107 protein-coding genes and 1 pseudogene (1 of these 108 running past the window's edge) are annotated in these 113003 nt (G+C 71.1%); 45 read left to right on the plus strand and 63 right to left on the minus strand.

Going from position 1 to position 113003, the window contains the following annotated elements; genetic code table 11:
* Positions 1-109: 109 nt before the first annotated feature.
* The 4 genes from ACWC21_RS03530 to ACWC21_RS03545 all read right to left on the minus strand — a co-directional run bounded on the left by ACWC21_RS03530 (position 110) and on the right by ACWC21_RS03545 (position 1954).
* Positions 110-604, minus strand: a complete 495-nt coding sequence (locus ACWC21_RS03530) for a DUF3618 domain-containing protein (protein WP_450877712.1) — start codon at positions 602-604, stop codon at positions 110-112.
* Entirely contained in the window at positions 601-1020 is a 420-nt protein-coding gene (locus ACWC21_RS03535; RefSeq protein WP_450877714.1) for a phage holin family protein, read from the minus strand. Before ACWC21_RS03535 ends, ACWC21_RS03530 begins: the two co-directional genes overlap by 4 nt.
* 65 nt (positions 1021-1085) lie before the next feature.
* On the minus strand, positions 1086-1799 hold the full coding sequence (locus ACWC21_RS03540) for a hypothetical protein (protein WP_450877716.1): 714 nt from the start codon (positions 1797-1799) through the stop codon (positions 1086-1088).
* A complete protein-coding gene (locus ACWC21_RS03545) occupies positions 1796-1954 on the minus strand; it encodes a hypothetical protein (protein WP_450877718.1) in 159 nt (52 codons plus the stop codon). The genes ACWC21_RS03540 and ACWC21_RS03545 overlap by 4 nt, the downstream gene beginning before the upstream one ends.
* A gap of 170 nt (positions 1955-2124) precedes the next feature.
* Here ACWC21_RS03545 and dapA point away from each other — a divergent pair, with 170 nt between their 5' ends.
* Positions 2125-3042, plus strand: a complete 918-nt coding sequence (gene dapA / locus ACWC21_RS03550) for a 4-hydroxy-tetrahydrodipicolinate synthase (protein ID WP_450877719.1) — start codon at positions 2125-2127, stop codon at positions 3040-3042.
* 319 nt (positions 3043-3361) lie between these two features.
* On the opposite strand, the gene dapD is transcribed toward dapA, so the two are convergent.
* Positions 3362-4348 carry a 2,3,4,5-tetrahydropyridine-2,6-dicarboxylate N-succinyltransferase gene (gene dapD, locus ACWC21_RS03555; protein WP_450877721.1) on the minus strand — a complete coding sequence of 329 codons (987 nt, stop codon included), beginning with the start codon at positions 4346-4348 and terminating at the stop codon, positions 3362-3364.
* Positions 4349-4900: 552 nt separating this feature from the next.
* Between dapD and ACWC21_RS03560 the strand changes: the two genes are divergently transcribed.
* Positions 4901-5770, plus strand: coding sequence for an AbfB domain-containing protein (locus tag ACWC21_RS03560; protein WP_450877723.1), 870 nt, complete (start codon positions 4901-4903; stop codon positions 5768-5770).
* Positions 5771-5834: 64 nt separating this feature from the next.
* On the opposite strand, the gene ACWC21_RS03565 is transcribed toward ACWC21_RS03560, so the two are convergent.
* Genes ACWC21_RS03565 through ACWC21_RS03600 form a run of 8 tightly spaced genes read right to left on the minus strand, consistent with a single transcriptional unit; the run spans position 5835 to position 12404 of the window.
* On the minus strand, positions 5835-6167 hold the full coding sequence (locus ACWC21_RS03565; protein ID WP_116151812.1) for a metal-sulfur cluster assembly factor: 333 nt from the start codon (positions 6165-6167) through the stop codon (positions 5835-5837).
* Positions 6164-6634 (minus strand): Fe-S cluster assembly sulfur transfer protein SufU, encoded by a 471-nt coding sequence (gene sufU, locus ACWC21_RS03570; RefSeq protein ID WP_450877726.1) that lies wholly within the window; start codon positions 6632-6634, stop codon positions 6164-6166. Before sufU ends, ACWC21_RS03565 begins: the two co-directional genes overlap by 4 nt.
* Positions 6635-6650: 16 nt before the next feature.
* Positions 6651-7907 carry a cysteine desulfurase gene (locus ACWC21_RS03575; protein ID WP_450877728.1) on the minus strand — a complete coding sequence of 419 codons (1257 nt, stop codon included), beginning with the start codon at positions 7905-7907 and terminating at the stop codon, positions 6651-6653.
* The gene (gene sufC / locus ACWC21_RS03580) at positions 7904-8668 is read right to left on the minus strand and encodes a Fe-S cluster assembly ATPase SufC (protein ID WP_450877730.1); all 765 of its coding nucleotides are present in this window, start codon (positions 8666-8668) and stop codon (positions 7904-7906) included. The genes ACWC21_RS03575 and sufC overlap by 4 nt, the downstream gene beginning before the upstream one ends.
* A gap of 7 nt (positions 8669-8675) precedes the next feature.
* A complete protein-coding gene (locus ACWC21_RS03585; protein ID WP_450877732.1) occupies positions 8676-9011 on the minus strand; it encodes a non-heme iron oxygenase ferredoxin subunit in 336 nt (111 codons plus the stop codon).
* Positions 9008-10192, minus strand: a complete 1185-nt coding sequence (gene sufD, locus ACWC21_RS03590; RefSeq protein ID WP_450877734.1) for a Fe-S cluster assembly protein SufD — start codon at positions 10190-10192, stop codon at positions 9008-9010. Before sufD ends, ACWC21_RS03585 begins: the two co-directional genes overlap by 4 nt.
* 59 nt (positions 10193-10251) lie before the next feature.
* On the minus strand, positions 10252-11673 hold the full coding sequence (sufB, locus tag ACWC21_RS03595) for a Fe-S cluster assembly protein SufB (RefSeq protein ID WP_388789053.1): 1422 nt from the start codon (positions 11671-11673) through the stop codon (positions 10252-10254).
* Positions 11670-12404 carry a helix-turn-helix transcriptional regulator gene (locus ACWC21_RS03600; RefSeq protein ID WP_450877736.1) on the minus strand — a complete coding sequence of 245 codons (735 nt, stop codon included), beginning with the start codon at positions 12402-12404 and terminating at the stop codon, positions 11670-11672. The genes sufB and ACWC21_RS03600 overlap by 4 nt, the downstream gene beginning before the upstream one ends.
* A gap of 160 nt (positions 12405-12564) precedes the next feature.
* On the opposite strand from ACWC21_RS03600, the gene ACWC21_RS03605 reads away from it, so the two are divergent.
* From ACWC21_RS03605 to ACWC21_RS03620, 4 genes are all read left to right on the plus strand, one after another.
* The gene (locus ACWC21_RS03605; RefSeq protein ID WP_450877738.1) at positions 12565-13380 is read left to right on the plus strand and encodes an aminoglycoside N(3)-acetyltransferase; all 816 of its coding nucleotides are present in this window, start codon (positions 12565-12567) and stop codon (positions 13378-13380) included.
* A 31-nt stretch (positions 13381-13411) separates the two neighbouring features.
* Positions 13412-14335: an ABC transporter ATP-binding protein gene (locus ACWC21_RS03610; protein WP_450877740.1), complete on the plus strand. Its 924-nt coding sequence runs from the start codon at positions 13412-13414 to the stop codon at positions 14333-14335.
* Between the two features lie 166 nt (positions 14336-14501).
* Entirely contained in the window at positions 14502-15218 is a 717-nt protein-coding gene (locus tag ACWC21_RS03615) for an ABC transporter permease (RefSeq protein ID WP_450878260.1), read from the plus strand.
* Between the two features lie 34 nt (positions 15219-15252).
* Positions 15253-16266, plus strand: coding sequence for a COX15/CtaA family protein (locus ACWC21_RS03620; RefSeq protein ID WP_450877742.1), 1014 nt, complete (start codon positions 15253-15255; stop codon positions 16264-16266).
* Between the two features lie 22 nt (positions 16267-16288).
* On the opposite strand, the gene ACWC21_RS03625 is transcribed toward ACWC21_RS03620, so the two are convergent.
* The 4 genes from ACWC21_RS03625 to ACWC21_RS03640 form a co-directional block, all read right to left on the minus strand.
* On the minus strand, positions 16289-17053 hold the full coding sequence (locus ACWC21_RS03625; protein ID WP_450877744.1) for a nucleotidyltransferase domain-containing protein: 765 nt from the start codon (positions 17051-17053) through the stop codon (positions 16289-16291).
* Positions 17054-17071: 18 nt separating this feature from the next.
* Positions 17072-18178, minus strand: coding sequence for an amidohydrolase family protein (locus ACWC21_RS03630; RefSeq protein WP_450877746.1), 1107 nt, complete (start codon positions 18176-18178; stop codon positions 17072-17074).
* Positions 18179-18415: 237 nt separating this feature from the next.
* Positions 18416-18748 (minus strand): hypothetical protein, encoded by a 333-nt coding sequence (locus ACWC21_RS03635; protein WP_450877748.1) that lies wholly within the window; start codon positions 18746-18748, stop codon positions 18416-18418.
* A gap of 93 nt (positions 18749-18841) precedes the next feature.
* Positions 18842-19795: a heme o synthase gene (locus ACWC21_RS03640; protein ID WP_450878262.1), complete on the minus strand. Its 954-nt coding sequence runs from the start codon at positions 19793-19795 to the stop codon at positions 18842-18844.
* A 378-nt stretch (positions 19796-20173) separates the two neighbouring features.
* Between ACWC21_RS03640 and tkt the strand changes: the two genes are divergently transcribed.
* Genes tkt through pgl form a run of 5 tightly spaced genes read left to right on the plus strand, consistent with a single transcriptional unit; the run spans position 20174 to position 26935 of the window.
* Positions 20174-22261, plus strand: coding sequence for a transketolase (gene tkt, locus ACWC21_RS03645; protein WP_450877750.1), 2088 nt, complete (start codon positions 20174-20176; stop codon positions 22259-22261).
* A 34-nt stretch (positions 22262-22295) separates the two neighbouring features.
* Positions 22296-23414: a transaldolase gene (gene tal, locus ACWC21_RS03650; protein WP_450877752.1), complete on the plus strand. Its 1119-nt coding sequence runs from the start codon at positions 22296-22298 to the stop codon at positions 23412-23414.
* 1 nt (position 23415) lies between these two features.
* Positions 23416-24972, plus strand: coding sequence for a glucose-6-phosphate dehydrogenase (gene zwf, locus ACWC21_RS03655; RefSeq protein WP_450877754.1), 1557 nt, complete (start codon positions 23416-23418; stop codon positions 24970-24972).
* Positions 24969-26156, plus strand: coding sequence for a glucose-6-phosphate dehydrogenase assembly protein OpcA (opcA, locus tag ACWC21_RS03660; protein WP_450877756.1), 1188 nt, complete (start codon positions 24969-24971; stop codon positions 26154-26156). The genes zwf and opcA overlap by 4 nt, the downstream gene beginning before the upstream one ends.
* Positions 26153-26935 carry a 6-phosphogluconolactonase gene (gene pgl / locus ACWC21_RS03665; protein ID WP_450877758.1) on the plus strand — a complete coding sequence of 261 codons (783 nt, stop codon included), beginning with the start codon at positions 26153-26155 and terminating at the stop codon, positions 26933-26935. The genes opcA and pgl overlap by 4 nt, the downstream gene beginning before the upstream one ends.
* Before the next feature lie 60 nt (positions 26936-26995).
* Here the strand turns inward: pgl and ACWC21_RS03670 are convergent, their stop codons facing one another.
* The 5 genes from ACWC21_RS03670 to ACWC21_RS03690 all read right to left on the minus strand — a co-directional run bounded on the left by ACWC21_RS03670 (position 26996) and on the right by ACWC21_RS03690 (position 33861).
* Positions 26996-27835: a carbohydrate ABC transporter permease gene (locus ACWC21_RS03670; RefSeq protein WP_450877760.1), complete on the minus strand. Its 840-nt coding sequence runs from the start codon at positions 27833-27835 to the stop codon at positions 26996-26998.
* Between the two features lie 25 nt (positions 27836-27860).
* Entirely contained in the window at positions 27861-29234 is a 1374-nt protein-coding gene (locus ACWC21_RS03675) for an ABC transporter permease subunit (RefSeq protein ID WP_450877762.1), read from the minus strand.
* Between the two features lie 8 nt (positions 29235-29242).
* A complete protein-coding gene (locus ACWC21_RS03680; protein WP_450877764.1) occupies positions 29243-30568 on the minus strand; it encodes an ABC transporter substrate-binding protein in 1326 nt (441 codons plus the stop codon).
* Positions 30569-30607: 39 nt separating this feature from the next.
* Positions 30608-32458, minus strand: coding sequence for a glycoside hydrolase family 13 protein (locus ACWC21_RS03685; RefSeq protein WP_450877766.1), 1851 nt, complete (start codon positions 32456-32458; stop codon positions 30608-30610).
* A gap of 131 nt (positions 32459-32589) precedes the next feature.
* Entirely contained in the window at positions 32590-33861 is a 1272-nt protein-coding gene (locus ACWC21_RS03690; RefSeq protein WP_450877768.1) for an ABC transporter substrate-binding protein, read from the minus strand.
* A 125-nt stretch (positions 33862-33986) separates the two neighbouring features.
* Between ACWC21_RS03690 and ACWC21_RS03695 the strand changes: the two genes are divergently transcribed.
* Genes ACWC21_RS03695 through ACWC21_RS03705 form a run of 3 tightly spaced genes read left to right on the plus strand, consistent with a single transcriptional unit; the run spans position 33987 to position 37537 of the window.
* Positions 33987-34502 (plus strand): PadR family transcriptional regulator, encoded by a 516-nt coding sequence (locus ACWC21_RS03695; protein ID WP_450877770.1) that lies wholly within the window; start codon positions 33987-33989, stop codon positions 34500-34502.
* The gene (locus ACWC21_RS03700) at positions 34499-35251 is read left to right on the plus strand and encodes an ABC transporter ATP-binding protein (protein ID WP_450877772.1); all 753 of its coding nucleotides are present in this window, start codon (positions 34499-34501) and stop codon (positions 35249-35251) included. The genes ACWC21_RS03695 and ACWC21_RS03700 overlap by 4 nt, the downstream gene beginning before the upstream one ends.
* Positions 35252-35254: 3 nt before the next feature.
* A complete protein-coding gene (locus ACWC21_RS03705) occupies positions 35255-37537 on the plus strand; it encodes an FtsX-like permease family protein (RefSeq protein ID WP_450877774.1) in 2283 nt (760 codons plus the stop codon).
* A 66-nt stretch (positions 37538-37603) separates the two neighbouring features.
* On the opposite strand, the gene pgi is transcribed toward ACWC21_RS03705, so the two are convergent.
* The 12 genes from pgi to uvrC all read right to left on the minus strand — a co-directional run bounded on the left by pgi (position 37604) and on the right by uvrC (position 53282).
* A complete protein-coding gene (pgi, locus tag ACWC21_RS03710; RefSeq protein WP_450877776.1) occupies positions 37604-39256 on the minus strand; it encodes a glucose-6-phosphate isomerase in 1653 nt (550 codons plus the stop codon).
* Positions 39257-39330: 74 nt separating this feature from the next.
* Positions 39331-40524, minus strand: coding sequence for an MFS transporter (locus ACWC21_RS03715; RefSeq protein ID WP_450878264.1), 1194 nt, complete (start codon positions 40522-40524; stop codon positions 39331-39333).
* A 231-nt stretch (positions 40525-40755) separates the two neighbouring features.
* The gene (locus ACWC21_RS03720) at positions 40756-41091 is read right to left on the minus strand and encodes an RNA polymerase-binding protein RbpA (protein ID WP_003976875.1); all 336 of its coding nucleotides are present in this window, start codon (positions 41089-41091) and stop codon (positions 40756-40758) included.
* A gap of 221 nt (positions 41092-41312) precedes the next feature.
* Complete coding sequence (secG, locus tag ACWC21_RS03725) at positions 41313-41549, minus strand: preprotein translocase subunit SecG (protein WP_389139986.1); 237 nt, start codon at positions 41547-41549, stop codon at positions 41313-41315.
* A gap of 105 nt (positions 41550-41654) precedes the next feature.
* A complete protein-coding gene (gene tpiA / locus ACWC21_RS03730; RefSeq protein ID WP_450878266.1) occupies positions 41655-42410 on the minus strand; it encodes a triose-phosphate isomerase in 756 nt (251 codons plus the stop codon).
* 42 nt (positions 42411-42452) lie between these two features.
* Positions 42453-43664: a phosphoglycerate kinase gene (locus ACWC21_RS03735; protein WP_450877779.1), complete on the minus strand. Its 1212-nt coding sequence runs from the start codon at positions 43662-43664 to the stop codon at positions 42453-42455.
* Positions 43665-43801: 137 nt separating this feature from the next.
* Positions 43802-44809 (minus strand): type I glyceraldehyde-3-phosphate dehydrogenase, encoded by a 1008-nt coding sequence (gene gap, locus ACWC21_RS03740; RefSeq protein WP_132854504.1) that lies wholly within the window; start codon positions 44807-44809, stop codon positions 43802-43804.
* A 252-nt stretch (positions 44810-45061) separates the two neighbouring features.
* Positions 45062-48025 (minus strand): M14 family zinc carboxypeptidase, encoded by a 2964-nt coding sequence (locus tag ACWC21_RS03745; RefSeq protein ID WP_450877781.1) that lies wholly within the window; start codon positions 48023-48025, stop codon positions 45062-45064.
* 145 nt (positions 48026-48170) lie between these two features.
* The gene (gene whiA, locus ACWC21_RS03750; protein ID WP_030642347.1) at positions 48171-49160 is read right to left on the minus strand and encodes a DNA-binding protein WhiA; all 990 of its coding nucleotides are present in this window, start codon (positions 49158-49160) and stop codon (positions 48171-48173) included.
* Positions 49151-50218 (minus strand): gluconeogenesis factor YvcK family protein, encoded by a 1068-nt coding sequence (locus tag ACWC21_RS03755; RefSeq protein WP_450877783.1) that lies wholly within the window; start codon positions 50216-50218, stop codon positions 49151-49153. The genes whiA and ACWC21_RS03755 overlap by 10 nt, the downstream gene beginning before the upstream one ends.
* Entirely contained in the window at positions 50215-51216 is a 1002-nt protein-coding gene (gene rapZ, locus ACWC21_RS03760; RefSeq protein WP_450877785.1) for an RNase adapter RapZ, read from the minus strand. The genes ACWC21_RS03755 and rapZ overlap by 4 nt, the downstream gene beginning before the upstream one ends.
* The gene (uvrC, locus tag ACWC21_RS03765) at positions 51213-53282 is read right to left on the minus strand and encodes an excinuclease ABC subunit UvrC (RefSeq protein ID WP_450877787.1); all 2070 of its coding nucleotides are present in this window, start codon (positions 53280-53282) and stop codon (positions 51213-51215) included. The genes rapZ and uvrC overlap by 4 nt, the downstream gene beginning before the upstream one ends.
* 313 nt (positions 53283-53595) lie before the next feature.
* On the opposite strand from uvrC, the gene ACWC21_RS03770 reads away from it, so the two are divergent.
* The 3 genes from ACWC21_RS03770 (at position 53596) to ACWC21_RS03780 (ending at position 56620) form a co-directional block, all read left to right on the plus strand.
* Positions 53596-54546: a hypothetical protein gene (locus tag ACWC21_RS03770; protein ID WP_450877789.1), complete on the plus strand. Its 951-nt coding sequence runs from the start codon at positions 53596-53598 to the stop codon at positions 54544-54546.
* 134 nt (positions 54547-54680) lie between these two features.
* Complete coding sequence (locus ACWC21_RS03775) at positions 54681-55712, plus strand: LacI family DNA-binding transcriptional regulator (protein WP_450877791.1); 1032 nt, start codon at positions 54681-54683, stop codon at positions 55710-55712.
* Complete coding sequence (locus ACWC21_RS03780; RefSeq protein ID WP_450877793.1) at positions 55709-56620, plus strand: carbohydrate kinase family protein; 912 nt, start codon at positions 55709-55711, stop codon at positions 56618-56620. Before ACWC21_RS03775 ends, ACWC21_RS03780 begins: the two co-directional genes overlap by 4 nt.
* A 63-nt stretch (positions 56621-56683) precedes the next feature.
* Here the strand turns inward: ACWC21_RS03780 and uvrA are convergent, their stop codons facing one another.
* The gene (gene uvrA, locus ACWC21_RS03785) at positions 56684-59683 is read right to left on the minus strand and encodes an excinuclease ABC subunit UvrA (protein ID WP_450877795.1); all 3000 of its coding nucleotides are present in this window, start codon (positions 59681-59683) and stop codon (positions 56684-56686) included.
* Positions 59684-59907: 224 nt separating this feature from the next.
* Between uvrA and ACWC21_RS03790 the strand changes: the two genes are divergently transcribed.
* The 5 genes from ACWC21_RS03790 (at position 59908) to ACWC21_RS03810 (ending at position 64179) form a co-directional block, all read left to right on the plus strand.
* A complete protein-coding gene (locus tag ACWC21_RS03790) occupies positions 59908-60597 on the plus strand; it encodes a maleylpyruvate isomerase family mycothiol-dependent enzyme (protein ID WP_450877797.1) in 690 nt (229 codons plus the stop codon).
* 45 nt (positions 60598-60642) lie between these two features.
* A complete protein-coding gene (locus ACWC21_RS03795; protein ID WP_450877799.1) occupies positions 60643-61299 on the plus strand; it encodes an MBL fold metallo-hydrolase in 657 nt (218 codons plus the stop codon).
* 347 nt (positions 61300-61646) lie between these two features.
* Positions 61647-62531: an ABC transporter substrate-binding protein gene (locus tag ACWC21_RS03800; protein WP_450877801.1), complete on the plus strand. Its 885-nt coding sequence runs from the start codon at positions 61647-61649 to the stop codon at positions 62529-62531.
* The gene (locus tag ACWC21_RS03805; protein WP_450877803.1) at positions 62528-63430 is read left to right on the plus strand and encodes an amino acid ABC transporter permease; all 903 of its coding nucleotides are present in this window, start codon (positions 62528-62530) and stop codon (positions 63428-63430) included. The genes ACWC21_RS03800 and ACWC21_RS03805 overlap by 4 nt, the downstream gene beginning before the upstream one ends.
* Entirely contained in the window at positions 63427-64179 is a 753-nt protein-coding gene (locus ACWC21_RS03810) for an amino acid ABC transporter ATP-binding protein (protein ID WP_450877805.1), read from the plus strand. The genes ACWC21_RS03805 and ACWC21_RS03810 overlap by 4 nt, the downstream gene beginning before the upstream one ends.
* A gap of 58 nt (positions 64180-64237) precedes the next feature.
* Here the strand turns inward: ACWC21_RS03810 and aroQ are convergent, their stop codons facing one another.
* Positions 64238-64711, minus strand: a complete 474-nt coding sequence (aroQ, locus tag ACWC21_RS03815) for a type II 3-dehydroquinate dehydratase (protein WP_450877807.1) — start codon at positions 64709-64711, stop codon at positions 64238-64240.
* A gap of 100 nt (positions 64712-64811) precedes the next feature.
* Between aroQ and ACWC21_RS03820 the strand changes: the two genes are divergently transcribed.
* On the plus strand, positions 64812-65858 hold the full coding sequence (locus ACWC21_RS03820; RefSeq protein WP_450877809.1) for a S66 family peptidase: 1047 nt from the start codon (positions 64812-64814) through the stop codon (positions 65856-65858).
* A gap of 93 nt (positions 65859-65951) precedes the next feature.
* On the plus strand, positions 65952-67226 hold the full coding sequence (locus ACWC21_RS03825; protein WP_450878268.1) for an MFS transporter: 1275 nt from the start codon (positions 65952-65954) through the stop codon (positions 67224-67226).
* Here ACWC21_RS03825 and ACWC21_RS03830 read toward each other — a convergent pair.
* The 6 genes and pseudogenes from ACWC21_RS03830 to ACWC21_RS03855 all read right to left on the minus strand — a co-directional run.
* Positions 67196-67438, minus strand: a pseudogene (locus ACWC21_RS03830) (ionic transporter y4hA); the annotation flags it as partial. The gene ACWC21_RS03825 and the pseudogene ACWC21_RS03830 sit on opposite strands and share 31 nt — an antisense overlap.
* 205 nt (positions 67439-67643) lie before the next feature.
* The gene (locus ACWC21_RS03835; RefSeq protein WP_450877811.1) at positions 67644-68645 is read right to left on the minus strand and encodes a TerC family protein; all 1002 of its coding nucleotides are present in this window, start codon (positions 68643-68645) and stop codon (positions 67644-67646) included.
* A 222-nt stretch (positions 68646-68867) separates the two neighbouring features.
* Positions 68868-70784: a TerD family protein gene (locus tag ACWC21_RS03840; protein WP_450877813.1), complete on the minus strand. Its 1917-nt coding sequence runs from the start codon at positions 70782-70784 to the stop codon at positions 68868-68870.
* Between the two features lie 44 nt (positions 70785-70828).
* Positions 70829-71407: a TerD family protein gene (locus tag ACWC21_RS03845; protein ID WP_450877815.1), complete on the minus strand. Its 579-nt coding sequence runs from the start codon at positions 71405-71407 to the stop codon at positions 70829-70831.
* Between the two features lie 159 nt (positions 71408-71566).
* Entirely contained in the window at positions 71567-73717 is a 2151-nt protein-coding gene (gene uvrB, locus ACWC21_RS03850; protein ID WP_450877817.1) for an excinuclease ABC subunit UvrB, read from the minus strand.
* A 40-nt stretch (positions 73718-73757) separates the two neighbouring features.
* Positions 73758-74621 carry an MHYT domain-containing protein gene (locus tag ACWC21_RS03855; RefSeq protein ID WP_450877819.1) on the minus strand — a complete coding sequence of 288 codons (864 nt, stop codon included), beginning with the start codon at positions 74619-74621 and terminating at the stop codon, positions 73758-73760.
* 289 nt (positions 74622-74910) lie between these two features.
* On the opposite strand from ACWC21_RS03855, the gene ACWC21_RS03860 reads away from it, so the two are divergent.
* The 4 genes from ACWC21_RS03860 to ACWC21_RS03875 all read left to right on the plus strand — a co-directional run bounded on the left by ACWC21_RS03860 (position 74911) and on the right by ACWC21_RS03875 (position 78298).
* Positions 74911-75783, plus strand: coding sequence for a glycerophosphodiester phosphodiesterase (locus ACWC21_RS03860; protein ID WP_450877821.1), 873 nt, complete (start codon positions 74911-74913; stop codon positions 75781-75783).
* A gap of 51 nt (positions 75784-75834) precedes the next feature.
* On the plus strand, positions 75835-76386 hold the full coding sequence (locus ACWC21_RS03865; protein ID WP_450877823.1) for a methylated-DNA--[protein]-cysteine S-methyltransferase: 552 nt from the start codon (positions 75835-75837) through the stop codon (positions 76384-76386).
* Positions 76387-76478: 92 nt separating this feature from the next.
* The gene (locus ACWC21_RS03870; protein ID WP_450877825.1) at positions 76479-77387 is read left to right on the plus strand and encodes a pseudouridine-5'-phosphate glycosidase; all 909 of its coding nucleotides are present in this window, start codon (positions 76479-76481) and stop codon (positions 77385-77387) included.
* Positions 77372-78298 carry a carbohydrate kinase family protein gene (locus ACWC21_RS03875; protein WP_450877827.1) on the plus strand — a complete coding sequence of 309 codons (927 nt, stop codon included), beginning with the start codon at positions 77372-77374 and terminating at the stop codon, positions 78296-78298. Before ACWC21_RS03870 ends, ACWC21_RS03875 begins: the two co-directional genes overlap by 16 nt.
* A 45-nt stretch (positions 78299-78343) precedes the next feature.
* On the opposite strand, the gene ACWC21_RS03880 is transcribed toward ACWC21_RS03875, so the two are convergent.
* Complete coding sequence (locus tag ACWC21_RS03880) at positions 78344-79138, minus strand: methyltransferase domain-containing protein (protein WP_450877829.1); 795 nt, start codon at positions 79136-79138, stop codon at positions 78344-78346.
* A gap of 149 nt (positions 79139-79287) precedes the next feature.
* Here ACWC21_RS03880 and ACWC21_RS03885 point away from each other — a divergent pair, with 149 nt between their 5' ends.
* Positions 79288-80415, plus strand: a complete 1128-nt coding sequence (locus tag ACWC21_RS03885) for a magnesium and cobalt transport protein CorA (protein ID WP_450877831.1) — start codon at positions 79288-79290, stop codon at positions 80413-80415.
* Positions 80416-80433: 18 nt separating this feature from the next.
* Here ACWC21_RS03885 and ACWC21_RS03890 read toward each other — a convergent pair whose 3' ends face one another.
* A complete protein-coding gene (locus ACWC21_RS03890; protein WP_450877833.1) occupies positions 80434-81075 on the minus strand; it encodes a uridine kinase in 642 nt (213 codons plus the stop codon).
* Positions 81076-81137: 62 nt separating this feature from the next.
* Here ACWC21_RS03890 and ACWC21_RS03895 point away from each other — a divergent pair, with 62 nt between their 5' ends.
* From ACWC21_RS03895 to ACWC21_RS03905, 3 genes are all read left to right on the plus strand, one after another.
* Positions 81138-81833: a DUF2293 domain-containing protein gene (locus ACWC21_RS03895; protein WP_450877835.1), complete on the plus strand. Its 696-nt coding sequence runs from the start codon at positions 81138-81140 to the stop codon at positions 81831-81833.
* Positions 81834-81927: 94 nt separating this feature from the next.
* On the plus strand, positions 81928-82407 hold the full coding sequence (locus ACWC21_RS03900; protein ID WP_450877837.1) for an anthrone oxygenase family protein: 480 nt from the start codon (positions 81928-81930) through the stop codon (positions 82405-82407).
* A gap of 137 nt (positions 82408-82544) precedes the next feature.
* Positions 82545-84032 carry a glutamate synthase subunit beta gene (locus ACWC21_RS03905; RefSeq protein WP_450877839.1) on the plus strand — a complete coding sequence of 496 codons (1488 nt, stop codon included), beginning with the start codon at positions 82545-82547 and terminating at the stop codon, positions 84030-84032.
* A 48-nt stretch (positions 84033-84080) separates the two neighbouring features.
* On the opposite strand, the gene ACWC21_RS03910 is transcribed toward ACWC21_RS03905, so the two are convergent.
* On the minus strand, positions 84081-84560 hold the full coding sequence (locus ACWC21_RS03910; RefSeq protein ID WP_450877841.1) for a carboxymuconolactone decarboxylase family protein: 480 nt from the start codon (positions 84558-84560) through the stop codon (positions 84081-84083).
* A 47-nt stretch (positions 84561-84607) separates the two neighbouring features.
* Between ACWC21_RS03910 and pdxR the strand changes: the two genes are divergently transcribed.
* On the plus strand, positions 84608-86032 hold the full coding sequence (pdxR, locus tag ACWC21_RS03915; protein WP_450877843.1) for a MocR-like pyridoxine biosynthesis transcription factor PdxR: 1425 nt from the start codon (positions 84608-84610) through the stop codon (positions 86030-86032).
* Between the two features lie 12 nt (positions 86033-86044).
* On the opposite strand, the gene ACWC21_RS03920 is transcribed toward pdxR, so the two are convergent.
* The 3 genes from ACWC21_RS03920 to ACWC21_RS03930 all read right to left on the minus strand — a co-directional run bounded on the left by ACWC21_RS03920 (position 86045) and on the right by ACWC21_RS03930 (position 88070).
* Positions 86045-86857, minus strand: a complete 813-nt coding sequence (locus tag ACWC21_RS03920; RefSeq protein ID WP_450877845.1) for an SAM-dependent methyltransferase — start codon at positions 86855-86857, stop codon at positions 86045-86047.
* A gap of 97 nt (positions 86858-86954) precedes the next feature.
* Positions 86955-87209: a DUF397 domain-containing protein gene (locus ACWC21_RS03925; protein ID WP_388070964.1), complete on the minus strand. Its 255-nt coding sequence runs from the start codon at positions 87207-87209 to the stop codon at positions 86955-86957.
* Complete coding sequence (locus tag ACWC21_RS03930) at positions 87210-88070, minus strand: helix-turn-helix domain-containing protein (protein ID WP_450877847.1); 861 nt, start codon at positions 88068-88070, stop codon at positions 87210-87212.
* 231 nt (positions 88071-88301) lie between these two features.
* Here ACWC21_RS03930 and ACWC21_RS03935 point away from each other — a divergent pair, with 231 nt between their 5' ends.
* From ACWC21_RS03935 to ACWC21_RS03945, 3 genes are all read left to right on the plus strand, one after another.
* A complete protein-coding gene (locus ACWC21_RS03935; protein WP_450877849.1) occupies positions 88302-88997 on the plus strand; it encodes an ATP-binding protein in 696 nt (231 codons plus the stop codon).
* Positions 88998-89023: 26 nt separating this feature from the next.
* Positions 89024-89431: a hypothetical protein gene (locus ACWC21_RS03940; protein WP_450878270.1), complete on the plus strand. Its 408-nt coding sequence runs from the start codon at positions 89024-89026 to the stop codon at positions 89429-89431.
* A gap of 593 nt (positions 89432-90024) precedes the next feature.
* A complete protein-coding gene (locus ACWC21_RS03945) occupies positions 90025-91887 on the plus strand; it encodes an ABC transporter ATP-binding protein (protein ID WP_450878272.1) in 1863 nt (620 codons plus the stop codon).
* A gap of 6 nt (positions 91888-91893) precedes the next feature.
* Here the strand turns inward: ACWC21_RS03945 and ACWC21_RS03950 are convergent, their stop codons facing one another.
* From ACWC21_RS03950 to ACWC21_RS03960, 3 genes are all read right to left on the minus strand, one after another.
* A complete protein-coding gene (locus tag ACWC21_RS03950; RefSeq protein WP_450877851.1) occupies positions 91894-92070 on the minus strand; it encodes a hypothetical protein in 177 nt (58 codons plus the stop codon).
* 213 nt (positions 92071-92283) lie between these two features.
* Complete coding sequence (locus ACWC21_RS03955; RefSeq protein ID WP_450877853.1) at positions 92284-92823, minus strand: hypothetical protein; 540 nt, start codon at positions 92821-92823, stop codon at positions 92284-92286.
* 83 nt (positions 92824-92906) lie between these two features.
* Positions 92907-94784 carry an FUSC family protein gene (locus ACWC21_RS03960; RefSeq protein ID WP_450877855.1) on the minus strand — a complete coding sequence of 626 codons (1878 nt, stop codon included), beginning with the start codon at positions 94782-94784 and terminating at the stop codon, positions 92907-92909.
* Positions 94785-95292: 508 nt separating this feature from the next.
* Between ACWC21_RS03960 and ACWC21_RS03965 the strand changes: the two genes are divergently transcribed.
* The 3 genes from ACWC21_RS03965 to ACWC21_RS03975 all read left to right on the plus strand — a co-directional run bounded on the left by ACWC21_RS03965 (position 95293) and on the right by ACWC21_RS03975 (position 97229).
* Positions 95293-96255, plus strand: a complete 963-nt coding sequence (locus ACWC21_RS03965) for an expansin EXLX1 family cellulose-binding protein (protein ID WP_450877857.1) — start codon at positions 95293-95295, stop codon at positions 96253-96255.
* Positions 96256-96560: 305 nt separating this feature from the next.
* On the plus strand, positions 96561-96779 hold the full coding sequence (locus ACWC21_RS03970; RefSeq protein WP_450877859.1) for a hypothetical protein: 219 nt from the start codon (positions 96561-96563) through the stop codon (positions 96777-96779).
* Between the two features lie 69 nt (positions 96780-96848).
* Complete coding sequence (locus tag ACWC21_RS03975; RefSeq protein WP_450877861.1) at positions 96849-97229, plus strand: hypothetical protein; 381 nt, start codon at positions 96849-96851, stop codon at positions 97227-97229.
* Positions 97230-97281: 52 nt separating this feature from the next.
* Here ACWC21_RS03975 and ACWC21_RS03980 read toward each other — a convergent pair whose 3' ends face one another.
* Positions 97282-97806 (minus strand): hypothetical protein, encoded by a 525-nt coding sequence (locus tag ACWC21_RS03980; RefSeq protein WP_450877863.1) that lies wholly within the window; start codon positions 97804-97806, stop codon positions 97282-97284.
* 199 nt (positions 97807-98005) lie between these two features.
* On the opposite strand from ACWC21_RS03980, the gene ACWC21_RS03985 reads away from it, so the two are divergent.
* Together ACWC21_RS03985 and ACWC21_RS03990 are read left to right on the plus strand one after the other, a co-directional pair.
* A complete protein-coding gene (locus ACWC21_RS03985) occupies positions 98006-98407 on the plus strand; it encodes a RidA family protein (protein ID WP_450877865.1) in 402 nt (133 codons plus the stop codon).
* Between the two features lie 17 nt (positions 98408-98424).
* On the plus strand, positions 98425-98862 hold the full coding sequence (locus tag ACWC21_RS03990) for an N-acetyltransferase family protein (RefSeq protein WP_450877867.1): 438 nt from the start codon (positions 98425-98427) through the stop codon (positions 98860-98862).
* 47 nt (positions 98863-98909) lie between these two features.
* Here the strand turns inward: ACWC21_RS03990 and ACWC21_RS03995 are convergent, their stop codons facing one another.
* Positions 98910-99614, minus strand: a complete 705-nt coding sequence (locus tag ACWC21_RS03995; protein ID WP_450877869.1) for a uracil-DNA glycosylase — start codon at positions 99612-99614, stop codon at positions 98910-98912.
* A gap of 59 nt (positions 99615-99673) precedes the next feature.
* On the opposite strand from ACWC21_RS03995, the gene ACWC21_RS04000 reads away from it, so the two are divergent.
* A complete protein-coding gene (locus ACWC21_RS04000; RefSeq protein ID WP_450877870.1) occupies positions 99674-100195 on the plus strand; it encodes an RNA-binding S4 domain-containing protein in 522 nt (173 codons plus the stop codon).
* A 16-nt stretch (positions 100196-100211) separates the two neighbouring features.
* Here the strand turns inward: ACWC21_RS04000 and ACWC21_RS04005 are convergent, their stop codons facing one another.
* The 3 genes from ACWC21_RS04005 to ACWC21_RS04015 form a co-directional block, all read right to left on the minus strand.
* Positions 100212-100673, minus strand: coding sequence for a DoxX family protein (locus tag ACWC21_RS04005; protein ID WP_450877872.1), 462 nt, complete (start codon positions 100671-100673; stop codon positions 100212-100214).
* A gap of 63 nt (positions 100674-100736) precedes the next feature.
* Positions 100737-101414, minus strand: coding sequence for a class I SAM-dependent methyltransferase (locus ACWC21_RS04010; protein WP_450878274.1), 678 nt, complete (start codon positions 101412-101414; stop codon positions 100737-100739).
* Between the two features lie 74 nt (positions 101415-101488).
* Entirely contained in the window at positions 101489-102403 is a 915-nt protein-coding gene (locus ACWC21_RS04015) for an acyltransferase domain-containing protein (protein WP_450877874.1), read from the minus strand.
* Positions 102404-102471: 68 nt separating this feature from the next.
* Here ACWC21_RS04015 and ACWC21_RS04020 point away from each other — a divergent pair, with 68 nt between their 5' ends.
* On the plus strand, positions 102472-102792 hold the full coding sequence (locus ACWC21_RS04020; RefSeq protein WP_450877876.1) for a DUF6343 family protein: 321 nt from the start codon (positions 102472-102474) through the stop codon (positions 102790-102792).
* 22 nt (positions 102793-102814) lie between these two features.
* Here ACWC21_RS04020 and ACWC21_RS04025 read toward each other — a convergent pair whose 3' ends face one another.
* The 4 genes from ACWC21_RS04025 to rpsA all read right to left on the minus strand — a co-directional run bounded on the left by ACWC21_RS04025 (position 102815) and on the right by rpsA (position 106630).
* Positions 102815-103195, minus strand: coding sequence for a tetratricopeptide repeat protein (locus ACWC21_RS04025; protein WP_450877878.1), 381 nt, complete (start codon positions 103193-103195; stop codon positions 102815-102817).
* Between the two features lie 50 nt (positions 103196-103245).
* Positions 103246-103878 (minus strand): dephospho-CoA kinase, encoded by a 633-nt coding sequence (gene coaE, locus ACWC21_RS04030; protein WP_450877880.1) that lies wholly within the window; start codon positions 103876-103878, stop codon positions 103246-103248.
* A 65-nt stretch (positions 103879-103943) separates the two neighbouring features.
* Positions 103944-104882, minus strand: a complete 939-nt coding sequence (locus tag ACWC21_RS04035; protein ID WP_388788859.1) for a PAC2 family protein — start codon at positions 104880-104882, stop codon at positions 103944-103946.
* 254 nt (positions 104883-105136) lie between these two features.
* Positions 105137-106630: a 30S ribosomal protein S1 gene (gene rpsA, locus ACWC21_RS04040; protein ID WP_450877881.1), complete on the minus strand. Its 1494-nt coding sequence runs from the start codon at positions 106628-106630 to the stop codon at positions 105137-105139.
* A gap of 369 nt (positions 106631-106999) precedes the next feature.
* Between rpsA and ACWC21_RS04045 the strand changes: the two genes are divergently transcribed.
* Both ACWC21_RS04045 and hrpB read left to right on the plus strand, forming a co-directional pair.
* Positions 107000-107809 carry a class I SAM-dependent methyltransferase gene (locus tag ACWC21_RS04045; RefSeq protein ID WP_450878276.1) on the plus strand — a complete coding sequence of 270 codons (810 nt, stop codon included), beginning with the start codon at positions 107000-107002 and terminating at the stop codon, positions 107807-107809.
* 4 nt (positions 107810-107813) lie between these two features.
* Complete coding sequence (gene hrpB / locus ACWC21_RS04050; RefSeq protein ID WP_450877883.1) at positions 107814-110351, plus strand: ATP-dependent helicase HrpB; 2538 nt, start codon at positions 107814-107816, stop codon at positions 110349-110351.
* Here the strand turns inward: hrpB and ACWC21_RS04055 are convergent.
* From ACWC21_RS04055 to ACWC21_RS04065, 3 genes are all read right to left on the minus strand, one after another.
* Entirely contained in the window at positions 110341-111333 is a 993-nt protein-coding gene (locus tag ACWC21_RS04055; protein ID WP_450877885.1) for a DUF3068 domain-containing protein, read from the minus strand. The two genes, hrpB and ACWC21_RS04055, sit on opposite strands and share 11 nt — an antisense overlap.
* Positions 111334-111358: 25 nt before the next feature.
* Entirely contained in the window at positions 111359-111493 is a 135-nt protein-coding gene (locus tag ACWC21_RS04060; RefSeq protein WP_450877886.1) for an SPW_0924 family protein, read from the minus strand.
* Between the two features lie 171 nt (positions 111494-111664).
* Positions 111665-113003, minus strand: the 3' portion of a protein-coding gene (locus tag ACWC21_RS04065; protein WP_450877888.1) for a lytic transglycosylase domain-containing protein. It continues 446 nt past the right edge of the window; the window shows 1339 of its 1785 coding nt (coding positions 447-1785); its start codon lies off the right edge, out of view — the gene reads right to left on this strand; it ends in the stop codon at positions 111665-111667.

Genomic DNA, 113003 nt, shown 5'->3' on the forward strand with positions numbered 1-113003 from the left:
CCGGACGACACGGCGGCCACCGGCCGGACGACACGGCGGCCACCGGCCGGACGACGCGGCGGCCGCGGGACCCTCCGGTCCCGCGGCCGCCGTGGCCGTATTCGCTTGTTCAGTGCCGGGTGTGGCGGGTGCGCCACCAGACGCCTGCCACGACGAGCGCGACGCCCGCCGCGCCGACGATCAGTGGCACCGGGTGTCGCGTCCCCGACTGGACGAAGGTGCGCGCCTGGCGCGGCACGCGGTCCTCGACGGCGTGCCCGGCGTGGGCCGCCCTGTCCTGGGCGACATGCCCGGCGTGCCCCGCGCGCTCCTGCACGGTGTGCCCCGCCTTGAGGGCCTGCTCCTGCATGGTGTGGCCGGCCCTGGCCGCCCGTTCCTGCACGGTGTGTCCGGCCTGTGCGGCGGTGCTGCGCAGCTGCACGGTCATCGCGCCCGCCTTGTCCCTGAGGTCGGCGGCGCGGGCCCGGGCACGGCCCTTGACGTCCACCCTGGCGGCCAGTTCCTCGACGGTGCTGCCGAGCTGGCTTCTGGTGTGCTTGATCTGCTGCCGCAGCTCGTCGGGGCCCTTCGCGCCGCCCCCGCCGGGTCCGCTCCTGTTCGTCATCGGTGAGCCCTTTCCCTGATCTCGTCGACGTCCGCCTTGACGCTGCCGAGCGTCTCCTCGGGTGTGGGTGGTGCGGCGCGCCGCAGCTGGGCGCGGCCCGTCGCGGCGAGTACGGCGGCGACGGTGAAGAGCACCGCCGTGACGATGAGCGCCGCGGCCCACACGGGCAGCGCCAGCGAGAGGGCGGCGGCGGCCGCGGCGGCCAGGCCGAGGAAACCGGCGTAGGCGACGGCGCCCGCCGCGCCCAGCAGTCCGCCGCCGCGTCCGGCCCGCCGCCCCTTCTCGGTCAACTCCTCCTTGGCGAGGGCCACTTCCTGCCGCACGAGGCGGGAGAGCTGTTCGGTGGCCCGGCCGACGAGTTCGCCCACCGAAGCTTGGTGGTCGGCCGTCGGCCGCACGTTCGTGGTCCCGGTCACGGTGTTCCGCCTCCTCTCGGTCCGGAGCATCCGGGTACCCCGGCCGATGACCGTTAAGGGGGCGGTCAGCCCTTCGGGGGACGGTGCGGGCCCCCCTCCCCGCCCCCTGCCCCGTGCTCGCCGAGCCGGGCCAGCTGGGTCTGGAACCAGTCGAGGCGGGCCTGCAACAGGGCGGCCTCCGCCGCCAGTTCGGGTACGCCGAGGCCGTCGGGCCCCGCCGGGCAGTCGTCCGGGGCGGGGCCGGTGCCGCGCGCCACCACCCGCAGCCCGTGCCCGGCGAGCCGCGCGAAGGAGGCGAGCGTGAGGGGCGTACGGTCGCGCAGGCACCGTGGGCAGCACGCGGTCAGGGCGCGCCATCCGGGTCTGCCCCAGCCCGTGTCGGCGAGTGCCACCGGGGGCGCCCCGCAGGCGCAGGGGCCGACGGTGGCGGTGCGCACCCGCTGCCGGGCGTAGCGGAAGCCGCGCTCGAAGCGGATGTAGGCGCCGAGGACGGAGACCTCCAGCAGGACCGCCGCCCGGTGCTCGGTGCTGCACAGCAGAGCCTCGGCGGCCCCGCGGTCGTGCACGCAGTGGAAGCCGCAGTCGCACAGCCGCGCGGGTGGGCGGTGCCGGCGCCCGTAGACGCAGGACGCGTCGTCCAGGACCGCGTACGGGAGCGCGCCGCCGAGCGACACGCCGGTGAACCCGGCCCTGGTGCCGTCCTGGGACAGCACCGGATGGGCGATCTTGTATCCGGTCGGCGGCTCCGCCGGGCGTTCCGTGGGGAGCCGCAGTCTCATCGGGCCGCCGGGGCCTCTTCGGGGGCGGGCGACTGCGGTTCACGGATCACGGTGGGCTTGGGTTCGCGGATCTCCTCGGGGACGTCGAGTTCTTCCTCGTGGACGGGCGGCCGCTCCTCAGCGACTCCGGTGGCCAGTGCCTTGCCGAGCTTCATGGCGCCTCCATGAACTGCCGTCGACTGTCCTCCTGCCCATAGTGACCCATGAGGGGCCGAGTTGGACACAGGGCGTGGTGGGCACCCATCGCCATACCGCAGCAACGCTTATCGATGTCTCGTAGGAGAATTAAGTGGAGCTTCACATTCGTCCTGCCGAGACTACTCCCATGACGACCACACCGGACCACTCCCCGCACATCGCCCCGCGCCCCTTCGGCCGCACCCTCTGCGCGATGATCACGCCCTTCACCCCGGCGGGCACCCTCGACCTGGACGGTGCCCAGCACCTGGCCGAGCGACTGGTGACGGCGGGCTGCGACGGCCTGGTGCTGAACGGCACGTCGGGCGAGTCCCCCACCACGACCGACGCCGAGAAGACGGCGCTCGTCGCGGCCGTCCGGGAGGCGGTCGGCGGCCGGGCGTCGATCGTGGCGGGTGTGGGCACCTTCGACACCCTGCACACCGTGGAGCTGACCCTGGCGGCCGAGAAGGCGGGCGCGGACGGGGTGCTGGTGGTGACGCCGTACTACAGCAGACCGCCGCAGGACGCGCTGGAGGCGCACTTCCGTCAGGTCGCCGACGCGAGCGGCCTTCCGGTGATGCTGTACGACATCCCGGGCCGGACCGGCACCCGCATCGAGCCGGAGACGATGATCCGGCTGGCGGACCATCCCCGGATCGTGGCCGTCAAGGACTGCTCGTACGACTTCCTCGGCACGCAGAAGGTACTGGCCCGCACCGACCTCGCGTACTACACCGGCTGCGACGAGCACGTCCTCGCGCTGTACGCGGTCGGCGCCGCGGGCTGCGTCAGCACGGTCGCGAACGTCGTCCCGCGCCGGATCGCCGACATCCTGGACGCGTTCGACGCGGGCGACACGGCCCGCGCGACCCGGCTCCAGCTGCTGGCGACCCCGCTCATCGAGGCGATGACGGGCGCGGGTCTGCCCGGCACGGTCACCGCCAAGGCCCTGCTGGCCGGCCTCGGCCTGCCCGCGGGCCCGGTGCGGGCCCCGCTCCGGCCCGCCGGCCGGGAGGCGGCCGACGGGTTGCACGCGGTGTACGAGAAGCTCGCGGCGGCCTGACCGTCCCTTGGACTGGAGCGGGGTGAAGCCCCCGAGGGGGGAGAACGCGCGGGCTCAGGAGCTGGGCGCAGACGTGCATGGGCGAGGTCCTCGCGCTCCGCGAGGACTACGACGTTCGCCCGCCGGTCCGGTAGCTCACCGGCCGGCCGGCGCGGCGCGCCCGGCTCTGGCGGCCACCCCCCATGGGAAAGCGCCCTCGCCGGCCGTCCTCGGGCCGCGCAAGGGCGCTTCGTGGTGACCGGCGCCGACAGGTGCCGGCAGCGCGGCACCTGATCAGAGCGTCGATCGGTCGGGCGGCCGCGGGTCACGGCCGCCGTGATCAGTTGTGGCTGTGCAGCACCTCGTTCAGGCCGCCCCAGACCGCGTTGTTCGGGCGGGCCTCGACCGTGCCGGAGACCGAGTTGCGGCGGAAGAGGATGTTGGAGGCGCCGGAGAGTTCACGGGCCTTGACGATCTGGCCGTCGGGCATGGTGACGCGGGTGCCCGCGGTGACGTAGAGGCCGGCCTCGACCACGCACTCGTCGCCGAGGGCGATGCCGACGCCCGCCTCGGCGCCGATCAGGCAGCGCTCGCCGATGGAGATGATCACGTTGCCGCCGCCGGAGAGGGTGCCCATGGTGGAGGCGCCGCCGCCGATGTCCGAGCCGTCGCCGACCACGACGCCCGCGGAGATACGGCCCTCGACCATGGAGGTGCCGAGGGTGCCCGCGTTGAAGTTGACGAAGCCCTCGTGCATGACCGTGGTGCCCTCGGCGAGGTGCGCGCCGAGGCGGACGCGGTCGGCGTCGGCGATGCGGACGCCCTTCGGGACGACGTAGTCCGTCATGCGGGGGAACTTGTCGATCGAGGTCACCTGCAGGTGCAGGCCCTCGGCGCGGGCGTTCAGGCGCACCTTCTCGACGTCGTCCACGGCGACCGGGCCGAGCGAGGTCCAGGCGACGTTGGCCAGGTGGGCGAACATGCCGTCCAGGCTCTGCCCGTGCGGCTTGACCAGGCGGTGGGAGAGCAGGTGCAGGCGGAGGTAGACGTCGTGCGCGTCGATCGGCTTGTCGTCGAGCGAGGCGATGACCGTGCGGACCGCGACCACCTCGACGCCCCGGCGGGTGTCCGGGCCGATCGCCGCGGTCGCGCCGCCGCCCAGCAGCTGCGCGGCCTGCTCGGCGGACAGCCGCTCGGTGCCGGAGGGCCCGGGCTCCTCCGTGAGCTCCGGCGCGGGGAACCAGGTGTCGAGGACGGTGCCGTCGGCGGCGATCGTGGCGAGGCCGGCTGCGACGGCACCGGTGGTGCGTGCGTTCTTGTCGGTCATACGGGCAACCTAACGTGACCGGGGCGTATTGGGCGAACCGCGTCTCATCTGCCGGGCCACGGGTCGCCTCCCCCGGCTCCCCGACCGGTCACGGCGCACCGACTTCCACACCCTGCCCCCGGCTCGCGGTCCGCCGCGCCCCGGAGCAGCGCTCCGAGGTCGTCTCCCCGGTCCCGGCACGCCACCCCAGCGCTCCGGCCGACCGCCGCCGGACACCACCCCGGTGCCCCGTCCTTGCCGTGGGTCCCCACGACGCGATCCCCGGCCGAGCCGGAACGCGTCGACACGGCCGGCGGGCGTCCGAGGGGGCCCCGACGGCCGGCCGCGTCGCGGACCACCGCGCAGTTCCGGCATCCCGGGTGAGATGTGTCGAGAGGGGACGGGGAAGGAAGTGTGAAGCCACACACGGAACATGAGGTTGTTTCAATTTCATGGAAACCGCTCGCCCAAACGTCTCCCGACGACCCGTCGGCTCCACTAGTGTTTCACCCCTCACTTACTTCCCCCTCACACCCCCGGCCGCCGCCCCGCGCGCCGCTGGAGGAACAGCGCATGCAAGAAACCACCCCCCAGCCCCCTCGGAACGAACCCTGGGAGAACGGTTGGGCCCCCGACACGTCCCGGGCTCCCGGAACGCGAAGACTCTGGCTGGCCGGCGGGCTGGCCATCGCCACGATCGTCGCCTGCGTGACGGCGATAGCGGTGAACCGCAACGCCACCGAAGAGCCGTCGGCCAAGGCGCAGTCGCCGTCTCCCGGCGACGACGGACCCGGTCTGCTGTCCTTCGCCTCGCCCTCGGCGAGTACGAAGTCCGCGCCCGGAACGAAGAGCCTTCCGTCGTCGGACACGCCCACCGCCTCGGCGTCGGCGTCGGCCTCCGTCTCGGCCACACCCCACGGCGGCGGCAAGGCGGAGCAGAAGCCCTCTCCCAAGCCGTCGAAGCACTCGGGTTCATCCGGGTCGTCGGGCAAGGACGGCGGTTCGCACGGTTCGACGACGTCGTCCACGTGGAAGTCGGTGCGGTCGGTCAACTACCCGGACCGCTACTGGCACGTCAACGGCGACTACGTGAAGCTCGACCCGGTCGGCTCCGCCTCCGCCCGACGTGACGCCACCTTCGAGGTGGTCAAGGGCCTGGCCAACGCCTCCTGCTACTCGTTCGCCACAGCGGACGGCACCTATCTGCGGCACCGCAACTTCGTGCTCCGCTCCGAACGCAACGACGGCTCGTCCCTGTTCAAGCAGGACGCCACCTTCTGCCCCCGGCAGTCCGCGTACTCCGGCGCGGTGATGCTGGAATCGGTGAACTACCCCGGCCGCTTCCTGCGTCACCAGAACTTCCTGCTCAAGCTGGACGGGTACCAGAACAGCAGCCAGTACTGGGCGGACTCGGCGTTCCAGCTGGTCCACGGGCTCGCCTGAGCACCTGAACACACGGAAGCGGCGGCACCTGCCAGGTGCCGCCGCTTCGCGCGTACCGGGGTTCTCAGACGTTGAAGCCGAGCGCGCGCAGCTGCTCCCGGCCGTCGTCCGTGATCTTGTCGGGGCCCCACGGCGGCATCCAGACCCAGTTGATGCGCAGTTCGCTGACCAGCCCGTCCGTGGCGGACTTGGCCTGGTCCTCGATGACGTCCGTCAGCGGGCAGGCCGCCGAGGTCAGGGTCATGTCGATCGTCGCGATGTTCGCGTCGTCGATGTGGATGCCATAGATCAGGCCGAGGTTGACCACGTCGATGCCCAGCTCGGGGTCGACGACGTCGTACAGCGCCTCGCGGAGTTCTTCCTCCGAGGCCGGCTTCATCTCAGCGGTGTCGGTCATGCCGTCTTCCTTTCGGCGTCGGCCGCGCCACCCAGCGCCTGGGCCGTCGCGTCCTTCCACGCCATCCAGCTCAGGAGGGCGCACTTGACCCGGGCGGGGTACTTGGAGACCCCGGCGAACGCGACCGCGTCCTCCAGGACGTCCTCCATGGCGTCGTCGGGCTCGATCTTGCCCTTGGACTGCATCAGTTCCAGGAAGGTCTCCTGGATCTTCTGCGCATCGGCCAGGTCCTTGCCGACGAGGAGCTCGTTCAGCACGGAGGCCGAGGCCTGGCTGATGGAGCAGCCCTGGCCCTCGTAACTGACGTCCTCGATCGTCGTGCCGTCGTACTTCACGCGGAGGGTGATCTCGTCGCCGCACGTCGGGTTCACGTGGTGAACCTCGGCGTCGCCATCCCGCAAGCCCCGCCCGTGCGGGTTCTTGTAGTGGTCCAGGATGACTTCCTGGTACATCGAGTCCAGCTTCACGGTTTCAGCACGCCCTTCAGCCGAAGAAGTTCCGAACGTGCTCCAGGCCGTCGACCAGTGCGTCGATCTCCGCCGGCGTGGAGTACAGATAGAACGACGCTCGCGTGGTCGCGGGAATTCCGTAACGGAGGCAGACGGGCCGCGCGCAGTGGTGACCGACGCGGACCGCGATGCCCTGCTCGTCGAGGACCTGGCCCACGTCGTGCGGGTGGATGTCGCCCAGCGTGAAGGAGATCGCCGCGCCCCGGTCCTCGGCCGTGGTCGGGCCGATGATCCTGAGGTCGGGAACCTCCGTCAGCTTGCGCACCGCGTACTCGGTGAGCGCGTGCTCGTGGGCGAGGATCCTGTCCATGCCGATCGACGACAGGTAGTCGATCGCCGCGCCCAGACCGACCGCCTGGGCGATCGGCGGGGTGCCCGCCTCGAACTTGTGCGGGGCGGGGGCGTACGTCGAGGAGTGCATCGACACCGTCTCGATCATCTCGCCGCCGCCGAGGAACGGAGGCAGGTCCTCCAGCAGTTCCTGGCGGCCCCACAGCACGCCGATGCCGGTCGGGCCGCACATCTTGTGGCCGGTGAAGGCCACGAAGTCGGCCTGCAGGGCCTGGACGTCCAGCGGCATGTGCGGCGCGGCCTGTGAGGCGTCGACGCAGACCAGCGCGCCGACCTCCTGGGCGCGGCGGACTATCGCCTCGACCGGGTTCAGGGTGCCCAGGATGTTCGACACCAGCACGAAGGAGACGATCTTCGTCTTCTCGGTGATGATCTCGTCGATGTTCGACAGGTCCAGGCGGCCGTCGTCGGTGAGGCCGAACCACTTCAGGCGAGCGCCCGTACGTTGCGCGAGCAGCTGCCACGGCACGATGTTGGAGTGGTGCTCCATCTCCGTGATGACGATCTCGGTGTCCGAGTCCACCCGGTAGGGCTCGTCGGCCCAGCCGAGCATGTTCGCCACGAGGTTGAGCGACTCGGAGGCGTTCTTGGTGAAGATCACCTCGTCGCGGCTCGGCGCGTTGATGAACGCGGCGACCTTGTCGCGCGCACCCTCGTACAGCGCCGTGGCCTCCTCGGCGAGGACGTGCACGCCACGGTGGACGTTGGCGTTGTAGCGCTCGTAGTACTCGCTCAGGGCGTCCAGCACCTGGCGCGGCTTCTGCGAGGTCGCCGCGTTGTCCAGGTACACGAGCTTCTTGTCGTCGTGGACCAGCCGGTCCAGGACGGGGAAGTCCTTGCGGATCGCCTCCGTGTCGAGAAGGCCCGGCAGCTGGGTCACTCGGATGCGCCACCCTTCGTGTATGCCTCGTAGCCCTCGTTCTCCAGCTTGTCCGCGAGCTCGGCGCCGCCGGACTCGACGATCTTACCGCCGGCGAACACGTGGACGTGGTCGGGCTTGATGTAGCGCAGGATGCGCGTGTAGTGCGTGATCAGCAGCGTGCCGACCTCGCCGGACTCGCGGACGCGGTTGACACCCTCGGAGACGACCCGCAACGCGTCGACGTCGAGGCCGGAGTCGGTCTCGTCGAGGATCGCGACCTTCGGCTTGAGCAGCTCGAGCTGGAGGATCTCGTGGCGCTTCTTCTCACCGCCGGAGAAGCCCTCGTTGACGTTGCGCTCGGCGAAGGACGGGTCCATGTTGAGGCGCTCCATGGCCTCCTTGACCTCCTTCACCCAGGTGCGCAGCTTCGGGGCCTCGCCGCGGATGGCGGTGGCGGAGGTGCGCAGGAAGTTGGAGACCGAGACGCCGGGGACCTCGACGGGGTACTGCATCGCCAGGAACAGTCCCGCGCGGGCGCGCTCGTCGACGGACATCTCCAGGACGTCCTCGCCGTCGAGGGTGACGGTGCCGCTGGTGATCGTGTACTTCGGGTGACCCGCGAGCGAGTAGGCGAGGGTCGACTTGCCCGAGCCGTTGGGGCCCATGATGGCGTGCGTCTCGCCCTGCTTCACGGTGAGGTCGACGCCCTTGAGGATCTCCTTCGTGGCGTTGTCGGCCTCGACGGTGACGTGCAGGTCTCGGATTTCAAGCGTTGCCATGGGTGCCTCAGGACTCCTGGGTGAGGGAGGCGCGGACGTCGACGAGGACGCTGCCCCCTTCGATCTTTACGGGGTAAACGGGGACGGGGCGCGTCGCGGGCAGGCTGTCGGGCTTGCCGGAGCGGAGGTCGAAACTCGAGCCGTGCAGCCAGCACTCGATGTGGCAGTCGTCGACCTCGCCCTCGGCGAGCGAGACGTTCGCGTGGGAGCAGATGTCGTAGATCGCGAACACCTCCCCCTCGGTCCGCACGACCGAGATCGGCGTGCCGTCGACCTCCACCCGCTTCGGGGTGTTCTCCTCCAGCTCGCTCAGCTCGCAGACACGTACGAATGCGTCGCTCATGCGACCGACGCCTCCAGCTCTTCCTCGATCTTGGCGAGCAGTCGCTCCTCGATGTCCGCGACACCGATCTGCTGGACCAGTTCGGCGAAGAACCCACGGACGACGAGGCGGCGGGCCTCGTGCTCGGGGATGCCCCGGGCCATCAGGTAGAAGAGCTGCTCGTCGTCGAAGCGGCCGGTGGCGCTGGCGTGGCCGGCGCCGACGATCTCGCCGGTCTCGATCTCCAGGTTCGGCACGGAGTCGACCCGGGCGCCGTCGGTGAGGACGAGGTTGCGGTTCATCTCGTACGTGTCCGTGCCCTCGGCCTTGGCCTCGATGAGCACGTCGCCGATCCACACCGCGTGCGCGTCGGCGCCCTGGAGCGCGCCCTTGTAGGCGACGTTCGACTTGCAGTGCGGGGTGTTGTGGTCGACGAGGAGGCGGTGCTCCTGGTGCTGGCCGGCGTCGGTGAAGTACAGGCCGTACAGCTCGGCCTCGCCGCCGGTGCCCGCGTACTCCACGCGCGGGTGCAGACGGACCACGTCGCCGCCGAAGGTCACGACCACCGACTTGAAGGAGGCGTCCCGGCCGACGAGGGCGTTGTGCTGGGCCACGTGGACGGCCTTGTCGTCCCAGTCCTGGACGGAGACGACGGTCAGCTTGGCGCCGTCGCCCAGGACGTAGTCGACGTTGGCGGCGAGTACGGCGTCACCGGTGTGGTCGATGACGACGACGGCCTCGGCGAAGGCTCCCAGCTCGACGACCTGGTGGCCGTAGGCGGTCCCGCCCTGACCGTGCACGGCGATGCGGATCGGCTCGGTGAGCACCGTCTCCTTGGGGACGGTGACCACGCCGGCCTTCTCGAACGCCGAGTACGCCTGGGCGGCGACACGGTCCACGGGGGTGCCCGCCCTGCCCACACGCGCGTCGTCGCGGCCCACGGTCTCGACGGTCACGCCCTCGGGGGCCTGGACGTCCACCTTCACGCCGTCGCCGGTCGCGACCGCCGTGCCGTCGTGCAGCCCGCGCAGCCGCTCCAGCGGCGTGAACCGCCATTCCTCCTCGCGGCCGTGGGGGACCGGGAAGTCCGCCACGTCGAAGGAGGGGGGCGCGCTCATGCGCGTGGCGACGGTCGACTCGGCGGCCACCGCGATCTGGCCCGCGGTGGTGGACCCCACGGGAATATTCTGGGCCTCAGCCATGGCTGTCGGTCTGCTCTCTTCCTACGTCAGAAATGTGCTGGCTGCTGTCGGGGCCGGGGTCAGCCGACCGCGCCTTCCATCTGCAGCTCGATCAGCCGGTTGAGCTCGAGGGCGTACTCCATGGGCAGCTCCTTGGCGATCGGCTCGACGAAACCGCGCACGATCATCGCCATCGCCTCGTCCTCGGAGAGGCCGCGGCTCATCAGGTAGAAGAGCTGGTCCTCGGAGACCTTGGAGACGGTCGCCTCGTGGCCCATGGACACGTCGTCCTCGCGGACGTCGACGTAAGGGTAGGTGTCGGACCGCGAGATCGTGTCGACGAGCAGCGCGTCGCACAGCACGTTCGACTTGGAGCCCGGGGCCCCCTCACCGATCTCGATCAGACCGCGGTAGGAGGTGCGGCCACCACCACGCGCCACCGACTTGGAGACGATGTTGGAGGAGGTGTTGGGGGCCATGTGGACCATCTTGGCGCCCGCGTCCTGGTGCTGGCCCTCGCCCGCGAAGGCGATGGACAGGGTCTCGCCCTTGGCGTGCTCGCCCATGAGGTAGACGGCCGGGTACTTCATCGTCACCTTGGAGCCGATGTTGCCGTCGATCCACTCCATGGTCGCGCCCTCGTAGGCCACGGCGCGCTTGGTGACCAGGTTGTAGACGTTGTTCGACCAGTTCTGGATGGTCGTGTAACGGCAGCGGGCGTTCTTCTTGACGATGATCTCGACGACCGCGCTGTGCAGCGAGTCCGACTTGTAGATCGGGGCGGTGCAGCCCTCGACGTAGTGCACGTAGGCACCCTCGTCGACGATGATCAGGGTCCGCTCGAACTGGCCCATGTTCTCCGTGTTGATACGGAAGTAGGCCTGGAGCGGGATCTCCACGTGCACGCCCTTCGGCACGTAGATGAAGGAGCCGCCCGACCACACGGCGGTGTTCAGCGCGGCGAACTTGTTGTCGCCGGCGGGGATGACCGTGCCGAAGTACTCCTTGAAGAGCTCCGGGTGCTCCTTCAGCGCGGTGTCGGTGTCGAGGAAGATGACGCCCTGCTCCTCCAGGTCCTCGCGGATCTGGTGGTAGACGACCTCCGACTCGTACTGGGCGGCGACACCGGCGACGAGGCGCTGCTTCTCCGCCTCCGGGATGCCCAGCTTGTCGTAGGTGTTCTTGATGTCCTCGGGCAGGTCCTCCCAGGACTCCGCCTGCTTCTCCGTGGAGCGCACGAAGTACTTGATGTTGTCGAAGTCGATGCCCGACAGGTCCGAGCCCCAGTTCGGCATGGGCTTCTTCCCGAAGAGCTTCAGGCCCTTGAGGCGCAGCTTGGTCATCCACTCCGGCTCGGACTTCTTGCCCGAGATGTCGCGGACGACGTCCTCGTTCAGGCCGCGGCGCGCGGACGCACCGGCCACGTCGGAGTCGGCCCAGCCGTATTCGTACTTGCCCAGGCCCTCGAGTTCGGGGTGAGCAGTCTCCGTGGGGAGAGTCATGCGGGGTTCCTCCCGGCCGTGCTTGCGGATGCGTCAGTGGAAATCTTGGGGATGAACGTCGTGCAGACGCCGTCGCCGTGGGCGATGGTCGCCAGTCGCTGGACGTGTGTTCCGAGCAGCTCGGCGAAGGCTTCGGTCTCCGCCTCGCACAGCTGGGGGAACTGCTCCGCGACATGGGCGACCGGGCAGTGGTGCTGGCAGAGCTGCTCGCCGACCGGTGCGCTGCGCGCCGTTGCAGCGTACCCGTCCGCACTGAGGGCCTTGGCCAGCGCTTCGGCGCGTTTGTCGGGGGTGGCGCTCTCGATCGCCTTGCGGTAGGCGCGCGACTGGGCGGCGATCCGGGCCCGGGCGAAGGCGGTGACCGCCTCCTGCCCACCCTCTCGCTCGGCGATCCAGCGCAGCGCGTCCGTGGCGAGCTTGTCGTACGACTGGTCGAAGGCGTCGCGGCCGCAGTCGGTCAGCGCGAAGACCTTGGCGGGGCGGCCGCGCGTACGCGTGCCGTACACCCGCTGCTCACGTGGTTCGACGACGTCGTCGGCGACCAGCGCGTCCAGGTGACGCCGTACGGCCGCATGGGTGAGTCCCAGCCGCCCGGCCAGCTCGGCGACGGTCGACGGGCCGTGGTCCAGGATGGACCGCGCGACCCGGTTGCGGGTGGACCGCTCCCCGGTCGCGAGCTCCTCCTGAGGGGCCCCCGTGGGGGTCTCCCGAGCCTCGCCGACGTTTTTCACAACGCCATTGTTGCGTAATTCGACGGAGGCAGGCAAGCCACGTCCGGCCGGGCGGGCGGTGCCCTGTGTCACTTAGGCATACCTAATCCGACCTGCGGAAACATCGCGGGCCGGGTAAACCGGTGGCGTGCGCGGTCATGGTCGGAGAGACTGCCGAACCATGCCGACACCCCCTCCCACCGGCCCTCTTGTCACCCGCGACACCGTCCGCGCACAGCTGCGGGCGCTGGGCGTCGAGCCGGGTGCGACCCTCCTCGTGCACTCCTCGCTCAGTTCGCTCGGCTGGGTGTGCGGAGGTGCCGTCGCCGTGGTCCAGGGGCTGCTGGACACCGTCGGCCCGGACGGCACGATCGTCGTCCCCACCCAGTCGGGTGACCTGTCCGACCCGGCGGTGTGGAGCAACCCACCGGTGCCGGAGGCGTGGTGGGAGCGGATCCGGGCCACCATGCCCGCGTACGACCCGCTGATCACCCCCTCCCTCGGGGTCGGCGTGATCCCGGAGACCGTACGGACCTGGCCGGGCGCCCTGCGCAGCGCCCATCCCCAGACCTCCTTCGCGGCGCTGGGAGCGCGCGCCGCGGAGATCGTCGACGGCCACGCCCCCGACTGCCGCCTCGGCGAGCGCAGTCCGCTGGCCCGGCTGGAGGAGCGGGGCGCCCGGGTGCTGCTGCTCGGCGCCGGATACGACGCGTGCACCGGCTTCCACCTGGCCGAGTACCGGATCCCCGCACCACTCGTCCGGGTCGGCCGGCCGGCACCCGGCGGGGGCTGGGAGACGGTGACCGAGGTGTCGATCAGCTCGGAGCGGTTCGACGAACTGGGCCACGACTTCGAGCGGGACCGCCCCGTCCTGCGGGGCAGGGTGGGCGCGGCCGACGTACGCCTGTTCCCCCTGGCGGACGCGGTGGCCTACGCCCAGCGGTGGCTCGCGGTGCACCGCCCCCGGGAGGAGGAGATCCTGCACCCGCCCGCCTGAGGTTCGGCACGCCTACCTAGACTCTGGACCCATGCGAAGTGAGCCCGTGGTCCAGGTCCACGCCTTGGTGCAGCGGTATGGCACGAAGACCGCGGTGGACGGACTCGACCTGGTGGCCCGGCCGGGGGTGACCGCCGTACTCGGACCCAACGGGGCGGGCAAGACGACCACGGTCGAGACCTGCGAGGGGTACCGGAGGCCGGACTCGGGGACGGTGCGGGTCCTCGGCCTCGACCCGGTGCGGGAGTCGGCCGCGCTGCGGCCCCGGATCGGCGTGATGCTGCAGTCCGGCGGGGTGTACTCCGGCGCCCGGGCCGACGAGATGCTGCGCCACGTGGCCAGGCTGCACGCCCACCCGCTGGACGTGGACGCCCTGATCGAACGCCTCGGGCTCGGCTCCTGCGGCCGGACCGCGTACCGGCGGCTGTCCGGCGGCCAGCAGCAGCGGCTGGCGCTGGCCATGGCCGTGGTCGGGCGTCCCGAGCTGGTGTTCCTGGACGAGCCCACCGCCGGACTCGACCCGCAGGCCCGCCGGGCCACCTGGGATCTCGTGCGGGACCTGCGCGCCGACGGCGTCTCCGCCATCCTCACCACCCACCACATGGACGAGGCCGAGCAGCTCGCCGACGACGTCGCGATCATCGACGCCGGCCGGGTCATAGCCCAGGGCTCCCCCGAGGAACTGTGCAAGGGCGGCGCGGAGAACACCCTGCGCTTCACCGGCCGTCCCGGCCTCGACGTGGGCTCCCTGCTGAAGGCCCTCCCGGCCGACTGCACGGCCGCCGAGCTCACGCCGGGCGCCTACCGGGTCGTCGGCAAGGTCGATCCGCAGCTGCTCGCCACGGTCACCTCCTGGTGTGCCCAGCACGGCGTGATGCCGGACCGGATCTCGGTGGAGCGGCACACCCTCGAAGACGTTTTCCTGGAGCTGACCGGCAAGGAGCTGCGCTCATGATTCCGCCCAGCACCGGCTTCGGCCGGGGGTCCGGCCCGCGGCGCAGCCGCAATCAGGTGCAGCGTCCCCCGGGAAGGCACAACCTGGAGCTGACCGGCAAGGAGCTGCGCTCGTGACCACCGCGGGTACCTACACCCCCAAGCCCGGCGCCGCCCCGCTGCCCCGCATGATCGCGGCCCAGGCGGCGCTGGAGACCAGGATGCTGCTGCGCAACGGCGAGCAGCTACTGCTGACGGTCGTGATCCCGACGCTGCTGCTGGTCCTCTTCAGCTCCGTCGACATCATCGACACCGGCGCGGGCAAGGCCGTCGACTTCCTCGCCCCGGGCATCCTCGCTCTCGCCGTGATGTCGACGGCGTTCACCGGGCAGGCCATCGCGACCGGCTTCGAGCGGCGCTACGGCGTGCTGAAACGGCTGGCCTCCTCCCCGCTGCCCCGCTGGGGCCTGATGACCGCGAAGACGGCGTCCGTGCTGGTCACGGAGATCCTCCAGGTGATCCTGCTCACGGTGATCGCCTTCGCGCTGGGCTGGTCCCCGCACGGCAACCCCGCCACCGTGCTGCTCCTGCTGGTCCTCGGCACGGCCGCCTTCTCCGGGCTGGGCCTGCTGATGGCGGGCACGCTGAAGGCGGAGGCCACGCTGGCCGCCGCCAACCTGGTCTTCCTGCTGCTGCTGGTCGGCGGCGGGGTGATCGTCCCGCTGGACAAGTTCCCCTCCGGCGTCCGGGACGCGCTCGGGCTGCTGCCCGTCTCGGCGCTGTCCGACGGGCTGCGGGACGTGCTCCAGCACGGGGCCGGCGTACCGTGGGGCGACCTGGGGATCCTGGGCGTCTGGGCGGTCGTGGGGCTGGCGGCGGCCGGAAAACTGTTCCGGTGGGAGTGACCCTCGTGAATACATGCACAAGCGGCGGCCTACGATGGTGAGCGTGCCAAAGCTGACCCCTGCCGACGTCCAAGCGGCGTTGCGCAACCCGCTCTCCTTCATCGCCGCACGCTGGACGCCGGACCCCAGAACGGTCCGGCGGGCGGCGCTGGCCGCCCTCGTGATGTCGGTGGTCATCGTGGTCACCGGCGGCGCCGTGCGGCTGAGCGGCTCCGGCCTGGGCTGCCCGACCTGGCCCACCTGCACCGACGACTCGCTGACCACGACCCGTGCGATGGGTTTCCACGGCGTCGTCGAGTTCAGCAACCGCATGCTGACGTACGTGCTGTGCGCGGCCGTCGGCTGGGCGATCATCGCCGCGCGCTCGCAGAAGCCGTGGCGGCGCGGCCTGACCCGGCTCGGGTGGGCCCAGTTCTGGCTCGTCATGGGCAACGCGGTGCTCGGCGGCATCGTGGTCCTGGTCGGCCTCAACCCGTACACCGTCGCCGCGCACTTCCTGCTCGCCCTGGCGCTCATGGCGGTGGCCACGGTGATGTGGCAGCGCACCCGCGAGGGCGACGGGGCGCCGCGCCCGCTGGTCGGCAAGGCGGTCCAGCAGCTGGTCTGGTTCCTGGTCGCCGCGTCCGTGCTGCTCATCGCGGTCGGCACCGTGGTGACCGGGGCGGGCCCGCACGCGGGGGACTCCAGCGAGGTCAAGCGGATCCCGATCGACTGGGAGACCGTCGCCAAGCTGCACGCGGTCCTCGCCTGGATCGTGGTGACGCTCACCTTCGCCCTGTGGTTCGTGCTGAAGGCGGTCGACGCGCCCAAGGAGCCGTCGGCCCGTACGCGGGACCTGTTCCTGATCCTGCTCGGGCAGGGCGTCATCGGGTACGTCCAGTACTTCACGCACCTGCCCGAGGCCCTGGTCGGTCTGCACATGTTCGGCTCGTGCCTGGTGTGGATCGGGGTGCTGCGGGTGCTGCTGGCGCTGCGCGAGCGGCCGGAGGCCGTGGCGGACGTGCCCGGTCCCACGGGCGCCGAGACGACGGTCGGCACACCCGCCTGAGTCGGCCGTATATCCGCCCGAGTCACCCGTACGTCGCGACCAGCCCGTCGATCGCCGGGCCCAGGTAGCCACGCGTGAGTTCCGCCCGCCGGGCCGTCCACTCCTGGGTGGGCGCCGGTGCCGACCGTTCGTACCGCCGGCGGGTGATGTCCTCCACCACCTCCCCCGGCGCGCCGAGGCCCGGCAGCAGTTCCAGGGCCTCCCGCTTCGAGATCAGCCGGCCGTCGCGGAGCGTGGCGGTCGCCCTTGCGAAGGTCAGCAGACCCAGGTCCACCCAGATGTCCTGCCGCCACAGGCGGGCCTTGTCCACCGCGGGCCGCCAGTAGTCCCGCTGGTCGCGTACGACGAAGTCGGTGAGCCGGCCGTCCGGGACCGGCGGGAGCAGCCCGGCCGGGGAGGCGCCGTGCAGCACCAGGCCGAAGGCATGCAGCTCACGCCGGGTGACAGGGGTGACCGGCCGCCGCATCACATGGTCGTGCGCCCAGGTCAGGTGCGAGCGCGCCGGGTCGGCCAGTGTGTCCGGCGTGAGATAGCTGCAGTGCAGCCCGGCCGCCAGCGGATCGGCACGCAGACGGCGGTGCAGCGTGACGGTCCGGCGTACGGTGCCGAGCCCGACGGGCCCCGGCAGCACCGCGATCAGGTCCAGGTCGCTGCGGCCCTCCTGGTAGTCGCCCCCGGCGAGCGAGCCGTGCGCCCAGACGGCGACGGGGTGCAGGACGGCCAGCGCGTCGAGGAACCGGTCGAGCAGGGCGCCGGTCGGTAACGGATACGGATCATGGGTCGGCATCCGCCCAGTCTCCACAGCTCACCCCAGTCCGTAAACCCGGCGGGCGTTCCCCGCCGCCACCATCCGGGCCACCCGCTGCGCGTCCCCCAGTGACCAGGCGCCCTCGGACACCCAGGCGCCCAGCACCCGGGCGAGGGACTCGCGGAACAGGCCGGCCGCCACGACGTGCAGTTCGGGCAGGCCGTGGGCGCCGCTGGAGAACAGGATCTTTCCGAAGGGGGCCAGTTCCAGGACCTCCGCGAGGATCGTCGCGGCCCGGGCACCGGTGCGCACCAGGGCGGCGCCGGAGTCGGCGTAGACATGCGGGAAGACGCCCGCGAGGTGGGCGGCGTGGCGGTGGTACGGGTAGCCGTGCAGCAGGACGAGGTCGGTGCCGAGGCCCGCCGTGGCCCGAGCGAAGTCGGTCAGCAGGGCCGGGTCGGTGCGGTCGGCCCGCACGCCCGGTTCACCGAGCCCGGCGTGCAGCTGGAGCGGCAGGCCCGAGGCGACCGCGATCCACAGCAGGTGCCGCAGCAGGACCGGGTCGCTCAGCTCGCCACCGACCCGTCGCCCGGCCAGCCAGCGGCCCGCCGCGCCGCGCACCTCCCCCGGCCCCGGCGGCTCGGGCGCCAGCGACAGCCCGTGCCGTACGCCCGCCACCGAGGTGAAGGCCACGGCGTGCGCGGCGGCGCCGTGCACCGACTCGGCGAGGTTGGCGAGGAACGACTCGACGGTGCCGGAGGTGTCCGCGACCTGCTCGGCCAGGAGTTCCAGACGGACGATCTCGCGGGCGTCGGCGTCTCCCGCCGACGCCATCTCGGCGGGACCGGTCAGGTCGCCCGGCAGGCCGGTGTCGACCAGGTAGGTGGTGATGCCGCTGCCGCTCAGCAGACGGCGGCCGACCTCCAGTACGCCGAGTTCACGGCGCCGGGCGAGATAGCGGGCGGGCGGACAGTGCGGCTCCAGGCCCAGCAGCGGGGGGCACCAGCGGCGAACGGCGAACCCGGTCTGCGTGTCGAAGAGCGTGGTTCCGGGCGCGGGCGGTCCCTCGGTGCGGGCCAGCTGGGCCTCGAACGTGCCGAGTCCCAGCTCCGCGCGCAGGACGCCGTGGCAGTACTGGTCCACCAGCGACGGCGTTTCGATCATCCGGGTTCTCCGTGACTGGGCCTCGTCCTCCTTGAGGTCCTAACGGGTGAACCCGGTGCGAGGTGTTGCTAGGTCGTGTCCGCAAAGTCCCTCCCCCAGCCTTCGGCCGGGAGGTGCCCCCAGCCCCGCGACGCCTGGCACGCTCCCCCAGCCTTCGGCCGGGGGGACCCCCAGAGCACGCACCAGACGCCGCGGGGCCCGCCCTCCGGGCGGACGACGGGACTTTGCGGACACGACCTAGGAGTTGCTCGGCCCGCCCACCTGGATCCCGGCCATGCGCGCCCACTCGTACGGGCCGGTCCTCACCTTGCCGGCGAACTCGCCGTCGAACGCCTCGTGGACGGTGATGCCGGCCTTCCGCACGGCCTGCTCGGCGATGGCGTGGTCGGGAGCGACCAGGTCACCCCAGCCGCCGTCCTCGCCGACGAGCACGATCCGGGCGCCGCGCTCACCGATGTGGGCCACCTGACCCTCGGCACCGCCGTGCGCCTTGGCGAAGGCGTCGATCTGCCGGGCGAGCCTCGCCACCTTGCGCTCTGCCTTGGGGTCAACCTGCTGCGTGTCTGCCATGACCAGGATGCTACCGACGGGTAGATCAAACGGCGACGGGCGGGTTGCGTGGCCTTGACCACGCAACCCGCCCGCGCCGGAGAACGGAGGGGGTCACCTCAGGAAGGGGTCCACCGCGATCGCCACGAACAGGATCGACACATAGGTGATCGACCAGTGGAACAGGCGCATCTCCTTGAGCTTCGCGCCCGTCACCTCGGCCTTGGCGCGGTTCTGCAGCGCGTGCGCCTCCCACAGCCAGAAGCCGCCCGCGACCAGCGCGACCGCCGTGTAGAACCAGCCGGTGTAGCCGAGCGGCGTCAGCAGCAGCGAGACGGCGACCATGACCCAGCTGTAGAGGACGATCTGCCTGGCGACGACCTTGTTGGAGGCGACGACCGGCAGCATCGGCACGCCCACGCGCGCGTAGTCCTCCTTGACCTTCATGGACAGCGGCCAGTAGTGCGGCGGCGTCCAGAAGAACATGACCAGGAAGAGGATGACGGGCGCCCACGACATCGAGTTGGTGACGGAGGACCAGCCGATCAGCACGGGCATGCAGCCCGCGATGCCACCCCAGACGATGTTCTGCGACGTACGCCGCTTGAGGATCATCGTATAGACGACGACGTAGAAGAGGAGCGCTCCGAGTGCCAGCCAGGCCGACAGCCAGTTGACGGTGAAACCGAACAGCAGCGTCGAGACGACCGCCAGCGAGATGCCGAAGGCGAGGCACTCACGGGGGCTGACCATGCCGGTGACCAGCGGGCGCTGCGACGTGCGGTCCATGAGCGCGTCGATGTCGCGGTCTATGTACATGTTCAGCGCGTTGGCGCCGCCCGCGGAGAGGTAGCCGCCGACGCAGGTCAGCACCACCAGACCCAGGTCCGGCACGCCCTGCTGCGCCAGGAACATCACCGGAACGGTGGTGATGAGCAGCAGCTCGATGATCCGCGGCTTGGTCAGCGCCACGAAAGCCTTGACACGGGCCCCGAACGGCCGGTGGCTCGGGCTCCGGCTCGCACCGAGCACACCCGGTGGACGGGATTCGACGGCCGTCACGCACACCCCTGACAGAGACATCCCAGCGAGCCCCCCGGTTGTGAACCAGCGGTAAGGACTCGCGCGTACCACGCCACTTTAGACGTTGCCCAGACCCGGACATTCGCGGGGGTGGGTTCGTGTTCGCGGGGGCATCCGGTGTACGTACCACTACTCGATTGAGCAGTCAGATGAGCGGCTGCGTATTCATGTGCCCGATGCCGTTCCGGCCAGTCGGCGGGCGGATCGCCACCCGGCCCGGCAGTCTGGAACGGGTCGAAAAAACGCACGTACTCACAGGGGTAGGCTCGACAGCGGCCGGTGGGCATCCAGTGCACCGGCAGCCGGTGGGCGCGCGCCCAGAACACCGGTATTCGATCATGTGGAGAGGAGCCCTGACTCAGGGTGAGCACCAAGCCGACCACAACAGACCTCGAGTGGACCGAGTTGGACCAGCGGGCCGTCGACACCGCTCGTGTCCTCGCCGCCGACGCCGTACAGAAGGTCGGCAACGGCCATCCCGGTACGGCCATGAGCCTGGCGCCCGCCGCGTACACCCTCTTCCAGAAGGTGATGCGGCACGACCCCGCCGACCCCGACTGGGTGGCGCGCGACCGCTTCGTGCTGTCCGCCGGTCACTCGTCCCTGACCCTCTACACACAGCTCTTCCTGGCCGGCTTCGGCCTGGAACTGGAGGACCTGGAGTCCTTCCGCACCTGGGGCTCGAAGACCCCGGGCCACCCGGAGTACGGGCACACCAGGGGCGTCGAGACGACTACCGGCCCGCTCGGCCAGGGCGTCGCCAACGCGGTGGGCATGGCGATGGCCGCCCGCTACGAGCGCGGCCTGTTCGACCCGGAGGCCCCGCAGGGCGAGTCGCCCTTCGACCACTTCGTCTACTGCATCGCCGGTGACGGCTGCCTCCAGGAGGGCATCTCCGCGGAGGCGTCCTCCATGGCCGGCCACCAGAAGCTCGGCAACCTGGTCCTGCTGTGGGACGACAACCACATCTCGATCGAGGGCGACACCGAGACGGCCGTCTCCGAGGACACCGTCAAGCGGTACGAGGCCTACGGCTGGCACGTGCAGCGTGTCGCGCCGAAGCCGGACGGCGACCTGGACCCGCACGCGATCTACAACGCGATCGAGGAAGCCAAGAAGGTCACGGACCGGCCGTCCTTCATCGCGATGCGCTCGATCATCGCCTGGCCCGCCCCGAACGCGCAGAACACCGAGGCCGCCCACGGCTCGGCGCTCGGCGACGACGAGGTCGCGGCCACCAAGCGTGTCCTCGGCTTCGACCCCGAGAAGAGCTTCGAGGTCGCCGACGAGGTGCTCGCGCACACCCGCCGGGCCCTCGACCGCGGCCGCGAGCTCAAGGCGGAGTGGGAGAAGTCGTTCCAGCTGTGGCGTGAGAACAACCCCGAGCGCGCCGCCGACTTCGACCGCATCGCCGCGGGCGAGCTGCCCACCGGCTGGGAGGAGAAGCTCCCGGTCTTCGAGCCCGGCAAGGGCGTCGCGACGCGTGCCGCGTCCGGCAAGGTGCTGCAGGCGCTCGGCGCCGTCATCCCCGAACTGTGGGGCGGCTCCGCCGACCTGGCCGGGTCGAACAACACCACCATCGACAAGGGCAGCTCCTTCCTGCCCGAGGGCAACCCGCTGCCGGAGGCGAGCCCCTACGGCCGCACGATCCACTTCGGCATCCGCGAGCACTCGATGGCCGCGGAGATGAACGGCATCACGCTGCACGGCAACACCCGCGTCTACGGCGGCACCTTCCTGGTGTTCTCCGACTACATGCGCAACGCCGTGCGTCTGTCGGCCCTGATGCACCTGCCGGTGACGTACGTGTGGACGCACGACTCCATCGGTCTCGGCGAGGACGGCCCCACCCACCAGCCGGTCGAGCACCTGGCCTCGCTGCGTGCCATCCCGGGTCTGAACGTGGTGCGTCCGGCGGACGCCAACGAGACCGCGATCGCCTGGCGCGAGATCCTCAGGCGCTGGACCAAGGAGTTCGGCAAGGGCCAGCCGCACGGACTGGCGCTGACCCGCCAGGGCGTGCCGGTGTACGAGCCCAACGACGACGCCGCGCGCGGCGGTTACGTCCTGTTCGAGGCCGACGGCGGTGACGCCCAGGTCGTGCTGATCGCCACCGGTTCCGAGGTGCACGTCGCCGTGGAGGCGCGCGAGCAGCTGCAGGCCGAGGGGATCCCCACGCGGGTGGTGTCCATGCCGTCCGTGGAGTGGTTCGAGCAGCAGGACCAGGGGTACCGGGACAGCGTCCTGCCCCCGTCCCTGAAGGCACGTGTAGCGGTGGAAGCCGGTATCGGTCTGACCTGGCACAAGTACGTCGGGGACGCCGGCCGCATCGTTTCCCTGGAGCACTTCGGCGCTTCAGCCGATGCCAAGGTCCTGTTCCGCGAGTTCGGCTTCACTGCCGAGAACGTGGCCGCCAAGGCCCGGGAATCCCTCGCTGACGCCCAGCGCTGACGCTCACATACGACCTGTAGGGAGATGTAATTCCATGACAGACGCACTCAAGCGCCTCTCCGAAGAAGGCGTCGCGATCTGGCTGGACGACCTGTCGCGCAAGCGGATCACGTCCGGCAACCTCGCCGAGCTGATCGACCAGCAGCACGTCGTGGGCGTCACCACCAACCCGACGATCTTCCAGAAGGCGATCTCGCAGGGCGACGGCTACGACCAGCAGCTGTCGGACCTCGCCGCCCGCAAGGTGACCGTCGAAGAGGCCATCCGCATGATCACCACGGCGGACGTCCGCGACGCCGCCGACATCCTGCGCCCGGTCTTCGACGCCACGGGCGGGCAGGACGGCCGGGTCTCCATCGAGGTGGACCCGCGCCTGGCGCACAACGAGAAGGCGACCGTCGCCGAGGCCCGGCAGCTTGCCTGGCTGGTCGACCGCCCGAACACCCTGATCAAGATCCCGGCCACCATGGCGGGCGTCCCGGCGATCAGCGACACCATCGGCAACGGCATCAGCGTCAACGTCACGCTGATCTTCTCGCTCGAGCGCTACCGGGCCGTCATGGACTCGTACCTCTCGGGCCTGGAGAAGGCCAAGGAGCGCGGCCTGGACCTGTCCAAGATCCACTCCGTGGCGTCCTTCTTCGTCTCCCGCGTGGACACCGAGATCGACAAGCGGCTGGACGCGCTGGGCACCGACGAGGCCAAGGCGCTGCGCGGCAAGGCCGCCGTCGCCAACGCCCGCCTCGCCTACCAGGCGTACGAGGAGGTCTTCTCCTCGGACCGCTGGGCCGCGCTGGAGCGGGCGGGCGCCAACAAGCAGCGTCCGCTGTGGGCGTCGACCGGTGTGAAGGACCCGGCGTACCAGGACACCATGTACGTCACCGACCTGGTGGCGCCGAACACGGTGAACACCATGCCGGAGGCCACGCTGGAGGCCGTCGAGGACCACGGCGAGATCACCGGCAACACCGTCGCCGGCAGCTACGAGCAGGCGCGTGCCGACCTGGACGCCCTGGAGAAGCTCGGGATCGCGTACGACGACGTGGTCCAGGTGCTGGAGGATGAGGGCGTCGAGAAGTTCGAGGCGTCCTGGAACGACCTGCTCAAGTCCACGGAGGCGGAGCTGCAGCGCCTCGCTCCCTCGGAGGGCTGAATTGTCCCCCTCTTCAGGCTCTTCCGGCTCCAACGGTTTCGGTGCGAACCCGCTTCGTGACCCCGCCGACCGACGGCTCCCGCGTATCGCGGGGCCGTCGGGCCTGGTCATCTTCGGCGTCACCGGCGACCTGTCCCGCAAGAAGCTGATGCCCGCGGTGTACGACCTCGCCAACCGGGGTCTGCTGCCGCCGGGCTTCTCCCTGGTGGGCTTCGCCCGCCGGGAGTGGGAGCACGAGGACTTCGCGGCCGAGGTCCACGACGCCGTCAAGGCGCACGCCCGGACCCCGTTCCGCGAGGAGGTCTGGCAGCAGCTCATCCAGGGGATGCGCTTCGTCCAGGGCACCTTCGACGACGACGACGCCTTCGAGCGGCTGCGCGGCACGATCGAGGAACTGGACAAGGCGCAGGGCACGGGCGGCAACTTCGCCTTCTACCTGTCGGTGCCGCCGAAGTCGTTCCCCGTCGTGATCCAGCAGCTGAAGAAGCACGGGCTGGCCGACCAGAACGGCGGCTCCTGGCGCCGGGCGGTCATCGAGAAGCCGTTCGGCCACGACCTGAAGTCGGCCGAGGAGCTGAACCATGTCGTGCACGAGGTGTTCGAGCCGGACCAGGTGTTCCGGATCGACCACTACCTCGGCAAGGAGACCGTCCAGAACATCCTGGCGCTGCGCTTCGCCAACACCATGTTCGAGCCGATCTGGAACCGGTCCTTCGTGGACCACGTGCAGATCACCATGGCAGAGGACATCGGCATCGGCGGCCGGGCCGGCTACTACGACGGCATCGGCGCCGCCCGTGACGTCATCCAGAACCACCTGCTCCAGCTGATGGCGCTGACGGCCATGGAGGAGCCCGCCTCCTTCGACGCGGACGCGCTGGCCGCGGAGAAGACCAAGGTGCTCGGCGCGGTACGGCTGCCCAAGGACCTGGGCAGTGCCACCGTGCGCGGCCAGTACGCGGCGGGCTGGCAGGGCGGCGAGAAGGTCATCGGCTACCTCGAAGAGGACGGCATCGACGCCAAGTCGAAGACCGACACCTACGCGGCGATCAAGGTGGAGGTCGACAACCGCCGCTGGGCGGGCGTCCCCTTCTATCTGCGCACCGGAAAGCGGCTGGGCCGCCGGGTGACGGAGATCGCGGTCGTCTTCCAGCGGGCCCCGCACTCCCCCTTCGACCACACGGCGACCGAGGAGCTGGGCTCCAACGCGGTCGTCATCCGCGTCCAGCCCGACGAGGGCATCACGGTCCGGTTCGGTTCGAAGGTGCCGGGCACGTCGATGGAGATCCGGGACGTGTCGATGGACTTCGCCTACGGCGAGTCCTTCACGGAGTCCAGCCCGGAGGCGTACGAGCGGCTCATCCTGGACGTGCTGCTGGGCGACTCCAACCTCTTTCCGCGGACGGAGGAGGTCGAGCTGTCCTGGAAGATCCTCGACCCCATCGAGGAGTACTGGGACAAGAACGGCAGGCCCGCACAGTACCCGTCGGGCACCTGGGGTCCCGCGGAGGCCGACGAGATGCTCGCACGAGACGGACGGAGCTGGCGCCGGCCATGAAGATAGACCTCACGGACACCACGGCCAGCAAGATCAACAAGGCGCTGGTGCAGGGCCGCCGGGCCATCGGCACGCCCGCCGTGGGCATGGTGCTCACCCTGGTGATCGTCACCGACGAGGAGAACGCCTACGACGCCCTGAAGGCCGGCAGCGACGCCTCGCACGAGCACCCCTCGCGCACGCTGGTGGTCATCAAGCGGGTCTCCCGCTCCCCCCGCGACCGCACGCAGTCCCGGCTGGACGCCGAGGTGCGGGTGGGCGCGGAGGCGGGCACCGGTGAGACGGTGGTGCTGCGGCTGTACGGCGAGGTGGCCGACCACGCCGACTCCGTGGTGCTGCCGCTGCTGCTGCCGGACGCCCCGGTGGTCGTCTGGTGGCCGGTGAACGCACCGCTCGACCCGGCCAAGGATCCGCTGGGCGCGCTGGCCCAGCGACGGGTCACCGACTCCTACGCCGGTGAGCAGCCGGTGCGGGAGCTGTCCGCCCGCGCCTCCGCGTACACGCCCGGTGACACGGACCTGTCCTGGACCCGGATCACCCCATGGCGTTCGATGCTCGCGGCGGCCCTGGACCAGGTCGTGTGCGACGTCAAGGCCGTCGAGGTGGAGGGCGAGGAGTTCAACCCGAGCTGCGAGCTGCTGGCGATGTGGCTGGCGGACCGGCTGGACGTCCCCGTCAGGCGCTCCCTGTCCTCCGGTCCGGGGCTCACCGCGGTCCGGATGGAGACCACCTGCGGCCCGATAACCCTGGACCGCGCGGACGGTTCGCTGGCCACGCTGTCCATCCAGGGCCAGCCGGACCGTGCGGTGGCGCTGAAGCGGCGTGACACGGCCGAGCTGATCGCGGAGGAGCTGCGGCGGCTCGACCCGGACGACACCTACGCGTCGGCCCTGCGCTACGGCGTGGAGCGGCTGGGGTCGCCGTGGCGCGGTTCCCCGGCCGGGGAGCCCGTACGGGCCGAAGCCGGAGAGCCCGCCGGCAAAGGAGGCGACGCAGCCTCCGGCAAAGGAGGCGACGCAGCCTCCGGCAAAGGAGCAGGGGCCGCGGAAGCAGGAGCAGACGGGGCAGGGGAACGGCTCGGGGTCGAGGCCCCTGTCGAAACGGCTGCGAAAGCTCCCGCGAAGGACGCGGCGGCGCAGGCCCCGGTGAAGCAGGAGCCCACGAAGAAGGCGGCGGCGAAGTGAGCACCCCGCAGCTGGTCGTGCACCACGACAAGGAACTGATGGCGCAGGCCGCCGCGGCCCGGCTGATCACCAGGATCGTGGACGCGCAGTCCTCGCGGGGTTACGCGTCCGTGGTGCTCACCGGTGGCCGCAACGGCAACGGTCTGCTGGCCGCGCTGGCCTCGGCCCCGGCCCGGGACGCCGTGGACTGGGCCCGGCTGGACCTGTGGTGGGGCGACGAGCGCTTCCTGCCCGAGGGCGACCCGGAGCGCAATGTCACCCAGGCCCGCGAGGCGCTGCTCGACTCGGTGCCGCTGGACCCGGAGCGCGTGCACGCCATGCCCGCCTCGGACGGTCCGTACGGTGCCGATGTGGACGCGGCGGCGGAGGCGTACGCGGCGGAGCTGGCCAAGGCGGCCGGACCGGAGAACCACGGCAGCGTCCCCGTCTTCGACGTCCTGATGCTGGGTGTCGGCCCGGACACCCATGTGGCCTCGCTCTTCCCCGAGCTGCCCGCGGTCCGGGAGACCGAGCGCACGGTGGTCGGCGTGCACGGTGCCCCCAAGCCCCCGCCGACCCGTATCTCGCTCACCCTGCCGGCGATCCGGGCGGCGCGGGAGGTCTGGCTGCTGGCAGCGGGCGAGGACAAGGCGCAGGCCGCCGCGATCGCCCTCTCGGGCGCGGGTGAGATCCAGGCCCCGGCCGCGGGCGCCTACGGCCGCTCCCGCACCCTGTGGCTGCTGGACTCGGCGGCGGCCTCCCGGCTGCCTCGGTCGCTGTATCCGCCGGCCTCGCCGTGAGACTGCATGGGGCAAGGGGCGGCGCGGGGATTCCCCGCGCCGCCCCTTGCCCTTGGGCCCCTACTTCACCGACCCGGCCATCACGCCCTGCACGAAGTGCCGCTGGAAGGCGAAGAACACCACCACCGGCACGATCAGCGACAGGAACGCGCCGGGGGCGAGCACGTCGATGTTGCTGCCGAACTGCCGTATCTGGGACTGGAGTTCCACGGTGAGCGGCTGGGAGGAGCTGTCGGCGAACAGCAGTGCCACCAGCATGTCGTTCCAGACCCACAGGAACTGGAAGATGGCGAGGCTGGCGATGGCCGGCCGGCCGACGGGGAGGACGAGGCGGGTGAAGATGCGCCACTCACCGCCGCCGTCCATCCGGGCGGCCTCCAGCATCTCCTTGGGCATCTCGGCGAAGTAGTTGCGCAGCAGGAACACCGCGAACGGCAGTCCGTAGGCGACGTGGAAGAGGACGACGCCGGGGATCGTGCCGAACAGGCCCAGCTGACCGAAGAGTTTGGCGACCGGCAGCAGACCGATCTGCACCGGCACCACCAGCAGGGCGACGACGAGCAGGAAGACGGGCTCGCGTCCGGGGAAGTCCAGCCAGGCGAAGGCGTATCCGGCGAGGGACGCGATGACGACGACGAGAAGGGTCGCCGGCACCGAGATCAGCACCGTGTTCCAGAAGGCCTGGGTCATCCCGGAGTTCTTCAGCAGCGCCGAGTAGTTGTCGAAGGACAGCTGTCCGGGACTGGCCAGTGCGGTCCACCAGCCGCCCTTGGCGGTGTCCTGCGCCGACCGCAGCGAGGAGAGGAACAGTCCCGCCAGCGGGGTCAGCCAGACCAGGCCGATCACCACCAGGAAGGCCTGCACCAGCCCGTTGCCGAGGCCGCGCCTGACCGCGTTCATCGCTGACTCCTCATCGCTGACTCCCTCATCGCTGACTCCTGCGGAAGCGGCGGACGTTGAAGACCATCGCGGGGACCACGAGCAGCAGCAGGAGCACGCCCAGCGCGCTGCCGAGGCCCTGGTTGTTGCCGCCGCCGAAGGACACCAGCCACATCTGGGTGGCCAGTACGGTGGCGTCCTCCTGCACCGGCCCGGGCGCGATGATGTAGACGAGGTCGAAGACCTTCATCACGTTGATCACGAGGGTCACGAAGACCACGGTGAGGACGGGGGCGAGCAGCGGGACCGTGATGCGGCGGAAGATCTGCCATTCGTTCGCGCCGTCCATCCGGGCCGCCTCCAGGGCGTCCCGGGGCAGGGCGGACAGGCCCGCGCCGATCAGCACCATCGCGAAGCCGGTCCAGATCCACAGGTACGCGCCGATGATCGCGGGTGTGACGAGGGCCGGGCCGAGCCAGGAGACGCCCTGGTAGGGCGGCGCGAAGTTCGACTCGGGCAGCTTCAGCGCGTACGAACCCGGGTGCAGGCCCGGGAAGCGGAAGGAACCGTCGGACGCGGTGGTCGTGCTCGCGACCGGCTTTCCGTCCCGCACCGCCTCGACCGTCATGCCGGGCAGTCCGCTCTCCCGCCGGTCGACCTTGCCCTGCCTGCCGCCGCCACCGGGGGTGAAGTCCAGGTAGACGACGCCGCGCAGGTCACCGGCGGCGGACTTCTCCGCGGCCGCCGGGTAGGCGGGCGAGGCGCCCTTGGGCAGGTCCCCCGGCAGGACGCCGACCATGGGCAGCGTCACCAGGTCACCCGGGGACGCGCTCGCCTTCGTCGTGTACGAGCCGTCGTGGCCCTGGGTCAGGCCGTGTCCGGGGCGGGCCCGTGCCGTCGGGTAGGACGACGTGCCCTGGAAGGCGTCGTGCACGGAGACCACGGCGGCGTTGAGCACGCCCTTGTCGGGGTCCTCGTCGTACGCGAGCCGGAAGATGATCCCGGCCGCGAGGAACGACACCGCCATCGGCAGGAACAGCAGCAGCTTGAACGCCGTGGCCCAGCGGACCTTCTCCACCAGGACGGCCAGGATCAGACCGAGTCCGGTCAGCAGGGCCGGGGCCACGACGACCCAGATGGTCGTGTTGCGGACGGCCGTGAGCGTGGCCGGGTCGCGGAACATCTCGGTGTAGTTGTCCGCGCCGACGAAACGGCTGCCGGAGGCGTCGAAGAAGCTGCGGCCGACGGAGAACAGCACCGGGTAGACGACGAGTGCGCCGAGCAGGAGCAGGGCGGGGAAGACGAAGAGCAGGGCGATGATCCGGCGGCGGCGCCGTGAGCGCCGGGCGCGTTCGGCGAGCGCGCCGGGCGGCGGCGGGTGGCTCGCCCCTTTCTCCTTCACGAGTGTGGTGGCGGTCATCGGCCGGCTCAGTCCTGGTAGGCCTTGGCCGCCGCGGCCTCGAGCTTCGCCGCGGTGCCCTTCGGGTCCGAGGGGTCGCGCAGGAAGTCCTGCAGCAGTTTCCACTCCCCGACGCCCTTGGTGCCGCCGAAGGAGGCGGGTGCCTGGTCGGACATGTCGAAGCGGACCGAGTCACCGGCCGCGATCAGGGACTTTGCGGTGGCGCGGGTGACGTCGTCGCCGTAGGAGGCGAGGTCCACCTTCTTGTTCGGGGACAGGAAGCCGCCCGCCTTCGCCCACACCGCCGCGGCCTGCGGAGTGGCCAGGTACTCCAGGAGCTTCATGCCGGCCTTGGAGTTCTTGCCGTCCTTCAGCACCACGGCCGCGTCGCCGCCGCTGACGACCGGCGCCCTGCCGCCGTCGACCGCCGGGAACGGGAAGAAGTTCGCGTCCTTGCCGATGGCCTTGCCGAACTGGTCGTGGGCGACGCCCGCGACGAAGTCGCCCTCGTAGACCATGCCCGCCTCGGGCTTGGGCCCGAACACCTTCTCCACCGAGCCCGGGAAGTCGGTGTTGAGGGCCTCCTTCTGGCCGCCCGCGATCAGCTGCTTGTCCTTGAACAGCTTGCCGAGGGTGCCGAGCGCCTTGACCACGCTCGCGTCGGTCCACTTCAGCTTGTGGGCGGCGAGGGCGTCGTACTTCTCCGGCCCGGCCTGGGAGAGGTAGATGTTCTCGAACCAGTCGGTGAGGGTCCAGCCGTCCTGCCCGGCGACCGCGAAGGCGGCGAGCCCGGAGTCGGAGACGGTGTGCCCGCCCTTCAGCATCGCGTCGTACGTCTTCGGCGGCTTCACACCGGCCTGGGTGAGGGCGTCGGGACTGTACCAGACGGTCGACTTGTGGGCGGCCTTGAAGTACAGGCCGTAGAGGCGGCCGTCGACGCTGCCGTACTTCTTCCACACGGGCGCGTAACCGGCGTCCACGGACTTCTCGGTGGTGGCGGACAGCGGCTTGAGCCAGCCCTTCTTCGCGAACTGCTGGAGCACGCCGACCTGCGGCACCATCACCACGTCGGGTGCGTTGCCGCCCTCGATCTTGCTGCCGACCACGGTGGAGACGTTGTCGCCGGTGGAGACGAACTGCGTCTTGGAGCCGGTCTTCGCGCTGAACGCGTCCAGCACCTTCTGGAAGTTCTTCTGCTCGCTGCCGGACCAGACACCGGCGACGGTGACGGTCTGGCCGCTGAGTGCCTTGTCACCGCCGCCGGCGGAGACCGGGCCGCCGCCGCAGGCGGTCGCGCCGAGCGTCACGACGAGGGTCGTGCAGCCGGCGAGCAGGGTGGTGCGTCGTCGCATCATCTTCGATGTCCCTTCGGGGGGTGGGGAGGTGACGGGCGGTCAGAGGTCGTTGATCCACCAGGCGGCCGTCGAGCCGGGGAGCACCCCGGCCGGGCAGGGGCCGCTGGACAGCAGGGGGGTGCCGGGGACCGGCGCGGGTGTGGGCGCCGTACCGAAGTTGACGGCGCACACGAGGCCGTCGCCGCGGACGAAGCCGAGGACGCCCGGCGCGGTGTCCAGCCAGCGCAGCGGCCCCTCACCCAACTGGGGCAGTCCCGCGCGAAGTTGGAGACCGTCGCGGTAGAGATGCCAGAAGGAGCGGGTGTCGGCGAGGGCGCGGTCGGTGGCGTACTCGGCGAAGTACTCGGGCTGCGGCAGCCACGGCTTGGCGCTCCGGTCTCCGGAGGTGAAGCCGAACGGGGAGGCCTGCCCGGACCAGGGCAGCGGCACCCGGCAGCCGTCGCGGATACGGGCGCGACTGCCGGTGCGCCGGAAGATCGGGTCGGTGAGCACGTCGTCGGGCAGGTCGACGACCTCGGGCAGGCCCAGTTCCTCGCCCTGGTAGATGTACGCCGCTCCGGGCAGTGCCAGCATCAGCAGGGCGGCGGCGCGGGCGCGGGCGGTGCCCAGGGCCTGCGTCGGAAGTGGCGTCGTCCGCCCGAAGGGCGGGCCGGGCGGCGTTTGGTGCGTGCTCTCGGCGTGCCGGGCGGAAGCCCTCGTACCGGACGTACTTGGGCTTTCGCCCGGTGCGGCGAGTGGGGGTCCCCCCGGCCGAAGGCTGGGGGAGCGTGCCAGGCGTCGCCCGGCAGGCGCCATTTCCGACGCGGGCCCTGGGCCGCTGCCCTCGGTCGCGGGTTCTCCGTAGCGGGTGACGGTGCGGACCTGGTCGTGGTTGTTGAGGACCCAGGTGACCGTGGAACCGGTGCCCGCGATGTCCTCCATGGCCTCGGAGATGACCTTGCGGAAGGCGTCGGGGTCCCAGGGGGCGCTGAGCAGGTCGAAGAAGAAGGCCTGGTGGAGTTCGTCGGGGCGGACGTACTGGGCGTGTTCGCGGGCGCTCGGCACCGAGACCTCGCCGACCAGCAGGCGTTCACGGCCGTCGCGGGCGGTGTACTCCTCGCACACGGACCGCCAGTGCCGCCACACGTCGTGCACCTCGGGCCGGTTCCAGGCGAGCGGGTTGACCGAGTCGCGGGTGCGGGCGTCGGCCTCGGGGTCGTCGGAGTCGGGCAGGTCCGGGTGCTTGAACAGTCCGGCGGCGACGTCGATGCGGAAGCCGTCGACGCCCCGGTCCAGCCAGAAGCGCAGCACACGGTCGAACTCGGCGGGGACCTCGGGGTGGCGCCAGTTCCAGTCGGGCTGCTCGGACGTGAACATGTGCAGGTACCACTGGCCGTCGCCGGCCCTGGTCCAGGCCGGGCCGCCGAACATCGCGTGCCAGTTGTTGGGCGGCTCGTCGCCGTCCGGGCCGTGGCCGTCTGCGAAGTGGAAGCGGGCGCGGGCCGGGCTGCCGGGCGCGGACGCGAGCGCCTCACGGAACCACGGGTGCTCGCTGGAGCAGTGGTTGGGGACGATGTCGAGGAGCACCTTGACACCGAGCCGCCGGGCGGCCGCCATCAGCAGGTCGAACTCGGCGAGGTCGCCGAAGAGCGGGTCGACGTCGCAGTAGTCGGCGACGTCGTAGCCGTGGTCGTGCTGGGGTGAGGGGTAGAAGGGGCTCAGCCAGATCCCGTCGACGCCGAGCTTCTTCAGGTACGGCAGCCCGGCCCGGACGCCGGCCAGGTCACCGACGCCGTCGCCGGTGCTGTCGAGGAAGCTGCGGACGTAGACCTGGTAGATCACCGCGTCACGCCACCAATGAAGCCTGTTCAACCCTGTGGCCTGTCTCTGTGAAGGGCAGCAGTTATGCATGCATGTTAGGTAGGCGTTTCACAGGGGTGTCAATGAAAAGAACAGAGGTTCCCAGGACACGTGCGGCTAAAATCATGACTTATTCGGGCATCTCGCGCCCAGTTGAGACGTTCGCGTTACCTAACAGGTAACTACCGACGGGCGACGGCGTCGAGTTCCCGCGCCAGTCGCCGCACCGCCACCCCGGGCGTCTCCCGCCCGGTCAGCGCGTCGTGCACCACCGCCTGCACCACCAGGCTGACCTGGTCGTAACGCGGGCTCTTGGGACGCGCCTTGGCGTCGCGCAGGGCGGTGCGCAGGGTCGGCAGGTAGGGGAACTCCCGTACGAGCTCGGGGTCCTGGTACAGCGCGGCGCGTACGGGCGGCAGCGCGCCACGGGTGAGTACCTGGCGCTGGACGGGCTCGCTGGTGAGGTAGGCGATGAGACGCGCGGCGGAGTCGGGGTGCCGGGCGTGCGTGTTCACGGCCAGGTTGGAGCCGCCGAGGACACTCCTCCCGGGCCCGTCCGGTCCGGGCAGCGGTACGGCGCCGATCCTCCCGGCGACCTTGGAGCCCCTGGCCGAGGCCACGGCGTACGCATAGGGCCAGTTGCGCAGGAAAAGCAGACGGCCGTTCTGGAAGGCGTCCTTGGACTCCTCCTCCTTGTACATCAGCGCCTGCTTCGGGATCCAGCCCTCACGGAAGCCGCGCGCCAGGAAACCGATGCCCCGGCGGGCGGCGGAGGAGTTCACGGTGACGCGCTTTCCCTCGTCGCCGAGGATGGTCCCGCCCGCCGAGTAGACGACTTCGGCCGCGTTGACCGTGAGGCCCTCGTAGGGCAGGAACTGACCCGCGTAACCGCCGAGTCCGTACTTGGGCGCGATGGTCTTCGCGTCGTGCTCCAGCTCGGCCCAGGTGCGCGGCGGCGGCACGCCCTCCTTGTCCAGGATGTCCTTGCGGTACAGGAGCAGACCGGCGTTGGTGACGTACGGGACGGCGTACAGGCGTCCGTCGTACCTGGCCGTGTCGACGACCGGCGGCAGGAAGGTGCCGAGCGGGAAGCCGTCCGCCGGCAGCGGCCGGATCCAGCCGGCGGCGGCGAACTCCGAGGTCCAGTTGACGTCGATGTTGAGCACGTCGAACCGGCTGCGGTCACCGTCGCGCAGGTCGGTGGTCATCTGCGCGTGCGTCTCGTCGGCGGAGTCCGGCAGCTCGACCAGGGTGACCTTCTCCCCGGGGTGGGTGCGGTTCCAGCCCTGGAGCAGCGGGCCGAGATAGCCGGTGAGGTCCCCGGCGGTGGCCAGCGTGAGCGGGCCGCGGCCCCCGGCGCCGGCCTCGTCGGCGTGGGCGCCCGAGGTGACGTACCCGGTCATGACCACGACGAGGACGAGAAGGAACCTACCGGCGGCGCGTGTCCACCGCATAGGTTCCTCCTTGCACACCGGCACCACGGGCACCCTCGCCCGTGAGTCAGAGGCCATGTATACCTGTTAGGTATGGGCGATACTAGGGCCTGGAGCACATTACGCAGACTAGGAGGACAGCACGAGTGCGCCTGCCCCTCCTGGCACTCCTCGCGCGCCGCCCCGCCCACGGCTACGAGCTCAAGCAGGGCCTTGAGCAACTGCTGGGCTCCGCGTACCCTCAGCCGAACGTCGGCCAGATCTATGTGACCCTCGGCCGCCTCGAGAAGTCGGGACTGATCGAGGGCGAGGACGTCGAACAGTCCAGCCGGCCCAACAAGAAGGTCTACCGCCTCACCGAAGCCGGACGTGAGGCGCTGCGCGTCTGGTTCGAGGAGCCCGAGGACGAGCCGCGGGTGCGGGACGAGTTCTTCATGAAACTCGCCCTCGCCCCGCAGACCGGTCTCGCCGACCAGATCGCCCTCATCAACAAGCAGCGGCGCCAGTACCTCAACACCATGCGTGAACTGTCGAAGCTGGCCGCCGCCGAGAACCGGGACAACCGAATCGCCCATCTGCTGATCGAGGGCGCGATGCTGCACCTGCAGGCCGACCTCGACTGGCTGGAGCGGTGCCAGGAGGAGTTGGAGGAGCTGGAGTGAGCGAGAGCCCCACTCCTCTGCTGCGTGCCGAGGGCCTGGTCAAGACCCACCACGGTGAGGGCGCGCCCGCCCGGGCCGTGCGGGGCGTCGACCTGTCCGTGCGGCACGGCGAGTTCGTGGCGGTCACCGGCCCGTCCGGGGCGGGCAAGTCGACACTGCTGCACCTGCTCGGCGGACTGCAGCGCCCCGACCGGGGCAGCATCTGGCTGGCCGGCCGGTGCACGGACGGCTACAGCGAGGCCCGCTGGGCCGAGGAGCGCAGAAGGGGCATCGGGATCGTCTTCCAGTTCTTCAACCTGGTCTCCAACCTCTCGGTCGCCGACAACGTCGAACTGCCCGCGCTGCTGGTGGGCCGCTCACCGAAGCAGGCACGGGCCGAACGCGAGGAGCTGCTCGCCGAACTGGGCCTTCGGGGCAAGGAGCGCAGCATGCCGGGCGAGCTGTCCGGTGGTGAGCAGCAGCGGGTCGCACTCGCCCGCGCCCTGGTCAACCATCCTCCGCTGCTGCTGGCCGACGAGCCCGCGGGCAGCCTGGACAGCAAGGGCACCCGTGAGGTGATGCGGCTGCTGTCCCGCTTCCACGGCCAGGGGCAGAGCATCCTGCTGGTCACCCACGACGCCCGGCTGGCGAGCGCCGCGGACCGTGTGATCAGTTTCTTCGACGGGCGGATCGTCGACGACGCCGAACTGGACGGCACGCCGTCGCGCCGGGGCACCGGGATATCGGGCGTGCTGGAACTGAAGGACTGATCCGTGCGAGCCACCCTGCGCTGGGCCCACTCCGATCTGCGCACGCATCGCGGTGAGGCGCTGTTCATCGTGCTGGCCACCGCCGGCATCGTCGCCTCACTGCTGCTGGCCACCGCGCTGTTCGGCTATGCGACCAACCCCTGGCAGCGGATCTTCACCCAGTCCCGTGGCGCGCACGTGTGGATCCACACCGTGAAGTCCGCCGACACCGGCCGCCTCGCCTCGCTCGACGGCGTCGAGTCCGTCGCGGGCCCCTACCCGACCGAGTCCGCCACGGTCTCCTCGCGCGGCACCCGAGCCTCGGTCGAACTGCGCGCCACCCCCGTGAAACCCGCCGTGGGTAGGCCGCTGCTCACCTCGGGGCACTGGCTCGACGCCCGGGAACCCGACGGTGTCGTCCTGGAGAGCCGGCTCGCGCGGGCGCTGCTGGCCGAGCCCGGGGACACGCTCGCCCTGCCGGGCACGGCCCGCAGGCTGACCGTCGTCGGCGTCGCCGACAGCGCCGAACCCCGTTACCGCGCGGGCGAGCAGCCCGGACTGGTCTGGGCCCCGCCGGCCGCCGTACGCGACCCCGGAGGCCGGGTGATCGGGCTGCGCCTCACCGACCCCGACGACACGGACTACGCCGTCCAGCGGGCCGTCACCGTGCTCGGCGCGGGCGCGGTCGGCGAGGTCTCCACCTGGGAGCAGGCGCGGGCCGAGGCGCAGGGCGACAACCGGCTGCTGGGCCAGGTCCTCGGCCTGTTCGGCCTGGGCGCGCTGCTCGCCGCCGGCTTCGCGGTGCACGGCGCGATCGGCACCCGTATCCGCGGCCACCTCCGGGACATCTCGGTCCTCAAGGCGATCGGCTTCACACCCGCCCAGGTCGTCCGGATCTTCCTGCTCCAGCACGTCGCCTACGCACTCCTCGGCGCCGTGGCCGCCGCCACGCTGACCCAGGGCCTGGGCACCTCCGTCCCCGGCCGGCTCGGCGACGCGGTCGGCGTGTGGCAGGGGCTCCCGGGGCACACCGTCGCTCTGTTCGCGGTGCCGGTGGGTGCGGTGCTGTTCATCGGCGCGGTCACCGGGCTCGCGGCCTGGCGGGCGGGACGGGTGCCCCCCGTGCCGGTGCCCCGCCCCGCCGCCCCGACCGGGGGGCGGCTGACCGGCGTGGCCCGCCGGGCCCTCGGCCTGCGCCTGCCGCCCGCGCTCGTCCTGGGCTGGCACCAGGCGTTCAACGGCCGCCCGCGCACACTCGCCACCATCGGGCGGCTGGCCCTGCCGCTGCTGCTGATCGTGGTGGCGATGAGCGCCTGGACGACCATCGACCGCTTCCACAACAGCCCCGACCGGATGGGTCTGCCCGCGGCACTCACCGTGCGTGCGGACAGCGGCATGACCGACCGGGAGACCCGCGCCCTGCTGTACCGTGACGCGCGGGTCGCCGCCGTCTACCCGGGCGTCGAGGTGGCCGCCCTCGTCCCGGGCCAGACCGCCACCATCGCCCTGCGCGGCCTCGGTACCCACCGCGACCCCTACCCGTACACGCTCGCCGCCGGCCGTCCGGCGAGCGGCCCCGACGAGGCGGTCGCGGGCCAGGGCCTGCTGGACCTCCTCGACGTGCGCGTCGGCGACTGGGTACGGATGACGGTCGGCGACCAGCCGCAGATCCTGCACATCGTGGGCCGCAGCATCGAACCGGAGAACGCCGGCCGGGTCATCTCCACCTCGCTGGACACACTCCGCGAGAACGACCCCCGGCTGGCCCCGACCCTGTACCAGCTGCGCCTGAGCCCGGGTGCCGACCCCGACCGCGTCGCGGCCGCCCTGACGGCGGCCGGACACGGCCACCTCGACGTGCACGCCGTGACGAACCCGGCCGACGGTCTGTCCCCGCTGCGCGGAGTCGTGGTCGGCCTGATCGCCGTCCTGGCGCTGATCGGCCTCATCGAGCTGCTGACCGCGATCGGCGGGACGGTCCGCGAGAGCGAGCGGGACCTGCTGGCGCTCAAGGCCATCGGCATGTCCCCGCGCCAGATCACCGCGATCACCGTCACGGCGACCAGTTGCACGGCCCTGGCCGCGGCCCTCACCGGCACGGCCCTGGGTCTCCCCCTGGCTCACTGGCTGATCGACACCCAGGGCCGGTCCAGCGGCATCGGCGCCGGCATCGCCCAGATCCCGTCCCCCTTCCTGCTCCTGCTCTTCGCAGCAGCAGCCGTACTGGGCGCCGCCGCTTTGGCGACCCTCCCCGCAGGCCGAGCGGCGAGGCGCAGGCTGGCGGACACGTTGAGCGCGGTGGCCTGAGCCGGGGCCTCGGGGATCGACGCCGCGCCGGGACGGCGGGGTGATCCCCGAGTGGGCAAACCCCCGTCAACGCCCCCGCAGCTCCCGGTACTTGGCGACCAGCGCGGACGTCGACGCGTCCAGCCCCGGCACCTCCGCACCCTCCGTCAACGCAGGCTCCACCCGCTTGGCGAGCACCTTGCCGAGCTCGACACCCCACTGGTCGAAGGAGTCGATGTTCCACACCGCGCCCTGTACGAACACCTTGTGCTCGTACAGCGCGACGAGCTGCCCGAGCACGGACGGCGTCAGCTCACGCGCGAGGATCGTCGTCGTCGGCCGGTTGCCCTTGAAGGTCTTGTGCGGCACCAGCTCCTCGGGCGCCCCCTCGGCCCGCACCTCCTCCGCCGTCTTCCCGAAGGCGAGCGCCTGGGTCTGGGCGAAGAAGTTCGCCATCAGCAGGTCGTGCTGCGCCTTCAGCTCGTCACTCAGCTCCGCGACCGGCTCGGCGAAGCCGATGAAGTCCGCCGGGATGAGCTTCGTACCCTGGTGGATGAGCTGGTAGTAGGCGTGCTGCCCGTTGGTGCCGGGCGTGCCCCACACCACCGGCCCCGTCTGCCACTCGACCGGGCGGCCCTCCCGGTCCACCGACTTGCCGTTGGACTCCATGTCCAGCTGCTGCAGATAGGCGGTGAACTTCGACAGGTAGTGGCTGTAGGGCAGCACCGCATGCGACTGAGCGTCGTGGAAGTTGTCATACCAGATACCCAACAGCCCCAGAAGCAGCGGCACGTTGGCCTCCGGGGGCGCACTCCTGAAGTGCTCGTCGACGATCCGGAAACCGTCCAGCATCTCCCGGAAGCGGTCCGGTCCGATGGTGATCATCAGCGACAGCCCGATCGCCGAGTCGTACGAGTACCGGCCACCCACCCAGTCCCAGAACTCGAACATGTTGGCGGTGTCGATACCGAACTCACCGACCTTCTCGGCATTCGTCGACAGGGCCACGAAGTGCCTGGCGACGGCCTCCGGCCCGGCGTTCAGCTCGCTCAGCAGCCAGTCACGGGCCGAGGTGGCGTTGGTGACCGTCTCGATGGTGGTGAAGGTCTTCGACGCGATGACGAACAGTGTCTCCGCGGCGTCCAGGTCACGTGTGGCCTCGTGCAGGTCGGCACCGTCCACGTTCGACACGAAGCGGACCGTCAGGCCGCGGTCGGTGAAGCTGCGCAGCGCCTCGTAGGCCATCGCGGGACCGAGGTCGGAGCCGCCGATGCCGACGTTGATCACGTTCCTGATGCGCTTGCCGGTGTGCCCCGTCCACTTCCCCGAGCGGACGCGCTCGGCGAAGTCGCTCATCTTGTCGAGCACGGCGTGCACCGCCGGGACGACGTTCTCCCCGTCGACCTCGATCACCGCGTCCCGGGGAGCACGCAGCGCCAGGTGCAGCACCGACCGGTTCTCCGTCGTGTTGATCTTCTCGCCGCGGAACATGGCGTCCCGCAGACCGAAGACGTCGGTCGCGGCGGCCAGCTCGCGCAGCAGCCGCAGCGTCTCGTCGGTGACGAGCTGCTTGGAGTAGTCGACGTACAGGTCACCGACCTGGAGGGTGTACCCGGCGCCGCGCCCGGGGTCCGCGGCGAACAGGTCCCGCAGATGGGTGTCGGTGAGCTCCTCGCGGTGCTTGGCGAGAGCGGTCCACTCGGGCGTCTGGTTGAGCCTGGTACGGCCGTCTGCGTTCATTTCGGACTTCAGCCTTCTTTCCTGCCTGTTCCCTGCCGCGTACCTTGTCCCGCTGCCGGTTCCAACCTAGTTGATCAGGGCGTGACGTGAGCGGTCGTCGCGCCGTCGCCCGAGGCAACAACAGGTACGTCCGGCTTGCCCGCCGGTATCAACGAGGTGACCGCCAGGCCGAAGAGCACGGCCGCGAACAGGGCGGGCCCGTTCAGCCCGTACCCCCGGGCCACGGCACCGCCGAGCAGCGCGCCGAGCGGCGCACCGGAGGTCGAGGCGGTGCGGAAGGCGGACGCGAGGCGTCCCACCATCGCCGCCGGGCCGCGCCGCTGCATCAGCGTGACCTGGTTGACGTTCCACACCATGTTCATCCCGCCCAGCAGCAGCATGCCCACAAGGAGCGCGCCGAGGTGCCGGACGGTGCCCATGAGCAGGAGGGACGACGTCTGCACGACGCCGGCGACCAGCAGCGCCCGGACCCGCCCGGTGCGTCGTGCGATCCGCTGGGCGACGAGGCCGCCGAGGAGGCTGCCGGCCGCGTACGCGGTCATGGCGGCGGCGAATCCCGCGTTGCCCGCCCCCAGCCAGCGCGTCACGTGCAACACCAGCGTGGCGATCAGAGCGCCCATGCCGATGTTGCACAGCAGGGTGGCCACGCAGACCGCGCGCAGCGCCCGGTCGCGCCACAGGAAGCGCAGGCCGGCGCCGATCTCCGCCCGCAGGGTACTGCCCGCCCGGCGCGGCTCCCGCTCGGGCGGCCGTATCCGCAGCGACGCCACGAGGGCGGCGGCCACCAGATACGTGCCCGCGTCGGCCGCGAAGGGCATGAAGGCCCCCACGGTCAGCAGCAACGGCACGAAGGGGCCCGCCAGCAGACCGCCGGCGAGTTGCTGCCCGGTCATGAGGCGGGCGTTGGCTCCGCCGAGGGTGTCGCGGTCCACCAGGGAGGGCAGCAGGGCCGTGGAAGCGTTGTCGAAGAGGGTCTGCAGGGTGGTCAGCGCGAAGGCGAGGGCGAGCAGCAGCGGGATCGAGGCGTGTCCGAGACCGACGGCCAGGGCGAAACCGGCGACGAGCAGGGCCCGTACCGTGTCCACCGCCCACATCGCGCGCCGCTGGTCCACCCGGTCCGCGACGGCGCCGCCGAGCAGCCCGAACAGCAGCCAGGGAACATAACCGCAGGCGGTCACCGAGGCCACCGCGAGCGGTTCGTCGGTGAGGCGTACGGCGAGCAGGGGCAGCGCGGACGTCCGTAACGCGTCCCCGAACCGGGACACCACGGCGGCCGCCCACAGCCGCCCGAATCCCCCGCGCCACGCGGGCACGGCCCTGTCCGCGTTCTCGGCGTCCTCGGCGTTCTCGACCGTCCTCACCGCTCCCCCTCACGGTCGGCCCATGTCACGGCCGGCCCATGCACGAACCGTAGAGGAGAGCACTGACAATCGGCCGTCGGCCGAGGGGAGGAACAGCTCCGGCCAGGCGCCCACGGGCACCCGGCCGGTTCTCAACTTCTAGATCTCGCCCCGCAGTTTGGCGAGCGCCTCGGCGAGGATCGCCTCGCCGTCCGCGTCGCTGCGCCGCTCCCGGACGTACGCGAGGTGCGTCTTGTAGGGCTCGGTGCGCGGCGGGTCCGGCGGGTTGTCCCGGTCCTGACCTGCCGGGAAGCCACAGCGCGGGCAGTCCCAGGTCTCGGGCACCTGCGCGTCGCTGGCGAAGCTGGGCTGGGTCTCGTGCCCGTTGGAGCACCAGAAGGAGATGCGCAGACGCGGCGCGGACTCGCCGCGCTCGGCCTCGCCCATCGGCCCCGCCCCGACCCGGCTACCTCGGATCGCGTTGCCACTTGCCACGGTCGTAACTCCCTGCGTGATGGTGCCGCGAAGCGAGTCGGCGTTTCGCTTCGCTGCGAGCGCCTCAGTCTACGTAAGGCCCAACGCGCGTCCAGTGATTGGAGTTACAAACCCCCCGCTCTGCAGACGCAAGCCCCATGATAGGCCGCGCACAGAAGCGCGCACCCAACATGGGGCTCAACGTCCGGAATGTGTGCTTGTGTGACGTCGATCAGGCGGGATCAGCTGTTCGACTTCATCAGGAGGCCGAGGACGACGATGCAGGCGAACCACAGCAGACCGATCACGATGGTGATCCGGTCGAGGTTGCGCTCGGCGACCGAGGAACCGCCGACGGACGACTGCATGCCGCCGCCGAACATGTCGGAGAGGCCGCCGCCCTTCCCCTTGTGCATCAGCACCAGCAGCATCAGCAGCAGGCTGAAGACGATCAGGGCGATCGAGAACCCCAAAACCACGGCTGGACCAACTTCCTCGGAATCGGATGGACGGGGGCACAGCACCCGGGCTGTACCCCCGCAAGGGTACGACGGATCGCCGCTACCGCCTACTCACATCTGTGCTCACTGATCGCGGAATCGCACGATCTTGACGAACTCGTCCGCGTCCAGTGAGGCCCCGCCGACCAGGGCACCGTCGATGTCGGCCTGCGCCATGATCTCGGCGACGTTGCCGGACTTCACGGAGCCGCCGTACTGGACGCGGACCTTGTCGGCCACGTCCTGCGAGTAGAGCTCGGCGATCTTGCCGCGGACGGCGGCGCAGACCTCCTGGGCGTCCTCGGCGCCGCAGACCTTGCCGGTGCCGATGGCCCAGACGGGCTCGTACGCGATCACGACGGTCTCGGCCTGCTCGGCCGTGAGGTCCTTCAGGCCACCCTCGACCTGGGTGAGGGTGTGGGTCACGTGGTTGCCCGCCTCGCGGACGTCCAGCTCCTCACCGACGCACAGGATGGGGGTCAGGCCGTGCCGGAAGGCGGCCTTGGCCTTGGCGTTGACGACCTCGTCGGTCTCGTTGTGGTACTGGCGGCGCTCGGAGTGGCCGATCACCACGTACGTGCACTTGAGCTTGGCCAGCATCGAGCCGGAGATCTCGCCCGTGTAGGCACCCGAGTCGTGGGCCGAGACGTCCTGGGCACCGTACTTGATCTTGAGCTTGTCGCCGTCGACCAGGGTCTGCACGGAGCGCAGGTCGGTGAAGGGCGGCAGGACGGCGACCTCGACGGCCTCGTAGTCCTTGTCCGCGAGGGCGAAGGCGAGCTTCTGGACGTGGGCGATGGCCTCGAGGTGGTTGAGGTTCATCTTCCAGTTGCCCGCCATGATCGGCGTGCGCCCGGAAGTAGTAGATGCAGCCATGCTTGGTCAGTCCTCCAGTGCGGCGAGGCCGGGGAGCGTCTTGCCCTCGAGGTATTCGAGGGAGGCGCCGCCACCGGTCGAGATGTGGCCGAACGCGTTCTCGTCGAAGCCGAGCGTACGCACGGCCGCGGCGGAGTCGCCGCCACCGACGACGCTGAAGCCGTGTCCGTCGGCGAGGGCCTGGGCGACCGCCCTGGTGCCCTCGGCGTAGTCGGGGTGCTCGAAGACGCCCATCGGGCCGTTCCAGAAGACGGTCGCGGCGTCGGCGAGCTTCGCGGCGTACAGCTCGCGGGTCTTCGGGCCGATGTCCAGGCCCTCCTGGTCCTCGGGGATCTTGTCCGCGTCGACCACGCTGTGCTGGGTCGGTGCCTTGGCCTTGAGGTCCGGGAACTGCCGGGCGATCACGACGTCGACGGGGAGCACCAGCTCGACGCCCAGCTTCTCGGCGCGCTCCAGGTACTCGGTGACGGCCGGGACCTGGTCCTCCTGTAGCAGGGAGATACCGACCTCGTAGCCCTTGGCCTTGAGGAAGGTGTAGGCCATGCCACCGCCGATGAGCAGGCGGTCGGCCTTGCCGAGCAGCTCGTCGATGACGGCGAGCTTGTCGGAGACCTTGGCGCCGCCGAGCGCGACGACGTAGGGGCGCTTGACGTCCTCGGTGAGCTTCTTCAGGACGCCGACCTCGGTGGCGATCAGGTAGCCGGCGTAGTGCGGCAGCCGGGCCGGGAGGTCGTACACGGAGGCGTGCTTGCGGTGCACCGCACCGAAGCCGTCGCCCACGTACACATCGGCGAGTTCGGCGAGCTGCTCGGCGAAGGCGCCGCGCTCGGCGTCGTCCTTGCTGGTCTCACCGGGGTTGAAGCGCAGGTTCTCGATGACGGCGACCTGGCCGCCGATCAGGCCCGCGACGGTGTCCCTGGCGGACTCGCCGACCGTGTCGGTCGCGAACGCCACGGCGGAGCCGAGGAGTTCACCGAGCCGCGAGGCGGCCGGGGCGAGGGAGAAGGCCGGGTCCGGGGCGCCCTTGGGACGGCCCAGGTGGGAGGCGACGACCACCTTGGCACCCGCGTCGGCCAAGGCCTTGACGGTGGGCAGGACAGCGCGGATACGGCCGTCGTCGGTGATGGTGCCGTCGGCGAGCGGCACGTTGAGGTCGGCACGGACGAAGACCCGCTTGCCGTCCACGCCGTCGGCGAGAAGTTCGTCGATCGTCTTCATGGGGAGGGACTCCTGAGGAGGGATCGTGGTGCTCGTGATCGTAAAGAGGGCCTGATCTGTACGTGAGTCAGGGCTCGGGCAGCACGTGCACGCGCTGCCCGAGCCCTGTCCTCACACCGAGATGCCTGCTTCGGCGATCAGAGCTGGTTGCCGACGAAGACCGTCAGGTCGACGAGGCGGTTGGAGTAGCCCCACTCGTTGTCGTACCAGCCGATGACCTTCACGTTCTTGCCCTCCTGGACCATGGTCAGGGAGGAGTCGAAGGTGCAGGACGCCGGGGCGTTGACGATGTCGGAGGAGACGATCGGGTCCTCGGTGTAGTCGAGGAGGCCCTTGAGCTCGCCCTCGGCGGCCTTCTGGAAGGCGGCGTTGACCTCTTCCTTGGTGACCTCACGGCCGAGTTCGACGACGAGGTCGGTGACCGAGCCGGTCGGGACCGGGACGCGCATGGCGATGCCGTCCAGCTTGCCCTTGAGCTGCGGGAGCACGAGGGCGGTGGCCTTGGCGGCACCCGTGGTGGTCGGGATGATGTTCTCGGCGGCGGCACGGGCGCGGCGCAGGTCCTTGTGCGGGAAGTCCAGGATGCGCTGGTCGTTCGTGTACGCGTGCACCGTCGTCATCAGGCCCTTGACGATGCCGAAGTTCTCGTCGAGGACCTTCGCCATCGGCGCCACGCAGTTGGTGGTGCAGGAGGCGTTGGAGATGACGTGGTGGTTCGCCGCGTCGTACTTGTCCTGGTTGACGCCCATCACGATGGTGATGTCCTCGTCCTTGGCCGGAGCCGAGATGAGGACCTTCTTCGCGCCGCCGGCGATGTGCTTCGCGGCGTCGTCCTTCTTGGTGAAGATGCCGGTCGACTCGATGACGATGTCGACGCCCAGCTCGCCCCACGGGATGTCGGCGGGGTTGCGCTCGGAGAGCACCTTGATCGTGTGGCCGTCGACGGTGATCGTGTCGGCGGTGTGGGAGACCTCCTGCTTCAGGCGGCCCAGGATCGTGTCGTACTTGAGCAGGTGGGCGGTGGTCGCGGTGTCACCCAGGTCGTTGACAGCCACAACCTCGATGTCCGCCCCCTGCTCCAGCAGCGCGCGGAAGTAGTTACGCCCGATGCGGCCGAAGCCGTTGATGCCTACGCGGATCGTCACGAACCGATCTCCTCGTTGGTACGCCGGCCATGCGGTGCCGGCGAGCTGTGTTTGGGATGTCCCCGACCACCCCCGACCCTACCTCCCTGGGGGCCTGGTGGTGACATCCAGATGCCTCATACGCAGCAGGGCGGTCCGTACCCGCCAGTAGGGGTACGGACCGCCCCGGAATTGCGCCCGGATCACCCGGTTCAGCCATGAATTGTCAATGCCGGTCGAGTGCCCGGATCACTCGTTCGTGAGCGCGTCGGCTCACTTGTCGAGTGCCGCCAGGGCCTTCTTCACCAGGGCCTTCCGGTCGGCCGCGGCCGGGACCTGTTCCAGGCCGAAGCCGAGCAGCACGGTCCGGTCGGTGGTGACCGCTCCGTAGGTCTTGAACAGGGCTCCGGTGCGCGTCCAGTCCTTCAGTGCCGCCGGGCTGCCCGGTGGCGGTCCGGTCACCTTCCAGGCGCCCAGCGAAGTCTCGAAGCCCTCGGTCTCCTTGGCCGTGCCGCCGACGACGAGCGAGGCGTCGTCGGCGAGGACGCCGTGGCCGCCGGTGCCCGGGTCGGTGATGTACGCGATCGAGAGTTCGACGGACTTCCCGGCGTAGGCGCTGAGGTCGAAGTCGACCGAGCGCCAGCCGTCGGAGCTGCCGGTGAGGCTGTTCCACGAGCCGGTGCTGCCGGTCGCGGTGCAGCCGCCGGTGCCCAGGGTCAGGTAGTGCTTGAGCCACGGGTGTTCGTTGACCAGGAACCCGGCCGCGCAGTCGGCCGGCACCGCCGTGGAGGTGGCGCCGCCCGCCTCCGGAAGGGTCGTCCAGTCGTTCGCGCCGGCGGTGTGCGCCTCGACCACCGCGTGGTCGTAACCGGGCTCGGTGTCCCACAGCAGCCGGGTGCGGAGCGTCGGCTTGTCGGCGGCGCCGACCCCGGTGAGGTCGACGGTGCGGGTGAGGCGCTTGTAGGCGTCGTCGGTGTGCACCGCCGCGGCCATGTACGAGCCGGTGTACGGCCCGTACGGGTTGACGGTGCCCGCGAACTGGCCCGCGCCGGCACTGGCGAACTGCGGGTACTTCGACGCGGGCAGCTCGTCGGAGGTGACGGCGTAGCTGCCGGCCTTGTCGAGCGGGTTGCCCGGCGCGCCGCCGAGGGCGGCCGTGGCGCCGCCGAGTTCACCCGAGCCGGTGAAGCCGGTGGCCCCGGCGAGCGACGTGCGCGAGTAGGCACCGAGGTAGTACTGGCTGAAGTCGTCCGACAGGGTCCCGTCGGCGAGGGCGACGTTGCCGCCGGCCAGCTCGCCGGCCTCGATGAGCCTGCCGCCCTCGTTGAGGTAGGCACGCAGCTGGAGCTGGGTGGCGTTGCCCGGGCCGCTCGCGCCGGAGTAGTGGACGACGGTCCTGAAGTGCCGGAGCACGCCGAGCGCGTCGGGCGCTCCTTGCGTGGCGACGTCCCAGACGAGAGCCCTGCGGCCGTTCGCCTTCAGCGCGTCCACGTACTTCTGCGCCTGTGTGGCGGCCGTGCCCTCCTCGGCCACCACGAGGGTGTCGGCCTTGGGGCGCTTGGCCACGGTGTACGTGAAGTGCGCGCTGGAGGTGCGCTTTCCGCTCCTCGTCCGGCCGGTGAACCACACCTCGACCTTGTCACGGGGGTCGCCGCCGCGGACCTTGGCCCGGTACTCGTCGAAGTAGAGGTCGTCCTCACCGCCGAAGGTCTGGCCGCCCTTCCAGTGCCTGAGCGTGCGGTCGGTGGTACGGCCGCCGTTGACGCGGTACCTGAGCTCCTTGTCGCGCACGGACTTGCGGACGACGACCGAGACCTCCTGGTCCGCGCCGCGCGAGTACGACGTGGAGAACGTCGCGGGGGTGAAGTCGGCCGCGCTCAGCCCGACCGAGGAGGCCGGCTTGTCGGGGTGGGCGGCGGTCTCGGCGACGGAGAGCGCGAACGGGATGTTCTTGGTGAACTCCTGCTGGATCAGCTTCTCGTCGTCGGGGAAGTTGAAGACCGACTGGCAGTCGGCGGCGTTCCAGGCGTCGTTCGGGTCGAGGTCCGACGCGGTCTGGCAGGTCGACATCTCCGGGGTGAACATCGCCATGCCGTTGACGTTGGAGGCGTGGCCGTCCGCTTCGCCGTTGGTGGTGTACAGCTCCGAGGAGACCTGCGGGTGGTAGCCGGGGATCGCGGAGTGCTCCGGGGTGCCGGCGAGCGCCTTGTAGAGGACGTCGTCCGGGGTCGGTGTGGCGACCTGCCAGCCGACTCCGTACAGCAGGAGTTCGGCGGCGGAGTGGTAGTTGATGCCGTAGGTGAAGCCGACGCGCTTCTCGAAGCGGTCGAGGGCCTTGGTCTCCGGCTCGGACGCCGGGCTCGCGCCACGGTAGGTCTCGCTGGTCGGGTTGGGGGACGAACCCTCGTCGTCGTAGCCCCACTTGTAGGAGAAGTTGCGGTTGAGGTCGACACCGTCGCCGGTGGAGATGACGCCGTCGCCGTTGACGTCCCGCAGGTTCTTGCGCCAGAGGCGGGTGTCGGAGTTCTTGAAGGTGTAGTCGTAGCCGTCGGGGTTGGCCGAGAGCACGAACCACAGCTCGGTCGAGTCGACGATCTTCTTGATGCGCCGGTCCGTCTTGTAGCGGTCCAGGTAGTAGTGCATCAGGCGCCGGGTCATCTCGGGTGTGATCCACTCGCGCGCGTGCTGGTTGGACATGTACAGCACGGAAGGCTTGGAGCCGTCCTTGGACTTCTTCGCGTTCCTGGTCAGTTTGAGCGCGAGGATGTCCTGGCCGCCCACGGTCCTGCCGATGGACTCGACCTTGGTGAGGCCGGGGTTCTGCTGGGCGGTCCTGAGGATCTCCTCCTTCAGGCCGCCGCTTCCCCCGTACGGGCGGAACACGCCCTGGGCGGCGTCCTCGACACGGGTCGCCGCCTTGGCCGAAAGCTTGTGCTCGGTGAGGTCGACGCCCTGTTTCCCGAGCTTCTCGGCCTGCTTGTCGGTGAGGTAGAGCTCGACGGTGCGCTTGCCTGCTCCTGTCACCTGCTCGCCGAGCTCGTTGCCGTCCTGCCCGGCCGCGAGCAGCAGCGGTACCTGCTTCCGGGTGACTTCGGCGTGGAACACCTTGACCTCGTCGTCGCTCTTGGCGTCGGTTCCGGTCGAGGCGGCGGTCTGTGCCTGGGCGATGGGTGCGAGGCTCGCTCCGCCGAGCAGGAGCGCGCCGACAGCGAGGATCGATCTCGCTCTGTGTCTCATGAACCCCCCTAGCCATGGCCCGCCACGACGGCGGACATCTGCCAGGCTCATGACACCTCATGATCGAGTCAAGGGCGCCCCATGGACAGCAAAACGCCGGTGCCTTCACCCGACTGGGCTCAGGCACCGGCGAACTGACGGGACGTCATCCCGCCAGGTTGTCGGCCAGCTCCTCGCTGAGGTTGGCCTCCGTCCCCGGGATGCCCAGGTCGGAGGCGCGCTTGTCGGCCATCGCCAGCAGGCGGCGGATACGGCCGGCGACGGCGTCCTTGGTCAGCGGCGGGTCGGCGAGAGCGCCCAGCTCCTCCAGGGAGGCCTGCTTGTGCTCCATCCGCAGCCGCCCGGCGGCCGCGAGGTGCTCGGGGACCTCGTCGCCGAGGATCTCCAGGGCGCGCTGGACGCGGGCACCGGCGGCGACGGCGGCCCGGGCCGAGCGGCGCAGGTTGGCGTCGTCGAAGTTGGCCAGCCGGTTCGCCGTGGCGCGCACCTCGCGGCGCATCCGGCGCTCCTCCCAGGCCAGCACGGACTCGTGCGCGCCGAGCCGGGTGAGCAGGGCACCGATCGCGTCGCCGTCGCGGACGACGACCCGGTCCACCCCCCGCACCTCGCGGGCCTTGGCGGCGATCGACAGCCGGCGGGCGGCGCCGACCAGCGCCAGCGCGGCCTCGGGCCCCGGGCAGGTGACCTCCAGGGAGGAGGAGCGTCCGGGCTCGGTCAGTGAGCCGTGCGCCAGGAAGGCACCGCGCCAGGCCGCCTCGGCGTCGCAGGTCGCACCCGAGACCACCTGCGGGGGCAGGCCCCGGATCGGGCGGCCCCGGCCGTCCACCAGACCGGTCTGCCGGGCGAGCTGGTCACCCCCGGCGACCACCCGCACCACGTACCGGGAACCGCGGCGCAGCCCGCCGGGGGCCATCACGATCAGCTCGGAACTGTGGCCGAAGATCTCCAGGATGTCCCGCTTGAGGCGCCGGGCCGCCATCGCGGTGTCCAGCTCCGCCTCGATCACGATGCGTCCGCTGACCAGGTGGAGGCCGCCGGCGAACCGCAGGATGGCGGAGACCTCCGCCTTCCTGCAGCAGGTCCGGGTGACGGGGAGCCGGGAGATCTCGTCCTTCACCGCTGCCGTCATCGCCATGGGCCGATCCTTCCATGCATCCGAAAAATACGGTCGTACGCGGCGGCCAACAGCTCCGGGTCGTGCCTCGGGGTCCCGTCGGTCCGGGCCACGGGCGCCAGCTCGACCGCGGCTCCCAGCCGCTTGGCGGCCTCGGTGAGGGATTCGCGGTCGGGCACGGCGGCCTCGTCGGCCAGCACCACGTCCAGGGCGAGTTTAGGGGCGTGTCGCCCCAAAACCTCCAAATGACGCTGCGGAGAGAAGCCCTCGGTTTCTCCCGGCTGCGGAGCGAGGTTCAGGGACAGCACCCGGCGTGCCTTCGTCTCCGTGAGGGCGTCCAGGAGCTCGGGGACGAGCAGGTGGGGGATGACCGAGGAGAACCAGGAGCCGGGGCCGAGCACCACCCAGTCCGCGTCCAGAACGGCGGCCACGGCCTCCGGGACGGCGGGCGGGTCGTTCGGCACCAGGTGCACGGACTGCACCTCACCCGGGGTGAGGGCGACGGTGGCCTGCCCGCGCACCGTGTCGACGTCGTCCGGGCGCTGCGGGTCGTGCCCCTTGACCAGCGCCTGGAGCTCCAGCGGCACGGCGGACATGGGCAGTACGCGCCCGTGCGCGCCGAGCAGTTTGCCGACCAGGTCCAGGGCCTGGACGTGGTCGCCGAGCTGCTCCCACAGGGCCACGATCAACAGGTTGCCGACCGCGTGCTCGTGCAGGTCGCCCTGGGACTGGAAGCGGTGCTGGATGACCCGGGCCCAGGTCTGGCCCCAGTCGTCGTCACCGCACAGGGCGGCCAGCGCCTTGCGCAGGTCGCCGGGCGGCAGCACGCCCAGCTCGTCGCGCAGGCGCCCGCTGGAACCGCCGTCGTCGGCCACGGTGACGACGGCGGTGAGGTCGCCGGTGATCCGGCGCAGCGCGGCCAGCGAGGCGGACAGGCCCATGCCGCCGCCCAGGGCGACGACCTTGGGCTGGGCGCCGCGACGGCGCGGCCTGGCGCCACGGGCCTCGGCCGGCCGGCCGGCGCGGGCCTCCGGTACCACCCGGCGCAGCCCGCGCAGCCGCGGTGTACGTTCCCTCATTCCCGTCCCATGTCCCGGTGTACGACCACCGTCTCCACGCCCTCGGCCGCGAGCCGCGCGGCGAGCTTCTCCGACACCGCGACCGAGCGGTGCTTGCCGCCGGTGCAGCCGATGGCGATGGTCACATACCGCTTGCCCTCGCGGCGGTAACCGGCCGCGATGAGCCGCAGCAGTTCGGCGTACCGGTCGAGGAACTCCTTGGCGCCGGGCTGGTTGAAGACGTACGCGGACACCTCCTCGTTGACGCCGGTGAACGGGCGCAGCTCCGGGACCCAGTGCGGGTTGGGCAGGAACCGCATGTCCGCGACCAGGTCGGCGTCGACCGGGAGGCCGTACTTGAAGCCGAAGGACATCACGGTGGCCCGCAGCTCGGGCTCCTCCTCGCCGGCGAACTGGGCGTCCATCTTGGCGCGCAGCTCGTGCACGTTGAGGCTGGAGGTGTCGATCACCAGGTCGGCGTCGCCGCGCAGCTCGCGCAGCAGCTCCCGCTCGGCGGCGATGCCGTCGACGATCCGGCCGTCGCCCTGGAGCGGGTGCGGGCGGCGCACCGACTCGAAGCGGCGTACCAGGGCCTCGTCGGAGGACTCCAGGAAGACGATCCGCCGGGTGACGCCGCGGGCGTCGAGGTCGGCGAGCGACTCCCGCAGGTTGTCGAAGAAGCGCCGCCCGCGTACGTCGACGACGACCGCGATCCGCGCCACGTTGCCCTGCGAGCGGGCGCCGAGCTCCACCATGGTGGGGATCAGCGCGGGCGGCAGGTTGTCGACGACGAACCAGCCGAGGTCCTCCAGACACTTGGCGGCCGTCGAGCGGCCGGCTCCGGACATGCCGGAGATGATCACCAGCTCGGGGATGGCCCCGTCGGGGGCCCCGGCTGTCTCGCTGCCCGTACTCACCTTTGCTCCGTTGTCCTGGATCGCCTGCTGCGGCTCATCCGCGCGCTCTTCGTCGTGTGCCGGATCTCGGTCCGCTGTGGGGTGTGTTTCGTGCTCCGTCATGTCTCCTGCCCCCGTCGTTCGTCCGGGGTGCCCTCTGTCAGGGGCTCCCCCGAGGGATCCCCCGTCGTACCGGGTTCCCCGTCTTCAATGATCTCTCCTGTCGCCGTGTTGACGGCGGGGGCGGCCGGGGCCGCCAGGGCGAGGGCCGCGGCGATCGTCTCGGCCGTCTTGCGGCCTATCCCGGGGACCTCCTGGATCTGGTCCAGCGTGGCGGACCGCAGCTTCTTCACCGAGCCGAAGTGCTTGATCAGGGCCTGTTTGCGGGTGTCACCGAGGCCGGGCACCTCGTCGAGGGGGCCGGCGCGGAAGCGTTTGGCGCGCTTGGTCCGCTGGTAGGTGATCGCGAACCGGTGCGCCTCGTCGCGGACGCGCTGGAGCAGGTAGAGGCCCTCGCTGGTGCGGGGCAGGACCACCGGGTCGTCCTCGCCCGGCACCCACACCTCCTCCAGGCGCTTGGCGAGGCCGCAGACCGCGATGTCGTCGATGCCGAGCTCGTCCAGGGCCCGCTGGGCGGCCGCGACCTGCGGCTTTCCGCCGTCGACGACGACGAGCTGCGGCGGGTAGGCGAACTTCTTGGGCCGGCCGTCGTCGTCCTTGAGCCCGTCCCTGGGCTCGTTGCCGAGCTCGCCGTCCTCGGAGCCGTCGTCCACCCACTCGCCGGTCTTCTCCTTCTCGGCGAGATAGCGCCGGAACCGGCGGGTGATCACCTCGTGCATGGAGCGGACGTCGTCCTGACCGGCGAATCCCTTGATCTGGAAGCGCCGGTACTCGCCCTTGCGCTGCAGGCCGTCCTCGAAGACGACCATGGAGGCGACCACGTCGTCGCCCTGCAGGTGGGAGATGTCGTAGCACTCGATCCGGAGCGGGGCGCTGTCCAGGTCGAGGGCCTCGGCGATCTCCTCCAGGGCGCGCGAGCGGGTGGTGAGGTCGGAGGCCCGCCTGGTCTTGTGCAGGACGAGTGCCTGCTGGGCGTTGCGCTGCACGGTCTCCATGAGCGCCTTCTTGTCGCCGCGCTGCGGTATCCGCAGGGAGACACCCGCGCCGCGGCGGCCGGTCAGCCACTCCTGGACCGGTTCGACCGGCTCGGGCAGGGCGGGGACGAGCACCTCCTTGGGGACTGCGTCACCGCTCTCCTCGCCGTACAGCTGCTGCAGGGCGTGCTCGACGAGGGCGCCGGTGGTGACCTCCTCGACCTTGTCGGTCACCCAGCCGCGCTGGCCCCGGACCCGGCCGCCGCGCACGTGGAAGATCTGGACGGCCGCCTCCAGCTCGTCCTCGGCGACCGCGATGAGGTCGGCGTCGGTCGCGTCGGCGAGCACGACCGCGTTCTTCTCCATGGCCTTCTTCAGGGCCTCGATGTCGTCGCGCAGGCGGGCGGCCCGCTCGTACTCCATCTCGTCGGCCGCCGCCGTCATCTGCTTCTCCAGACGGCGCAGGTACGTGCCCGTGCGCCCGGCCATGAAGTCGCAGAACTCGTCCGCCAGTTCCCAGTGGTCCTCGGCCGGGATCCGGCCGACGCAGGGGGCCGAGCACTTGCCGATGTAGCCGAGCAGACAGGGGCGGCCGGTGCGGGCGGCGTTCTTGAAGACGCCGGCCGAGCAGGTGCGTACCGGGAAGACGCGGAGCAGCAGGTCGACGGTGTCGCGGATGGCCCACGCGTGCGCGTACGGGCCGAAGTACCTGACACCCTTCTTCTTGTGACCCCGCATCACCTGGACCCGGGGGAACTCCTCGTTCATCGTCACCGCGAGGTACGGGTAGCTCTTGTCGTCGCGGTACTTGACGTTGAACCGGGGGTCGTACTCCTTGATCCACGAGTACTCCAGCTGCAGCGCCTCGACCTCCGTGGACACCACGGTCCATTCCACGGACGCGGCCGTGGTGACCATCGTCCGGGTGCGGGGGTGGAGGTTCGCCAGGTCCTGGAAGTAGTTCGCCAGACGCTGGCGCAGGCTCTTCGCCTTTCCGACGTAGATCACCCGGCGGTGCTCGTCCCGGAACCTGTAGACCCCGGGAGAGTCCGGGATGTCTCCCGGCCTGGGGCGGTAGCTGGAGGGGTCGGCCATGTCTCACACCCTACTGGCGGGGACCGACACCGCGGCGGGCCCGTGGGCGACGCCGCGCGCCTGCCGGCCCGCCCGGGGGCGCTGCTCGGCCAAGTGCGTACGGCGGCCGAACGGAAGGTGTTGTCGGAGCAAGGTCAACACGCTTCAATGCGGAGGAACTCGGGGGCCGTGAACGACGGCACGTGGCTGAAGCGTACGGATGTGCGACGCCCCGGCGCCGACGGGGTGGCCCCCGGGCCGAACCCCTTGGGGGCGAGACTCACGCGCACGGTCTGACCAGCCGTAGTGAACCTTCACAGAAAGGCCCCTGTGCATGCCGCACGCCACACAGCACGCGGATGTCGCCGCCGCGGAACTGGACACGGCCCTTCGGGGCGGTCCCTTCCATGTCGCCCTGCGGGCCGCGATCGCCGCCCGCGGACTGCCGCTCCAGCGCGTGCAGCACCATCTCTCCCGGCACGGGGTCAAGGTGGGGGTGACCAGCCTGAGTTACTGGCAGCAGGGAGCCCGGCGCCCGCAGCGTCCGGAGTCGCTGCGGGCCGTGCGGGCGCTGGAGGAGATCCTTCAGCTGCCGGACGAGTCGCTGATCCGGCTGCTCGCCGAGTCCGGCGAACGCCCGGCCACCTCACGTCCGGCCGCCGCCCGGTCGTACCGCTCACTGGTCGAGGCCTCCGGCGTCCTGGACCGGCTCCAGGCGGACCTGGGCTGGTCGCTCGACGGCGGCCTGAACACCCTCGGACACCATGAGCGGATACGGATCGGGGCGCGCCGTGAACTGGCCGGCCGGGAGTCCCACCACATCGTGCGTGCCCACCGGGACGGCGTGGACCGGTTCGTGGCCGTCCATCACGGTGACCCTGGCTGTGTGCCGCAGCGCATGCACGTCCACGCCGTGGAGAACTGCCGCACCGGCCGGATCCGCTGGGACCAGGACACCGGGGTGCTCGTGGCGGAGCTGCTCTTCGACACCCGGCTGCGGTCCGGCGACACCTTCCTCTTCCGGTACGGCGTCGAGGACGGCACGGCCGGGGTCTCCCGCGAGTACGCGCGTGGCTTCGGTTTCCCCGGCGGGCAGTACGCCCTCCAGGTGCGTTTCGACACGGGGGCGCTGCCGGTGCGCTGCCACCGGTTCACGCAGCCCTCCGCGGCGGCCCCGCGCAGCGGCCGGCAGGAGCTGCCGCTCAGCGGACTGCACCGCTCGGTGCACATCGTCGAGTCGCGGACCCGGCCGGGCATCGTGGGCATCTGCTGGGACTGGGACTGACGCGCACACGGGAACGTGGGTCCGGGACCGACCCGCCCGCGTAAACGCTTGCGCAAGCGTTTACGTCAAGCCCTCTCATGGGGTACCTTCCGGCTTGGCAGGACCCGCCGGGGCCCAGGAGGGAGCCCGATCCGATGCCCACCATGGCCGACGTCGCGCGCAGCGCCGGCGTGTCGGTGGCGACCGTCTCCCACGTCCTCAACGGCACGCGCCCGGTGCTGCCGCACACCCGCCAAGCGGTCCTGGACGCCATCGACGAGCTCGGATACACGCCCAACACCCTGGCCCGCTCCCTGGTGACCTCCCGCACCCGCTCCATCGGGCTCGCGGTGTCGGCGATCACCAACCCGTACTTCACGGAGATCCTGCAGGGCGTCGAGGCCGCGGCCCTGCAGGAGGGCTACAGCCTCCTCATCGCCGATCCGCACGACGATCCCGTGCACGAACGCAAGGTCGTCCAGCTGCTGCACGAGCGCCGGGTGGACGGCATGATCGTCGCGCCGTCCGCGGATCCCCGCGATCTCGTCGCCTACCTCGGCCGGCACGCCGTTCCGACGGTGTTCCTGGACCGGGTGGTCGACGACCGCACGGGCACCGCGCCGCGCTTCGACCAGGTCTGCGCGGAGAACACCGAGCCGATGACCCGGCTCGTGACCCACCTGGCGGGCCTCGGCCACCGCCGGATCGCGCTGGTGGCCGGCCTGCCCGGGCTCAGCACCACCGGCGAGCGGATCACCGGCTACCGGCACGGTCTTGACGCGGCCGGGCTCGCCCACGACCCCCGGCTCGTGGTCTCCGGGAACTCCGAGTCGGCCGGAGCGGAGCGGGCCACGGCGGCGCTGCTGGCGCTCACCCCCGCCCCGACGGCCTTGGTCACCGCCAACAACGCGATGACCATCGGCGCCCTGCGTGCCCTGCGCGACCGGGGTCTGTCCGTACCCGGCGACATCGCCCTGTGCTGCTTCGACGACTTCGCCTGGGCCGATCTGCTCTCCCCGCGGCTCACCGCGATCGCCCAGCCCAGCAGGGACATCGGTGCCCGGGCGGTCCGGGTCCTCCTCGACCGCCTGGCCGCGCCGGACGGGCCTGCCCGGACCGTCCGGCTGCCCTGCTCCTTCGTTCATCGCACGTCGTGCGGGTGTCCCGAGAAAGGAACCGATTCGTGATCGTCGTCGCCGGTGAGGCACTGATCGACCTCGTACCACAGGGCCAGGGTGCCCTGGCGGCGCTGCAGCCGGCGCTCGGTGGCGGCCCCTACAACACGGCCCTGGCGCTGGGCCGCCTCGGCTCCGCCACCGCCTTCTGCTCCCGCACCTCGTACGACGCCTTCGGCGAGGCCCTGCTGGACGGGCTGCGACGGGCGGGCGTGGACGTCTCGGCCGTGCAGCGCGGCACGGAGCCCACCACCCTCGCGGTCGCCACCCTCGACGGCGACGGTTCCGCCGCCTACTCCTTCTACGTCCAGGGCACCGCCGACCGCCTGTTCACGGTCCCCTCCGTTCTCCCGGCCGGAACCCGCGCGGTGTCCTTCGGCACCTGCTCACTCGTCCTGGAGCCGGGGGCGAGCGCCTACGAGGAGCTCATGCGGACCTCGGCCGCACAGGGGCTGTTCACCGCCCTCGATCCGAACATCCGGCCGGGCCTGATCTCCGACGCCGACGCCTACCGGACGCGTTTCAAGAGCTGGCTGCCGTCGGTGACCCTGCTGAAGCTCTCCGAGGAGGACGCCCGGTGGCTGGGCGGCACCCCGGACGAATGGCTCGCCGCGGGCCCCTCCGCCGTCGTGATCACCCGCGGCGGGAACGGCCTCACCGTCTTCACCCGGGACGGCGCGGAGCATTCCGTGCCCGGTGTGAAGGTCGACGTCGTGGACACCATCGGTGCCGGTGACACGGTGAACGCGGCCCTGCTGCACGGGCTGTCCCGGCAGGACGCCCTCTCCCCCTCTGCCCTCGCCGCCATGGGCGCGGAGAGCTGGACGCGACTGCTGCGGTTCGCGGCGCGCGCAGCGGCGATCACCTGCTCCCGGGCCGGGGCCGAGCCACCGTTCGCCGACGAGGTGGGCGGCGTCTGAGGGATCGGGGCGGCACGGGAACGGCGCCCCGCGGACAGTGCCGCAGGACGCCGTTGATCCGTGTCAGGCCTTGCGGGCCCGCGTCGTCCTCTTCGCGGGTGCCGCCTTCTTCGCGGTCCCCGTGGCCTTGCCGGTCACCGCGTTGTCGGCGGCCCGGGCGGAGCGTGACGAGGCCGTCTTCCGCGCCGGCGCCTTCGTCGACGGGGTGGCGTCGCTGATCGTCTCCGGCTGCAGGATCTCGCGCAGGAACTTGCCGGTGTGGCTGGCCGGGACCCCGGCCACCTGCTCGGGGGTGCCCTCCGCGACGACCAGGCCGCCGCCCGCGCCGCCCTCGGGGCCCATGTCGACGATCCAGTCGGCGGTCTTGATCACGTCGAGGTTGTGCTCGATGACGATGACCGTGTTGCCCTTGTCGACCAGGCCGGAGAGGACCTTGAGCAGCTTGCTGATGTCCTCGAAGTGCAGACCGGTGGTCGGCTCGTCGAGCACGTAGACCGTGCGGCCGGTGGAGCGCTTCTGCAGCTCGCTGGCGAGCTTCACGCGCTGTGCCTCACCCCCGGACAGGGTGGTCGCGGACTGGCCGAGACGGACGTAACCGAGACCGACGTCGTTCAGCGTCTTCAAGTGGCGGTTGATCGCCGGGACGGCCTCGAAGAAGTGCATGGCCTCTTCGATGGGCATGTTCAGGACCTCGGCGATGGACTTGCCCTTGTAGTGGACCTCCAGGGTCTCCCGGTTGTACCGGGCGCCGTGGCAGACCTCGCACGGGACGTAGACGTCCGGGAGGAAGTTCATCTCGATCTTGATCGTGCCGTCGCCGGCGCAGTTCTCGCAGCGGCCGCCCTTGACGTTGAAGGAGAAGCGACCGGGCAGGTAACCGCGGACCTTCGCCTCGGTCGTCTCCGCGAACAGCTTGCGGACGTGGTCGAAGACACCGGTGTACGTCGCCGGGTTCGACCGCGGGGTGCGGCCGATGGGTGACTGGTCGACGTGCACCACCTTGTCCACGAGGTCGTCGCCGTCCACGCGCGTGTGCCGCCCGGGCACGTTGCGCGCGCCGTTCAGCTCGCGGGCCAGGTGCGTGTAGAGGATGTCGTTGACCAGCGTCGACTTGCCGGAGCCGGACACGCCCGTGACGGCCGTGAACACGCCGAGCGGGAAGGAGACGTCGATGTCCTGGAGGTTGTTCTCCCGGGCGCCGTGCACCGTGAGCTGCCGCGAGGGGTCGCGGGGGCGGCGGATGCCCGGCACGGGGATGGACTTCTTGCCGGACAGGTACTGGCCGGTCTGCGACTCGGCGTTGTCGAGCAGTTCCTTCAGGGAGCCGCTGTGCACGACCTTGCCGCCGTGCTCGCCCGCGCCGGGGCCGATGTCGACCACCCAGTCGGCGACCTTGATGGTGTCCTCGTCGTGCTCGACGACGATGAGCGTGTTGCCCATGTCCCGGAGCCGGACCAGGGTCTCGATCAGCCGGTGGTTGTCGCGCTGGTGCAGGCCGATGGACGGCTCGTCGAGGACGTAGAGCACGCCGACCAGGCCGGAGCCGATCTGGGTGGCCAGGCGGATGCGCTGGGCCTCGCCGCCGGAGAGGGTGCCGGCCGCGCGGTTCAGGGAGAGGTAGTCCAGACCGACGTCGACCAGGAACCGCAGCCGCTCGTTGACCTCCTTCAGCACGCGCTCGGCGATCTTCTTGTCGCGGGCGGTCAGCTTCAGCTCGCCCAGGAAGTCCGCGCAGTCGCTGATGGACATCGCGGAGACCTCGGCGATCGACTTGTCCATGATCGTGACCGCCAGGACTATCGGCTTCAGGCGCGTGCCCTCACAGGTGGGGCAGGGCACCTCGCGCATGTAGCCCTCGAAGCGCTCGCGGCCGGCGTCGCTCTCGGCCTCGCCGTGGCGGCGCTTGACGAAGGGAACGGCGCCCTCGAAGGGAGTGGTGTACACGCGCTCGCGCCCGTACCGGTTGCGGTAGCGGACCTCGATCTGCGTCTTGTGGCCGTACAGCAGGGCCTTCTTGGCGCGCTGCGGCAGACCCGCGAAGGGGATGTCCGTCCTGAATCCCAGCGCGTCCGCGAGGGCGCCGACCAGACGGCCGAAATAGTCCTTGGTGTGCCCGTGCGACCAGGGGTGGATGGCGCCCTCGTCGAGGGACTTGTCCTCGTCGGGGACGATCAGCTCCGGGTCGACCTCCATGCGCGTGCCGATGCCGGTGCACTCGGGGCAGGCGCCGAAGGGCGAGTTGAAGGAGAAGGAGCGGGGCTCGAGCTCCTCGAAGGACAGGTCGTCGTACGGGCAGTACAGGTGCTCCGAGTACATGCGCTCGCGCTCGGGGTCGTCCTCGGGGAGGTCGACGAAGTCGAGCACGACCATGCCGCCCGAGAGGCCGAGCGCGGTCTCCACGGAGTCGGTGAGGCGGCGCTTGGCGGTGTCCTTCACCGTGAGGCGGTCGATGACCACCTCGATGGTGTGCTTCTCCTGCTTCTTCAGCGCGGGCGGGTCGGAGAGCTGGATGGTCTGCCCGTCCACACGCGCCCGGCTGTAGCCCTTGGTCTGCAGGTCGGCGAAGAGGTCGACGAACTCGCCCTTGCGCTCGCGCACCAGCGGCGAGAGCACCTGGAAGCGGCTCCCCTCCGGCAGCTCCAGGACCCTGTCGACGATGGCCTGCGGCGACTGGCGCGAGATCGGCCGGCCGCACTCGGGACAGTGCGGCTTGCCGATGCGCGCGAACAGCAGCCGCAGGTAGTCGTAGACCTCGGTGATGGTGCCGACCGTCGAGCGCGGGTTGCGCGAGGTCGACTTCTGGTCGATGGAGACGGCCGGGGAGAGGCCCTCGATGAAGTCGACGTCCGGCTTGTCCATCTGGCCGAGGAACTGGCGGGCGTACGAGGAGAGCGACTCCACGTAGCGCCGCTGGCCCTCGGCGAAGATGGTGTCGAAGGCCAGGGATGACTTGCCTGACCCGGACAGGCCCGTGAAGACGATGAGCGAGTCCCGAGGCAGGTCGAGCGACACGTTCTTGAGGTTGTGCTCGCGCGCGCCACGGACGATGAGACGGTCGGCCACGCCGGTCCGCACCTTTCTTGAGAGAAGTGACAGGGGCGGGGCCCCCGTGCTTCTTCAGCCTAGGGGGAGCCACTGACAACGCCGGTCGGGTTCCCGGCCGGAACAACAATCCCCGGCCATCCAGCATGCCCGATGCCGCGTCCGACCATATAGCACGTGCATTCGATTTAGGTGCTCGGTCCGCCACCTTCACCCGAAGGAGTGGCGGGGCTAGGGTCGGCCCCATGACTGATCACGTGCGTGACCTGGCGTCTGTACAGAAAGCGACCGAACGGCTCCTCAGCGCGGCGGCCGCATTGGACAACGCCGCTGTGACGGAGCCGTCACGGCTGCCGGGCTGGACGCGCGGCCACGTCCTCGCCCACCTCGCCCGCAACGCGGACGCGCTCGTCAACGTCCTCCAGGGCCGGCCCATGTACGCGTCGGCCGGCGCCCGGGACGCCGACATCGAGCGGGGCGCCCCGCGCTCCCTGGACGCCCAGCTCGCCGACCTGCGCGCGAGCGCCGCCCGCTTCCGGCAGACGGGGGACGCCCCTGCGGACTGGTCGCGCACGGTGGAGCTGCGGGGCGGGGTCACCGACTCCGCGTCCCGGGTGCCCTTCCGGCGCTGGACCGAGGTGGAGCTCCACCATGTCGATCTCGGGATCGGCTACGAACTGGAGGACCTCCCGGAGGACTTCGTCGAGCGGGAGATCGATTTTCTCGCCGAGCGCTTCGGCGGGCACAAGGACGTCCCCTCGACCGGTCTGCGCACCCATGACGGCCGGACGTGGACCACCGGGGGCGGCGCCGGGGGCGGTCCGGTCGGCGTCGAGGGTTCGGCCGCCGGCCTGCTCGGCTGGCTCGCCGGGCGCCGCGACGGCTCGGACCTCGTGGTGACGGGCGGCACACTGCCTCGGCTGCCGTCGCTGTAGCGCCGAGCGGCCTCAGGGCCGCTCCCCCGCTATAGGCTGATCACCATGACGTACAGCGGTGAGGTGACGGTCGGCGGACCGGCCGACGTGCACGAGCTCAAGGACCTGATGATCACCAAGATCGCGGTCGGGCCGATGAACAACAACGCCTACCTGCTGCGCTGCCGGGCCACGGACGAGCAGTTGCTGATCGACGCCGCCAACGAGGCGCACACGCTGCTCGGCATGATCGGTGACGACGGCATCGCGTCAGTCGTCACCACCCATCAGCACGGTGACCACTGGCAGGCACTGGCCGAGGTCGTAGCGGCCACGGGAGCCCGTACGTACGCGGGCCGCGAGGACGCTCCCGGTATCCCGGTACCGACCGATGTCCTCGTGGACGACGGCGACACCGTCCGGGTGGGGCGTGTGGCACTCACCGCGCGCCATCTGGTCGGGCACACGCCCGGCTCCATCGCCCTGGTGTACGACGACCCGCACGGCCACCCGCACGTCTTCACCGGCGACTGCCTCTTCCCGGGCGGTGTGGGGAACACCTGGAAGGACCCGAAGGCGTTCGCCAGCCTGCTCCACGACGTGGAGACCAAGATCTTCGACGTGCTGCCGGACGAGACCTGGGTCTACCCGGGCCACGGCAACGACACCACGCTCGGCGCCGAGCGGCCGCAACTGCCGCAGTGGCACGCGCGCGGGTGGTGATAGCCCCGTCCGCCCGGGCGCGCATGCCGCATGCGCGCGCCCGCGCGCGTGCGGCCGAACAGCCCGCGCAAGCCCCGTGCGCGCCCCGTGTGAATCGCGCACACGTGCTGACGGCGTGTGCGCGCTCCCCGGTCACGTGGTTGCGCGCTCAACTGTAAGCAGCCACGCGCGGGAATACGGCGCCCGCGCGGATCGGGCCGCCGGTCCACCCTTATCCCCGCCCTCGACCGGCGGCCCGGGCAAGCCTCACAGGAACTGTTCACAAGACCGCAACACCCGTTCCCACCATGCGAACAATTCCTGCCGTGACCTCGACAAACGGGATGCCCTGCTGCCAGTCTCCCGCCATGCATCTCGCTCCTGGCGCACTGCGCCGCGCCGTCGTCGCCACCACCACGGCCCTGCTCGCCACCGCCGTCGGCTGTGCCCCGCAGCCCGAGGAGAAAGCGGCCGGCGGCCCGTCCGCTTCGGCCGCGAAGAGCTGCGCCAAGGGCAGGTTGGCCACGAAGACGTCCGGCAAGCTGACGATCGCCACCGACGAGCCGGCGTACGAGCCCTGGTTCAAGGACGGCAAACCAGCCAGTGGCAAGGGCTTCGAATCGGCGGTGGCCTACGCCGTGGCTCAGCGTCTCGGGTACGGCAAGAACGCCGTCGTCTGGCAGAGCGTCCCCTTCAACAAGGCGTTCGCGCCCGGTGTGAAGACCTTCGACTTCGACATCAACCAGGTGTCGATCAGCGCCGAGCGCAAGAAGGCCGTGGACTTCTCGTCCGGCTACTACGACGTCCGCCAGGCCGTCGTCGCACTGAAGGACAGCAAGGCCGCGAAAGCGACGGGCATCGCCGGCCTCAGGGGCCTCAAACTGGGCGCCCAGGTGGGCACGACCAGCCTCGACTACATCGGCGACGTGGTGAAGCCGTCCCAGGAGGCAGCCGCGTACTCCAAGAACGACCAGGCCGTCTCGGCACTCAGGAACGGCCAGGTGGACGCGATCGTCACCGACCTGCCGACCGCCTTCTACGTCACCTCGGCCCAGGTGACGAACGCCAGGATCGTCGGCCAGTTCGAGAACCGGGGCGGCACGCCCGAGCAGTTCGGGCTCGTCCTGGACAAGGGCAGCGACCTCACCCCCTGCGTGACGTCGGCCGTGGACGCCCTGCGCGGCGACGACACCCTGGCGAAGCTGGAGAAGCAGTGGCTGTCCGACGCCGTCGACGCTCCGGTGCTCAAGTGACCGTCACGAAGGACGAGGCCGGGGAGGACTCCGGCAACGACGACATGCCGGATCCGTACGTCCCGTCGCGGCGACGGCTGGAACGGGAGCACCACAAGCGCACCCGTGCCCGCCGGGCGACCGCGATCGCAGCGCTGTCGACCCTGGTCACGGCCGTCGTCCTGTACGCGGTCGTGGTCAGCGCGCCGGGCTGGCAGCGCACCAGGGAAACCTTCTTCGACGGGCATTACGCGCGCGAGGCCTTCCCCAAGGTCCTCGACGGTCTGTGGCTCAACGTCCGGCTGCTGCTGATCTGCGGCGTGCTGGTGATCGTCCTGGGCATGCTGATCGCCGTCGCACGCACCCTGCCGGGGCCCGTGTTCTTCCCCTTGCGGGTGCTGGCGGCGGCGTACACGGACTTCTTCCGCGGCCTGCCGCTGATCATCAACCTGATGATCGTGGTCTTCGGAGTGCCCGCGCTGCGCCTCCAGGGCGTGACCGTCGACCCCGTGCTGCTGGGCGGTACGGCGCTGACGCTGACGTACTCGGCGTACGTCGCCGAGGTGTTCCGCGCGGGCATCGAGTCCGTGCACCCCTCGCAGCGCGCAGCGGCCCGCTCGCTGGGCCTGACCAACCGGCAGGCGCTGCGGTACGTGGTGCTCCCCCAGGCCGTACGCCGTCAGGTGCCGCCTCTGCTGAACGACCTGGTGTCCCTGCAGAAGGACACCGGGCTCGTCTCGATCGGCGGCGCGATCGACGCCGTGCGGGCGGCCGACATCATCGCCCAACGCAGCCTCAACTACACGCCCTACATCGTCGCCGGGCTGGTCTTCGTGGCGCTGACCGTCCCGATGACCCGCTTCACGGACTGGGTGACGGCCAGGATGGACCGGCAGCGGGCCCAGGGGGGAGCCGTATGAGCGACGTTCCGGTGCTGCGGATGGAGTCCGTCCGCAAGACCTTCGGCGGCGCGGTCGTGCTGCGCGACGTCGATCTCGAGGTCGCCCCGCACACGGTGACCGCGCTGATCGGCGCCTCCGGTTCCGGCAAGTCCACGCTGCTGCGGTGCGCCAACCTGCTGGAGGAGATCGACGACGGCGCGATCTGGCTGGACGGCGAGGAGATCACCGACCCGCGGGCCGACCAGGACGCGGTACGGCGCCGTATCGGCGTGGTCTTCCAGGCGTACAACCTCTTCCCGCACATGACCGTGCTGGAGAACATCGTCCTCGCCCCGCGCCGGGTGCACGGCATGTCCCGCGCGGAGGCCGAGGAGCGGGCCGGGGAACTGCTGGAACGGCTCGGACTGGGCGGCAGGGCGGACGCCTACCCGGACCGGCTGAGCGGCGGCCAGCAGCAGCGGGTGGCGATCGTGCGGGCGCTGGCGGTGCGTCCCCGGCTGCTGCTGCTCGACGAGATCACCGCCGCCCTCGACCCGGAGCTCGTGGGCGAGGTGCTCACCGTCGTCCGCGACCTCAAGGAGGACGGCATGACCATGGTGCTGGCCACGCATGAGATGGGCTTCGCCCGTGACGTCGCCGACCAGGTCTGCTTCCTGGACGGAGGGGTCGTGCTGGAGCGCGGCACCGCCGAGCAGGTCTTCGGTGACCCGCAGCAGGAACGCACCCGGCGCTTCCTGCGGCGGATCGTGGAGGCGGGCCGGCTCTGACGGGCCGAGACTCTGACGGGCGGGCTCGGTAAGGGCCGGGCGTAAGGGGCGCTGGGGCTTACGCGCCGGTCTGCGCCGCTCCGGCCAGCGCCGCGACCCGCTCCACGCCGAAGGCATAGCCCTGCACGCCGCATCCGGCGATGACACCGTCGGCGCGCAGGGACACGTACGAGTGGTGCCGGAAGGACTCGCGCTTGTGGATGTTGGAGATGTGCACCTCCAGCACCGGCATGCCGTCACAGGTGTTCAGTGCGTCCAGAATCGCGACCGACGTGTGGGAGTAGGCACCGGGGTTGATCACGATCCCGCAGTGGCTGAGCCGCGCCTCGTGGATCCAGTCGACCAGCTCGCCCTCGTGGTTGGACTGCCGGAAGTCGACCGTGCCACCGTGCGCGGCCGCGGCCTTGACGCACAGGGCCTCGACGTCGGCCAGGGTGTCGGAGCCGTAGATCTCGGGCTGACGCTGGCCGAGCAGGTTCAGGTTGGGCCCGTTGAGGATCATGATCGGGGCAGTGGCCAGGGTGCGGGGCACGGTTCCTCCGGTCCGGTCGGGTGGGCGGTCCGTGGGGACCGCGGCTCGGACCCGGTTTATCACGGTGAAGCGAGCGGGCCGAGGCCGTTACCCTCCCGGCATGACCACGCCCTCGTACCCTCCCAAGCCCTCGCCCGGCGACCGCATAGCCGTCGTCTCGCCCTCCAGCGGGCTGCCCGGGCTCCTTCCGCGCCCCTATGAACTCGGCCTGAAGCGGCTGCGCGAGGACTACGGTCTCGAGCCGGTCGAGTACCCGACGACCCGGAAGATGGGCGCGACACCCCAGGAGCGGGCCGACGACATCCACGCGGCCTTCGCCGATCCGGACGTCAGGGCGGTCATCGCGTCGATCGGCGGCGACGACCAGATCGCCGTGCTGCCGTTCCTCGACCGGGAACTGCTGCGGGCCAACCCCAAGCCCTTCTTCGGCATGAGCGACAACACCAACCTGCTCGCGTTCCTGTACAGCACCGGCATCGTCGGCTACCACGGAGCGACGGTGATGTGCGAGCTCGGCCGCCCCGGCGCGATGCACCCGCAGACCGCCGACTCCCTGCGCGCGGCGCTGTTCACCTCGGGCCCGTTCGAGCTGCGGCCGGCCGAGCGCTGGAACGACGTCAACCGGGACTGGGCCGATCCGGCGACCTTCGAGTCGGAACCGGAGACCCGGCCCGGCACCGGATGGACCTGGCAAGGCGCCGACCGCGTGGTGCAGGGCCGCAGTTGGGGCGGCAACATCGAGATCCTGTCCTGGCTGCTGATGACCGACCGCGAGATCGCGCACGACCCGTCGGTGTACGACGGCGGCGTGCTGCTCCTGGAGACCTCGGAGGACATGCCGAGTGCCACGGAGGTCTTCTACATCCTGCGCAGCATGGGCGAACGCGGCCTGCTGCAGCGCTTCCCGGCACTGCTGATGGGCCGCGCCAAGACGTGGTCGTTCCAGAACCCCAACAACCCGGAGGAGGCAGCCCGGTACGCCGCGGAACAGCGCGAGGCCGTACAGCGCGCTCTGCGGGCGTACGCCCCCGACACCCTGGCCGTCTTCGACGTGGACTTCGGCCACACGGACCCCCAACTGGTCATCCCCTACGGTGGCACCGTCCGCGTCGACGGCCCCGCGCGGCGCATCACGGTCACCTACTGACCCGGGACACGCCCCCGCGCGCCCCCGTAACCCGCGCTCACTGTGGGTAGTTGACGCGGCATGCACGACGTACGCACCGTAAGGGCGCCCTCCATGCCGCGGCTCGCGGCCGCCTCGCTCGCCGGGACCGCGGTCGAGTTCTACGACTTCTTCGCCTACGGAACCGCGGCCGCCCTGGTCCTGGGACCGCTGTTCTTCCCGACGTTCTCGCCGCTGGCCGGGACGCTGGCGGCCTTCGGGACGTTCGGGGTGGGGTTCGTGGCCCGGCCGCTGGGCTCGGTGCTGTTCGGGCACATCGGGGACCGGCACGGTCGCCGGCCGGTCCTCGTCGTGTCCCTGCTGCTGACCGGCGCCTCCACGGTCGCGGTCGGCTGCGTACCGGCCTACGGCTCGATCGGCCTGGCCGCGCCGGTGCTGCTGCTTCTCCTGCGCTTCCTGCAGGGGCTGGGGCTGGGCGGGGAATGGGGCGGGGCGGTACTGCTGACCGCCGAACACGCGCCCGCCGGCCGGCGCGCACTGTGGTCGAGCTTCCCGCAGATGGGACCCGCCGTGGGTTTCCTGCTGGCCAACGGCGTGATGCTGGCCCTGTCGGCCACGTTGTCCGACGCGGAGTTCGCCCGGTGGGGGTGGCGTGTGCCGTTCTGGGCCGCCGGGGTGCTGGCCGTGGCCGGCCTGTGGCTGCGCTCCTCACTGGTGGAGAGCCCCCGGTTCCTGGAGATCGACGACCATGCACGCGTGCCGCTCACCGAGGTCGTCCGTCACCACTGGCGGCTGGTGCTGCTGACGGCGGGCGCACTCGCGGTCGGCTACGCGGTGTTCTACACGGTGACGACCTGGTCCCTGGCCTATGCGACGGAACGGCTGGGAGTGAGCCGCGCCGTCATGCTGACCTGCGTCATGGCCGCCGTGGTGGTGAAGGGGGCGCTGACGCCCCTGATGGCGCTCCTCGGCGACCGGTTCGGGCGGCGGCCCCTGTGCCTGGCGGGGTGCACGGCGACCGCGCTGTGGATGTTCCCGATGGTCGCGCTCCTGGCGACCGGGGCGCCCCTGCTGATGTTCCTCGGCTTCCTCGGAGCGTTCATCGCGTTCGTCACCATGTTCGCGGTGATCGCCGCGTACCTGCCGGAGCTGTACGAGCCGAGGGTGCGCTGTACGGGCGCCGCGGTGGGCTACAACCTCGGCGGGGTGCTCGGCGGCGCGCTGACGCCGATCGTCGCCACCGCGCTGGCCGAGCACTCGGGCCGGGTCCCCTGGGGAGTGGGCGCCTATCTGACCGGGATCGCGCTGTTCAGCCTCGCCTGCTTCGCACTGTTGCCGGAGACCCGTCCGGTGCCGGTGACCAGGGCAGTGGAACCGGCCACTGGCTGATCCCCTACGGGTTGAGCCGCCATGGGTTCGCGATGGGCGACCACCTCGGCGTGGTGCACCGCGGCCAGCACGGAGCCGGCGAGGACGATGGTGACCAGGGCGACGACGACGCCCGGCAGAGTCCTGCCCCAGGTGAGGACGAGCAGGACGATCGCCAGAACCGGCACGAGGATCGTCCACTGGGTGGTGAGCGACCTGAGCCCAGTGGTCATGCGGTGATGGCGGCAGAGGTGTACATGGTTCGCATATCGCAGTCCTTTCGTTGCCGGGTACCGGTGGCGGCGGGGGCGGCCCCTCAGTCGCGCTCGCGCGAGTCGGACCCGACGCGCGCTCGGCACCCGGCGGAGCACGGGGAGTGATGGCCCGCGATGCGCCACGCATCGCTCCCCGTGCTCTGTTGTTCCACTTCCGGTGCGGTCAGGCGTCGACGCTGTCCTTCGGGACGCCCTCGCCGCCTGCCCGTGCCGTCTCGAGCGCCGCCTGCTTCCTGGACGCCATGAGACTGGTGACGGTCGTGACGGCGAGGACCGCGCAGATCACACCGAGCGAGATCGGGATGCTGATCTCCGGTACCCGCACCCCGGACTCGTGCAGCGCGTGGAGTACCAGCTTCACCCCGATGAAGCCGAGGATGATCGACAGGCCGTAGGAGAGGTGGACCAGCTTCTTCAGCAGGCCTCCGATGAGGAAGTACAGCTGACGCAGACCCATCAGGGCGAAGGCGTTGGCGGTGAAGACGATGTACGGGTCCTGGGTCAGGCCGAAGATCGCGGGTATCGAGTCCAGCGCGAAGAGGACGTCCGTGGTGCCTATCGCGAGCATCACGACGAGCATCGGCGTCATGACGCGCTTGCCGTTCTGCCGGACCCACAGCTTGGTGCCGTGGTACCGGTCGGCCACGCCGAACCTGCGCTCGGCAGCCTTGAGCAGTTTGTTCTCCTCGTACTCCTCGTCCTCGTCGTCGGCCCGGGCTTCCTGGACGAGCTTCCAGGCGGTCCAGATCAGGAAGGCGCCGAAAAGGTAGAAGACCCAGGAGAAACTCGCGATGATCGCGGCTCCGGCGGCGATGAAGACGGCCCGCAGGACCAGGGCTATGAGCACCCCGACGAGCAGCACGCGCTGCTGGTACTGCGAGGGCACCGCGAACTTCGCCATGATCAGGACGAAGACGAAGAGGTTGTCGACGCTCAGCGATTTCTCGGTGATGAACCCGGCGAAGAACTCCCCGGCGGGCTGTCCGCCGCCGAAGGCGAGCAGGCCGAGGCCGAAGAGCCCGGCGAGGGCGATCCAGACGACGGTCCAGATACCGGCTTCCTTGACGGACACGTCATGGGGTTTGCGGCCGATGAAGAAGTCGACCGCGACAAGAGCGGCGAGGCCGACGATGGTCAGGACCCACAGGGTTGCGGAAACTTCCACTGCGCCTCCGGCAGTTCGTAACGGCGAACAGTCAGCGTCATCGCTGCCGGAGGTCTCTTCCACCCGGGATGGGCCGACGCCCCGGGATCTCGTCCGATCCGTATTGACGGGTGCGCCGCAGTCAGGGAGTACTCCCCTCCGTACGGAAAACAGTACCCCAATCACCAAGGAAAGGTAAAGAAATTGGCAAAGGAAAGATCAAAATGCCTGGTCAAAAGGCCTTTATCGCTGCCCGGGGAACGCCTGGGCCACCTTGGCGAGCACGTGGTCGAGCACCTCGCTGCCGGGCGGCACCAGTGACGGCTCGTACGTCCAGGCATGGCCGACCCAGGGATCCGCGAGATGGTCGTCGGGCACCGGGGTGAGTCGCATGAGGGAATGCCACAGCGGGTCGAGCAAAGGGCCGTAGGCTGCGGCGTCCTCCCGGTCGGCCACCATCAGAAGATGCACACCGACGGCCGGTCCCTCGTCGGCGAGGTAGCGCAACGCCGTCACCGCCCGGTCGTCGAAACCGTGCGGGAAGTCGTTCACGACCAACAGCTGCCGGGAGGTGTCCAGGTCGGGCGGCAACGATTCGGCCGCACCACCGCGCACTGCCATCTGGACCAGGTCCACGCGCCGGGTGAGCCCGCCCAGGACCTCACCCACACCCGCGGCACCAGCGGCGGGCGGAGCGGCCAGCACTCCGCTGCGCACCAGCGGCATGAGCGCCCGGGCCGCCGAACCCGCCGGGTCGATCACCCGGACGCGGAACTCCCCCGCCGGGTGCACGGCGAGCATCCGGGTCGTGAGCGCCACCGCGGCCTCCATGGCGAGGTGCCGCAGCTCGTCCGGCTCGGTGTCCCAGCCGTCGGCCTCCGTCCCACGACCGCTGTCGATCCACAGGCCGCGCTCCAGCGGCAGCCGGACCAGCATCGGAACGCGCAGCGGGGCGCTCTCCGGAAGATGGAGCTCACCCAGGCGCACGGCCAGCGGGGGCTCCGTCGGCACCTGGTAGCCGTGCCACACCGGGTTGTCCCAGCCGGCGAAGGCCGGCGGGAGGGCGGGATCCACGACCTCCGCCTCGGCGGTGAGCTGGGCGAGGTCGCGGTCGAGAACCTCCCGTGCCTGGTCGACGAGCAGGTCGCGTTTGGCGCGGGCCGCCTCGCGCGTCGCCTCCCCCACCGAGCCGAGCCGACCGCGCGGGTCGGCCAGGGCCTCGTCGAGCTCCTTCTCCAGGCGCGAGTCGGCGAAGTCGACGGCGCTGCGGTAGGCGGCCGTGGTGCGGGCGAGGTCCTCGAACATGCCCCAGACCTGGTTGTACAGCCGCTCCTCCATGGACCAGCCGACCGCGTCACCGGCGACCGGCGCCGCGGGCCGCCCCGACGGGGCGGGCGGCGCCTCGGGCGCCGGGGGCGGCGGGCCGGTGTGACGGCGGGGATGGGTGTAGTCGACGGCGCCGCCGGAGGTACCGGCGGACGGTGAAGAGGCGGACGGCGGCTGCCCCTCGGGCGGGCCCGGGATCCACGGTGGTCCCGCTTCGGGGGAACCGTGGAGGGCTGTGCCGGGCTGGTCGAGACCGGAAGCGGGCGCCTGTACGGAACGGGCCAGGCCCCGCGCGACCGCCTCCTGGATGCCGTCGGCGAGTTCGTCGGCCTGGGGCAGGCCCTGGTCGGTGAGGAGCGCGACGAGGCCGCCCGCGTAACCCTGGCCGACGGCGCGCACCTTCCAGCCGCCCTGCCTGCGGTACAGCTCAAGGGCGACGACGGCGGATTCCGCGTCGAGGCCGGTGATCGTGTAGCGCGCGACCTGGGTGCCGTCGAGGCCGGTGAGCGTGACGGAGGGGGCGGCGACGGCGCCGAAGCGAAGCGGTCCCCCGGTCGCCCACGGGAGGGCGAGCAGCACGTCGACGCGGTGCACCTGTTCGGGCATGGCGTCCAGGTCGACCGCGAGGCGGTGCTCGGCGGCCGCCTGACGGGAGACCTCCAGGCCCGGGAGAGTGGGGGCACCCGGGTGCGCCACCCACTCGACGCCGCGCACCTTGCCGCTGTCGTCGCCGAGTGTGGCCCCGGCCAGGACCGGTGCCCCGGCCGTGATCCGGATCTCCAGCCGGACCTGCGAGAGCGGGTGGTTCTGCCCCCTCACCAGCTCGGCCGTCATCGCCCGTCCCCCCTGGTCTGTGTCGTGCGCCGGTACGGACCCGCCTACAGGTGCGGCAGGATGGCCGGCATCAGGTCCTGGAAGGTACGGCCGTTGGACGGGGTGCCCAGGGCGGTCATCGTCCAGCCCGCGCCCGACCGGTGGACCTTGGCCATGATCTGGGCGGTGTACGCGCCGCCGCCCGCCAGCGTGTAGCGGGCCAGTTCCTGGCCGTTGGTCTCGTCGACCAGGCGGCAGAACGCGTTCTGCACCTCCTGGAAGGTCTGCCCGGTGAAGGAGTTGACGGTGAAGACGATCTGGTCGATGTGGACCGGGACACGCTGCAGGTCCACGAGGATGGCCTCGTCGTCGCCGCCCTGGCCCGCGCCGCCGACGAGGTTGTCGCCCGTGTGCCGTACGGAACCGTCGTCGCTGACCAGGTGCCGAAAGAAGACCACGTCGACCGGCTGCTTGTCGGCGAACAGCACCGCGGAGGCGTCCAGGTCGATCTCCCGGGTGCGCGAGCCGAACAGACCCCGACGGGGAGCCGCCTGCCAGCCGAGACCCATGCGAACCGCGGTCAGGCTGCCCCCGTCCTTCTTCTCCAGGCTGATGGCCTGACCCTTGGTCATGTTGACGGTCACGGCGGTTTCCCCTTTCGGATTTCCCCTGTTGCCGCGGAGCGCGCGGTTGACCATGACCCTACGCAGGGGCGCCGAGGGTGCCGACCCCCGGCCCGCGCTTTGTGTCGGTGTTGCAACACTCCGCACTCCGCGCGGCTGCCGGGGCCCGTCGCGGGCGGCTCAGGCCAGGCCCGCTTCCTTCATCTGACGCAGTTCCTTCTTCATCTCGGTGACCTCGTCGCGCAGCCGGGCCGCGATCTCGAACTGCAGGTCGGCGGCGGCCGCGCGCATGCGCTCGGTCATCTCCTCGATCTGCTCGGCGAGCTCGGTCGCGGGACGGTCCGTGGGCACCGTCGCCTTGCCCTTGGCGGACTTGGCCGCCTTCGTGGACTTCGCGCCCTTGGCGGCCGGGTCGCCGAGTGACGGCACCGGGGCCTTGGCACCCTTGCCGTCCTTCTGCTTGCGATAACCGGATCCGAGCAACTGTTCGGTGTCGATCTCCTCGCGGGCGATCTGGGCGACGATGTCGTTGATCTTCTTGCGCAGCGGCTGCGGGTCGATGCCATTGGCCTTGTTGTAGGCGATCTGCTTCTCCCGGCGGCGGTTGGTCTCGTCGATGGCCCGCTCCATCGCCGGAGTGATCTTGTCGGCGTACATGTGGACCTGGCCGGAGACGTTGCGCGCGGCGCGGCCGATGGTCTGGATCAGCGAGGTGCCGGAACGCAGGAATCCTTCCTTGTCGGCGTCGAGGATCGCCACCAGGGACACCTCGGGCAGGTCGAGTCCCTCCCGGAGGAGGTTGATGCCGACCAGGACGTCGAACTCACCGGAGCGCAGCTCACGCAGCAGCTCGACGCGGCGCAGGGTGTCGACGTCGCTGTGCAGATAGCGCACCTGGATGCCGAGTTCCACGAAGTAGTCCGTAAGGTCCTCGGCCATCTTCTTGGTGAGCGTGGTGACCAGGACTCGCTCGTCCTTCCCGGTGCGCTCCCGGATCTCGTGCACCAGGTCGTCGATCTGCCCCTCGGTGGGCTTGACCACGACTTCCGGGTCGACCAGGCCGGTCGGGCGGATGATCTGCTCGACGACACCGTCGGAGCGCGACATCTCGTATGCGCCGGGGGTGGCCGACAGGTAGACGGTCTGGTCGATGCGCTCCTGGAACTCCTCCCACTTGAGGGGACGGTTGTCCAGGGCGGAGGGCAGCCGGAAGCCGTGCTCCACGAGGGTGCGCTTGCGAGAGGCGTCGCCCTCGTACATGGCACCGATCTGCGGGACGGTGACGTGCGACTCGTCGATGACGAGCAGGAAGTCCTCCGGGAAGTAGTCCAGCAGGGTGTTGGGCGGGGAGCCGGGCGAGCGGCCGTCGAAGTGCATCGAGTAGTTCTCCACGCCGGAGCAGCTGCCGATCTGGCGGAGCATCTCGATGTCGTACGTCGTACGCATCCTCAGGCGCTGCGCCTCCAGGAGCTTGCCCTGCTTCTCCAGCTCGGCCAGTCGCTCCCCCAGCTCCTTCTCGATGTCGTTGACGGCCCGCTCCAGGCGCTCGGGGCCGGCGACGTAGTGGGAGGCCGGGAAGACGTACAGCTGCCGGTCGTCGCTGATGATCTCGCCGGTGATCGGGTGCAGCGTCGACAGCGCCTCGATCTCGTCGCCGAACATCTCGATGCGGACGGCCAGCTCCTCGTACACCGGGAAGATCTCGATGGTGTCGCCGCGGACCCGGAAGGTTCCGCGGGTGAACGCCATGTCGTTGCGGGTGTACTGGATGTCCACGAAGCGGCGCAGCAGCTCGTCCCGGTCGATCTCTTCGCCGACCCGGAGCGGAACCATCCGGTCCACGTACTCCTGCGGAGTTCCCAGGCCGTAGATGCAGGAGACCGAGGCGACCACGACGACGTCACGGCGGGTGAGCAGCGAGTTGGTCGCCGAGTGGCGCAGCCGCTCGACCTCCTCGTTGATCGAGGAGTCCTTCTCGATGTACGTGTCGGACTGCGGTACGTACGCCTCGGGCTGGTAGTAGTCGTAGTACGAGACGAAGTACTCGACGGCGTTGTTCGGGAGCAGCTCACGGAACTCGTTGGCCAGCTGCGCGGCCAGCGTCTTGTTCGGCGCCATCACGAGCGTGGGGCGCTGGAGCTTCTCGATCATCCACGCGGTGGTGGCGGACTTGCCGGTGCCGGTCGCGCCGAGCAGGACGACGTCCTTCTCACCGGCCTCGATGCGTCTGGCCAGCTCGGCGATGGCCGTCGGCTGGTCACCGCTGGGCTGGTAGGGACTGACGACCTCGAAGGGCGCCACCGTGCGTTCGATGTGGGAAACGGGCCGCATGCAACCAACCGTACGACCCCGCACTGACAACGGGGCCTGATCAGCGGTTCTGCGGGGTGCGGAAGGCTCGGTCCCCCTGCGGCCGGGCCGGCTCCGGAGTCAGGCGGCGGCGAGGGTGGGGCACGACGCCGGCCGGGACGCCCGGTTTGCGGTCGACGCGCGTCACATCGGGCTTGCCCATGACCACCATCGGGTCGAACATCACCACGACACCGGCGAGGAGGAGGAAGGCGAGAGGGCCGATCAGCATGGGCGCGAGCAGGGAGGCGGGCGAGTCACCCGCGGGCGTCCCGGACGTGCTGTGCAGGTGGACGCTGAGGGCGGCCATGCCGGTGTAGTGCATGCCGCTCACGGCGAGCCCCATGACGAGGCTCGCCCCCACGCTCCACAGGAAGCCCCGTACCTGTCCGGCAGCCCACAGGGCCGCGGTGGCGGCCACGACCGCTATCACCACCGAGGCGGCGACGGTGAACGTGTTGTACTCGAGCGTGCCGTTGAGGCGCATGCCGGCCATACCGAGGTAGTGCATGGAGGCGACGCCCAGACCGGTGATCGTGCCGCCGGTGAACAGGGCCGTGCCGGTGGCGCCGCGGTAGCCGACGATGAAGATCCCGACGCCGACCATGACGATGGCCAGGCCGAGGCTCGCGAACGTCAGCGACTTGTCGTAGTGGACCGGCGTCTCCTTGACGGTGAAGCCCATCATCGCGACGAAGTGCATGGTCCATATACCGGAACCGATCGCGGCCGAGCCGAGGGCCAGCCAGGCGGGGCGCCAGGAGTGCGCCACCAGCATGGACCGCGTGGTGCAGCGCAGCCCGAGGGCCCCGCCGAGGCAGGCCATCAGATAGGCCACCAACGGGGTGACGACCCCGTAGCTGAAACCGTCGACCGTGCCTTGCATGCGCGGCTGCCCTTCCGCCTCTTGCGTTCCGGAATCCGTGACAAGCGCCCCCGCCCCCTGGACCGCTCCGGCGGTCAGGTGTGTCGCAGAGAGTATGACCCGCACCGGAATGGTCGAACGATTTTCCGGCAAAGAAACACAGCCTTGCCCCACTTGTGCCGCACCAGTGAGCGGACTTGGGCAACTCCGTTCAATCTGTGGGCATCGTGCGCCCCGGCGCTGTTTACTCTGTGCTGTCAGGCTGGTGCTGTCCGTATTCGCGGGCATCCGCTCGACGCGAGGAGTACGCATGCACGCGCGCGAAGTCGCCGCCACGACCACCGCACTCCTGGTGGCGGTGGCCCTGCTGACCCCCGTCTCCCATGCGCGGTCCGACGACGTCGGCGGGCACCCGGGGATCATCTCCCACCGGGGTGCCTCCGCCTACGCGCCGGAGAACACTCTGCCCGCCATCGACAAGGCGGCCGCCCTCGGCTTCTCCTGGGTCGAGAACGACGTCCAGCGCACCAGGGACGGCCGGCTCGTGGTCATCCACGACGACAGCCTCGCGCGCACCACGAACGTGGAGGACGTCTTCCCCGGCCGGGCGCCGTGGAAGGTGAAGGACTTCACGGCCGCCGAGATCGCCCGGCTGGACGCGGGCAGATGGTTCGGCCCCGCGTACGCGGGCACGCGCGTGCCGACGCTGGAGGAGTACATGCGCCGGGTGGAGCACAACCACCAGAAGCTGCTCCTGGAGATCAAGAACCCCGAGCTGTACCCGGGTATCGAGCGGCAGACCCTGAAGCTCCTGAGCAACGAGGGCTGGCTGGACCAGCGGCATCTGGGACGGCTGATCGTGCAGAGCTTCAGCGCGGACAGTCTGCGGATCGTCCACGACCTCCAACCCGGTCTGACGACCGGCTTCCTCGGCAGGCCGTCGGTGGGCAGCCTGCGTGAGTACGCCGATTTCACCGACCTGATCAACCCCTCGCACGGGTCGATCGACAGCGGCTACGTCGCCGCCGTGCACACGTTCCGAGGGCCGCACTGCAGGCCCCTCGGTGTGTTCGCCTGGACCGTCGACGACGCGGCCACGGCCCGGACCGTGGCCCGCTACGGCGTCGACGGCCTGATCACGAACAAGCCGGACGTGGTGCGGGCGGCGCTGAACGGCTCCTGAACCGCGAGCGGGTCGGGGGCGTTGTCGGTGGGGGGTCGTACGGTGGGGCGCATGGACAGCCATGGGCAGTACGAGCAGCGGGTCGTTTGGGCCGTCGTCGGTACCGACATCGGCCCGTTGCTGCTGGTGGCGACCGGCGAGGGCCTGGTCAACGTGGTGTTCCACGCCAGCGACGCGGTGCGCGACCGGGCGCTGGAACGGCTGGCGGGCAGGCTGGGCACCGAGCCCGTCGAGGCGCCCGGCTCGCCCCTGCTGGCCGAGGCGATACGCCAGGTGCGGGCGTACTTCGCGGGTGAGCGGCACGACTTCGAGCTGCCGTTGGACTGGGCGCTGACATCCGGCTTCAACCGGCAGGTGCTGCGCGAGCTGGCCGCGGTGCCCTACGGCACCGTCGTAGGGTACGGCGACCTGGCCGGGCGGGTGGGACAGCCGGGCGCGGCGCAGGCTGTGGGGGCGGCGATGGGTGCCAATCCGCTGCCGGTCGTCGTTCCGTGCCACCGCGTCGTCGCGAGCGACGGCGGGATCGGCGGCTTCGGGGGCGGGCTGGAGACCAAGCGGAAGCTGCTCGCCCTCGAGGGTGTCCTGCCCCAGCCGCTGTTCTGACCGGAAGCCGCCTCCACAGCCCGCAAGCGTTTATCCGGGTGACGCGCCCGCCAGAGATGAGGAGGGGGGACGGACCGACAGGAGGCAGGCGCGTGGTGCTGGTGGTGTCCGAGGAAGTACGTGAGGCGATCGACGCGCGTCGACCCGTGGTGGCGCTGGAGTCCACGATCATCGCGCACGGGCTGCCCCGCCCGCGCAATCTGCAGGTGGCCCGGGAGCTGGAGGCAGCCGTACGACAGGAGGGCGCCGTACCCGCGACGATCGCCGTGCTGGACGGCCGGCCCCGCGTGGGACTCGACAAGGAGCAGCTGGAACGGGTCGCGAACGAGGACGGGATCCGCAAGCTGGGCCACCGTGACCTGCCCCTCGCGGTGGCGGCCGGGGCGAGCGGGGCCACCACGGTGTCGGCGACCGCGCTGCTCGCGGCGCTGGCGGGCGTCCGGGTGTTCGCGACGGGCGGGCTGGGCGGCGTCCACCGGGAGTGGACCGTGACGCAGGACGAGTCCGCGGACCTGGGGCTGCTGGCGCGGACGCGGATCACCGTGGTGTGCGCGGGGGTGAAGTCGATCCTGGACGTGCCCGCCACCCTGCAGCGCCTGGAGACTCTGGGCGTGGCCGTCGCCGGATACGGCACCGACCGCTTCCCCGGCTTCTACCTGTCGGACTCCGGGCATCGCGTCGACTGGACGCTGGACACCCCGCAGCAGGTCGCGGAGGCCATGCGGGCGCAGGACGGTCTCGGGGTGCAGGGCTCCGCGCTCATCGTCGCCAACCCCGTCCCGGAGGGGGAGCAGTTAGATCCCGGGCTGCACTCGCGGGTGCTCGGCGACGCGCTGCGGGCGTGCGAGGAGGAGGGCGTCACCGGTCAGGCGGTCACCCCCTTCCTGCTCGACTACCTGGTCCGGCACACGGACGGGGCCTCGCTGGCCGCCAACCTCGCGGCGGTGCGCGGAAACGTCCGGCTGGCGGCGCGGATCGCTGCGGCGTGGACGCGGGGGTGACGGCGGACGGCGACGGGGCCCTGCTGGTGGTGGGGGACGTCGTCACGGACGTCGTCGCCCGGCACCGGGGGCCGCTCGCCGCGGGCACGGACACGGCGGCCGTGATCCGGACGCTGCCGGGTGGGGCGGGCGCCAATGTGGCCTGCTGGGCCGCCCACACGGGCTGTGCGGACGTACGGCTGCTGGGGCGGGTGGGTGAGGACGCGGCGGCGTGGCACGAGCGGGAGCTGGTCTCGGCGGGGGTGCGGCCGCGGCTCGTCGTCGACCGGGAGGCGGCCACCGGGACGGTGGTCTGCCTGGTGGACACGGGGGCGTCGGCCGAGCGTACGTTCCTCACGGACAGCGGCGCGTCGTTGCGGCTGGAGCCGGCCGACTGGTCCGACGCGTTGCTGCGGGGGGTCGCCCGGCTGCATCTGTCGGGCTACCTGCTGTTCTCCGAGACCAGCCGGGCGCTGACGGCGGTGGCCATGGAGGCGGCGCGTGCGCATGGAGTGCCGGTGAGTCTCGACCCCGCCTCGGCGGGCTTCCTCAGGCGGCTGGGGGTGGAACGGTTCCTGGCACTCACCGAGCAGGTGGACGTGCTGCTGCCGAGCCGGGACGAGGCGGCCCTGCTGACGGGGTTGCCGGATCCGGTGGAAGCGGCGGCGAAGCTGAGCCGCCATGTCCCGCTGGTGGTGGTCAAGGCCGGCGCGGACGGTGCGCTGGTGGCCCGGTCCGGCACCGTGCTCGCCCGCGTCCCGGCCGCGCCGGCGACGCCGAGGGACTCCACGGGCGCCGGGGACGCCTTCACCGGCGCGTTCCTCGCCTCGCTCGTCGCGGGCGCGGCCCCCGAGGAGGCGGCGGTCGTGGGCTGCCGGGCGGGGGCGCGGGCCGTGGAACGGGTCGGCGGCAGACCACCCGCACCCGGCTGACGGCACCGGACCGGCGTACCGCCCCGACCTGCCCGGCGCGACGGTCTACTCCTTGCGCCCCCACGCCGAGATCATCGGTGCCGTGGCCAGGTCCATGGTGCCGGAGGCCACGTTGGACAGGTGCCGGTCGATGTCCTCGTCGGTGGCCAGACCCGCGGCCACCAGCTGTCCGCGGATCTGGCGGACGGTGGCGGACTCCAGTGCGGTGCCGGCGGGTGAGGCGAGGGGGAAGCGGGCGTCGGCCTGCACGTCGCGCAACCCGGCCTCGCGGAGCAGGCGGGGCAGCTTGCGGCCGTACGACAGGTCGGCGCCACGGTCGGCCAGCAGCTTGCGGAAGCCGTGCCGCAGCCGGTTGGCGAGCTCCTGCTCGGGGCCGTACTCGTCGGGGCAGGGCAGGGGCTGCAGGGCCGCATCCGCGTCCTCGACCAGGAGCCGGCCGCCGGGCCGCAGCGCGCCGGCCATGGACCGCAGCGCCCTCTCCCGGTCCCGCACGTGGACGAGGACGAGCCGGGCGTGCACCAGGTCGAACCCCTCCCCCGGCGGCTCCTCCGCGCCGACGTCGTGGACGCGTACCTCCACCGGCGGGCGCGCGGCCGCCGCGACCAGCGAGACGTCGATGTCGGTGGCGACCACCTTGCCCGTCGGGCCGACCTTCTCGGCCAGCCAGGACACCACGGAGGTGCCGCCGGCCCCCACTTCCCAGCAGCGCATGCCGGGGCCGATGCCCAGTGCCTCGAGATGGCGGAAGGTGGTGGGGTCGAAGAGGGCGGTGAAAGCGTCGAAACGCTCCCCCGCTTCTCGCTGCCGGTTGTCGAGGAGGTACTCGTCGGATCGCGTCATGCCGCGATCATCCAACGTCTTGTCCACAGCCGGGAACAAAGCGGAAGCAGTCGTTTCCACAGGCTTGCCCGCGGATGACGCCCGGCTGGCAGACTGGCCCGGCAAGGCGCGGCGGCGTTGCGCGGGGAGAGCCACGCAAGGAGATCCGGATGTCCATGGCAGGGAATCTGCGGAAGGTCAGGGGCCTCGGCAGTGTCGGCGGTCTGCGCAGGATGGCGCAGCTGGCCCGGCGGCGGCCGAAGGTGGACCTGAGCCATCCCGCGCGCTCCCCGCTGGGCTCCTCGGTGGTGAACTGCGTGACGTACCGGGACGGCGTCCGGGTTCCCGGGGACGGCGATCTGGTGGATGTCGTGGAGCGGGTGCGCAAGAAGGGCGACGGCTTCGTCTGGCTGGGCCTGCACGAGCCCACGGACCGAGAGTTCGCCGGCATCGCCGAACTGTTCGACCTGCATCCGCTGGCGGTCGAGGACGCGGTCGAGGCCCATCAGCGGCCGAAGCTCGAGCGGTACGACGAAACGCTCTTCGCGGTGTTCAAGACGGTCTGCTACGTCGAGCACGAGAGGCTGACCGCGACGAGCGAGGTGGTGAACACCGGCGAGATCATGGTGTTCGTGGGCCACGACTTCGTCATCACCGTGCGGCACGGGAGGCACGGCTCGCTCGGCCCTCTGCGCGAGGAGCTGGAGTCGGATCCGCAGCAGCTCGCCAAGGGCCCGGCGGCCGTTCTGCACGCCATCGCGGACCATGTGGTCGACGACTATCTGACCGTCACGGACTCGGTGCAGGAGGACATCGACCAGGTCGAGACGGACGTGTTCGCGGAGAACGGCGCACGGGTGGATCCGGGGCGCATCTACCAGATGAAGCGGGAACTGCTGGAACTGAAGCGAGCCGTTGCTCCTCTGGGCCGCCCCATCGAGGATCTCGCGACCCGGCCGATCAGAGTGGTCGCCCCGGAGATACAGGCCTACTTCCGGGATGTCCTCGACCACCTGATGCGGGCCAAGGAACAGATCGCGTCCTTCGACGAACTGCTCAACTCCATCCTGCAGGCGCACCTCGCGCAGGTGACGGTCGCCCAGAACGAGGACATGCGGAAGATCACGGCCTGGGCGGCGGTGATCGCCGTACCGACGATGGTGTGCGGCGTGTACGGCATGAACTTCGATCACATGCCGGAGCTCCACTGGCGGTTCGGCTACCCGATCGTCATAGGCGTCATATCGGTGGCGTGTCTGGCGCTGTACCGCGGTTTCCGGCGCAACGGCTGGCTCTGACGCCGGCCGCCGGGCGGGTCAGCCGTTCCACGCCGGGTGCCTGGGGTCGTCGGCGCGTACCAGCACGTCGGCCGTCCCTGCGGGGTCGGTCTCGGCCGTGTAGCGCTCGAAGGCGGGCAGCGTCCATTGGTCGGCCTCGGGAGTACGGCGGCGCAGGGCGCCCGGGGAGAGGAGGACGTGGACGGTCAGGTCGAAGGGGAACCAGTGCCGCAGGAGGAGGGGGCCGTGCAGCAGCAGGAGACCGCCGGGCGGGAGCTGGACGTGGGCACTGCGGGTGGCGCGGTCGGTTGCTGGATCCCACAGGTCGGGCAGGACACGCCCGGTGCCGCCCGGTTCCAGCGGGCCGAAGACCTCCCGCCACAGGGCGCCGGTGTCGCACCAGCCGCTGTAGTAGGACTCCACGTCCCGCCTGCCGTGCTCCAGCCGGAGCGAGGCCGGGCGCAGGAAGCCCTCGCTCCCCACCAGCAGCGAGGGGCGACCGCGCACCCGCAGGGCGTCCCCGACGCGTTCGGCGAGATCTCCCGGGCGGGCCGCCGGAGCCCCGTCGAAGGCCACGCGTGTCCAGGAGCCGCCGTCGGTGGGCTTCAGCTCGGCCAGTCGGTCGGCGAGCAGCTCACCGAGCCGTTCCCAGGTGATCGCTTCGAGTCGCACAGGGCCCATGATGCCGCGCGGTCCCACCTCGACGACGTGGCAGCCCGGACCGCAGCGGGAAGGAAGCGGATATGGTCCGACTCGCAACCACCCCGCCGAGCGGCGGACTTCTCGTCGTCCAGCCCCTCAGGCGCAAGCACTGCGCCGCGTGCCGGCGCGGGCCGGTGCCGCTGCTCGTGCTGGAGGAGGGTGTGCCGCGCTGCCTCGACTGTGCCGACCTCGGGCACCTGGTGTTCCTGCCGCGCGGCGACACCGCGCTGACGCGCAGGTCCCGTGCGGAGAGCGCGCTGTCCGCCGTGGTGGTGCGCTACAACCGGCGCAAGAGCCGGTACGAGCGGCAGGGTGTCCTCGTGGAGGAGGAGGCGTTGGCGCGGGCCGAGGAGCGGTGCCTGGCGGACGCGGAGGCACGGCGGCGGCGCCGGGCACGGGACGCGCGGCGCAGGGCGCTGGAGGACACGCGGTTCGCCGAGGCGTTCGCGGCTCGGATACTGCGGCTGTTTCCGGGTTGCCCGGCCGAGCGGGCCCGGGCGATCGCCGTGCACGCCTCCCTGCGGGGAAGCGGGCGTGTCGGGCGGAGCGCGGCCGGGCGGGCGCTGACCGAGGGGGCGGTGGTCTCGGCGGTCGCGGCGTCCGTGCGGCACCTGGACACGCCGTACGACCGGCTGCTGATGAGCGGGGTTCCGCGCCATGAGGCGCGGCGGCGGATCTCGGCGGCCGTGGAGACGGTGCTGCGCGGATGGCGCGCGGCCGGGATCGATGTCGGATGAGATGGGACGAGCCGCCGGGCCGGCCGGTGGCGGGCGGCGGTCGTGGCGGGCGGGCGGCGACGGTGACCGGTTCGGGACGGGAGGTGGGTTGAGCATGATCGACGGGCCTTACCTGGTGCTGGTCGTGCTGGGTGTGCTGGCGACCGGGCTGGTGGCCGGGGTCTTCTGCGGGTTCTCGACGTTCGTGATGCGCGGGCTGTCCGCGCTGCCGCCCGCGCAGGGGGTCGCGGCGATGAACGCGATCAACGTGGCGGCGGTGGCGCCCGCCTTCATGATCCTCTTCCTGGGGTCGGCCGTACTGTGTGCCGTGATCGCCGTGGTGACCTTCGTGCTGTGGCCCGACGACGGGAAGGTGGAACTGCTGCTGGGCAGCGCGCTGCACCTGTTCGGCTCCTTCGGACTGACCGTGGTCGCGAACGTGCCGCGCAACGAGACGCTGCTGCGGCTGGAACCGGGCACTGCGGAGGCCGCCGCGTACTGGCCGACGTACATACGCGAATGGACCTTCTGGAACCACCTGCGCACGGCCGCCTCGGCCGCCGCCGCACTCGTGTACGCGCTGGCTCTCACCTGAGGAAGGCCTCCGGAAGCCGGGGAGAAAGCGCTGTCCCACCCCTCTGCGGGCAGCGGGGAGGGGACGTAAAGTGGCCGAAAGAGTGTGCCGCCCGATGACGCACGGCCTGTCCTAACGCCCGAGCAAGGAAGACGGCCATGGCCGATCCCAAGGGTTTCATGAAGACGCCCCGCCAGGAGTGGCCACGCAGGCCGGTCGCGGAGCGTGTCCAGGACTGGGACGAGGTGTACGTCCCGGGCGCCCTGCTGCCCATCATCAGCAAGCAGGCCGACCGCTGCATGGACTGCGGCGTCCCCTTCTGTCACGAGGCGTGCCCGCTGGGGAACCTCATCCCCGAGTGGAACGACCTGGTCTCCCGCGAGGACTGGCGGGCGGCGAGCGACCGGCTGCACGCCACGAACAACTTCCCCGAGTTCACCGGTCGGTTGTGTCCGGCGCCCTGCGAGTCGGGGTGTGTGCTGGCGATCAACCAGCCGGCCGTCACGATCAAGAACGTCGAGTGCGCGATCGCCGACCGGGCCTGGGAGGAGGGTTTCGCGCCGCCGCGGCCTCCGGAGCGGCTGTCCGGGCGGACCGTCGCGGTGATCGGTTCGGGTCCGACGGGTCTGGCGGCGGCCCAGCAGCTGACGCGGGCCGGGCACACCGTCGCCGTGTACGAGAGGGACGACCGGCTCGGCGGGCTGATGCGCTACGGCATCCCCGAGTTCAAGATGGAGAAGCGGCATCTGGAGCGGCGGCTGGAGCAGATGCGTGCCGAGGGCACCAAGTTCCGTGCGTCCACTGCGGTCGGGCGGGACGTCGACGCGGCCGAGCTGCGCGCGCGGTACGACGCCGTCGTCATCGCCACGGGGGCCACGGCATGGCGGGAACTGGACGTACCGGGCCGCGAGTTGGCCGGGATACACCAGGCGATGGAGTATCTTCCGCTGTCCAACCGGGTGTGCGAGGGCGACCTGGAGGTGTCGCCGCTGTCCGCCGCCGGGAAGCACGTGGTGATCGTGGGCGGCGGTGACACGGGCGCCGACTGTCTGGGCACGGCGGTGCGGGACGGGGCGGCATCGGTCACCCAGCTGGACATCTACGCCCAGCCGGGCGCCGAGCGCGACGAGTTCACCCAGCCCTGGCCGACGTACCCGAAGATCTACCGGATGTCGGCCGCGCACGAGGAGGCGCGCGACCTGGAGACCGCCCCGGTCGCGGACGCCGACGCCCGGCTGTTCGCAGCGTCGACGCTGCGCTTCGGCGGCGACGCCGACGGGCACGTGCGGTCGCTGCACCTGGTCGATGTGGACGCGCTGCGGCGGCCGCTGCCCGGCACCGGACGGAGCATCCCCGCCGACCTCGTGCTGCTCGCGCTCGGTTTCTCCGGGCCCGACCGTGAGGACGGCCTGGTGGACCAGTTGGGGCTGACACTCGAGCCGCGCGGCACGATCGCCCGGGACGCCGGCTTCGCGACCGGCGTCCCCGGTGTGTTCGCCGCCGGGGACGCCGCGCGCGGGCAGTCGCTGATCGTCTGGGCGATCGCGGAGGGGCGGGCGGTCGCGGCGGCCGTCGACCGCCATCTGACGGGAGCTTCGCGGCTGCCGGCGCCGATATCGCCGTACGACCGCCCCATGACGGTGTGAGCCGTACGGCGGTGTGGGCGGCGGGCCGGTGCGAGCCGTCGCGCGGCGTCAGCGGCGCCGCTCGTCCGTCCCGGCCACCTTGGCCGTGGACAGGGCCACCCGGTTCCATGTGTTGATCGCGAAGATCAGGGCGAGTACGTGGGCCAGTTCGGTCTCGTCGAAGCGGGCCGCCGCCTCGGCGTAGACGTCGTCGGGGACACCGCCGTCGGCGACCAGGGTGACCGCCTCCGTGAGGGCGAGCGCCGCCTGCTCCTTCTCGGTGAAGAAGTGGCGGGCCTCGCGCCACACGGCGACCATGTGCAGCCGGTCCTCGCTCTCGCCCGCCTTGCGGGCGTCATTCGTGTGCATGTGCAGGCAGTAGGCGCAGTGGTTGAGGTGGGAGCTGCGGATCTGGATCAGCTCGACCAGGGCGGGGTCGAGGCCCTCGCGGGCGGCGGCGTCGAAGCCGATGAGGGCGCGGAAGGCCTTCGGGGCGGCCTTCGCGAAGTCGAGGCGGGTACGGGCCGGGGTGTTCGTGTCCGTCGTCATGCCCTTCAACCTACGGGCCGGAAAGACCACTTGTAGGGTGCATTTCCATGACGGAATCATGGGTCAATTCCGCGGAGCGGATCGGTGTCGACCTGCATCTGGAGCTGCCGGGAACGGGCGGACGCCGGGCGGCGCTGATCGCGGCGCTGCGGGACGCCGTGGCGGACGGGCGGCTGCCTCCGGGGACGCGGCTGCCGCCGTACCGCTCCCTCGCCGCCGACCTGGGCGTGGCCCGCAACACGGTCGCGGACGCGTACGCGGAGCTGGTGGCGGAGGGCTGGCTGACCGCGCGCCAGGGTTCGGGCACCCGCGTGGCCGAGCGCGTCCAGCCGCTGCGGGCCGCACGGACGCCGAAGAAATCGCCTCCACGCGCGCGTGGAGCACGGCACGACCTCCGGCAGGGCACTCCGGACACGTCGGCCTTCCCGCGGGCGGCCTGGGCGGCGTCGTACCGCAGAGCGCTCCAGGCCGCGCCCAGTGAGGCGTTCGGGCCGGGGGACCCCGCCGGGCGGCCGGAACTCCGGGAGGCGCTCGCGGAGTATCTGGCGCGCTCGCGTGGCGTGCGTACCGAGCCGGGCCGGATCGTGATCTGTTCCGGTTTCGCGCACGCGCTCCGGCTGCTCTTCGGGCAGGGGCGGACCGGCGGCGGTGGGCTGCGCGGTCCGCTCGCGGTGGAGGCCTACGGGCTGTGGTTCCACCGGCAGCTGCTCGCGGCGGCCGGGGTGCGGACCGTGCCGCTCCCCCTCGACGAACACGGTGCCCTGGTGGACCGGTTGGGGCGTGAGCGGGCCGTGCTGCTCACGCCCGCGCACCAGTTCCCCACCGGCGGGCCGCTGCACGCCGAGCGCCGGGCCGGCGTCATCGACTGGGCACGCGCGAGTGACGGGGTGGTCCTGGAGGACGACTACGACGGCGAGTTCCGGTACGACCGCAAGCCCGTCGGCGCGCTCCAGGGCCTCGACCCCGAACGGGTGATCCTCGTCGGCTCGGTCAGCAAGAGCCTGTCGCCGGCGCTGCGGTTGGGGTGGATGGTCCTGCCGGAACGGTACGTCGACGCCGTGCTCGCGGCGAAGGGCGAGCGCGAGGCGTGGGCGAGCGTCCCGGAGCAGCTGGCGCTGGCCGGCTTCCTCGCCTCGGGGGCGTACGACCGTCATGTGCGGCGCATGCGGCAGGGCTACCGGCGCCGCCGGGACCGCCTCGTCGAGGCGCTCGCCGCGCACGCCCCGCACATCCGGGTCACCGGCGTCGCGGCCGGGCTGCACGCGGTGCTGCGGCTGCCGCCCGGCACCGAGGCCTCCACCGTCAAGGCGGCGGCCTGGCACGGAGTCGCCCTGGACGGGCTCGGCGCGTTCAGGCACCCGGAGACGGACATGACTGCCCCGGACGGCCTCGTCGTGGGCTACGCGACACCGCCGGAACACGCGTACGCGGCGGCAGTGGACGCGTTGTGCGCCGTACTGCCGCCGCCGTGACGGAGGCGGGACCTACGCCTTGCGTGCCACCGCGCCGTACCCCGGGATCACGCCGTCGTCCTGCCCGGGGACCGGGTCGCCCAGCTCCGGACGCCACTTGTGGACGATCTCGACGCCGGGATCGACCAGTTCCAGGCCGGTGAAGAAGCGGGCGAACTCCTCACGGGAGCGCAGCGCGAGTGTGACGCCCGCCGCCTTGAGTTTCTCGGTGGCCGCCGCGGACTCCTCCGGGGTGAAGTCGGCGGTGGCGTGGGTCATCACCAGGTAGCTGCCGGACGGCAGTTCGGACAGCAGCCGGCGGACCAGCTCGTGCGCGCCGTCCTCGTCGGAGACGAAGTGCAGCAGGGCGACGAGCGAGAGCGCGACGGGTCGGCCCATGTCCAGGACCTGCTTGGCGCCCGCCATGATGGCGGCCGGGTCGCGCACGTCGGCCTGCAGGTACTCCGTGACGCCCTCGTCCGTGCCGCGCAGCAGGGCGGCCGCGTGGGCCAGCACGATCGGGTCGTTGTCGCAGTAGACGACGCGGGAGTCCGGTGCGATCCGCTGGGCGATCTGGTGCAGGTTCGGTTCGGTCGGGATGCCGGTGCCGACGTCCAGGAACTGCCGTACGCCCTGCTGGGCCAGCCAGCGCGTGGCTCGGTGCATGAACGCGCGGTTGACCCGGGCCATCACCGGCACCCTGGGGTCCAGGGCCAGCATCTGCCGGCCCATCTCCTCGTCGACGGGGTAGTTGTCCTTGCCGCCGAGATACCAGTCGTACATGCGCGCGGGATGCGGCCTGCTGGTGTCGATCTGGACGGCGGTTGTGGGGTCCTGCCCGGTCATGAGGCACTCCGTAAGCTTCTGACACGGTGAATGATCAAGTTCGTACCAAGGTCGTATCAACATAGGGAAGTTGAGCAAGAAAAATAATCAACACAGATCAGGACAGCAGGAAATCGGCCTCCCCCGCCTTGGCGCCCTCGATGAAGGCGGTCATCTCGTCCGTGGTGTAGATCAGTGCCGGACCGTCGGGGTCGGTCGACTGGCGTACGGCGATCCGGCCGTCGGCGAGCTTCATCGCCTCCAGGCAGTTCCCGCCGTTGCCGCCGCTCCAGGGCTTGTGCCACCCTTCGCTGCCCAGCTCCCGCGCGGGCATGCCGTTGTAGACGTGGCTGCGCGGCTTGATGCGATCCATTCAGAGCTCCTTGCGGAGATCCCGGAGGATCTCCTTCGTGCGTTGTGCAGTAGCGGCCTGCGCCGCCATGCGGTCCATGACCTCGAGGTGGGTCGCCACCTCGGTGCGCGCGTCCAGGTAGACCGCGCCGGTCAGGTACTCGCTGTAGACCATGTCCGGGAGTTCGGGCACGGCGAATCGGAACAGCACGAAGGGCCCGTAGGTGCCGGGGTGCGGCCCGTTCGCGAACGGGGCCACCTGGAGCGTCACGTTGGGCAGCTTCGTGGCCTCGATCAGCCTGTCGATCTGCGCGCGCATCACCTCCGGTCCACCCACCGGGCGGCGCAGGACGGTCTCGTCCATCACGGCCCAGAACCGGGGCGCGTCGGAACGGGTGAGCAGTTGCTGGCGTTCCATGCGCAGCGCGACATGCCGCTCGATGTCCTCGGGCCGGGTCTGGCCGATGGCGCCCGATCTCAGGACCCCGCGCGCGTACTCCTCGGTCTGGAACAGGCCGGGCACGAAGTGCGGTTCGTACGACCGGATGAGGCTCGCCGCTCCCTCGAGACTGACGTACATCGAGAACCAGCCGGGCAGGATGTCGTGGAACCGCTGCCACCAGCCGGGCCTGTTGGCGTCCTCGGCCAACTGGACGAAGGCCTCGGCCTCGTCGTCGCCGACACCGTAGGCCTTCAGCAGGAGTTGCAGGTACGGGATCTTGAGGGCGACCTCCGCCATCTCCATACGCCGGACGGTGGCGGGGGCGACGCGGAGGATACGTGCGGCCTCCTCCCGCTTGAGTCCGGCACGTTCCCGCAGGTCCAGCAGGCGCCGGCCGAGGACGACCTGGCCCACCGTCGGCGCGGACCGCGGCTCGCTCACGCTCCCACCTCCATGGACGAAAAACGGCTCAACGCGACTGAGCGCGAAGAATGCTGACAGACCTACGGCGCCATTCGAAATCACGTTCGAGAATCTTTCGGATCCTCGCCGATCCCAACTGGCGCCGCTCAACGTGCTGTTGCGTGCAGTGTGCCACGGCGCCCGACCGAGTCACACAGCACTCTGCAATTTTCAGAGTGACACTTGCCAAGTGTTCACGGCGGGGCGATAGTGGCAAGCGTGATTCCGTCCGCGCCTTTAGGAACAGACGCCGCCGCAGGCCGTTTCGGTCTCGGTGCCGCCACGGAAGTCGCCCCGTTCGGGGCCGCTGCCGGGCGCCGGTTCCGCTTCGAGCTGGCCGCTCATCCGGGTTCGCCCGCCCAGGCGAGACGTCTGGCGCGTGCCCGGCTGGACGGCTGGGCGGTCTGCGCGGACACCTGCGACACCGCGGCTCTGGTGATATCCGAGCTGGTGACCAACGCCATCGTCCACACCGCGAGCAGTCGCGTCGTGTGCGAGCTGCACTGCCACGACGACACGGTGCGCATAGCCGTGCACGACGAGGGCTGTGCGCCCGGTGAGCCGCACCCGTCCCCGCAGCGGCCCGACGAGGAGCACGGGAGGGGGCTGCTTCTCGTCGACGCGCTGTGCCGGGCCTGGGGTGCCCAACAGCGCGGTCCGGGTCTGACGGTCTGGGCCGAGCTGCCGCGGCAGGCGGACGCGTCGCAGGACGACGCGAGCGACCCGGAAGAGGCGCGGGGCGACCTGGGGTGGGGCACCCGTTCCAAGCCGGCCGCCCCGCATGACTCGGGACACGGCTCCGAGCACCGCTCGGACGAGGGCGAGGACGAGGCCAAGGCGGTTCACGGCTTCGGTGCCCCCGGGAGGATCCCGCTCGCACGGGACCGGTCGTGGGGAAAGCCGTGACCGGCGCCCTCGGCCCGGGCCAGGCGATGGGCCTGGACACACTGGTGCGCATCAGGCGCGAGCAGGCCCCCTCGGGGGACACGGGAAGCGCCCTGCGGTTGCCCGTGCCCGAGGGCATGACCGCGCCGCTGGGCTGTGACGCCGTGACCGTGCCCGCCCGCTTCGGACCGGTGGTCGTGCCCCGGCTGCCGCGTGTGGGGTGCGTGTACACCGACGGGGACCGGTGGTGGTGGATCGTGCCGTCCGGCTCCGACCACGACCTGGCGTGGCCGGCTCCCGCCCAGTACGTCCCCGGCGCGCCGGTACCCCGTGGCGCCCGGCTGATCCACCGGCCGGAGGGCACCGTTCCGTACACCCCGCCGATACCGCTGTACCTGGCACTGTGCCGGGTTGTCGGGACCGCTCCGGACTGGTCGGGGGCCATCAGCGCGTAGTGCTCCGCGGTTTGGCGGGATGTTCCGGCCGGGGGTCCGGCGGGTGCCGGGGGTGGGGTCCGGCGGGTGCCGGGGGTCGTGCGGGCACCGTGAGGCCTGCGGGCCGCGGCTGGTGGGGCGGGTCGCCGCCGGGGGCCGACCCGGGATGCTTTCGCCCACGCCGCCCCTACCCGTACCCGTACCCAGGGGCTGCGCCCCTTCGACCCCGCCGGGGCTGCGCCCCCTGAACTCCCTGCGGGGCTTCGCCCCTGAACCCCGGACTCCCGCGTGGGCTCCGCGCGTGCACCCACCGGGCACCCCGCTCCCCCATACCTCGCGGGCCGCTCCCCTCCTCAGCAACGATCGGCCAGGTGATCGGACGCCGGACGGGCCGGGAACCCACCCCGGTGTGTTACGGACGTGGGGTGGTGTACGCCCACGCGCCCCCGGTGAACCGGTTTCGCGCCCTGCCTGGTGGGCGGTCGCGCCGGGATAGTGGCCGTCGGTCATGGCCGACTCGGGGGAGGTACACGGTGGGGAAGAGGCGCGGCTCGGTGGGGCCCGAGGTGTCCGAGTCGGAGCGGCTGCTGTTCGGCGGGCCGTTGCGCTACGACATGGGGTGGAACCAGCACACGGACGCCTTCCTCGAGCTGGACTTCCGGGCCATGGTGACCCGGCTGCCCGGCATGCTCGCGTCCAGCTTCCGGCTGGCCCGGGAGGCGGACCGGAGCGCTGCCCGGACGGTGCTGGCCGCCGAGGCGGGCCGGGGTGCGGCCCAGGCGGTGAGCCTGCTGGCGGTGAACAGCGTGCTCGGCCGGCTGATCGGCGGCGGCCCCCTGGAGGACCGGCTTCGCGGTGCCGCCCCCGCCCTGGTCGCCATGGCCTCGGTGGCGCTGGTCGCCACGCTGCTCGGAGCCGCTTCGACGTACGCCACCGGCCGGCTGGAGCCGAAGGTGGAGCGGGTGGCGACCGAGCGGTATCTGGAGCGGGCGGCGGGTGTGGAACTGGCCGCCATCGAGGATCACGCGTTCCACAAGCTGCTGGACACCGCACAGTACGGGGCCTCGTCCGCACGGCGCATGATCATGTACGGCACTCGTGTGATCAACGCGCTGATCTCGCTGGTCGCGGCGGCGAGCGTACTGACCGTGCTGCACCCCGCCCTGCTCCCCCTGCTGATCACGATGACCCTGCCGAGTGCCTGGGGCGCGCTGACCAACGCCCGGCGCCGCTACGAGTCCTTCCACACGTGGGTGCAGCACGCCCGCGCCGGTCATCTGATCAGCGGCCTGCTCACCGAGCCGGAGGCCGCGCCGGAGATCCGTGTGCACGGCGTCGGCCCGTTCCTGCTCCGGCATTTCCGGGCGATGTCGGAGACCGCGGAGGCGGAGCAGGCGCGGCTGGCCCGGCTGGCGGCCCGTACCGGTCTGGTCGCGGCGGCCTGGACGGGCCTGGCGACCGTGGCGACGTACGCGACGCTGGGCGCCCTGCTGCTGTCGGGGGCGATGGCGCTGTCCGTGGCGGGCACCGCGGTGATCGCGATCCGCACCGGCTCGGCGAGCCTCGACACGCTGGTGCTGGAGGTCAACACCCTGCACGAGGAGGCGCTGTTCGTGGGCGACCTGCAGCGGCTGTACACCGAGGCGGCCGAGCGCGCGATCCCGGTCGGCGGGGAGACACTGCCCGAGGACCCGCGTGAGGTCCGCTTCGAGAACGTCACCTTCCGCTACCCCGGTGACTCCGTCCGCCCCGCCCTCGACGACGTCACGCTCACCCTCCCGATGGGCCGGATCGTGGCGCTGGTGGGTGAGAACGGCTCGGGCAAGACGACCCTGGTCAAGTTGCTGGCGGGCCTGTACAAGCCGGACCGGGGCCGGATCCTGTGGGACGGCGTCGACGCGGCACGGGCCGACCGGCACCAGCTGGCCGAACGCATCGCGATGGTCGCGCAGGACTTCAAGCGCTGGCCGTTCACCGCGCGGGTCAACGTCGCCGTCGGCCGTTCCGCGGTGCCCCTCACCGAGGAACGCCTGGGCGACGCGATCGACGAGGCGGGCGCGCGGGAGGTGGTGGCGGACCTGCCGCACGGACTGGACACCCTGCTGGCCCGGCACTTCAGCGGGGGGCACCAGCTCTCGGGCGGCCAGTGGCAGCGCCTGGGTATCGCCCGGGCCGCGTACCGGCGCGGGCGGATCCTGATCGTGGACGAGCCGACCGCGGCCCTGGACGCCCGGGCCGAGCTGGAGGTCTTCGACCGGATCCGGGCGCTGGCGGGCAGCGGTCAGACCGTGGTGCTGATCACTCACCGGCTGGCGTCGGTGCGGCACGCGGACCTGGTGCACGTCCTCGACCAGGGCCGGCTCGTGGAGTCCGGAAGCCCCGAGGAACTGCTGGCCACCGGCGGCCTCTACGCGGAGCTGTACGCGCTCCAGGCGGAGCAGTTCACGGCGAAGCTGCCCGCACCGAAGGCGGGCTGAGCCCGCTCACTCGACGGCGGCGGCACCCCGCACGATCACCAGGAACGTGTCGGTCGCGAGGTCCATGACGACCTCGGCGGGCAGCCCTTCGAGGCGCCGCGCGTGCGCGAACTCCTCGGCCGGCCACGATCCCCGCGGCCCACCGGCGGGAAAGCGTTCGAGCACCGTTCGCCCGTTCACCATCTCGCACCTCCAGAAAGCGTCATATCTGTAGGAGTAAACGCCCTGGAATGGGAAACGGGCCCGCCCAGTGACGGGACTGAGACATTGTTGACACCCGTTCACTGCGGTAGGTGATATTCCGTGCACCAAGCGACACCGACAGCACTCAAAGTGACGGATTCGGCACGGACGACGCCCGTCCACGACTGGCCGTGGACGGGCGGCACGTCGTGGTCAGTGGCGGTACGCCACGACCACGTGGAAACTACGGTCCGCCAGCGACCCTGCCGAGTTGAACGTCTGGATGTACAGGCAGTTGCTGGTGGCGTACCGGCCCACGACGGTGATCTCACCGGGCAGCGAGGAGTCGACGCTGCCGGGCAGGCCGATGGTGGCGACATAGGTGCCGTTGGTGATCGTCGTGTTGAAACAGACCTGGTACGTGCCGGTGGCGAGCCTGGACGACGACATGGCGCCGGAGCTCTGCCCCGGGACGAGGGAGCCGTCGCTTCTCACGACGGCCCGCACGATCCGCTGCTCCCCGTTCTCGTGGGGATCGTTCTGCCCCTTGACGGCGGTTTCCGCGGCCGTCGAGTTGGTCGTGTTCGGCGGGACGGGCGCAGCCGAGCCGGCCGAAGCGAGGGCGGCCGCGGGAGAGGCGGCGAGAACTCCCGCGATCACGGGTCCGGCAACCGCCGAAAGACCTCTTGCCGTCCAGGTGAAGCCCTTGGAGCGGCCGTCGGGACGTCGTGGGACCCTGTGTGCTGATTTCACGCTTGCTCCCTTTTCGGTGAGTGTCACTCGGATCGGAATCAGCAATTCCACCGGCACCGCACCCGGTTTCGTAATCAATACGATTAATCACCCGTGTGGGTCACGAAATACACCGGACGGGAGTGTGTGTCCCGCAGCCCCAAACGCTCGCGCTCCCGCTCGAGCTCGCCGACGAGCTCGGTGAGGAGGCTGCTCTGGTGCGGAGTCAGATGCCCGGCGTCGTCGAGGTGCACCGCGGACGCGGTGGTCGTGTCGACGAGCCGTTCGAGCATGGCGGCGACGGAGTCCGTACCCTCCGTGTGCCGGGCGAGGGCGGGAAGTTCGGCGGCGGACAGGGCGATGGCGGTGCGGGCCTCGGCGAGGGTGCGGTAGGCGTCGCGGCGCAGGGCCCACCGTTCGGCGTGGTCGTCGGACTCGCTCAGCACGTGGGCGAGGTAGGCCTGCGCGGCGTTCGCGGCTGCCGCGAGCCGCTGCCGGACGCCCGCACCGCGCGCCCCCGGCATCGGCAGATGCCCGACGATCAGCACGATCGCGCAGGCCAGCAACGTCTCCCCGATCCGGCTGACGGAGGCCTGCGGTTCCCCGCCGACCATGACGAGGGCGAGGACGAGCAGGGTGAAGACGGCGGTCTGGGCGGCGAAGTGCCGGGCGGCGACGGGGATGAGCGCCCCGCAGACCATCACCAGTGCGACGAGCCCCTCGGGCCTGGGGAGTACGGCGGCGAAGCCGGCGAAGACCAGGGCGCCCAGGACGGTCCCCGCGGCCCGGGACAGCACCCTGGACGCGAGCGGTCCGAGGTCGGGCTTGACCAGCCACACGGCAGTGACGGGCAGCCAGTACCAGTACTGGTGCCCGTGCCAGTGCGCGGTGTGCAGGGCCTGGGCGATGGCCGCGCTGGCTCCGAAGCAGAGGGCGACCCGGAGGCCGTACTCCCGGCCCCCGCTCCCTAGGGCGGTGCGCAGGAGGTCCTTGGCGGTGCGGCGGCGGGTGTGGAGCCGCTGCCGCGTGTCCGCGGACCGGTCGAAGGTCTCGGCGGCCCGCAGCAGGGCGTCGTCGAGGGCACGCAGGGCGGGGGCGGACCGGTGGGGCGCGGGCAGCGGGCCGGTGGCGCTGTTGCCGCGTACGGCGGCGGCGAGCCTCCGGGGTCCTTCCGAGGCCCGCTCGTCGACGGCCTCCCCGGCCCAGGCGAGGGCGGTCGCGGCCTCGGCGAGGGGCAGCGCGGCGGTGTACTGGGCGTGCAGCCGGCGCTCGGCCGCGGAGCTGGCGTGGCGGCGCAGGCGGGGTCCCGCGAGGGCGTCCTGCGCATGGTCGAGGGCGGCGGTCAGCGCGGCCCGGCGGGCCAGGGCGGCGTCGGTACCGACGGCGCCCAGCAGCTCGGCGATCGCGTCGTACACCCCGGCGACGGCGTCCCGTTCCCCGTCGAAGCGGAAGTCGCCGGTGAGGGAGCCCGGTGTGGGCAGCGCCAGCCGTAGCGCGAGCAGCCAGCCGGCGCCGGCGAGGAAGGCGAGCGCCCGCAGCCACCCGGGTTCGGGCAGCGGCATCCCGGCGCCGACGGCGGCGCCGACGAGCAGTTGCGAACCGGCCGCGCTGGCCGAGGGCCCGACGGCGACGGCACCGCCGGCGATCAGGCCGAGTCCGGTGAGCAGCAGGGTCAGCGGTACGGCTGCCAGGTGCTGCCCGCTGTACGTCCCCACCAGCAGCCCCGCCGCCCCGGCCAGGGCGGGCGCCCCGAGCCGCTTCACCGAGGCCCGCCGGCTGCCCGGCCGGTCGTTGGTCCCGGCGAGCATGGCGCCGATGGCGGCGAGGATTCCGAGGGGGATCCGGTCGGTGAGCACGGAGAGGAGGAGCAGAGGACCGGCGGCCAGCGCGCCCCGTGTGACCGCGCTCCAGGGAACGGGACCGCCCTGCGCTCGGAAGGCGTGGGCGAGCCACGGGGGCAGGACGGGGAGGACGCGGGTCACTGGGCTCCTGTGCTGACGAGGGCGGGGTGCGCCTTCGGGCGACGGTGGCCGGGCTGCTCGGTGCTTCAAGCGTAAACGTGTTCCCGCGCGGGACCGAGCATATGTGTTTCCTCCATGTGACGAACGCCCCGAGGGCCGCGTTCTTTATGCACGCAATTCCGCGGCGCAGTGAAGGTGATCCGTCCCTGCATTCTTCGGCGGGTACGACCGCTCATCACGACAAGCTTCGGCTTGCGCTTCTCCAGCGTCGGTGGAGGGGTTCTGCGCCCAGGACTCGGAGGCGTCGAGCACCCGCAGCCGGCCCAGTCCTTCGTGGCGGTCACGTCGAACAGCCGCGTCAGGGGCGCCGCCGTCCCCGCAGCACGTCCTCGGCCTTGTGGGCCGGGCTCGTCGTACCGAATCGACGCCGAAACCTCGGCAACCTCTGTGACCCCTGCGACCACTGGTGAGTCGGAAGCCCATGTCCATACGTACCACGTGCGGACTCGAAGGTCTCGAAGGAGTCAACGTGGCAGCCTCACCCCACCGCCGACCCGCCCCCGGACGGCGGACGGCCCTGGTCTCCGTCGTCGCCGTGGCAGCCGTGGCACTTGTCGTATCCCTGGTGATGGCGTTCCGCCCGCACGGCGAGCCCCGGACGGTGCGGGCCGCGGCGACGCCCGCCTCGGACACCCGGGCGACGACTTCCCCGCCCATGACACCGACGCCGACGCCGAAGCTGAAGCCGTCCAAGGCGTCCCCGACCCCGAGCCCCGCCAGGCCCACCGCGAAGGCGACCAGCAGGCACACCTCGTCGGCGCGGCCGTCGCCCGCCCACACCCCGGTGACCAACGCACGGCCGGCCTCCGGCGCGGCCCCGCTGGCGGGGCGGATCAAGCCCGGGGTCACCTACACCGGGGTCGCCACCCACTACGACGCGGGGGACGGCAACGGCGCCTGCACGTACGGCCCGGCCTCCGACCTGATGATCACGGCGATGAACCACACCGACTACGAGACGGCCAAGGCGTGCGGGGCGTACATACAGGTAGGCGCGGGCGGCGCCTCCGTCACGGTCCGGGTCACCAACGAATGCCCCGAGTGCGCCCCCGGGCAACTGGACCTGAGCAAGCAGGCCTTCGCCAAGCTCGCCGCCCTCAACGCTGGCCGCATCCCGGTCACCTGGAGCCTGCTGAGCCCCAGCACCTCCGACACGATCTCGATCCGGTACAAGACCGGATCCAGCGCGAACTGGTGCGGTATCCAGGCGATCGGCCACCGCAACCCGCTGGCCCGGCTGGAGGTCAGCACCGGCAGCGGCTGGCGCCCGCTGACCCGCGAGACCTACAACTACTTCCTCTCCGAGAACGGCACCGGCTGCGGCGGCCCGCTCCTGCTCACCGACATCTACGGTGAGCAGGTGACCGTCAACGGGATCGCCGTCCGCCCGGACGCCGTACAGGCGACCCGCGTGCAGTTCGCCCAGCACTGACCGCGATCAGACCGACTCGACGTCCACGGTCGCGCCTCCACCTGCCGCACCGCACCCGTGGGTGGCCCGCGCCGTGCATCTTGGGGCAAACACCCATAGTTCGGGCCTCTCCTGCCGGCCGTCGAACACGACATGGGCACAGGTCAGCATCGACGGCCGTCGATGAGGAACCCCGAACCGATGGGATGCTGGTCGTCACGGGACGTGTGGACGGCGGCGACCCAGGTGTCCGAACCGCACGAAGTCGGCCACAGGGCTGATCGGGCAGAATCGGACCCGACGTACCACGGAGTCAGGACGCGGCCATGGCGACCTTCGTGGACACGCTGAAGCACCTCGGCACCTGGCAGAAGGCCGCGCTGGTCACCGAGAGCCCGCTCCAGCCGGCCGAACTGGCCCGCGGATACGTGTACCAGCAGTGGGTGAACGCCGCCCCGCTCAACCGGGACCGGCACCGCTACATCCTCCGGCTGCGCGACCGCAGCCCCCTGCGCCATGTACTGGAGGCGGGCGGACACGGCTAGGCCACGGTCGAACACTTCCACGACGGCCGACCCGCCGTCGGCATCGGTGCCGCCCAGCTCATGAACGGCATGGCCATCAGTCTTCCCGTCACGCAGAAATGGGCGGCCTCCTGGCTCGACGTCGACGTCAACCGCCTAGGTGAGGGCGACGAGGTTCAGGCCGGTCCGGGACCTGCTCGACGACCTGCAGTCGACGGCCGCCGGCCACTGGGACCTCACCCGCTCCCCGAGCCCGAATGGCAGAACCCGCACATCACTCCCGATGCGCAGTCCCGGCGCCATCTGTGCACCTTCCCGGACCCGGACCTGAACGGCCGGGACGCGTGCTTCTCCTGGCACGGAAGGAAGACACCGGGCAAGGGACGGCTGCACTTCCGGCTGGTGCCCGAACGGAAGGTCTTCCGTCTCGCCTACGTCGGCCCGAAGCCCGGCAGTGACCGCCTGTCCTGACCGTTCCGCCGGGACGGTCAGGACAGGCGGGACAGCCGGGACGGTTCTGCTGTCAGGCGTACGTCCAGCGCCACGCACCCGAGCTGTAGCTGCACCGGATGCTCGTACCACCGGCGGTCGTCGTCGTGGCGCCGTGGTCGCTGTTGCGGCAGTACTGGCCCGCCGAGTAGCAGTTGCCCGCGTTCGAGGTGATCGAGCAGGTGCCGGTGTTGCTGCTCCCGCTGTAACCGCCGCTCCCGCTGCTGCTGTGGCCGGCTCCCGAGACGCTCCGCGCGGTCCTGGTGACCGTGACGGTCGGGCCGGGCTTCTTCACCGTCCTGGTCTTGGTGACCGTGGGCGCGGGCGCGACCTTCGGTATGTCGGTCACGGTCGCCGTGGCCGTCACCGTGACCGTGATCGCCGGCCGCGGCTTGGCGGCGGCCTTCGCGGCGTTCACCTCGTCCTGCGCGCTCTGGGTGCCGCCCATGGCGCCCAGGCCGAACACGACCATGCCGGCCGCCCACACGCGCTTGCGCTTGTACCACCGCCGGGTGTCGACGGGGCGCGGAGCGGGCGGCGTCGAGTACGGGTTGTTCATGTCGTCCCCCCTGAGGTTCTTTCAGGGGGACGACGTTAACTGCATGTAGGTGCCACGAAAAAGAGAAGTGAAGATTCGGAAATCATTCTGTGATGCACCTTGGCCTGCGGGTTGAGCCCACCGACGGAAAATCGGATGCGGCGGAGCGCCGGGGTTCGCATGATCGGGAGGTTGTCCGTCCACCGTCCCGGGAGTCTCCGTGATCCAGCGCGTCACCGCGTCCCGCCTCTTCCCGCCACCCACCTACTCCCACGCCTCGGTCGTGGAGGCCGGCACCAGGCTGGCGTTCCTCGCCGGGGCCGTGCCGCTCGACGAGAAGGGGGACATCGTCGGTGAGGGGGATCCCGTACGGCAGGCCGAGCAGGTGCTCGGCAATCTGCGCGAGCAACTGGCGGCGGTGGGCAGCGACCTGACGCAGGTGGTGGCCACCGACGTGTACGTCGTGAGCGGTGACCCGTCCGTGCTGTCCGCCGTGTGGGAGGTGGTCGAGGCCTCCGGGCTCAGCGCGGGGCCGCACTCGTCGACGCTGATCGGGGTGGCCTGCCTGGGGTACACCGGGCAGCTCGTGGAGATCACGGCGACCGCCGTGGTGCCCGACTGAGCGGCGGGGCGGCGGTCGTGCTGCGCCGGGCGACCGCTTCCGACGCCGCCGCGGCGGCCGACGTCTGGCTGCGGTCCTTCGCCGCCGCGCTGCCCACGGTGGTCCGGCCGCATTCCGATGACGAAGTGCGCGCCTACTTCCGGGACGTGGTCGTGCCGTTGCGGGAGACCTGGGTGGCCGAGGAGACGGGCACGGTCGTCGGGATGATGGTGCTGCAGGACGAACTGCTGTCCCAGCTCTACCTCGACCCGGACCGGCGCGGACGGGGCATCGGGGACCGGTTCGTCGCGCTGGCCAAGGAGCGCAGCCCGCAGGGGCTCACGTTGTGGACCTTCCAGGTCAACAAGCCGGCCCACCGGTTCTACGAGCGGCACGGCTTCGTCGCCGTGGAGTTCACGGACGGCAGCGGGAACGAGGAGCGGGAGCCGGACGTGCGGTACGTGTGGCGGCCTTGATCCACCGTGCCGGGACGCCGGCTGGTGCGGCGCGGGGTTACGCCGGGTCAGCCTTCCAGCCCGGCGGCATCCGCCGCCGTCCGCAGCACCTCCCGCAGCATCTCGGGGGTGAGCCGGCCGGTGAAGGTGTTGCGCTGGCTCACGTGGAAGCAGCCGAAAAGTGCCAGGCCGTCCGGACCGTCGAGCGCGACCCGGGTGCCGTGGGCGAAGGCCGGGCGGGGACGGGGGACGCTCCAGCCCGCCTCGGCGAACGCCGGCAGCGCGGCCTGCCAGCCGAAGGCGCCGAGGACGACGGCGGCCCGCAGCGTCGGCCGCAGCAGCCGCAGCTCCTGCACCAGCCAGGGCCGGCAGGTGTCCCGCTCCTCGGGGGTCGGCTTGTTGGCGGGCGGCGCGCAGTGCACGGGTGAGGTGACACGGGTGCCGTACAGCTCGAGCCCGTCCCCGGCATGCACGGAGGTGGGCTGGGAGGCCAGGCCCACGTCGTACAGGGCCTGGTACAGCACATCCCCGGAGCGGTCGCCGGTGAACATGCGGCCGGTGCGGTTGCCGCCGTGCGCGGCGGGTGCGAGTCCGATGATCAGCAGCCGGGCGTCGGGCGGTCCGAAACCGGGCACCGGCCGCCCCCAGTACGTCCAGTCGGCGAAGGCGGCGCGCTTGGTGCGGGCCACCTCCTCCCGCCAGGCGACCAGCCGTGGGCAGGCCCGGCAGCCGGCGACGCGCCGGTCGAGCTGGTTCAGGCCGCTGATGTCCATGCCTCCACGGTAGGAAAACGGGTCCGGCTTCCCCAGCCCGGCGAGCTAAGGTCGAGGACATGGCTTCCCAGGATGCGGACGAGGACACCACCCGCGACACCGGCGGCGCCGCGGGCACGGACGCGCAGACCGTCGACCCGAAGATCACCGCTGCCGTGGCAGCGGCGGAGGCGGCGGGCCCGGCGGCCGGCGAGACCGTGCGCATCGACAGCTGGATCTGGGCGGTCCGGCTGATCAAGACCCGTTCCCTCGGGGCCACCGCCTGCCGCGGCGGACACGTCCGTGTGAACGGTGAGCGCGTCAAGCCCGCGTACGCCGTGCGCGTCGGCGACGAGGTGCGTCTGCGGCACGAGGGCCGCGAGCGGGTCGTGATCGTCAAGCGTCTGATCCGCAAGCGGGTCGGTGCCCCTGTGGCCCAGCAGTGCTACATCGACAACTCCCCGCCGCCCCCGCCCCGCGAGGCCGTGGCCCCCCTCGTCCTGCGCGACCCCGGCACGGGCCGCCCCACCAAGCGCGACCGCCGCGAGCTGGAACGCCTGCGGGCGCTGAACGGGCTCAGGGGGCGTCCCGGGGGGAAGTGACCGACGCACACAAGGGTCACGCTCCCGGCCGGACCGAACGCAGCAGCCGCAGCAGCTCCGCGTTCTGCCCGCGCCGGGCCCAGGCGATCAGGGCCAGCGGCACCATCAGGATCAGCGGTGTCGCGGCGTACTGCCCGTCGAAGACGGCGAGTTGGACGACGAAGGCACCCACCATCAGCGCGCTCAGCGCCGTCGCCGCCAGGGACTGCAGGGCCGGAACCAGCAGGGCCACGGCCCCGGCGAGTTCCAGCGCACCGATCGTGTACATCCCGGCGCCGCCCCAGCCGATCCTGTCGAACGACTCCACGGCCGACGGGTGGGCGATGAGCTTGGGCAACGCGCTCGCGATCCCGTAGAAGAGGGCGAGCAGCACCTGCACGGTGCGCAGGGCGACCCTGGCGACCCGCGCACGGCGACCACGGAGTGGCCCGGACGCGGCGGAGGCGATGGGCGCGGTGGGAGCGGTGGTCTCGGACATGGGATTCTCCTGGGTGCGGTCACGGTTGCTGTCACCGAGGTAGACCCGCCCGAGACCGGAAACTCATCGCCGCACCGCGCGCACCCACACCCTGTCCGGCGTCAGGTACTCGTCCACCTCCAGTCCCGCTTCCGCCAGCGCCTCCTCGAACCGCTCCTTCGTCAGCGGCCGGGACAAGAAGGTCTGGGTCCACACCGCGTCCGGGAACACGTACTCCGCGCGGACCGAGTTCACGCCGTCCCCGACCGGTTCCGCCGACAGCATCCGCACCGTGAAGCCACTGGGATCGATCCGCTCCCTCGGCAGATTGGTGTGGTAGTCCTCGCCCTCCCGCTGGATCAGGACGCAGCCGCCCTCCGCCACGTGCCGGGCACAGGTGCGCAGCAGCCCCCGGCGGACCTCCTCGTCCCCGGCGTGCACCAGGAAGGAGGCGAGCATCACCACGTCGAACTTCTCGCCCAGGTCGAGATCCTCGATCGGACTGCATATCGTCCGCGCCCCATGGACGCGCTCCAGCATCTCGGCGGACTCGTCCACCGCCGTCACCGTGAAGCCGCGCTCCAGCAGGGGATGGGTCATCCGGCCCACCCCGCTGCCCAGTTCGAGGATGTGCGCCCCGGCGGGAACCGCCGCGGCGATGATGTCCGGCTCGTCACCGACCGGGAGCCGTGCGTACAGCTCGACCGCGCAGCCGTCCGGGGTGATCGCACCGGGTCCGGTTCCGTCGTATCCCTCACGCATCTCAACCGTCATGCCCGAACAACGGCCGGGCTGCGAAAGCCCGTTCCCGTCCCGCACTTGTTCACCCGTTCGAGTTATTCGGCCCGCAGCGGGAACCACCCGTGCCCGATGTACCAGTGCCGTCCGGCCCGCAGATGGTCGCCGACGGCCCGCTCGACGGCCGTCCGGCGCGGCAACCGGTCGATCGGCAGGTCCGGGTCACCGAAGACGAAATGGACCGGCTCCCGGTCGGCCGGCTCGGTGTCCTCGCGAGCGGTGCGGAACCGCTCCTGGAAGCGGACGATGTTGGAGTGCCCGGGCAGGTACCGCCGCAACTGCGGATCGAGCAGCCAGGAGTGGCAGACCGCGGTCGTGTACCGCTCCTCGGGAAAGTGCCCGGCGAAGAACTCCCGCGCCAGCGCCACCGACCGGTCGCAGGCCGCCGGGGTCAACGGGCCGAGGAAGTCGGGTATGTGGACGGTGAGGCAGGGGGCGCCCGGTGCCACGGCCTCGCCGGCCGCGGCCAGCCCTTGCGCGGTGCGCTCCCCGAGTACCGCCCGCTCGAACTGCAGACGCCCCAGCTGGTACAGCTCGCCGCGGAAGTGGCGGACGAGCCAGCGCGGGACCTCCAGCCCTGCCGTGCCGTGCCGCCTGCGGTGCACGGCGAGGTGACGGCCGAGGTCGGCGAGGGTGTGCCGGGAGACGTCGGCTGGGATGCCGCGCTCGCGGTGGTACGCGCGCGTGTGCGGCAGCGCGGCGAGGAACACGTACACGGGGAAGCACCGCGCCAGGGCGGCCGGGGCGACGGCGATCCGCTCGTCGAGGCCGGACGGTGCGCCACCGACCCGCCCGATGTCCCGGACCACGTCCTCCACGCACTCCGCGAGGAGCCGCAGCACACCCGGGTCCGCCGTCACCGCGCGCCGCAGTCCGACGAGGTCGTTGATGTCCTCGTGCGGTACGGCGAGATCGAGGAGCAGCTCGGGCAGGTCGTCGGCGTCCGGCAGCACGGTGCGGTCCCCCCTTGGGTGAAGGTCCTCGTGGAAGGGTACGCGGCCGGGGAGGAGCGTGAACCGTGATGCGTACGGGCAGTGAGCCGGCGACCGCGCGCAGTGCGCTGCGGATGCGGTTCTGGCTGAGCGTGTGGGGTCTGGTCTGGACGGTCTTCGGCACGGCGGCGTTCGCGCTCGCCGGACGCCCCGGGTGGGCGGCGGCGTGCGGAGTGCTGTGGCTGGTGGTCACCGTGGACCTGATCATGATCATCCGGCACATCCGGCAGGGTCCGCACTACCAGCCGGGCCGGGACGTCCCGCCGTACAGCCCGCCTGAGGACCACCCGCCCTCCCGCCCGCCGGAGCACCGCCCGCCGTTCCGGCCGCGCAGGCACCGGCATCCGTGACCGGCGGGAAGGAGTCCGCGGGTCAGGAGTCGAAGCGTGCCGCCTTCAGATACTCCGGGTTGGGGTCCAGCGCGGCCGCCAGCCGGAAGTGACGCTTGGCCTGGTCGGGCCGTCCCTGGCGCTCGTAGGTGCGGGCGAGCGCGAAGTGCGCGAAGGCGTTGTCCGGCTCGCGCTCGAGGACGACGGTGAACTCCAGCTCGGCCGGCCGCAGTTGCGCGGCGGCGAAGAAGGCACGCGCACGCAGCAGCCGCGCGGCCGTGTTCTCCGGGTGCGCGGCGACGACTCCGTCGAGCAGTTTCACCGCGCCCCGCGGGTCCCGTGCGTTGAGCAACTGCTCGGCGGCACGGAAGTCGATGACATGCGTCTCCGGGGTACGTCCGGTGGAACCGCTGGTCTCGGGCACAGCAGAGTCCTTCCCTCGCTGGAGGGGTTCAACGCCCACACCGGGGGGCGCTATTCCTGGGGCGGCGCCCCGGCGTTCCCGACCGGCGCGTGCGCCCTGCCCACCAGGTCGTCCCACACCTCTCGCACCCGTTGCCGCAGCACCGGAAGCGGTACGTCGTTGTCGATGACGATGTCCGCGATCTCCAGGCGCTTCTCCCGGGTGGCCTGTGCGGCCATGCGCGCGCGTGCGTCCTGCTCGCTCATGCCCCGCAGCCGTACCAGCCGGTCGAGCTGGGTCTGAGGGTCGGCGTCGACGACTACCACGACGTCGTACAGCGGCGCGAGACCGTTCTCCGCGAGGAGGGGGACGTCGTGGACGACGACGGCGTCCTCGGCCGCCGCGTCCTCCAGTTCGCGGGAGCGGGCGCCCACCAAGGGGTGCACGATCGAGTTCAGCAGGGCCAGCTTCTCCGGGTCGGCGAAGACGATCGAACCCAGTCTGGGCCGGTCCAGGCTGCCGTCCTCGGCGAGGACCTCGTCACCGAAGGCCTCGACCACGGCCGCGAGACCCTCCGTACCCGGCGCGACGACCTCGCGCGCGATGCGGTCCGCGTCGATCAGCACGGCGCCCTGCTCGACGAGCAACCGCGACACCTCGCTCTTGCCGGCGCCGATCCCACCGGTCAGGCCCACTGTCAGCATGAGCGGAAGCTTAGGGCCTGCCCCTGACGCACCGCCCGGTGGGCGGTCTGTCAGGGGCAGGGGCGTCAGTTGTCGCCCTCGCGTTCCGCCAGGAAGCGTTCGAACTCGCGGCCGATCTCGTCGGCGGAGGGGATGTCGGCCGGTTCGGCGAGCATGTTGCCGCGGGTCTCGGCGCCCGCCGCGGCATCGTACTGGTGCTCGAGCCCCTGGACGAGGGCGGTGAGTTCCTCGTCGCCCTCGCGGATCTGCCGGTCGATCTCGGTCTGGGTCCGGTGGGCGTCCGTACGCAGGGCGTGGGCGATACCGGGCAGGACCAGGCCGGTCGCGGCCGTGATGGCCTCCAGGACGGTCAGGGCCGCGTCCGGGTACGGGGAGCGCGCGATGTAGTGCGGGACGTGCGCGGCCACGCCCAGTACGTCGTGACCCTCCTGCATGAGGCGGTACTCGACGAGCGCCTCGGCGCTGCCGGGTACCTGGGCCTCGTCGAAGGGGCTGCGGTGCCCCGGGACGAGGTCCGTGCGGTTGCCGTGCGGGGTGAGACCGACGGGCCGCGTGTGCGGGACGCCCATGGGGATGCCGTGGAAGTTCACGGACAGGCGGACGCCGAGCCGCTCCACGATCTGCCGCACGGCCGCGGCGAACCGCTCCCACTCCACGTCCGGCTCCGGGCCGGACAGCAGCAGGAAGGGCGCACCGGTGGTGTCCTGGACGAGCCGGACCTCGATGCCGGGCTCCTCGTACTCGGTCCAGCGGTCGCGCTTGAACGTCAGCAGCGGGCGGCGCGCGCGGTAGTCCACGAGCCGGTCGTGGTCGAAGCGGGCGACCAGCTGGTGGGGCAGTGTGTCGAGGAGCCGGTCGACGATCTGGTCGCCGGTGTCCCCCGCGTCGATGTAGCCGTCGAAGTGGTAGAGCATGACAAGCCCGGCCGACTCCTGGGCCAGCGCCATGTCGACGACGGCCAGCCCCTTCGGCTCCCACGCGTACAAACCCTGCGGATCAAGCACAGTGACCGCCCCTCCTCGTTGTCCATCATGAACAACGTGCCCTGAAGCGTGGGCATTCCCGCATTCAGACCATGATCAGGAATCGGTGCTGCGCAGACGAGGGCCGGCTGCACCCCCCAGGGGCGCGGGGAACTGCGCGACAAGCCACGGACGGCCCGCAGTCGAACGGAGACCGGCAGGCCCGGGTACGACTGAGGGGCCGCACCTCGAAAGGTACGGCCCCTCAGCACCAGCTATCGGCTAAGCCTCAGCGTTCAGCTCTGGCCGCCCGCCAGCTTCTCGCGCAGCGCGGCGAGCGCCTCGTCCGAGGCCAGCGCGCCGGAGTTGTCCGGGCCCTCGGAGGAGTACGAACCGCCACCGGACGCGGCCGGAGCAGCGGCCTCGCCACCCTCGGCGGCCGCCTGGGCGTCCGCCTCGCGGGACTTGATGACCTGCGCCTGGTGCTGCTCGAAGCGCTGCTGCGCCTCGGCGTACTGGTGCTCCCAGGCCTCGCGCTGGGTCTCGTAGCCCTCGAGCCAGTCGTTGGTCTCGGGGTCGAAGCCCTCGGGGTAGATGTAGTTGCCCTGGTCGTCGTAGGACGCGGCCATGCCGTACAGGGTCGGGTCGAACTCGACCGCGGACGGGTCGGCACCGAAGGACTCGTTGGCCTGCTTCAGCGAGAGGCTGATGCGACGGCGCTCGAGGTCGATGTCGATGACCTTGACGAAGATCTCGTCGTTGACCTGGACGACCTGCTCCGGGATCTCCACGTGGCGCTCGGCCAGCTCGGAGATGTGGACCAGACCCTCGATGCCCTCGTCCACGCGGACGAACGCACCGAACGGAACCAGCTTCGTGACCTTGCCGGGCACGACCTGGCCGATCTGGTGGGTGCGGGCGAACTGCTGCCACGGGTCTTCCTGGGTCGCCTTCAGCGACAGGGAGACGCGCTCGCGGTCCATGTCGACGTCGAGGACCTCGACCGTGACCTCCTGGCCGACCTCGACGACCTCGGAGGGGTGGTCGATGTGCTTCCAGGACAGCTCGGAGACGTGGACCAGACCGTCGACGCCACCCAGGTCCACGAAGGCACCGAAGTTGACGATCGAGGAGACCACACCGGAGCGGACCTGACCCTTCTGCAGGGTCGTGAGGAACGTCTGGCGGACCTCGGACTGGGTCTGCTCCAGCCAGGCACGGCGGGACAGGACCACGTTGTTGCGGTTCTTGTCCAGCTCGATGATCTTGGCCTCGAGCTCCTTGCCCACGTAGGGCTGGAGGTCGCGAACACGGCGCATCTCGACCAGGGAGGCCGGGAGGAAGCCGCGGAGGCCGATGTCGAGGATGAGACCACCCTTGACGACCTCGATGACGGTACCGGTGACGATGCCGTCCTCTTCCTTGATCTTCTCGATGGTGCCCCAGGCACGCTCGTACTGGGCGCGCTTCTTCGAGAGGATCAGGCGGCCTTCCTTGTCCTCCTTCTGGAGGACCAGGGCCTCGATCTCGTCACCGACGGCGACGACCTCGTTGGGGTCGACGTCGTGCTTGATCGAGAGCTCGCGGCTCGGGATGACACCTTCGGTCTTGTAACCGATGTCGAGCAGGACCTCGTCCCGGTCGACCTTCACGATGACGCCGTCGACGATGTCGCCGTCGTTGAAGTACTTGATCGTCTCGTCGATCGCGGCGAGGAAGGCTTCCTCGTTACCGATGTCGTTGACCGCTACCTGCGGGGTGGTGGCGGTGGTCTCGGTGCTGCTCGTCATGTGGGAAAGGGCTCCGGTACGGACATTGAAGTCGTAGGTACTGCTTACGCCGGGAGCCCGTTTCGCTCTGCAGAAGCCGGACAGCCAAGGAAGCGCCCCACCGGGATCGGTGATGGCGCCTCGACAACCGAGGGGACATACAACAGATGCGAGCGCAGCCTGCTCCGTCTGAGGCGCGCAGGCCCGCAGCGCAACTTGTAGCATACGGGGGCAGCCGGACAGGGTCAATGCGCGAAGCCGCACACCCGGGGCGGATCGCCTCATAACCGGCACAAGAATCGTCCCACGAGGCCAAGCGAGCCTTCAGGGACCTCTTCCGCGGCACCGTTCCGACCGGTTGGACGGAAGAGTACGACGAGGGAGCCGATCATCCAAGAGCCCGAACCGTTCGAACCGGAAGCCACCCGGCGTGACGCCGATGTGACGGAGAGCTCCCGGGCCAACCGGGGCTGGTGGGACCGGAACGCGGACGACTACCAGATCGAACACGGCACGTTCCTCGGCGACGACCGCTTCGTGTGGTGCCCCGAGGGCCTGGACGAGGTGGAGGCGGAGCTGCTCGGCCCGCCCGAGGACCTCAAGGGCAGGGACGTCCTGGAGATCGGCGCGGGGGCCGCCCAGTGCTCCCGCTGGCTGGCCGCCCAGGGGGCCCGCCCGGTGGCCCTGGACCTCTCCCACCGCCAGCTGCAGCACGCGCTGCGCATCGGCGGATCGTTCCCCTTGGTGTGCGCGGACGCCGGCGCGCTGCCCTTCGCCGACGGTTCCTTCGACCTGGCGTGCTCGGCGTACGGGGCACTGCCCTTCGTCGCCGACCCGCGGCTGGTGCTGCGCGAGGTCCACCGGGTGCTGCGGCCGGGCGGGCGGTTCGTGTTCTCCGTGACGCACCCGGTCCGCTGGGCGTTCCCGGACGAGCCCGGGCCCGAGGGGCTGTCGGTGTCCGCCTCCTACTTCGACCGCACGCCGTACGTCGAGCAGGACGACGAGGGCCGTGCGGTGTACGTCGAGCACCACCGGACGCTCGGCGACCGGGTCAGGGACATCGCGTCGTCGGGCTTCCGGCTGGTGGACCTGGTCGAGCCGGAGTGGCCGGCCTGGAACACCTCCGAGTGGGGCGGGTGGTCGCCGCTGCGGGGCAACCTGCTCCCCGGAACCGCGATCTTCGTGTGCGTACGAGACTGAGCGTGTGATCCGTTACGACGCCCTGGACGCCCTCCCCGTACGCAACGCCCTGCCCGCGCTGGCCGACGCCCTGGACGCGCACGGCACCGCCGTCCTCGGGGCGCCGCCCGGCACCGGCAAGACGACGCTGGTGCCGCTCGCGCTGGCCGGGCTGCTCGGGGACGGACCCGCGCGGCGGGTGGTCGTGGCCGAGCCGCGGCGGATCGCGGCGCGGGCCGCGGCGCGGAGGATGGCCTGGCTGCTGGGCGAGAAGGCCGGCGACAGCGTCGGTTACACCGTGCGCGGTGAACGGGTCGTGGGCCGGCACACGCGCGTGGAGGTCGTCACGACCGGTGTGCTGCTGCAGCGGCTGCAGCGGGACCAGGAGTTGACCGGTGCCGACCTGGTCCTGCTCGACGAGTGCCACGAGCGGCACCTGGACGCGGACACGGCGGCGGCTTTCCTGTGGGACGTACGGGAGACCCTGCGGCCGGAGCTCGGCCTGGTGGCCGCGTCGGCGACCACGGACTGGGCTCAGTGGGCGCGGCTGCTGGGCGGGGCGCCCGTGGTCGAGGCGCGGGGTTCGGCGCACGCGGTCGGCATCGTGTACGCGCCCCCGGCGCGTCCGGTACGGCCCTCGCACGGCACGTGGGTGGATCCGGCGCTGCTCGCGCACGTGGCGGCTGTGGTGCGCCGGGCGCTGGCCGAGTGCTCCGGGGACGTGCTGTGCTTCCTGCCCGGCGTGGGCGAGATCGCCCGGGTCGCCGGACTGCTGGGTGACCTGGGTGACGTGGCCGGAGTGGACGTCCTCCAGGTGCACGGGCGGGCACCGGCGGCGGTGCAGGACGCGGTGCTGGCGCCGGGGCAGCGGCGCCGGGTGGTGCTGGCCACCGCCGTGGCGGAGTCGTCGCTGACGGTCCCAGGGGTGCGGGTGGTCGTCGACTCCGGGCTGGCGCGGGAGCCGCGCGTGGACCACGCGCGCGGGCTGAGCGCGCTGACCACGGTACGGGCGTCGCAGGCGGCCGGGCGGCAGCGGGCGGGGCGGGCCGGGCGTGAGGCTCCGGGGACCGTGTACCGGTGCTGGGCCGAGGCCGAGGACGGGCGTCTGCCGCGGTTCCCGTCCCCGGAGATCAAGGTGGCCGACCTGACCGCGTTCGCCCTGCAGACGGCTTGCTGGGGTGATCCGGACGCCTCCGGGCTGGCGTTGCTGGATCCGCCGCCGGGCGGGGCGATGGCCGCGGCGCGCTCGGCGCTGGCCGCTGTCGGGGCGGTCGACTCCGCCGGGCGGGCCACGGAGCGGGGGGTGCGGTTGGCGCGGCTGGGGCTGCACCCCCGGCTGGGAAGGGCGTTGCTGGACACCTCCGGCGGGGGTGCCGAGGTCGTCGCGCTGCTGAGCGAGGAAGCGCCCCGGGATTACGGGGATGACCTGGCGTCGGCCTTGCGTGTGGCGCGGCGTGGGGGTGACGCCTACGCCAAGCGGTGGGCTGTCGAGGTTCGGCGGCTGCGGGCCGTCGTGTCCGAAGGTGTTTCCCAGCCACCCGCCCGTGGCTCCCGAGCAGAAGTGGACGTCGAGGTCGCGGCTCGCACCGGCGACGACCACGTCGCCGGGCTCGTCGCCGCGCTCGCCTTTCCCGAGCGGGTCGCCAAGCTCGACGGCGGGTCGTACCTCATGGTCTCCGGGACACGGGCCGAGCTCGCCGACGGGTCCGCGCTGCGCGGGGCGCCCTGGATCGCCGTCGCCGTGGCCGACCGGCCGCTCGGCAAGGGGCACGCGCGCGTGCGGCTCGGCACCGCGGTGGACGAGGGGCTCGCCCGGGCCGCGGCCGGGGCACTGTACGAGGAGCGTGACGAGGTGCGCTGGGCGGACGGCGACGTCGTCGCGCGCCGGGTGGAGCGGCTGGGAGCCGTCGAGTTGGCGGTGCGGCCGCTCAAGGAGGTCGATTCCGGCCTCGTACGGGAGGCGCTGCTGGAGGGGCTGCGCCAGGAGGGGTTCGGGCTGCTGCGGTGGTCCGCCGAGGCCGTCGGCCTGCGGCAACGGCTGGCCTTCCTGCGGCTGCGGGTCGGGGAGCCCTGGCCGGACGTGTCCGACGAGGCGCTGCACGCGCGCGTGGACGAGTGGCTGGAGCCCGAGCTCGGCCGGGCCCGGCGCCGCGCCGACCTCGCGCGGATCGACGCCGGGGCGGCGCTCGGACGGCTGTTGCCCTGGTCGTCCGGACAGGCCGGGCGGCTCGACGAACTCGCCCCCGAGCGGATCACCGTACCGAGCGGGTCGAGGATCAGGATCGACTACGGCGACCCGGAGCAGCCCGTCCTCGCCGTGAAACTGCAGGAGATGTTCGGGCTGCAGGAGTCGCCCGCCGTGGCGGGGGTGCCGCTGCTCGTCCATCTCCTCTCCCCCGCCGGGCGTCCCGCCGCCGTCACCGCCGACCTGGCCTCCTTCTGGAGGGACGGCTACAAGGGCGTACGGGCCGAGCTGCGCGGGCGGTACCCGAAGCATCCGTGGCCCGAGGACCCGGCCGGCGCCGAACCGACGCGGCACACCAACGCCCGGCTCAGGCGCTGACCGGCTCCGGTGCGGCCGTCCGGTGGGGCGCCGGGTCCGACGGCCTGCGGCCACGGGCCTCCAGGTACAGCGAAAGCGCCAGCAGCAGGGTCCCGAGGATCAGGAAGCCCCGGGGCAGGTAGGACGTCAGCAGCAGGACGATCGTGCGGTTGTGCTTGACCAGGGCCACGGTGTGCTCGGTGTAGTCCTCGCGCATCTTCACGTCCCCCGCGAACGCCGTCACCTTGGCGCGCCCGCCGAGCAGGGTGCCGCCGCGCAGTTCCTCCTTGTGGATCTCCTCGCCGTAGACGGGGGCCCCGGTGACGGGCTCGACCCAGAATCTGCGGACGGTGGTGTACCAGCGGGTGGTGCCGGTCTTGGCGACCGACTCGGGGGTGATGCCCTTGACCGGCATGGTCCTGGGCATGTTCACCTTGGTCCAGGGGACGGTCTGCTCGAAGTAGTAGACCCTCAGGCCGCGGAAGTCCTGGGTGCCCTTGTAGTGGATGGGGCTGGTGGTGCGGGTCTGCGCGTCGAAGTACTCGTAGTCCCGCTTCTGTGTGAGGAAGGGCCACTTGAACTCGATGCCGTCCCGTCTGACGGGGTCGCCGTCGACCATCTCGCCGGTGGCGTGCACGGGTTCCTGGGAGTGCGCGTCGAAGATGTAGCGTTCGGGCACCTTGGAGACCATCTTGCCGTCGGGTCCCTGCACGTAGGACAGGCCGTCCCAGACGACGACGTCGCGCCCTGCCGTCTTCTCTGTCGTCCGGGCGGCCTCCACGTTGCCCTTGAGGGTCTGCACGATCGTGACCTTGGAGACCTTCCTGGCCTTCATCGTGCCGTAGTCGAGGAGTGTCGCGCCCTTCGCCTCCAGGACCATGGTCTCGTACTGGTTCGCGGGGATCTTGGCCAGACGCGGGAAGGCGTACCAGCGCAGCAGCGGGGACAGCGCCGCGAAGAACACGGCGAGGGCGAGCAGGATCAGACTGGCCGTGCGGCGCATCTCGGCCTCCCTCACGGGCGGGGGGTCACGGGTGCGGGGGCACCGTGGTGAGCAGCGGTTCGGGTGACGTGCCGCCGGCCGGCGAGCCCAGCGCACCGATCGCGAGGACCAGGAGGAGCGCGAGGGCGAAGCCGGTCGCAGCGGCGATCAGGGCACGCATGGGAAACCCTCCCGGACCGTCCGGAACTGATACTTCGTCAGGTCCGGGCACCGTAGCAACGCGGGGCCGAGATGAGAACACGTCGCGCGCAGCGAACGAGGGCGCCCCCTCCGCCGGTGCGGAGGGGGCGCCCTCGTCGGGTGCGGCGGGACCTTGTGACGCCTGTGGTTCCTAGGCCGTGGGGCTCGGGGACGTGGAGGCCGTCCCGGTGCCGCTCGGGGACGGGCTCGTCGACGGGTCCGCCGCGGCGACCTTCAGTTCGACGGTGAGCGTCGCACCGCCGGTGGTCGTGATGCGGAGCAGGAAGGTGCCGGTGGTGTCGTCCGCGTACAGCTTGGGCAGCTTCAGCAGGCCGTCGCCGTCCGTCTCCAGGCCCGTCAGCGTGCGTACGGCGTTGCCGTCGGCGTCCTTGAAGTAGGGGCCCTTGTCGTTCGCGGTCGCGTCGTCGGCGGACTTGATCAGGGTCGCGGTGGCGGCGACCTTGTCGGCGACGGCGCCCTTGTAGGTGGCCTTCACCTCCACCTGGTCGGCGAACTCACCGCCCGGCGTGCAGGTCAACGCCGTGTCGCTGGTGCGGACGAGGGTGTCGGCCGCCCGCGCCGTGACGGTCGCCTTGTAGTCGAGGCCGCTGACCGCACGGCCCAGGACGGTGGCACGGACCGTGAAGTCGCCGGTCTTCTCACCCGCGTTGAGGGCGGGGGCCACGGCGGTGCCCTTGCTGTCGGTGATGACGGTGGCGACCTTCTCACCGCCGGTGAAGGTGGTGTCCGTGTCACCGGTGATGGTGAACCGGATCCTGACCTTGGCGACGGCCTTGCCGGCCTTCGTCTCGGCGCGGGTGCTGACGCGCTGGGTGAAGGCGTCCCCGGCCATCGCGGTGAGCTTGGCGGTGCCCGCGTCCTCCAGGTGGTCCACCGTCTCGGTGGGGGTGGGGGGAGTGCTCGGAGGCGTGCTCGGCGGCGTTGTCGGAGGCGTGTTCGGTGGGGTCGGGGCGGGGCCGGGCCCGGTGGGCTTGCCGTTGCCCGGATCGGTCGGCTTCGGGCTCGGCGTCGACCTGTGCGGGTGCGTCGGCCTGTGCGGCGGCGTCGGCGTCGGGCCGGTCCTCGGCGTGCCGTCGTCGCTGCGGTGCGAGGGCACCGAACCGGTGCCGTCGGGGACGGAGTGGGTGCCCTTGCGGTAGTACTCGAGCCACGACAGGACCGTGTTGAGGTAGTCCTGCGAGTTGTTGTAGCTGAGGATCGCGCTGTGCAGGCCGGCCTGGGTGGACATGTCCCAGTCGTTGCGGCACAGGTAGTGTCCGGCGGCGAGCGCGGCGTCATAGACGTTGTTGGGGTCCTTCACGCCGTCGCCGTTGCCGTCGCGGCCCGCCCAGGCCCACGTCGACGGGATGAACTGCATGGGGCCGACGGCCTGGTCGTAGGAACTGTTGCCGTCGTACTCGCCGTTGTCGGTGTCCTTGATGAGCGCGAAGCCGTTGCCGTCGAGCTGCGGGCCCAGGATCCGGCCGATG

Source organism: Streptomyces sp. NPDC001348, assembly GCF_053597535.1.

Excerpts from the sequence above, each read along its gene's own strand:
- ACWC21_RS03945 (WP_450878272.1), top strand. The coding sequence starts at position 90,025 with ATGGGGTGGAACCAGCACACGGACGCCTTCCTCGAGCTGGACTTCCGG.
- ACWC21_RS03825 (WP_450878268.1), top strand. The coding sequence starts at position 65,952 with ATGCCGCGGCTCGCGGCCGCCTCGCTCGCCGGGACCGCGGTCGAGTTC.
- ACWC21_RS03735 (WP_450877779.1), bottom strand. The coding sequence starts at position 43,664 with ATGAAGACGATCGACGAACTTCTCGCCGACGGCGTGGACGGCAAGCGG.
- sufB (WP_388789053.1), bottom strand. The coding sequence starts at position 11,673 with ATGACTCTCCCCACGGAGACTGCTCACCCCGAACTCGAGGGCCTGGGC.
- ACWC21_RS03680 (WP_450877764.1), bottom strand. The coding sequence starts at position 30,568 with ATGATGCGACGACGCACCACCCTGCTCGCCGGCTGCACGACCCTCGTC.
- ACWC21_RS03880 (WP_450877829.1), bottom strand. The coding sequence starts at position 79,138 with ATGACGCGATCCGACGAGTACCTCCTCGACAACCGGCAGCGAGAAGCG.
- rpsA (WP_450877881.1), bottom strand. The coding sequence starts at position 106,630 with ATGACGAGCAGCACCGAGACCACCGCCACCACCCCGCAGGTAGCGGTC.
- ACWC21_RS03995 (WP_450877869.1), bottom strand. The coding sequence starts at position 99,614 with ATGGACATCAGCGGCCTGAACCAGCTCGACCGGCGCGTCGCCGGCTGC.
- sufC (WP_450877730.1), bottom strand. The coding sequence starts at position 8,668 with ATGGCAACGCTTGAAATCCGAGACCTGCACGTCACCGTCGAGGCCGAC.
- ACWC21_RS03585 (WP_450877732.1), bottom strand. The coding sequence starts at position 9,011 with ATGAGCGACGCATTCGTACGTGTCTGCGAGCTGAGCGAGCTGGAGGAG.
- ACWC21_RS04000 (WP_450877870.1), top strand. The coding sequence starts at position 99,674 with ATGGCTTCCCAGGATGCGGACGAGGACACCACCCGCGACACCGGCGGC.
- ACWC21_RS03690 (WP_450877768.1), bottom strand. The coding sequence starts at position 33,861 with ATGCGGTGGACACGCGCCGCCGGTAGGTTCCTTCTCGTCCTCGTCGTG.
- ACWC21_RS03790 (WP_450877797.1), top strand. The coding sequence starts at position 59,908 with ATGACTGATCACGTGCGTGACCTGGCGTCTGTACAGAAAGCGACCGAA.
- sufD (WP_450877734.1), bottom strand. The coding sequence starts at position 10,192 with ATGGCTGAGGCCCAGAATATTCCCGTGGGGTCCACCACCGCGGGCCAG.
- uvrC (WP_450877787.1), bottom strand. The coding sequence starts at position 53,282 with ATGGCCGACCCCTCCAGCTACCGCCCCAGGCCGGGAGACATCCCGGAC.
- ACWC21_RS03920 (WP_450877845.1), bottom strand. The coding sequence starts at position 86,857 with ATGACCGGGCAGGACCCCACAACCGCCGTCCAGATCGACACCAGCAGG.
- uvrB (WP_450877817.1), bottom strand. The coding sequence starts at position 73,717 with ATGCGGCCCGTTTCCCACATCGAACGCACGGTGGCGCCCTTCGAGGTC.
- ACWC21_RS03540 (WP_450877716.1), bottom strand. The coding sequence starts at position 1,799 with ATGAGACTGCGGCTCCCCACGGAACGCCCGGCGGAGCCGCCGACCGGA.
- ACWC21_RS03925 (WP_388070964.1), bottom strand. The coding sequence starts at position 87,209 with ATGGATCGCATCAAGCCGCGCAGCCACGTCTACAACGGCATGCCCGCG.
- ACWC21_RS03970 (WP_450877859.1), top strand. The coding sequence starts at position 96,561 with ATGGCGACCTTCGTGGACACGCTGAAGCACCTCGGCACCTGGCAGAAG.
- ACWC21_RS03620 (WP_450877742.1), top strand. The coding sequence starts at position 15,253 with ATGGTGAGCGTGCCAAAGCTGACCCCTGCCGACGTCCAAGCGGCGTTG.
- ACWC21_RS04060 (WP_450877886.1), bottom strand. The coding sequence starts at position 111,493 with ATGCGTGCCCTGATCGCCGCTGCGACCGGCTTCGCCCTCGCGCTCCTC.
- ACWC21_RS03560 (WP_450877723.1), top strand. The coding sequence starts at position 4,901 with ATGCAAGAAACCACCCCCCAGCCCCCTCGGAACGAACCCTGGGAGAAC.
- ACWC21_RS03900 (WP_450877837.1), top strand. The coding sequence starts at position 81,928 with ATGATCGACGGGCCTTACCTGGTGCTGGTCGTGCTGGGTGTGCTGGCG.
- ACWC21_RS03745 (WP_450877781.1), bottom strand. The coding sequence starts at position 48,025 with ATGAGACACAGAGCGAGATCGATCCTCGCTGTCGGCGCGCTCCTGCTC.
- ACWC21_RS03795 (WP_450877799.1), top strand. The coding sequence starts at position 60,643 with ATGACGTACAGCGGTGAGGTGACGGTCGGCGGACCGGCCGACGTGCAC.
- ACWC21_RS03975 (WP_450877861.1), top strand. The coding sequence starts at position 96,849 with ATGGCCATCAGTCTTCCCGTCACGCAGAAATGGGCGGCCTCCTGGCTC.
- ACWC21_RS03860 (WP_450877821.1), top strand. The coding sequence starts at position 74,911 with ATGCACGCGCGCGAAGTCGCCGCCACGACCACCGCACTCCTGGTGGCG.
- dapA (WP_450877719.1), top strand. The coding sequence starts at position 2,125 with ATGACGACCACACCGGACCACTCCCCGCACATCGCCCCGCGCCCCTTC.
- ACWC21_RS03980 (WP_450877863.1), bottom strand. The coding sequence starts at position 97,806 with ATGAACAACCCGTACTCGACGCCGCCCGCTCCGCGCCCCGTCGACACC.
- opcA (WP_450877756.1), top strand. The coding sequence starts at position 24,969 with ATGAAGATAGACCTCACGGACACCACGGCCAGCAAGATCAACAAGGCG.
- ACWC21_RS03895 (WP_450877835.1), top strand. The coding sequence starts at position 81,138 with ATGGTCCGACTCGCAACCACCCCGCCGAGCGGCGGACTTCTCGTCGTC.
- ACWC21_RS03545 (WP_450877718.1), bottom strand. The coding sequence starts at position 1,954 with ATGAAGCTCGGCAAGGCACTGGCCACCGGAGTCGCTGAGGAGCGGCCG.
- ACWC21_RS03905 (WP_450877839.1), top strand. The coding sequence starts at position 82,545 with ATGGCCGATCCCAAGGGTTTCATGAAGACGCCCCGCCAGGAGTGGCCA.
- ACWC21_RS04005 (WP_450877872.1), bottom strand. The coding sequence starts at position 100,673 with ATGTCCGAGACCACCGCTCCCACCGCGCCCATCGCCTCCGCCGCGTCC.
- ACWC21_RS03630 (WP_450877746.1), bottom strand. The coding sequence starts at position 18,178 with ATGATCGAAACGCCGTCGCTGGTGGACCAGTACTGCCACGGCGTCCTG.
- ACWC21_RS03770 (WP_450877789.1), top strand. The coding sequence starts at position 53,596 with ATGCCGCACGCCACACAGCACGCGGATGTCGCCGCCGCGGAACTGGAC.
- ACWC21_RS03890 (WP_450877833.1), bottom strand. The coding sequence starts at position 81,075 with ATGGGCCCTGTGCGACTCGAAGCGATCACCTGGGAACGGCTCGGTGAG.
- ACWC21_RS03950 (WP_450877851.1), bottom strand. The coding sequence starts at position 92,070 with ATGGTGAACGGGCGAACGGTGCTCGAACGCTTTCCCGCCGGTGGGCCG.
- ACWC21_RS03810 (WP_450877805.1), top strand. The coding sequence starts at position 63,427 with ATGAGCGACGTTCCGGTGCTGCGGATGGAGTCCGTCCGCAAGACCTTC.
- whiA (WP_030642347.1), bottom strand. The coding sequence starts at position 49,160 with ATGGCGATGACGGCAGCGGTGAAGGACGAGATCTCCCGGCTCCCCGTC.
- ACWC21_RS03855 (WP_450877819.1), bottom strand. The coding sequence starts at position 74,621 with ATGCAAGGCACGGTCGACGGTTTCAGCTACGGGGTCGTCACCCCGTTG.
- ACWC21_RS03755 (WP_450877783.1), bottom strand. The coding sequence starts at position 50,218 with ATGAGGGAACGTACACCGCGGCTGCGCGGGCTGCGCCGGGTGGTACCG.
- ACWC21_RS03625 (WP_450877744.1), bottom strand. The coding sequence starts at position 17,053 with ATGCCGACCCATGATCCGTATCCGTTACCGACCGGCGCCCTGCTCGAC.
- dapD (WP_450877721.1), bottom strand. The coding sequence starts at position 4,348 with ATGACCGACAAGAACGCACGCACCACCGGTGCCGTCGCAGCCGGCCTC.
- ACWC21_RS03610 (WP_450877740.1), top strand. The coding sequence starts at position 13,412 with ATGCGAAGTGAGCCCGTGGTCCAGGTCCACGCCTTGGTGCAGCGGTAT.
- ACWC21_RS03565 (WP_116151812.1), bottom strand. The coding sequence starts at position 6,167 with ATGACCGACACCGCTGAGATGAAGCCGGCCTCGGAGGAAGAACTCCGC.
- ACWC21_RS03800 (WP_450877801.1), top strand. The coding sequence starts at position 61,647 with ATGCATCTCGCTCCTGGCGCACTGCGCCGCGCCGTCGTCGCCACCACC.
- ACWC21_RS03675 (WP_450877762.1), bottom strand. The coding sequence starts at position 29,234 with ATGACCGCCACCACACTCGTGAAGGAGAAAGGGGCGAGCCACCCGCCG.
- ACWC21_RS03670 (WP_450877760.1), bottom strand. The coding sequence starts at position 27,835 with ATGAACGCGGTCAGGCGCGGCCTCGGCAACGGGCTGGTGCAGGCCTTC.
- ACWC21_RS03775 (WP_450877791.1), top strand. The coding sequence starts at position 54,681 with ATGCCCACCATGGCCGACGTCGCGCGCAGCGCCGGCGTGTCGGTGGCG.
- pgi (WP_450877776.1), bottom strand. The coding sequence starts at position 39,256 with ATGAACGCAGACGGCCGTACCAGGCTCAACCAGACGCCCGAGTGGACC.
- rapZ (WP_450877785.1), bottom strand. The coding sequence starts at position 51,216 with ATGACGGAGCACGAAACACACCCCACAGCGGACCGAGATCCGGCACAC.
- ACWC21_RS03605 (WP_450877738.1), top strand. The coding sequence starts at position 12,565 with ATGCCGACACCCCCTCCCACCGGCCCTCTTGTCACCCGCGACACCGTC.
- ACWC21_RS03910 (WP_450877841.1), bottom strand. The coding sequence starts at position 84,560 with ATGACGACGGACACGAACACCCCGGCCCGTACCCGCCTCGACTTCGCG.
- coaE (WP_450877880.1), bottom strand. The coding sequence starts at position 103,878 with ATGCTGACAGTGGGCCTGACCGGTGGGATCGGCGCCGGCAAGAGCGAG.
- ACWC21_RS03865 (WP_450877823.1), top strand. The coding sequence starts at position 75,835 with ATGGACAGCCATGGGCAGTACGAGCAGCGGGTCGTTTGGGCCGTCGTC.
- ACWC21_RS04010 (WP_450878274.1), bottom strand. The coding sequence starts at position 101,414 with ATGCGTGAGGGATACGACGGAACCGGACCCGGTGCGATCACCCCGGAC.
- ACWC21_RS03885 (WP_450877831.1), top strand. The coding sequence starts at position 79,288 with ATGTCCATGGCAGGGAATCTGCGGAAGGTCAGGGGCCTCGGCAGTGTC.
- ACWC21_RS03820 (WP_450877809.1), top strand. The coding sequence starts at position 64,812 with ATGACCACGCCCTCGTACCCTCCCAAGCCCTCGCCCGGCGACCGCATA.
- ACWC21_RS03840 (WP_450877813.1), bottom strand. The coding sequence starts at position 70,784 with ATGACGGCCGAGCTGGTGAGGGGGCAGAACCACCCGCTCTCGCAGGTC.
- ACWC21_RS03940 (WP_450878270.1), top strand. The coding sequence starts at position 89,024 with ATGGGCCTGGACACACTGGTGCGCATCAGGCGCGAGCAGGCCCCCTCG.
- ACWC21_RS04055 (WP_450877885.1), bottom strand. The coding sequence starts at position 111,333 with ATGCGCCGCACGGCCAGTCTGATCCTGCTCGCCCTCGCCGTGTTCTTC.
- ACWC21_RS03615 (WP_450878260.1), top strand. The coding sequence starts at position 14,502 with ATGATCGCGGCCCAGGCGGCGCTGGAGACCAGGATGCTGCTGCGCAAC.
- ACWC21_RS03530 (WP_450877712.1), bottom strand. The coding sequence starts at position 604 with ATGACGAACAGGAGCGGACCCGGCGGGGGCGGCGCGAAGGGCCCCGAC.
- pdxR (WP_450877843.1), top strand. The coding sequence starts at position 84,608 with ATGACGGAATCATGGGTCAATTCCGCGGAGCGGATCGGTGTCGACCTG.
- ACWC21_RS03685 (WP_450877766.1), bottom strand. The coding sequence starts at position 32,458 with ATGCATAACTGCTGCCCTTCACAGAGACAGGCCACAGGGTTGAACAGG.
- tal (WP_450877752.1), top strand. The coding sequence starts at position 22,296 with ATGACAGACGCACTCAAGCGCCTCTCCGAAGAAGGCGTCGCGATCTGG.
- tpiA (WP_450878266.1), bottom strand. The coding sequence starts at position 42,410 with ATGGCGGGCAACTGGAAGATGAACCTCAACCACCTCGAGGCCATCGCC.
- ACWC21_RS03635 (WP_450877748.1), bottom strand. The coding sequence starts at position 18,748 with ATGGCAGACACGCAGCAGGTTGACCCCAAGGCAGAGCGCAAGGTGGCG.
- ACWC21_RS04020 (WP_450877876.1), top strand. The coding sequence starts at position 102,472 with ATGCGTACGGGCAGTGAGCCGGCGACCGCGCGCAGTGCGCTGCGGATG.